This is a genomic window from Streptococcus milleri (assembly GCF_900636525.1).
GTDB lineage: Bacteria > Bacillota > Bacilli > Lactobacillales > Streptococcaceae > Streptococcus > Streptococcus hominis.
On record NZ_LR134288.1, the window covers coordinates 658,699 to 774,041 of the forward strand.

Sequence of the window (115,343 nt, forward strand, 5' to 3'; positions counted from 1 at the left end):
TGGACAACGTTATCAATGATAAAATGTTTGGAACGCTTTATTATGAAGAACGTGATTTGGCAGGAGCGATTTTGGAAGCTGTTATTGCAACACCGGATTTGGATGAGAAAAGTCTCGCTGCAAAATTATACGAAATCTCTGCTGAAAACTTCGGCCGTCGTGTCTATGAATTTTATTTGGATTTAACCATTTCAAAAGATTTCAACAATGATTTATATCCGGAGGAGTCTGTTAGTAAGCGATTAGCGAAATCTGTCATTTATCTTCCCCAAAAAGCGATTGCCCTTCCTGTAAATGGATCAGCGCGAATGTTTAAAGCGTCTAAACGACAAATCAAAAATATACAGAAATACCTAAAATAAAACTCCTAGACTAGCGAGGTGGGAAAATGAAACGCGATCTTCCTTTTTTAGCTGTACTACTCTTTTTCTATTCGTTATTTTATGGAATTGTCCAAATGATACCAATGGACGAATTGTTACGAAAGGGCTTGGTGGTGAATAATGTTTTGATATATTCACCGCTGGCAACATTCCTTGTAGCAGTTGTCTATGCTGGACTAAATGGTTTTTCTCGCCGTTTTTTGCTTTTAGCGACACTCATGTTCTTTGTGACGATTCTGACCTTTGGTGAATGGATTTTACTGTATCATGCAGCCTATTTTATCTGTTTATTGGTGGGGATGCTGTTAGGTTATGGGATATTTCGCTGGAGAAAGACAAGTAAATGAACATCTAGTAGTTCAGAGCATTTGCTTCTTTAGGAAATTACTACAGTAGCAGTGAAAAGTTAAGACAGGTGTATTGCGTTTCATAGTTTTTCCTAAAAATTCAATGAATGGTCTAAGACGCTTTTGTCTGGACTATTTTTTGATATGAAAGCCTGTCTTTGCTGTCATATTTTTAACATATTTGTTTTAAATTTGTAAAGTAAAGAAATGATGTGTTATGAGTTGAATTGGTAAATTTTAAGGAAAATTTGGTATAATGAAAAGATAGAAAAAGGTGAATAGAATGAAAAAAATATTAGTTGTAGATGATGAGAAACCAATCTCAGATATTATAAAGTTTAACATGGTAAAAGAAGGTTATGAAGTAGTGACAGCCTTCGACGGTCGCGAAGCGTTAGAAATGTTTGAAGCAGAACGTCCAGATATTTTGATTTTGGACTTGATGTTGCCCGAAATGGATGGTTTAGAGGTGGCGCGAACGATTCGGAAAACGAGTAATGTGCCAATCATCGTTCTTTCTGCCAAAGACAGTGAATTTGACAAAGTTATTGGTCTTGAAATCGGTGCGGATGACTATATGACAAAGCCTTTCTCTAATCGTGAGTTGCAGGCGCGTGTTAAAGCCATTTTGCGGCGGACAGATTTGACAATTGAAAATCAAGAAGCAGAAGCTGCTCTGACAGAAATTGTGATTGGAGATTTGCAGATTTTGACTGATGCTTTTGTCGTGAAAAAGCATGGCGAAGAATTAGATTTAACACACCGTGAGTTTGAATTGCTCCACCATTTGGCAACGCATATCGGGCAAGTGATGACGCGTGAACATCTGCTAGAAACGGTGTGGGGTTATGATTATTTTGGAGATGTACGGACGGTCGATGTGACAATTCGCCGTTTGAGAGAAAAGATTGAGGATATTCCTAGCCGACCAGAGTATATTTTAACACGGCGTGGCGTTGGATATTACATGAGAAACAATGATTGATAATATTAGACAATTTGTTGTATCAAAAGATTTTGTATTTGTCTTACTCATTTTAGGATTTATTTTGGTGATTACCTTGCTTTCCTTGGAAAACCGACGTGATAATGTTCGTATTCGCCAATTGAATCAAAAAGTGAAAGACTTAATTGCAGGAGATTATTCAGAAGTTTTAGATATGCAAGGTGGCCCAGAAATTACGGATATTACTAATAGTATCAATGATTTATCTGAGGTAATCCGTCTAACGCATGAAAATTTAGAGCAAGAAACTAAGCGCCTGTCGAGTATTTTATCCTATATGACGGACGGCGTTCTTGCGACCAATCGTCGTGGGCAGATTATCATGATCAATGATATGGCGACCAAGCAGTTGGGAGTTAAAGAATCTGAAGCACGAAAGATGAATATCTTAAAACTGCTGGATATCGAAGACGAATATGACTTACGAGACTTGATTACGAAAGTTCCAGAGCTGACCATTGATTCGCAGGATGAAAATGGAGAGTTTTTAAGTTTACGTGTTCGATTTGCCTTGATTCGGCGAGAATCAGGCTTTATTTCAGGGCTGGTTGCAGTGCTGCATGATACAACGGAGCAGGAAAAAGAGGAACGTGAGCGGAGACTATTTGTTTCTAATGTCAGTCATGAATTGCGTACTCCCTTGACCAGTGTCAAGTCTTATCTGGAAGCATTAGATGAGGGCGCTTTGTCTGAGCCAGTTGCACCAGATTTTATTAAGGTTTCGTTAGATGAAACCAATCGGATGATGCGAATGGTTTCAGACTTGCTGAGTTTGTCACGTATTGACAATGCTACCAGTCATTTGGATATTGAGCTGACGAATTTTACAGCTTTTATCACGTTTATTTTAAATCGTTTTGACAAAATCAGAAGTCAGAATGATGATAAGAAGTACGAAATTATTCGAGATTATCCTATTAACTCTATTTGGGTCGAAATTGATACAGATAAGATGACACAGGTGATTGATAATATTATCAACAATGCCATTAAATATTCTCCTGACGGTGGTAAAATTACGGTCAGTATGAAAACAACCGAGACCCAAATGATTTTGTCTATATCAGATGAGGGCTTAGGGATTCCTAAAAAAGATTTACCGAAAATTTTTGACCGCTTCTATCGTGTAGACAAAGCAAGAAGTCGTGCACAAGGTGGATCCGGATTAGGTTTAGCTATTGCTAAGGAAATTATTAAGCAACATCACGGATTTATCTGGGCAAAGAGCGAGTATGGCAAAGGCTCAACGTTTACAATCGTTCTGCCATATGACAAAGAAGCTGTCAAAGATGATGATTGGGAAGAAGATGAATTAGAAGGATAGCCATGAGCGAGAAAGGATTTAAGTATAGTATTTTAGCGTCAGGTTCTACCGGTAACTGTTTTTATTTAGAAACTCCAAAGAAGAAGTTGTTGATTGATGCGGGCTTGTCTGGGAAGAAAATTACCAGCTTATTGAGTGAAATTGACCGTAAACCAGAGGATTTGGATGCCATTTTGGTAACGCATGAGCATAAGGATCATATCCATGGTGTGGGCGTTTTGGCACGGAAATATCATTTAGACATTTATGCCAATCAAGAAACATGGAATGCTATGGAAGTAGCGCTTGGGAAGATTGATGTTAGTCAGAAGCACATTTTTGAAATGGGAAAAACCAAGACATTTGGCGATATTGACATTGAAAGTTTTGGTGTTAGTCATGATGCGGTTGCACCGCAATTTTACCGACTGATGAAAGACGATAAAAGTTTTGTTCTACTAACGGATACTGGCTATGTTAGCGATCGTATGGCGGGGATTATTGAAAATGCGGACGGGTATTTGATCGAGTCCAACCATGATATTGAAATCCTTCGTAGCGGAGCTTATCCTTGGAGCCTGAAGCAGCGGATTTTATCTGACCAAGGACATTTGTCGAATGATGACGGGGCAGAAACCATGATTCGTACGTTGGGTTATCGCACTAAGAAAATCTATCTAGGGCATCTTAGCAAAGAAAATAATACCAAAGAATTGGCTCATATCACAATGATCAATCAATTAGCACAGGCTGATTTGGCGGTTGAGCATGATTTTCATATTTGTGATACATCGCCAGATACGGCGACACCTTTAACAAATATTTAGGAGAAAGAATGCAAATTTTTTACTTAATGATTGGTTTTATTTCAGTAGGATTAGCCCTTTTGGGAGTTGCTTTATCGCTATTGCCGACAACTCCCTTTTTGCTGTTGGCGATTGCATGCTTTTCACGCTTTTCCAAACGATTTGAAAAATGGCTATACCATACTAAGTTGTATCAAATCTATGTGGCGGACTTTCGCGAAACAGGTGCTATTGCTCGGGAGCGTAAAAGAAAAATTCTTATTTCCATTTATATTCTAATGGGAATTTCTATCTTCTTTGCACCTCTTATCTGGGTGAAGTTTGCTTTAGCTGCCTTAACCCTTTTTATGACGTATTATTTATTCAAAGTCATTCCAGATAAAGAATGAAAATTCATTTCATCTCTGGTGAACTTTTCCTATCAAATTCTTGGTATCGTTGGAGTATCAAGGATTTTTTTGATATAATAATAGAGAATTTGTTTTCTTTTTATACTCTGTGAAGATCTCTTCAAACTTCGTCGGATTTTACAGTCCGGATGACTGTGAGAGGTGGCAGAGAAGGAAAGCGAAGCATTTGTTAACCTTGCTGTACTCTTTGTTACTGACTTCGTTGATTACACCTGCGACCTCAAAAGCTCAAGTAGAGTTTTTGCCCCACCCGCCGCTTGCTTTCTAGTTCCAATTGTCTGGGAGACAGCTGGAGGTGATTGTTAAGTTTTTTGAGTATTAAAAGAAAAAGTTCTTCTTGAAAGGAGAAAAAATGAGAGATTTACATAAAGTTTTGAGTCAGCAATTTGGAATTGTCTTCCAAGATGAAAAGTTGCTGGAGACAGCTTTTACACACACTAGCTATGCCAATGAGCACCGCCTCTTAAACATTTCACACAATGAGCGCTTGGAATTTTTAGGAGACGCTGTTCTGCAATTATTGATTTCGGAATATCTGTATAAAAAATATCCGAAAAAACCAGAAGGGGACTTGTCAAAACTTCGCTCAACCATTGTACGTGAAGAGAGTTTGGCTGGTTTTAGTCGAGATTGTCAGTTTGATCAATTTATCAAATTGGGTCGTGGCGAAGAAAAGTCAGGTGGGCGTAATCGGGATACCATTCTTGGAGATTTATTTGAAGCCTTTTTAGGAGCTTTATTGCTAGATAAAGGAGTGGAAGCAGTCAAAAACTTCCTGTATCAAGTCATGATTCCAAAGGTAGAAGTTGGAGACTTTGAGCAGGTGATTGATTACAAGACCAAGCTACAAGAACTGCTCCAAGTCAATGGTGATGTCGAGATTGTTTATCAAGTCATCTCTGAGTCTGGTCCAGCTCACGCCAAAGAATTTGCTGTAGCGGTATCTGTTGATGGCAGAACGGTTGGACAAGGGCAAGGACGTTCGAAAAAATTAGCAGAGCAGGAAGCTGCTAAAAATGCATTTGAAAAGGAAAGTCATTCATGTATTTAAAAGAAATTGAAATTCAAGGTTTCAAATCTTTTGCAGATAAGACCAAGGTAATATTTGATCAGGGAGTGACAGCAGTCGTTGGACCAAATGGCTCAGGAAAGAGTAACATTACTGAAAGCCTGCGTTGGGCACTGGGAGAGTCCAGTGTTAAAAGTCTTCGTGGCGGGAAAATGCCAGATGTCATTTTTGCGGGAACTGAGACTCGCAAACCACTGAATTATGCTTCTGTTATTGTCGTTTTGGATAATAAAGACCGTTTTATCCAGCAAGCTGCAGATGAGATTCGTGTGGAGCGTCATATTTATCGCAGCGGGGATAGCGAGTATAAAATAGATGGCAAGAAGGTACGTTTGCGAGATATTCATGATTTGTTTATGGATACAGGGCTTGGGCGAGATAGTTTTTCCATTATTTCTCAAGGAAAGGTGGAAGAAATTTTCAATAGCAAGCCAGAGGAGCGCCGTGCCATTTTTGAAGAAGCGGCTGGCGTACTGAAATACAAGACGCGGCGCAAGGAGACTGAAAGCAAGCTCAGTCAAACACAAGATAATCTAGATCGGCTGGAAGATATTATTTATGAGCTCGATAGTCAAGTGAAGCCTCTTGAAAAGCAAGCTACGACTGCTAAGCAGTTTTTGAAATTGGATGAGGAACGCCGTGCTCTTTATTTAGATGTATTGATTGCTCAAATAAAGGGAAATAAAACACAGCTGAATGATACTGAAGAACGGCTTGTGGGGATTCAGCAATCTTTGTCTGCTTATTACAGCAAACGTGACCAGCTAGAGCAAGAAAATGCTCTTCTGAAAGAAAAACGCCATGATCTGCAGAAACAAATGGCAGATGACCAAGCGAGTTTGCTTGAATTAACACGCCTCATCAGTGACTTAGAACGCCAAATCGAAGTTTCCAAATTAGAATCTAGTCAAGCTGCCAACAGTCGGAAGGAAAATGAGGAACGCCTGCAAGGATTGACAGAAAAATTAGAGGCGGTTCAAACAGAATGGCAGGGAAAAGATGAGCAGTTGACTGATTTTGCTGTAAAATTGGAACAAAATCAACAAGCGATTCATAAATTAGAAGCTGAAATTGAGGCATTTTCGGATGATCCTGACCAGATGATTGAAAAGTTACGTGCTGAATTTGTCCAATTGATGCAAGAAGAAGCGGACTTGTCCAATGACTTAACTGCTTTGGAAAGTCGCTTAGCCAACGAGTTACAATTATCTGAAAGCAAACAAGCAGAATTTGCTAAGTTAAAAGAAAATTTAAAGAATCTTCAAATCAACGAGCAAAGTCAACTGGAAGATTTAGAAACAGCTCGGCAGTCGGTTCAGCAGTTACTGACAGATTATCAAGCACAGCTAAAGCAAGTTCAAGCTGTAAAAACGAATTATCAGCAAAACCAAACGGCAATGTTTGATTTAATGGATGATGTAAAAAATAAAAAGGCGCGTGTTGGTAGTTTAGAAGCTATTCTGAAAAATCACAGTCATTTCTATGCTGGGGTGAAAAGCGTTCTTCAAGAAGCAGAGCGCCTGGGCGGTATTATCGGTGCTGTTAGTGAAAAATTGAGCTTTGATTCGCATTACCAGACAGCACTTGAAATTGCACTTGGAGCAAGTAGCCAGCATATTATCGTAGAGGACGAACAAGCTGCGACACGAGCAATTGAATTTCTGAAACGCAATCGAACAGGACGGGCAACTTTTCTGCCACTGACAACGATTAAAGCGCGGCATTTACCAGATCATCATCAAGCAAGCATTGAAAAAAGCACAGGTTTTCTTGGTTTGGCTTCGTCTTTGGTGCACTATGATAAGAGTTTAGAGCATATTTTCCAAAATTTGCTAGGTACAACAGCCATTTTTGATACGGTAGAAAATGCGCGAGTAGCTGCTCGCAAAGTTCGATATCAAGTACGAATTGTCACGCTGGATGGAACAGAATTGCGGACAGGCGGTTCTTATGCAGGTGGCGCTAATCGAAATAACAATACGATTTTCATCAAGCCGGAGCTGGACGCTTTACAAAAGGAACTTTCTGAGAAGAATGTTACATTAGCCGAACAAGAAAGGCAAGTGGAAGATTTGCACACGCAGCTAAGCCAAGCCAACAGTCTGTTAGAAGAAATAAAAGTAAGTGGTGAGGAAGCACGATTAGCAGAGCAAAAGGCTCAAATGGCTTATGAGCAAACACATAAACAGGTTGAAGACTTATCCGAGCTCTTAGCGCTGCAAGAAAGAGAGCTATCTCGTGAAGTTCTTCCTGATATGGCGGAGCAAAAGGAACGATTGGTTAATCGCCTTGCAGAAATTGAGCAAGAGAAATCCGAAACAGAAGCCGAGATTGAGCAGATTAAGTCGGATAAAGATGCTGTTCAAGCACGTTTAGACAAGCTAACAGCCCGCTTATCTGAGCTTCGTTTGGCTCGTACCGAGCTGACGGGGCATCAGCGTTACGTTCAGACGGATCTCACACGTTTGTCCAATGAAAAATCTGAATTGGACAAAGAGATTTCAACTTTACAATTTCTAATGGAGCAAAAGGAAGAAACCGCTTCAAAAGTGGATATTGCTGTTTTAGAAGAGCAATTAACACAGGCAGAGCAGGAAAAGACAGCTTTGAACCAAGCCAATATTCGGTGTCAGTTTGAACTGGACGATTTGGAAGGGCAAGCAGAAGATCTTACCAGTCATCTGGAACAAGCCCGCCAGCAAAATGAGGATCTGATTCGCAGTCAAGCCAAGGCAGAAGCTGAAAAAGATAAGATTGCAGATGTCCTTCGACGTCTTTTGATGAATTTGACAGATGACTATCAAATATCTTTTGATGAAGCTAGTAAACAGGCTCGTCCACTAGAAAATCTTACGGTTTCTGAAACTAAGGTTAAGGACTTAGAAAAGGCTATTCGGGCTTTAGGGCCAGTCAATCTTGATGCGGTAGAGCAATTTGAAGAAGTCAGTCAACGACTGCATTTCCTCAATACTCAAAGAGATGACGTACTCTCTGCGAAAAATTTGCTTTTAGAAACCATTGAACAAATGAATGACGAAGTAAAAGAACGCTTCAAATCAACCTTTGAAGCTATTCGTGAGAGCTTCAAAGTGACTTTCAGACAGATGTTTGGCGGCGGTTCAGCAGACTTGATTTTGACCGAAGGCGACCTGTTGACTGCGGGGGTAGAAATTTCGGTTCAACCGCCCGGCAAAAAAATCCAATCACTCAATTTGATGAGCGGAGGAGAAAAGGCGCTATCAGCCTTAGCATTACTCTTCTCCATTATTCGTGTCAAGACGATACCATTTGTCATTTTGGACGAGGTGGAAGCTGCACTTGACGAAGCTAATGTCAAACGTTTTGGCGACTATCTTAATCGCTTTGACAAGGACAGCCAGTTTATCGTGGTAACACACCGTAAAGGAACGATGTCCGCAGCAGACTCTATCTATGGGGTAACCATGCAAGAGTCCGGTGTATCAAAGATTGTCTCCGTAAAATTAAAAGATTTAGAAAGTATGTAAAATGAATATAAAATTAGTTGCGACAGATATGGACGGCACCTTTTTAGATGACAAAGGGCAGTTTGATATGGTTCGATTGAAGCAGTTGTTGCTCCGTTTTAAAGAAAAAGGCATCTATTTTGCAGTAGCCAGTGGGCGTGGTTTGCTGTCATTAGAAAAGCTATTTGAGGATGTGCGAGATGAGATAATTTTTATTGCTGAAAATGGCAGTCTGGTAGAATTTCATGGAGAAGATCTCTATGAAGCAACCATGTCCAAAGATTTTTATCTGTCAGCTTTTGAGAAATTGAAGACATCTCCTTTCATCAATACCAGTGAATTGCTTCTAACAGGTAAAAAAGGCTGTTATGTTTTGGAAACAGTTGATCCAGCTTATTTAGCTTTTAGTGCGCATTATAATGAAAATATCCAAAAAGTAGCTCGCTTGGAGGATATTACAGATGAAATTTTCAAATTTACAACCAATTTTTCTGAAGAAACAGTAGCTGCAGGTGAGTCTTGGGTCAATGAGCACGTCCCTGGTGTTAAAGCTATGACAACAGGCTATAAGTCAATTGATATTGTCCTAGACTATGTGGACAAGGGTGTTGCTATTGTCGAATTGGCGAAAAAATTAAATCTTGAGATGGATCAAGTTATGACATTTGGTGACAATTTGAATGATCTACACATGATGCAAGTAGCAGGTTATCCCATTGCCCCTGAAAATGCTCGTCCAGAGATTTTAGAAGTAGCCAAAGAGGTCATTGGGCATCATGCGGCGCATTCAGTTATGACGTATATGGAGGGCTTATAATGGCAGATATAAAATTGATTGCCTTAGATTTAGATGGGACTTTACTAACTTCTGAGAAAAAAATTTCTGCTCGAAATTTAGCAGCGCTTAAAGCGGCTCAAGAGCAGGGAATCAAGATTGTTTTGACGACTGGTCGCCCTCTAAAGGCAATGGAGCTTTTCTTAAACGAACTAGGTGTAGCCAATCAAGAGGACGAATACACCATTACTTTTAATGGTGGTTTAGTGCAACGCAATACAGGTAAAATTCTTGATAAAACAGTCTTTGCTTATGACGATGTGGCTCGTATTTTTGAGGAAACAGAAAAGTTAGGCTTGCCACTAGATGCGATTTGCGAAGGAACTGTCTACCAAATCCAGTCAGACCATGAATCGCTTTATCAAACTTGCAATCCTGCTTTAACATTTGAGTCGGTTTCATTTGCAGACTTATCTAGCCAACAGACTTATAATAAATGTGTAACAGCTTATGCACCAGATCCGCTTGATCGTGGTATTGCTCAACTTTCGTCCGATTTATTTGACAAATATGAAATTTTTAAGTCGCGCGATATGCTGTTAGAATGGTCTCCGAAGAATGTCCATAAAGCAAATGGCTTAGAAAAATTGATTGCTCATTTAGGAATTGAACAAAGTCAAGTCATGACTTGCGGAGATGAAGCAAATGACCTGTCTATGATAAAATGGGCAGGACTTGGTGTAGCTATGCAAAATGCAGTAGCAGCAGTCAAAGAAGTTGCCAATGTGGTGACGCCGATGACCAATGATGAAGATGCTGTTGCTTGGGCTATAGAAAAATATGCACTGAAATAAAGGAGGAATTGAATGGGCTTATTTGATCGCCTTTTTGGTCGCCAAAAAGAAGAAAAACCAGTTGAAAGTATTCCTGAAGAAGCTGTAGAAACAGTATCAGAGGATGATCAAGGAAAGAATCTAGAAAAAGTAGAAACAGCTCCTGTAGAGAATACGCAATCTGAGAATCTAGATGAACAAACATTCCAAACAGAGCTGAAAGAACGTCTTGCTGAGGATGAAGTACGTCTTGAAACCATTCAAGAAAAAGTAGAAGAAATGGAGCCGGAAACGGCTACTACAGGATCAAGTCTAGAGTTTGCTGAAAATGATTTCCAAGCTCCAGAAAATCATACATTACAGAATGAAATGGGAACTCCACAACCTGACGAGACAGCAGCCTTTTCGCAACATACGACTCATCCAGCTGCCACAGATTTACAGGCACGTTTAGCAGAAGCTAGAAGACAGCAGGCAGAACAAGAAAATATGAGGCAGCTGAACAAAGCGAACGCAGGGTCAACTACGGTAGAGAAGACTATTAGCGAACCAGTTGAAGCAAGTTCATCTATTCAAAAAGAAACGGTTCAGGAAAAGTATGACCGTAGTCTTAAAAAGACACGGACAGGATTTGGAGCGCGGCTTAATGCCTTCTTTGCAAATTTTCGCTCGGTAGATGAAGAGTTTTTTGAAGAGTTAGAAGAACTCTTGATTACGAGTGACGTGGGAGTGCAAGTCGCTTCTAATCTGACAGAAGCCTTACACCAAGAAGCTCGCCTTGAAAATGCCAAAAAGCCAGATGTCCTTCGTCGGGTCATCATTGAAAAGTTAGTAGACATCTATGAGAAAGATGGCCAATTTAACGAAAAAATCAATTTACAAGACGGTTTGACAGTCATGCTTTTTGTTGGTGTAAACGGAGTTGGGAAAACCACTTCGATAGGAAAATTAGCTTATAAATATAAGCAGGCTGGTAAGACAGTCATGTTAGTTGCAGCAGATACTTTTAGGGCAGGAGCTGTTGCTCAGTTGGTGGAATGGGGACGTCGAGTAGATGTTCCTGTTGTGACAGGTCCAGAAAAGAGTGACCCAGCTAGCGTTGTTTATGACGGTATGGAGCGTGCAAAGGCTGAAAATGTGGATATTCTCATGATTGATACAGCCGGACGCTTGCAAAACAAAGATAATCTAATGGCAGAATTAGAAAAAATTGGACGGATTATCAAACGGGTAGATCCAGCTGCGCCGCATGAAACGTTCTTGGCACTAGATGCCTCAACCGGTCAAAATGCCCTTGTTCAAGCTAAGGAATTTTCAAAAATTACGCCAGTAACAGGAATTGTCTTGACAAAAATTGATGGAACAGCGCGTGGTGGTGTCGTTCTTGCAATCCGTCAAGAGCTGGATATTCCAGTTAAACTGATTGGATTCGGAGAAAAAATTGACGATATTGGAGTATTTAACTCTGAAAACTTTATGAAAGGGCTCTTAGAGGGCTTGGTATAAGAAAAAAGACTTGCAATTCATTCATTTTGCAAGTCTTTTGTATATATTTACTTTACCCCAATCGTCCTTCTTTGCGATAGGCTTCGTCTGGACGCCAATTCCAATCAGCTTCAAATTGATTGAGTAATTCAAAGCTGGCTTCGGGTCCCATAGTGCCTGATTTGTAATGATGAAGGGGAACTTCGTTATTTGCCCACAAGGTTTCAATACGGTCAATCAATTCCCAACTAGAGCGAACTTCGTCCCAGTGGCTAAAATTGGTTGAGTCATTGTTTAGCACATCGTAGATGAGCTTCTCATAGGGTTCTGGTGACGCACCAGAAGCTGTTGCATCTGTACGATAATCAAGTGTCAATGGAGCTAAGTTAAATTGCTCGCCCACTTCTTTGCCGTTCATGCTAAGAGAAAAACCTTCAGTTGGCTGAATGTAGATGGTCAACACATTTGGTTGGAGCGAGGAGCCAAAAATGGATTCCACTTGCTTAAAAACAATGTTGACATGAGTTCCTTTAGCAGTAAGACGCTTTCCAGTACGAAAGAAAAATGGAACACCACGGAAACGCTCACTATCTACAAAAAATGCACCAGAAGCAAAAGTTTCTGTAGTAGATTCTGGGTCAACATTTGGTTCGCTGCGATAGGAAATATACTTTTTCCCGTCTACTTTACCAGAAGTATATTGACCACGAATGAAGAGTTTTTTCAGATCATTATCAGTAGGTTTATGCAAGTGCTTAAAAACCTTAATTTTTTCAGCCCGAATATCATCTTTGGTGAAAGTTTTGGGTTTATCCATAGCAAGCAAAGACAGGAGTTGAAGTGTGTGATTTTGCACCATATCGCGCAGTGCACCTGAATGGTCGTAATAACCACCACGTTCCTCCACACCTAACTTTTCAGCAAAAGTAATTTGCACATTGTCAATATAATCGTGATTCCAGACATTTTCAAAAAGAAGATTGGCAAAGCGAATGGCAAAAATACTTTGAATCATTTCTTTGCCAAGATAGTGGTCAATCCGGAAAATCTGCTCTTCGTCAAATGTTGCCAACAAATCGTCGTTCAGTTTGCTAGCAGAGGCAAGGTCTGTGCCAAACGGTTTTTCTACAATTAAGCGTTCAAATCCTTTCCCGTCTACAATTTGCTCGGATTTGAGGTGTTTAGCAATGGTTCCGAAAAACTGAGGAGCCATGGACAGGAAGAAAAGTTTGTTATGTTCTGCTTGATATTGCTCGTCAAGGCTGTTTTGTAGTTTCCTTAATTCAATATAATGCTCAGTATCTTGGACGTCGTGACTTTGATAATAGAAATGGCTAGCAAATTCTTGCGCTTGCTCAGGGCTATCTGCGAGGTCTGTGATAGACTCGACCACGACAGATTCAAAATATTCCTTGCTCCAAGGTCTGCGAGCTGTGCCGATAACGGCAAAATGCTTAGACAGATTGCCAGATTTATACAATCTAAAAAGAGAGGGATAGAGTTTTCTTTTTGCCAAATCTCCACTGGCACCAAAAATTGTAATAATCACTTTTGAAGACATTTTGAACACCCATTTTCTAATATTTTATTTATTTTACCATAAATTGATTAAAATTTCTGATTTTTGATAGCTCGAAATAAAGAGTAAAAAAGATAAAAAATAAGGATAACAAGGACAAATAGAAGAAGAAAGACAAGATGCACACCTGTCGTAGTATCAGGAGCTTGATTGACCATGATAGCAGCAATCGCCGTTCCTAAAGCTCCAGCAAATGTTTGAGCCATTTGAAAGAGAGCAGTGGCGTCTGGTGACTTTTCACGACTAATTTGTGAAACAGACAAAGCCATCGTGTTGTTGAACGCCATATTGCGCCCAATTGTAAAGAAAATATAAAAGAGAATAATCAGTGGTAATGTTAGGAATTTCGTAAAGAATGCAAAAATGGAAACGGATAAGAAAAAGAGAAGATTCCCACCATATAGAGAAAGTTTAGGTCCCTTGGTATCATATAATTTTCCCAAGAAAGGTGCCGAAAAAGCTCCTAACATTGTTCCAGGTAGCAGTGCAAAACCAGCGGCAGAAGTAGCCTCGTGTTTTACTAAAACTAAGAAATTAGGAATCAGAAAATTGGCTGATAAATTTGAAAATTGGTAGAGAAAGAAAGGAATAATTCCTAGTAAAATAACTGGATTTTTCAAAATACGAATATCTAAAAAAGGATGTTCAACGGTTAGACTTCTCCAAATGAAAAGGATAAGTGATAATAAAAAGATGATAACAAAGCTCCAATTAAAGCTGCCTGCTTCTAAACTAGAAATCGCCATAATAGAAAAAGTAAGTGCGAGTGCAAGGAGCAAGAAAGAAACCCATTCAAAGGGACGTTCCTTTCTATTGGGGGTATTTTCTAAAAAGAAAAATCCTAAAATGAAGGAGATAATCGGAACCGGCATGATGAATGTGTAAATCATGTGCCAATCGAATGAACCAATCATCAAGCCGCCATAGGTGGGACCAATCGCAGGAGCTAGGCTTATAACAAGTCCAGACAATCCCATGTAAAAACCAATTTGGCTACGCGGAATACGTTCTACGATAAGATTAAACATAAGGGGGGTAGCAATTCCAGTTGCTGAACCTTGCAAAATGCGTCCTAACATGAGTAAGGCAAAATTAGGCGCAAGCATTGCAACACCATTTCCTAACGTAAAAATAGCTAGGCTGGTGAAGAGAATTCTCCGTTCAGACCAGTTGTGTGCTAGCGTAGCTCCGAGTGTAATTGTGATGGCGACAGCCAGCAGATAACCTGTCGTAATCCATTGCAATGTGCCAAGGTCTGTATGAAAAACTTTCATAAGATGTGGAAAAGTGACATTCATACTGGTTTCAGAAAGAATTCCAGCAAAAGTAATTAGAGCAGTGGCGAAAATAGATAGCAAGGTTTTCCTTGAAACAGGTTGATTTTGATGTGACATAGTACCTCCTAAAAATACAAATTTCTCTTATTTTATCATAATTGCTCACAAAAGAGCATAATAGGAGACCTAGAGAAATACTTCTCAGGTCTTCTTTTATTTATTCAATGTAGGTTAAAAGACACGATAGACATAAGGATTGCTAGGCTTTTCAACTTTCTTGAAACTATCCACTTCAAGCGTTGGCAAACTTTGTCCTAGTTGTTTATGATAGCGAATCGTAATTTTCCCGCTTGCTCTTATCCAGGTATTATTTTCAAAATGCTCCGTATTACCAGTTGTCAGAAGTCCATAGACTCCCGAATCGGCAATACAATGAATAATACCAAAGCGGAAAAGAAACTGGCTGTTTTTATCGCTCGGGTCATTATAGACAAACCCAGTAAATTCTAGCCGCTTTCCCGCAAATTCATCTGGATAATCATAGAGGACTTCCATGATTTCCATATAATTTTCAGTTGTAACGGAAATGATGTCTTTTTTCAGATATTTTTTTGCAGCTGCCCGCATTTCTTTCTCGTAAGCACTTTTAGTAAAATAGGTACTGGTATCAGGTTTTAGGTACTGATTGGTAGTGCCCTCATCAGCCTGAATGTTCTTAGAACTACCGTCAGCCAGCGGGAAATGGTAGCCCTTAGCAGAAACGGTTGTAGAGTCCAAATTGACCGTTGGAAAGAAGAGAGCAACGACAAGTGGTACAACAAGAAAAGCAATACTAGCAAATTTTGCAGAACGACTCGTCAAATGGCTGTGCACTTTCATTTTTTTCATCCAGACAATGAGCTGGACAATGGCTAGCACGAAAGAAAGAACCATTGAAATATATGCCAAATAAGAAAAATGCATGTTGATGTATTGATTGAGCTTGCCGGAAAGTTGCAAATACATGGTGATTTCAAAGTAACCAGCTAAAATTAGAAAACGAATCATAGCACCACCCCCACAAGCCAAGAGTAAATGACAACAACTAAACTAACAATTCCAATGAATTGCCAGATGAATCGTCCTTTGAGGTAATTTTTCATCATGAGGATATTTTTCACATCTAACATTGGTCCAATAACGAGAAAAGCCAGGACTGGCGCTAAACCAAAGCTAGAAATGAGCGAACTGCCGATAAAGGCGTCTGCTTCACTACAAAGCGAGAGAAGAAATGCAAGCACCATCAATAGTAAAATAGCCATAAGTGGTGTTGCACTAATGGAAGTCAGAATGCGTGTAGGCACGTAGACTTGCACTAGACTGGCAAAGAGACAACCAAAGACTAAGTAACGACCTGTATCAAAAAATTCGTCAATAGACTGTACAAACACTTGAAATACTTTCTTTGGCTGACTTAAATGAGAGAAGTCGTGTTCATGCTGAATAACTCGATTCTCTTTTTGAATAGTTGCCGTGTTGAGAAAGCCAAAGAAAATTCCTAAGATGATTGCCACAACAATAGAGCCAAGGGCTCTGAGTAAAGCCATTTTAAAGGAATTCCCAAAGGCAGAATAGGTCGCAAAAAGAACAATAGGATTGATAACAGGTGCTGTCACCATAAAAGGAACAGCTGTGTAACTTGGTACTTTCTTTTCTAAAAAACGATTGATAATAGGCACAATTCCACATTCGCAAGAAGGGAAAATAAAGCCAATAAAAGTACCAAAAAAAATCCTACCCCATTTATTCTTAGGCAGATAGCGATAAACTTTGTCTGGTGTGATATAAACCTCTATAAAACCTGAAATAATGCTCCCAATCAGCACAAAAGGTAGTGCTTCGATAATAATGGAGAGGAAAATCGCACCAGCTTGTAGCACACTAGGTGGCAGTTGATTAAAAAAGCTCATGACTTTTTAGCCTTTTGCTCTTTCTTGGTCTTTTTTTCTTTTTCATCAGGAAATTCTACCTTTTCGATTTTAGGTAACGTTGCAAATTCTTCAAACATTTTGTCCAAATCATCTGAACGCGTAAATTTAATAGCCATAACAGCCTCCTTTTCCTTTTTAACTATTATACTATCATTTTGAAAATTATGGTGAAATAAAGTCAGCAGAATAGTAATTAGCTTGTGAAAGAAGGAGATGAATGTGGTATAATAAATAGACTGTATGTGCAAAGGAAGGATCATGTCTCCAGATAATAATATAAAATTAAAATACTATAATCTTCAACCATTTACCAAATGGACGGGCGGAAAGCGGCAACTTTTGAGTGAATTGAGAAGCTATATGCCTGAAAAGTATAAGCGTTATTTTGAGCCTTTTGTAACTCCTTCGTCAAAAAGAATTTTAGCGAATTACGAAGATCTGATGCATAAATGAAAATACAGAGGAACTATATATGAAACTAGAGTTACCCACTCATCTTGCAGAGAGTTATAAGAGTAAATCTCAAATTGCAAGGGTGATAACAGAATCATGGGTTGCGGAAAATGCTTATTGTCCCAATTGTGGGCAGATTTACTTATCACATTTTGAAAATAATCGTCCTGTTGCAGATTTCTTTTGTGCTAATTGTAGAGAAGAATTTGAGCTGAAAAGTAAGCAAACTAATTTTTCCACAATTATTAACGACGGTGCTTATGATACGATGATTCGTCGTCTGGAAAGTGAGAATAACCCTAACTTTTTCTTTTTGAACTATTCTAAAGAAATGACGGTAATAAATTTTATTTTAATTCCGAAACATTTTTTTACACCTAAAATTATTATTAAAAGAAAACCCTTGTCGTCCAGCGCTCAAAGAGCAGGTTGGATAGGCTGCAATATTGATATTTCGCACGTTCCAGAGATTGGAAAAATATTTTTAGTCAGAGATGGACAGATTGCAAAACAGAGACAAGTACAAGAAAATTTTCAAAAAACACTTTTTTTACGAAATAAGACGAAAGATGCAAGAGGGTGGACATTAGATATTCTGAATTGTATTGATAGAATCCCGAAGAAAAACTTTACTTTGAGTGATGTATATGCATTTGAAAAAGAGTTGCAGGAACAATATCCAAATAATCACTTTGTTAAAGACAAAATTAGGCAGCAGTTACAAGTGCTGAGAGATAAAAATATCATTGAATTTATTGGACGAGGTCAGTATAGAAAGTTGGATAGGTAAGGATGAATATTGAGATAATAGAAACTTTGTCAAAAATTGTAACAATTGACGCTTCAACCGTTGAAGAGGGGATAAATCAAGTTGATCAATTGTATCGAAATGAAGAAATTATCCTAGATACCAATGATTATCTATCAACAGAGTATGTACCTTTAGATATGATAAACGTAAATAGTTCAAAGGACAAAGTAGCGCCATCCGAAGTATATGAATTTGTAAAATTATTTTGGCCTAATTGGGACAATGAAGAAGACGCCGAATCTCTCTCCGCTATGATTTATACTTTGTCGGACCCCGATTGTATCCGATGGATGAGTGAAAACCTAGAATTTTTTGATCAAGATTTATTTGAATATGATTATCATCCAGAATGGTTGGACTCTATTGAACACCGTTTATTACTTATACAAGAATTATTGAGTAATCGTACAAATTAGATGGAGCCTCACAGAACTAAGCCAGTTTGTTGAAAGTTCAACAGATGACGTGAATTTTGTCTGGGTGACAGATGGACAGGGCTGGAAAACGGCACACTTACCTCTTGCGGAAGCTTTTGCTCATATTCCAAATGTATTTAATCTGGAGATGATGAAGCGAGGGTATTTAACTGAGTTGTTACAATGATTGAGTACATAATCTGAGGAATAATTCATCTTTATCAGTGTTTTTAGAGTCCTGCTTGAGGACTCTTTTACTATTTAGAATGATAAATTGCACTTATTCTTGCAATTCATCAAATGAATAAAATAATGGCGAAAGAAGAAAGTAGCCAGAGAGACAATTGTATTTGGACTGCTGGATAAGGTATGGTATAATATTCTTTATGGAAACAAATATTATCGAACTATCGCAAAGTTTAAAGATTAGTCAGAAGCAAATTGGAAAAGTATTGGAACTGACAGCAGAGGGCAACACGATCCCATTTATTGCTCGTTATCGGAAAGAAATGACAGGGAATTTGGATGAGGTAGAGATTAAGGCTATTCTTGATTTGGATAAAAGTCTGACGAACCTCAGAGAGCGCAAGGCAACGGTGCTCGCGAAGATTGAAGAGCAAGGAAAACTGACGGAAAAACTACGTGCAGCTATTGAAGCAGCTGAAAAATTAGCTGATGTGGAGGAACTCTATCTTCCTTATAAAGAAAAGCGTCGGACAAAAGCCACGATTGCACGTGAAGCAGGACTTTTTCCTTTGGCACGACTCATATTACAAAATGCTGCCAATCTTCAAGAGGAAGCAACTGCCTTAACTAGCGAAACATTTCCGACAGCAGAATTAGCTCTAGCTGGAGCTGTAGATATTTTAGTGGAAGCCATTTCAGAAGATGTGCAGCTGCGTGCTTGGACCTATCATGAAATGCTGACAAATTCAAGCATTGTTTCAACTTTAAAAGATCAAGATTTGGACGAAAAGCAAGTGTTTCAAATCTATTATGACTTTTCCGAAAAAATCGCGGATATGCAGGGGTATCGCACTTTAGCACTTAATCGTGGTGAAAAGTTAGGTGTGCTCAAAGTTGGCTTTGAGCACAATGTAGATAAAATTATCCGATTTTTTGAAGTGCGCTTTAAGCTCAAAAATGACTACATTCATGAAGCAATCCAGCAAGCAGTGAAAAAGAAAATCATTCCAGCTATGGAACGTCGGATTAGGGCAGAATTGACCGAGACTGCAGAAGACGGTGCGATTCAGCTTTTTTCAGATAATCTGCGAAATCTGCTCTTGATTGCACCGCTCAAAGGACGCGTGGTACTAGGATTTGACCCAGCTTTTCGGACAGGAGCAAAATTAGCAGTCGTTGATGCGACTGGGAAAATGCTGACAACGCAGGTCATCTATCCTGTACCACCGGCAAAAGCAGCACAAATTGAAGCTTCTAAGCAAGATTTGTCAAACTTGATTGACCAATTTGGTGTTGAAATCATTGCTATTGGAAATGGAACAGCTAGTCGCGAAAGCGAAGCGTTTGTTGCGGAGGTGCTAAAGACTCATCCAAACGTCAGCTATGTTATTGTCAATGAAAGTGGCGCATCTGTTTATTCTGCTAGCGAGTTGGCGCGACACGAATTTCCAGACTTGACGGTCGAAAAACGTTCGGCTATCTCTATCGCACGTCGACTGCAAGACCCTCTTGCAGAGCTAGTTAAAATTGACCCAAAATCAATCGGTGTCGGTCAATACCAACATGATGTGAGCCAGAAGAAATTATCTGAAAGCTTGGATTTCGTCGTAGATACCGTTGTTAACCAAGTCGGCGTTAATATCAATACCGCAAGTCCATCTCTTCTATCGCATGTGGCAGGGTTAAACAAAACTATTTCTGAAAATATTGTCAAATATCGTGAAGAAGAAGGCATGATTCGCTCGCGCGATGCCATTAAAAAAGTTCCTCGTCTGGGTGCTAAAGCATTTGAACAGGCGGCAGGGTTCCTACGGATTCCCGAAAGTGATAATGTTTTGGATAATACAGGTGTTCACCCAGAGAGTTATCCAGCTGTTGAGAAATTGTTCCAAATGCTTGCAATTGCGGACTTGGATCAGGCCGCTCAGGAAAAATTGCAGTCTTTAGATGTCAAAAAAGTTGCTGCAGATTTGGACTTGGGAGAAGCTACTCTTAAGGATATCATTGCAGACTTGCTCAAGCCAGGTCGTGATATGCGTGATTCATTTGATGCACCGGTTCTGCGTCAAGATGTCCTTGATATAAAGGACTTACAAATTGGGCAAAAGTTAGAAGGCGTTGTTCGCAATGTCGTTGATTTTGGTGCTTTTGTGGATATTGGCATTCATGAGGACGGCTTGATTCATATTTCTAAGCTCAGTAACAGCTATGTCAAACATCCGAGTCAAGTAGTTTCTGTTGGTGACTTGGTAACCGTGTGGGTAGACAAATTGGATATAGAAAGAGAAAAGGTCAATCTTTCCTTGGTGGCACCGCGTGAATCTAACTAACTATGTCAGACAAGTCTCTTTGGAAGATTTTGACAAAGAATTTCGACATACGGCTTCTTGGAATAAGCGTCTTCGCTTAACAGGTGGACGCTTTTTTACAAAGGATGGTCATCTTGATTTTAATCCTAGAATCTATGAACAGTTTGGTTTAGAAACCTTCAGAAAAATTGTGCGGCACGAGTTGTGTCACTATCATCTTTACTTTGAAAAGAAGGGCTATCGGCATAAGGATCGAGATTTCAAGCAATTATTGAAAGCCGTGGACGGTTTGCGCTATGCCCCTACTTTATCAAGCCAATCAACTTCAAAAACGCTTGTTTATCAATGCCGGCATTGTCGTGCACAATATCATAGAAAAAGACGAATCAATACTGAGCGGTATTGCTGCGGACGCTGCCAAGGGAAACTCATTTTTGTCAGACAGTTGCAGTCTTAATGATTATTTTGACGAAACAATCAGAAATCCGCCTAAGGACGGATGGCATGATGACTGAAATGTGCTACACTAGATTCAGTATCAATGAAAGAGGCTTACTGATTATGAAAACAACATTTTATAAATTACGTCGAAATAGAGCTGTATCGGGAGTGTTAGCAGGTTTATCTGATAAATTTGGTCTAGATGTAGGTCTTGTTCGCTTTTTATTCGTTTTATTTACCATTTCTAATTTGGGTTTAGGGATTATCATCTACATCATCTTATCATCTGTGATGCCTTACAAGGAAGACGTAGAAGAAGAAATGTATGGGACAGGACCTCGTAAGCGCAAAGAAGCAGAAGCAATCAAAGAAGAAGACGGCTGGTTTTGGTGAGTGTGATGGAGCAAGCGCTTGGTTATATATGCTAAAAAGGAGTTCGGACAATGGACTCTTTTATTTTAGGAGTAGAAGAAATGGAATATTGGGATGCTTATAATGAGCAAAGAGAGCGACAAGGAGATTTTCTAAAGAGAGGGCAACCAATTGCGGAAGGTCAGTATCACCTTTGTGTCAATGTCTTTGTTCGTCATATAGATGGGGAATTTCTCCTGATGCACCGCAGTCCAAAAAAAGAAATTCATCCTAATTATTATGAGTTTGGTGCAGGAGGAAGTGTGTTGGCTGGTGAAGATAGCATGACCGCAGCTTATCGTGAATTGCAGGAAGAAACTGGGCTGATTCCTAGAGAAATACAACTAATTGAGCAGACGACTTCACCTAAAGAACACTGTCATTTTGATTTTTATGAGGCAATTGTCACAGAGAAAGACGTGAAATATCAAGAGGGTGAAACGGATAGTCACATCTGGCTGAAACCTAGTGAATTACGATATTTTATGAACCGTTATCCTTTATTTCAAGATCAAAAACAAATTGTAGAAAGAATGCTCCAGTCAGAGAAGTAGTAAATGCCATGTATGTTTGTCCATTTTCTTTAAAAACAAGGATGAAACTCTCCTTTAATCTGAAAATTTGCTATAATAGAAAAAGAAACTATCAAAGGGGAAGAATATGACTGTAAAGATCAAAGATCTATTAAAAAAAGTCAGATTAAATGTGGTTTATGGCGACGAGAAAATGTTGGAAAGAGAAATTACGACCTCTGATATTTCCCGTCCAGGACTTGAAATGACAGGTTATTTTGACTATTACACACCAGAGCGTATCCAACTAATGGGCATGAAAGAATGGTCTTACTTGATGAAGATGACGTCACATAATCGCTATCAGGTTTTACGGAAAATGTTTGAACGAGACACTGTTATGATTGTGGCGCGTGATTTGAAAATTCCCGATGAGATGTTAAAGGCTGCAAAGGAAAATGAAATTGTTGTTCTCAGCAGTCACACACCAACTAGTCGTTTATCCGGTGAGATTTCAAGTTATTTGGATTCGCGTTTGGCTGAGCGAACCAGTATTCATGGGGTTTTAATGGACATTTACGGGATGGGTGTCTTGATTCAAGGAGATAGTGGAATCGGAAAAAGCGAGACTGGATTGGAGCTGGTGAAGAGAGGACATCGTTTAGTTGCAGATGACCGCGTGGATATCTATGCAAAAGATGAAATGACTCTTTGGGGCGAGCCAGCTGAAATTTTGCGCCATTTGCTTGAGATTCGCGGTGTCGGAATTATCGATGTCATGAGTCTTTATGGAGCTAGTGCTGTCAAAGATTCATCACAAGTGCAGATTGCCGTTTATTTGGAAAATTATGATGTCAATAAAACATTTGACCGTTTAGGAAATAATGGTGAAGAGTTTGAAGTATCAGGTGTTTCCATTCCAAGAATCCGTATTCCTGTGAAAACGGGCCGCAATATTTCGGTAGTGATTGAAGCAGCAGCAATGAATTACCGTGCAAAAGAAATGGGCTTTGATGCCACGAAGACTTTTGAGGAACGCTTGACCAATCTCATTAGTGAAAATGAGGTGTCTCATGATTGATCCAATTGCATTTAAGATAGGGCCTCTTAGTATTCGCTGGTATGCGATTTGTATTGTAACAGGTTTAGTTTTAGCTGTTTATCTGGCTATGCGTGAAGCGCCGCGGAAGAAAATCATTCCAGATGATATTCTTGATTTTATCCTCATTGCGTTTCCTTTGGCAATCGTTGGAGCTCGCATTTATTATGTTATTTTTGATTGGGGCTATTATGCTAAAAATCCTAGTGAGATTTTTGCCATTTGGCACGGAGGAATTGCTATCTATGGCGGTTTAATCACCGGAGCGATTGTCTTGTATTTTTTCTCACAGAGAAAGCTTATCAATACGCTAGACTTTTTAGATATTGCGGTTCCAGGAGTGATGATTGCCCAAAGTCTTGGGCGCTGGGGAAATTTCTTCAACCAAGAAGCTTACGGAGCGGTCGTTAAAAGTTTAAATTACTTACCAAGTTTTATTCGCAATCAAATGTACATTGATGGTCATTATCGACAACCAACTTTCCTTTATGAGTCGGTTTGGAATTTGCTTGGATTTGCTCTGGTGATGATTGTACGAAGAAAGGAAAACTTCCTCAAACGTGGTGAAATTACAGGGTTTTATCTGATTTGGTACGGAATGGGGCGCATGGTCATTGAAGGGATTCGGACAGACAGTCTCATGTTTGCTGGCTTGCGTGTGTCACAATGGTTGTCTGCTGTTCTAGTGGTTGCCGGAATCATTCTCGTCATTTACCAACGCAGAAAAAAAGATACCCCTTATTATTAAAAAGTTAGGAGAAGAAAAATGCTTGAGATTGCTTATAGTTTAGTTGCCCTCGCTTTGGTTGCCTTGATTGTTTATACGATTTTTTTGGTTAGGAAAATCTCAAATGTCGTTGACGAAACAGAAAAAACAATTCAGGTGTTGACGACAGATGTCAATGTGACACTCTATCAAACCAATGAATTGTTAACGAAAGTGAATGTTTTAGCAGATGATATTAACGGAAAAATGACAACCATTGACCCGCTTTTCACTGCAGTTGCAGATTTATCTGAGTCCGTTTCGGATTTGAATGATTCTGCTCGTCATTTGAGTAAAAAAGCCGCTGCAGCAGGAAAAAATAGTGTCAAAGCTGGTGCAACTTTATCAGCTTTGCGCATGATTACAAAACTATTTAAAAAATAAGAAAGAAGGCTTATTATGGGTAAATTTTCATCAATCCTTTTAGGAACAATCTCTGGAGCGGCTGTAGCTGTATTTCTTACTAGCAAAAAAGGAAAAGAAGTGACTGCTAAGGTTTCTGATTTTATGAATGACGTCAAAGAAAATCCAGATGATTTTAAAGATCAAGTAGTACAAAAAGCCAATCAATTCTCTAACCAAGCTGTAGAAGCAGTCAACCAAGCCAAAGAAAAGGTTGAAAGCGGAGAAATCACAGGCGAAACTGTTCTTGACTCTGTGAAAGAAGCAACGAAACAAGTAGTTGACTTTTCACAAGAGAAAATGCAAGAATGGAAAGAAAAAATGACACCAGAAGGTATCTCTCCAGAAGATTTCAAAAAAACTGAGCAAGAACCAGTTGATAAAGAAACCACATCGGAGGATATTGTCATTGATTTGACAGAAAACCAAGAATCGGAAAATGAAGACAAAAACATTGAGGACTAGCACCTCAATGTTTTTAACTTTTTAACTAAATCGATTTTACATCACAACGAATCACAACAAAAACAGTGCCTTGCAAATAGGCACTTTAATTTCAAAACTATTTATTTCTTTTCCGACGAATAAATGCTTGCTGCATTTTAATGCAGACTAAACTAACACCAATTGCTAAAGCAAAAGCTAAGAAAGTGTTTACTTTAATAGACAAGAATAAAAAGCTAAACAAAGCTGTCAAGATACAAAATGTAGCAATATTCACGAAAAATAGTAATTCTTTCAGGTTTGGATTCGTTTTTGCTTCAGGAATGTAATCTTGATAAAGGGGATATTGTTCTTGTTCTAATTCTGGATAGGTGTAGTCCTCTTGATAGGACTGATATTTTCTTGCGGTCATGTTCTCTCTCCTTACAGTACTCTCTTATTTTATCATGATTTTAATTAGATAAATATTACATAACAGTTACAAAAAGGCTAAAAATGCTTTTCAAATTAAAAAATAGAAGAGAAATCAAAAATATGTTATAATTTTGCTATGAAAAAGATTATCATTACAGCGACAGCTGAGAGCGTTGAACAAGTAAAAGAGCTTTTAGAAGCAGGTGTGGATCGCATTTATGTAGGTGAAAAAGAGTATGGTCTTCGATTACCCCGTACTTTTTCTTATGACGAATTGCGACAGATTGCAGCCCTTGTACATGAGGTAGGCAAAAAGTTGACAATTGCTGTCAATGCTTTGATGCATCAGGAAATGATGAATAAAATCAAGCCATTTCTTGATTTTTTAGTGGATATTCAGGCGGATTATATTACTGTAGGAGATGCTGGAGTTTTTTATGTGTTAAAACGTGATGGTTATCCGTTTAAGACGATTTATGATGCTTCAACTATGGTTGCCAGCAGTCGTCAGGTGAACTTCTGGGGGCAAAAAGCTGGCGTTTCTGAGGCAGTTCTAGCGCGTGAAATCCCATCTGCTGAACTTTTTAAAATGCAAGATATTTTAGAAATTCCTGTTGAGATCTTGGTTTATGGTGCGAGTGTGATTCATCATTCTAAGCGTCCACTTTTGCAAAATTATTATAATTTTACTCATATTGATGACGAAAAGAGCCGTGAGCGTGATTTATTCCTTGCAGAGCCGAGTGACCCAGATAGCCATTATTCTATTTTTGAGGACAATCATGGGACGCATATTTTTGCAAATAATGACTTGGATATGATGGCGAAACTTGAAGAATTGGTAGAACATGGCTTTACACATTGGAAATTAGAAGGCATTTACACGCCAGGACACAATTTTGTTGAAATTGTCAAACTCTTTGTGCAAGCGCGTGAGCTGATTGAGACCAATCAATTTACACATGATCAGGCTTTCCTTTTGGATGAGCAGGTTCATCAATTGCATCCAAAGAATCGTTTCTTGGATACTGGATTTTATGAATATGATCCAGACCAGGTGAAATAAGGGACGCAGGTAGTTGCGAGTTGCGACTGCTTGTTTAACTTTCACAATCTGTTTCCTTTAGCTTGCTTTCAAACCTTTTTTGCTATAAAATAAAAAGGCTAAGTATTAGAATTTAGAAAAGAGCGAGAATATGACAAAAACTTTGAAAAGACCAGAAGTTCTGGCGCCTGCTGGAACCTTGGAAAAATTAAAAGTCGCCATTCGCTATGGAGCGGATGCTGTCTACATTGGCGGACAAGCTTATGGTTTGCGCAGCCGTGCTGGAAATTTTACGTTTGAAGAAATGGAAGAGGGCGTTCAATTTGCTCGAGAGCATGGCGCAAAAGTCTATGTGGCTGCGAACATGGTAACCCACGAAGGCAATGAAGAAGGAGCTGGGGAATGGTTCCGCACTCTGCGAGATATTGGCATTTCTGCCGTTATCGTATCTGACCCAGCATTGATTGCCATTGCTTGTACAGAAGCGCCAGGTTTGGAAGTACACTTGTCAACACAAGCTAGCGCAACAAACTATGAAACATTGGAATTTTGGAAGGATTTGGGGTTGACACGTGTCGTTTTGGCACGTGAGGTTTCCATGGAAGAATTGGCAGAAATCCGCAAACATACTGATGTGGAGATTGAAGCCTTTGTTCATGGGGCTATGTGCATTTCTTACTCAGGGCGCTGTACTTTATCTAATCACATGAGTATGCGGGATGCCAATCGTGGGGGGTGCTCTCAGTCTTGCCGCTGGAAATATGATCTCTACGATATGCCTTTTGGACAAGAGCGCAAGAGCTTAAAAGGCGAAATTCCAGAAGAATTTTCTATGTCGGCTGTTGATATGTCCATGATTGACCATATTCCAGATATGATTGAAAATGGGGTGGACAGCTTGAAAATTGAAGGACGCATGAAGTCTATTCACTACGTATCTACTGTTTCAAATTGTTACAAGGCGGCAGTAGATGCTTATCTTGAAAGCCCTGAGAAGTTTGAAGCAATCAAGCAAGATTTAGTAGATGAAATGTGGAAAGTTGCGCAGCGTGAGTTGGCAACGGGATTTTATTATCATACACCGACTGAAAATGAGCAGCTTTTTGGAGCACGCCGCAAAATTCCGCAATATAAATTTGTGGCAGAAGTGGTGGCTTATGACCCTGATACGCAAACAGCGACTATTCGGCAACGAAATGTCATCAATGAGGGCGACCCAGTTGAATTTTATGGCCCTGGTTTCCGTCATTTTAACGCAGTCATTACAGATTTACATGATTCAGATGGAAATAAAATTGATCGGGCTCCAAATCCGATGGAACTATTGACGATTTCCTTGCCACATCCGGTTTATCCAGGTGATATGGTACGCAGTCGTAAAGAAGGTTTGATAAATCTTTATAAAGAAGACGGCACAAATGTCACAGTACGGGCATAAAAATCCACATTGAGAAGAGGTTTGAATGGTTAATTCTGCCTCTTTTCATTTGTAAAAAATATTTTAAAAAAATGAATGTAAACGCTTGCTTTTTTAAAAAAGAAGGTGTACAATATAATTAAAGAAAGATAAGAAAGGGCTGATTCCAATGGGTATCGGAACATTCATATTTTAAATCGTTTATGATGTATTAGTTTCTATTTGCTAATTGTTTTTCTTAATTGGAGGTATTTGATTAAATATTTCTGAAGATGTCATGTAGTGGTTTGTAGAATTGCATCGCGTATGAAGAACGCAAAGTAAGAATAAATAAGAATGTTATTTGATGCAGTCGGTAGAAGCTTTTTAATGATTTTCATGCTTAGTAAAAAAACCGCTATTGTTTTAGATGAAAAAACTTGTTTTTGATATATTGTGGACAAGAAAATCATTCTTTAATAAAATAACGATGGAATCATCATAAGAATCTCTTTTCAGATAATTACTTTCTGAAAGTCTATCTATCACTTATTAGCAAATAGAAACGGCTCCTAGCTTTCTGTAGGTATACAGTAACTAGGAGTTTTTGTATGCTCTGTTCTTTGAAAAAAATCATGAAAAGTAGTATAATAAATTAGATATGCAAAAGATTTGCAAAACTGTAATTCGACTTGGGATTCCAAGGACCGTTAGTAAAAAAAATTGAAAAGGAGAATCAATGAGCAATATTAAATTGATTGCTTTGGGCGGTGTACGTGAAAATGGGAAAAATCTTTACATCGCTGAAGTGGATGAATCTATTTTTGTCCTGGATGTCGGATTAAAATATCCAGAAAATGAACAGCTTGGTGTGGATTTTGTTATTCCAAATATGGACTATTTGTTTGAAAATAAGGATCGTATTGCAGGGGTCTTTTTGACACACGGGCATGCGGATGCAATTGGTGCCTTGCCTTATTTACTTGCTGAAACGAAAGTCCCTGTATTTGGCTCAGAATTGACGATTGAGTTGGCTAAGTTATTTGTCAAAGGAAATGATACGGTCAAAAAGTTCAATGATTTTCATGTGATTGATGAAGACACAGAGATTGATTTTGGAGGTACAGTTGTATCTTTCTTTAAAACAACGCACTCTATTCCAGAGAGTTTAGGGATTGTTTTGAAAACGTCTGAAGGGAATATTGTTTACACAGGTGATTTCAAGTTTGACCAAACGGCTAGTCAGTCTTACGCAACAGATTTTGCTCGCTTGGCGGAAATTGGTCGTGAAGGTGTTCTAGCTCTTCTTAGTGATTCTGCAAATGCGGATAGTACGATTCAAGTGGCAAGTGAGAGCGAAGTTGCAAAGGAAATTAGCGATACAATTGGAGACTGGGAAGGACGCGTGATTGTTGCGGCGGTTGCAAGCAATCTTTCTCGGATTCAACAAGTCTTTGAAGCTGCTGCTAGGACAGGGCGTCGTGTTGTGTTGACTGGATTTGACATTGAAAATATCGTTCGTACAGCTATTCGCTTGAAGAAATTATCACTTGTGGACGAACGTTTGCTAATCAAACCAAAAGAAATGTCCAAGTTTGAAGATCATGAGTTGATTATTTTGGAAACTGGGCGTATGGGTGAGCCAATCAATGGCTTGCGCAAGATGTCTATTGGTCGTCACCGTTATGTAGAAATCAAAGAAGGTGATTTGGTTTATATTGTTACAACACCGTCTATCGCAAAAGAAGCCTTGGTGGCACGTGTAGAAAACATGATCTACCAAGCAGGTGGTGTTGTCAAACTAATTACGCAAGATTTGCGAGTGTCTGGACATGGAAATGAGCGCGATTTGCAATTGATGTTAAACCTCTTGCAGCCAAAATTCTTGTTCCCAATTCAAGGAGAATATCGTGAATTGGCAGCACATGCTAAAGCTGCCATGGCAATTGGTATGTTGCCAGAGAATATTTTTATTCCAAAGCGTGGTAGCATTATGGAATATGAAAAGGGTGATTTTGTACCTGCTGGTGCGGTATCTTCTGGTGATGTTATGATTGACGGAAATGCGATTGGTGATGTCGGAATTATCGTTCTTCGTGACCGCAAAGTTCTGTCTGAAGACGGTATCTTTATCGTAGCCATTACAGTAAACCGTCGTGATAAGAAGATTATTTCCAAAGCCAAGGTTCATACACGTGGATTTGTTTATGTCAAGAAAAGCCGTGATATTTTGCGTGAGAGTGCTGACTTAATCAATAAAACAGTTGAAGATTACCTTGCAAAAGATAATTTTGACTGGAGTGAGTTGAAAGGCTCGGTGCGTGACAATCTTGCGAAATATCTCTTTGAGCAAACCAAACGTCGTCCGGCAATTTTACCTGTTGTAATGGAAGTGCGTTAAGTAGGTTAAATTAGCACATTTTATATAGTTACAAAAATCGTGGGGTCAGGACATTTGTTCCAACCCCTTTCTTACATTTATATTAAAAGGAGAAAAAATGGCATTTTTTGAAATAGAGTATCATTCAGCAGTACTAGAAATGGAGCGTCGTGTCAATGTCATCTATCCTGATGCGGATGCAGTAGCCCCCAGTCAGATAGCAGATATGGATATTCCCGTTCTTTACCTTTTGCACGGCATGGGAGGCAATGAAAATTCGTGGCGAAAACGGACGAATATTGAGCGTTTACTGCGCCATACAAATTTAATTGTCATTATGCCGTCAACAGATCTTGCTTGGTACACTAATACTGCTTATGGATTGAATTATTATGATGCTATAGCAAAAGAATTGCCTGAGGTTATGCAGCGTTTCTTTCCCAATATGAGTCGGAAACGGGAGAAAACATTTATTGCAGGTCTGTCAATGGGAGGTTATGGGGCTTATAAAATAGCCTTGACGACAGATCGATTCTCTTATGCAGGGTCATTTTCAGGCGCTATTGGGCTCGGTCTAGATGATGTGGACATAGAAGAACTTCCAGGTGGGACGCTCAACTATTGGCAAGGTGTGTTTGGTGATTTGAAAGCAGCTGATGTCAAGCAGCATTTTTTGACGACAATGGCAAAGAAGTCAGATAAAAAGACTAAATTTTACGCTTGGTGTGGGGAGCAGGATTTTCTTTATCAAGCAAATGAAGTAGCTGTTAAACAATTGCGCGAATGTGGCTTAGATATCACCTATCATCATAATCCGGGAAAGCATGAGTGGTATTATTGGGAAAATCAACTAGAAGAATTTCTGAAATGGTTGCCGATTGATTTTGAAGTGGAGGAGCGCTTATCCTAAAGTTGCTTGAGAAATGACTTTTTTGACAGCAATTTACATTTTTTTGTCAATATTTTATTCTTTCTTTTACAGTTATCTATGTTAAGAAATTTTTAAGCGAATCTCATTATACTTACTCTTTACATTTGAGATTAGGAGGGAAGTATGAGGTTTATATTTCGATTGATTTCGGGGCTATTTCGATTGCTCTGGCGATTGTTTTACACAGTTGCATTGACAGTACTCATTTTTGTGGGAATATTGTATGTCATTAGTCCTTCTAAAAGCAATTTTTCGACAACACTTCAGCAAGATGTCAGTCAAATTTATCGATATGTAAGTGGACAGGATAGTCAGCTAGGCCTTGGACAAAATGTGAAAGACCTGACCAAACAGCTATCGGACAATCATGTTCATCAAGCGTCTGGTGTCCGATGGGACACAGCAAGCGCTACGGTTTATATAGATACACAAGATGAGACATTTCGCTCAGCTTATCAAGAAGCCATTCGTGCTTGGAATCAAACAGGTGCTTTTACTTTTCAGATTGTAAATGATAAAAATCAAGCCAATATTGTGGCGACAGAGATGAATGATGGTACGGTGAGTGCGGCAGGTGAGGCAGAATCACAAACTAATTTATTGACGAAACGCTTCACAAATGTAACGGTTCGACTAAATCGTTACTATCTATTGAATAGTCAATATGGCTACTCTTATGAGCGAATCGTAAACACAGCAGAACACGAACTGGGACATGCGATTGGATTGGAGCATAATGAAGAAAAATCCGTCATGCAATCTTCTGGCTCGTTTTACGGGATTCAAGCAGTAGATGTTCAAGCAGTAAAGGAGTTGTATCAAGCATAAAATGATAAGAAATATCTTTAAAATCATTAGACGTTTCCCAGAGCAAGTTTTCTTGTTTGTCTTTAATTCTAGTATTTTTGCATGGCTATGGCAAAGTGGTTCTGATATTGCCAATCATATCGGTGTGACAGCTGCATGGCAGGAACATGTTCCTGTGTCCATTCAGAATTTCTTTGGTCAAAATAGTCAAGCTATTCAAGGATTTTTCAATCATTCAGCTGTGATGTGGTTGATTGGTTCGATGATAATTCTTTGGGTCATTCGTTTTGTAAAAGGAATCATCAAATTAGGGCTTTTTGCTTTGATTATTCTATTAGGTGTTTACCTTGTGATGCAAAATCAAGAAATTTTAAGTAGTTTTAAATGAAAATGCGGTCAAAATGAACTGCATTTTTGTTTTCTAAGATAGCAGTTGAGATAGGAATCTGCTATAATAGGTTTATGATTATTTTACAAGCAAATAAGATTGAACGCTCTTTTGCAGGGGAGGTTCTTTTTGATAATATCAACCTGCAAGTGGATGAACGAGATAGAATTGCCTTAGTAGGGAAAAATGGGGCTGGCAAGTCCACCCTTTTGAAGATTTTAGTTGGTGAGGAAGCTCCAAGCACTGGGGAAGTCAATAAAAAGCGGGACATGTCCCTGTCTTATTTGGCGCAGGATAGTCGCTTTGAGTCTGTCAATACCATTTACGATGAAATGCTGCATGTTTTTGATGATTTACGTCAGCAGGAGCAACGATTGCGACAGATGGAGCTGTCTATGGGGGATTTGACTGGGACGGATCTGGAAAAACTGATGACAGATTATGACCGCTTGTCAGAGGATTTCCGTCAGGCAGGCGGCTTTACCTATGAGGCAGATATTCGTGCGATTCTTAATGGTTTCAAGTTTGATGAGTCTATGTGGCAGATGAAGATAGAAGAGCTTTCGGGCGGGCAGAATACTCGACTGGCTTTAGCAAAAATGCTGTTGGAAAAGCCAGATTTATTGGTACTGGATGAGCCGACTAACCACTTAGATATAGAGACGATTGCTTGGCTAGAGAACTACTTGAGCAACTATAGCGGGGCTCTCATCATCGTCAGTCACGACCGTTATTTTCTAGACAAGGTAGCTACTGTGACGCTGGACTTGACCCAGCATTCGCTGGATCGCTATGTGGGAAATTACTCTAGTTTTGTTCAGCAAAAGGAGCAGAAACTCTTGACAGAGGCCAAGAATTATGAAAAGCAGCAGAAGGAAATTGCTGCTTTGGAGGATTTTGTTAATCGCAATCTAGTTCGGGCATCTACAACCAAACGCGCTCAATCCAGACGCAAACAGCTGGAAAAAATGGAGCGTCTGGACAAGCCAGACAGAGGCAGTCGTTCTGCTAATATGACCTTTCGCTCGGCTAAGCCTTCTGGAAATGTCGTTCTGACTGTAGAAGATGCGGCTATTGGTTATGATAGCCAAGTGTTGTCCGAGCCTATCAATCTGGATATTCGTAAATTTAACGCAGTAGCTATTGTCGGACCAAATGGTATTGGCAAAACAACTCTTATCAAGTCCATTGTAGGACAAATTCCTTTTATCCGTGGGCAGGAGCATCTGGGGGCAAATGTGGAACTGGGCTACTATGACCAGACCCAAAGCCGATTGACACCGAGCAATTCAGTCTTGGACGAACTTTGGAATGATTTTAAACTAACACCAGAAGTGGAAATCCGCAATCGTCTAGGTGCCTTTCTCTTCTCAGGAGATGATGTCAAAAAGTCTGTCAGTATGCTGTCAGGTGGGGAACGGGCGCGGCTTTTACTGGCTAAGCTATCTATGGAAAACAAGAATTTTCTGGTGCTGGACGAGCCAACCAACCACCTAGATATTGATAGTAAAGAGGTGCTGGAGAATGCCTTAATTGATTTTGACGGCACTCTGCTCTTTGTCAGTCATGACCGCTACTTTATCAACCGAGTTGCCACGCAGATTATCGAGCTTTCTGATACTGGCTCCACTCTTTATCTGGGCGATTATGACTATTATCTGGAGAAAAAAGCAGAGCTGGAAGCTTTGAGAGAGGAGAAAGCTTCCGTGGCAGAACTCGCTCAGCTTCAGCCAGTCACCAACTACCAACTCCAGAAAGAAACGCAGAAAGAAGCTCGGAAATTAGCTCGCCGTTTGGAGCAGTTAGAAGCTGAAATCGAAGAGCTGGATATGCAAACGACCGAGTTGACTACAGCTATGCAAGAGACCAATGACGCGAGTGAACTCATGGAGCTTCAGCAAAAGCTAGACCAGCTGACTGAACAGCAGGAAGCAGCCATGACAGAGTGGGAAGAAGTGGCAGAACAGGTGTAGGAGGAAAGGATACTAAACTATGTTTTATATAAATTGGGATACTACTTCATATCATAATAATGTGGAAAAAAGTCAAAAAGCACCGAATACTTTTGTGTTTTACCAAGATAATTGGGATGATCATGGTTATAATCTAACTTATACGGTATGTTATTACGATCAAAATCTGAACGAAGTATTGTTAGGAAATTATAGAATTTATAATCCAAATATTGAGAGTCAAGTTAATGAATTTGAAAAAAAATGGATATCGGTTCAAATATATAATGATATGTCAAATGGAAATTTTTATAATCTTGATAGTGAGAGGAGTCTTATAAATATAAATAGTAACTACTATTCACTTGCGCATGATATTTCCTTCTATCAAAATTTGTGTATTCTTGGATCAAGTTACTATGAAGAATTTTTAAAAGTATTTCGTGATTTAACAGTCATTGATTTGCCGAAAGAGATAAAAGAAAATGAAGGTGTTAAAAAAGCTCTGTTGAGAAATGATAGTGTAACAAATATAAAATTAAACAATAAACTAAAGGAACTTGAGAAACGTTTAAATGTTGGGAATTTTACTGATTATATTTTTACTTCTATTGATAATAATCAAGAAGAACTGAAAAGAAAGATAGAAGAAACGATTTCTGACTTAGTAAGAGAAACACCCTATTCCTACAACTTATTGAATAATTTGGTTTATAATTATGCAAATAAAAACTTTAATGATCAAGATTTAAAAGTATATGATTTCTTATCTTCTCTATTTGGGAGTAGTATTTATTTCAACTTAAAAACTGGTTTAGATTCTTGTGTTGATGAGAATTTAAGAATTATATTAAATAATGTAAATACAATTAAAAAAACACTAAGCTATAATTCTGATGATAAAAATTTTATTCACTACACATCATTAAATACTCTGAATTTTTTACTGCCTAGTAAAAACGGTAAGGATAAATCTTCCCCTAGGTTACGGTTAAGCAATGCGAGACAAATGAATGATCCAAATGAGGGATACACGTTTCTTGAACTTATAGGAGTTAAAAAAGAAGAGCTTCCTGTTACTGATTACGAAACATCGTCATTCTATTTTGCATCAATGTCGCAAATTGGAGATGGTCAAAATCTTGAGGATAGTCTTCCAATGTGGAAACAGTATGGTGATGATGCAAAGGGGGTTAATTTAACTTATCATGCAAAATATATTCAAGATTTAGTGGATGATGGTATAGAAATTTATAGAGTTTGTTATAAGGTATCAGAAGAAGAAGACGTGAAAAAAGCTATCAATAACATAAAAGATGAATTTAATAAAATTCGAAATAGAGATGATGCTGAAAAACAGCAGACATTTTTTTCAGCCTTACGTCTAATAGATAATATCCGTTATTTATTTAAAGAGGAAGATTATAGCTATGAAAATGAGTATCGGATTATTAAATCTTACGAAGGTAAGGAACATGAGATTTTTCCCTTTAAGAACGCTAATAGTGCAATTCCTGGGTTATATGTTTATCTTGATAAAGAGCTGAAATATTCCAAAATTAAATTGGGGCCTAAGTGCGAAGATATTGATTTTATTGCACCGTATATCAAATATGTTGATTCAGGGATTGAAGTAACTCAGTCAAAAATTCCATATAGATAATCGTCTGTTCTTTTCATATTACTAGAATAATTTCCTATTTTCGATTCGGACATTCTTCCCTAAGAGTAAATCTCGAACGTTTCAAACGGGGATGAGAGTTTTTTGAGCAAAAAACCTCGTCCTTCATGGAGGACGAGGCAACTTTTAAGTAATTTGCCATTTTCCACATGCGGACGAGAAGTTTTAGGGGAAAATGGCTTTGTCCAGTTTTCGGAAAGAGGTTTTTGGAGCAAATTCCGAACATTCTTGTTTCGGAAAAAGCTTTTTTGAAAAAATAATGTCGTCCGATTTTCGGACAAGAAGATTTTGACAAAAAAAGACGTGTCCAAAAGTAAAATCCGAACATTTGAAAAATATCTTCAAAAAACTAGGTTGGATTTCCAACCTAGTTTCTATTTTTGAGTTCTTTTTTGGCTTTGGCTAATTCATTTCTGAGAGAGAAATTCTTCGGCATACTGATGAGGATAGTAGTGATAGCTCCAAGTAAGACAGAGAGTAAAATTAAGAGAATCAGTGGAATTTTAAAGCGAAAGAAAATAAAACTAACGGTGACGCTTTGCATATTAGCCAAAGACAGTCCAGCGATTAGGAGGATTGCGAGCAACAGTAAAATGTAATGCATTCTTTCTTTCATCATTGGTCTCCTTTTGTATTTTATATCCCTATTCAAACTCTGCCTTGCTCTTGATGTCACCGTATTCTTCTGGGACTTCTTGAGCTAGAATGTCCTCGTAGTTGGCGAGTGGAGTATCTTGGCCATATTTATTCTTCAGGGCAGTTGTCACTAAGCGGTAGGCTAGATTGGCATTGCGGGATAGGATAGGACCGTGGAAGTAAGAGCCAAAGACATTCTTGTAGTGTACGCCTTCGCTTTGGTCTTCCTTGTTGTTTCCATTCCCATAAATAATTCTGCCGAGCGGTTTTTCGTCTTCAGATAGGAATGTCCGTCCTTGGTGATTTTCAAAACCATAATAGGTTTCGTCAAATTCATCGTTATAAATCTTGATGTCGCCGATGTAGCGGTTATTTTTTTGATTGAGAGTATAGTGTCCCATAATTCCAAGTCCCTCAATCCGCCGACCAGAAGCTTCGATATAGTATTGCCCTAGAAGCTGAAAGCCACCACAGATAGCTAGTACCACGCCGTCATGATTGATAAATTCTTCCAAGCTATCTTTTTTTGCAGGCAGATCTCGTGCCACAATGGTCTGCTCGTAGTCTTGCCCTCCGCCGAAAAATACCAAATCATAGTAATCTTTATCAAACTCATCTTCAAGTGAGACAATATCAATTTGAACGCGAGCGCCTAGTTTTTCAGCTACATATTTGAGCATGAGAATATTGCCATTGTCACCGTAGGTATTCATGAGATTGCCATAGAGATGAGCAATCTTCAAATCATAAGTATAATCCCGATTTTCAGGAGAAGTTAGTGATGTATAAACCATTAGTTCATCTCCTTTCTGACAACTTGATGAGAAGCAAGCAATTCACGGAATTCTAGCATGGCTGTATAAGTAGCTAAGATATAGGCATGCTTGGTTTCTTGGTTTTTAATTTCTTCAAAGACTTGGCTCAAATCAGCTACTTCACTGATTTGTTCAGCATTATAGCCAGTAACTCGCAAGCGGCGAGCAATCTCAGAATGACGAACCCCGCCAGCAATCATATGTGGGATATCCATGTTTAAAACCTGCTCAAAATCCGCGTCCCAAATCCAGCTCGTGTCAATACCGTCCGCGTAGTTAGCATTGAGCAAAACGGACAAGCTAAATGGATAAGGAGTTAGCTTGATCATCTCCAGAGCTTGCGTAGCTCCAACAGGATTTTTAATGAGAACCAGCGTACACTCTTTGTCGCCAATCTTGAAAGTTTCCTGACGTCCGAAAACAGCTCTACTCTTGTCAAAACCAGTCTTGATAGTGGTTGGGTCAACTCCAAAGAACTGAGCAACGGAAACGGCAGCTAAAGCATTGTAGATATTATACAGACCACCGATGTTGATGTGATAGCTTTGACCGTCAATGACAAATTCTGAACTGTTGTGATGAAGGCTGGTCAATTGGGTCAGTTTGTAGTCTAATTCAGGACGTTTAAAATCACAGTGCTCACAAATATAATCGCCTAGATTAGCATAAGTATTGAGCTTGTATTTTAAAATGTGCTGACATTTAGGACAGAGAATACCCTCCGTATTGTAATGAGCTAGCTGTGGTTCTCCTTTTTCGGTATCAAAACCATAATATTGGACCGGATTTTTGAGAGTAACAGAGTTAAATAGTGGACTGTCTCCATTTAGCAAGACGGTTGCCGTAGGAACTTTTTGAGCAGCATCCAAAATCATTTGGTAGGTCGTGTAAATCTCTCCGTAACGATCCATTTGGTCGCGGAAAATATTGGTAAAGACGAAGAGGCTCGGTTTAATGTAGTCGCAAATGCGTGAGAGACTAGCTTCATCGATTTCTAGTACGGCGATATTCTTGCCGGATTTTCCTTTTTTAGCGGTTAGGAAAGTGGTTGTAATGCCGCTAATCATATTGGCTCCGCTGGGATTGGTCACTACTTCGTCAAAAGCCTCTTTGAGGATTCCAACTGTCAGAGCAGTAGTCAAGGTTTTCCCGTTTGTCCCTGTAATCACCACTACTTCGTAATCACGTGCTAGTGTATTTAAAATGTCGTTGTCAAACTTCAGGGCAAGTTTTCCAGGCAGAGTTGAACCACGTCCCAGTTTACTTAAAACAAAATGGGAGGACTTCCCTGCAAGAGTGCCCAACATAGTATTTATCTTCATAAGAAATATTTTATCATAAAAAAGTAAAGAAGGTTACAGAAAAATATCTTGAAAAGTGATATAATAGTCAAGAACGTTTTTAGGTTGAGAAAGAGAGGACACTGAAAATGAATTTTCAGCAATTGTCCAATCTCCAATATTGGTCTAGTTTATTTTCTAGTCCTTGGAGTATTGTTACCAATATTATCGATATTGCACTGGTTGCTTGGATTTTATTTTATTTTACAAAAGCAATCGCTGGTACTAAAATTATGATTCTCGTTCGAGGGGTTTTAATCTTTGTGCTGGCTCAGATTCTTGCCAATGCCATTGGTTTAACAACGGTTTCTTGGTTGATTAATCAAGTCATTACCTATGGAGTTATTGCGGCTGTTGTGATTTTTACACCTGAGATTCGTACAGGTCTGGAAAGGCTGGGGCGTGCTACCGATTTGTTTTCGACAGCACCCATTAGCTCAGAAGAAAGAATGGTGCAGGCATTTGTCAAAGCAGTGGATTATATGAGTCCGCGGAAAATTGGGGCTCTCGTTGCTATCCAAGGTAGCAGAACCTTACAAGAATACATTGCAACAGGGATTCCTTTAGATGCCGATGTATCAGGTGAGTTGTTAATCAATATCTTCATTCCCAATACACCGCTGCATGACGGTGCTGTCATTGTAAGAGACAATAAAATAGCTGTTTCTTGCGCTTATCTTCCGCTCACAGAAAATACAGGGATTTCTAAGGAATTTGGGACACGTCACCGCGCGGCAATCGGTCTGTCAGAAGTGTCCGATGCCCTTACTTTTGTAGTATCGGAGGAAACTGGAGGTATCTCTATTACACATAATGGAGTTTTCAAGCATAATTTGACATTAGAGGAATTTGAAGCAGAATTGCGGAAAGTGCTGATCTCAGATGAACCACCAAAATTACCATTTAGAAATCGTGTGCTAGGAGGTTGGAAACATGAAAAATCGTAAACAGATTTGGTACATCATTTCTTCCATCTTTTTTGCGGGTGTTTTATTTATTTACGCCACCACGACAAATTACCAAAATAATTCAAATGCTAGACAAACAACTTCTGAAAACTATACCAACACCTTGCCTAGTGTACCAATTGATATTAAATACAATAGTGAAAAATATTTTATCAGTGGGTTTGCATCTGAAGTGTCAGTAGTGTTGACAGGATCTAATCGTGTGACTCTTGCTAGTGAAATGCAAGAAAGCACACGAAAATTCAAGGTTGTGGCAGATTTGACAAAAGCTACAGAAGGAACGAGAGAAGTACCTTTGGCGATTAAAAATTTACCTAGTGGTTTAACTGCGACTGTCACACCAGCTAAGATTACAGTGAAAGTTGGCAAGAAAGCAAGCAAGACAGTTGAAGTGAAAACAACTATCAGTTCAGCCCAGTTAGCAGATGGGTTGATGGTTGATCGCGTGACGGTTGGTGACAATAAGGTAACTGTTACAAGTGACGAAGATACGCTGGCTAAGGTCGATCATGTAGAAGCGGTAGTGCCAACTAGTGAAAAAATATCAGCTAACTATTCAGGAAATGCCCCACTACAGGCAGTTGATGCAAATGGCACAGTTTTGCCAAGTGTGATTACTCCTTATGAGACAACCATAAAAATTACTGTTAAATCATCAAGTTCGTCTTCGAGTTCGACGAGCTCATCCAAATAAAAGTATTGAAAGGATTTTATAAAAATGGGAAAATATTTCGGAACGGACGGAGTTCGTGGAGAAGCAAATGTGGAGTTAACACCAGAGTTAGCTTTTAAATTAGGGCGTTTTGGTGGTTATGTATTGAGCCAGCATGAGAAAGATGTACCCCGTGTCTTTGTAGGACGTGACACGCGTATTTCAGGAGAAATGCTGGAAAGTGCTTTAGTAGCTGGACTTCTGTCTGTTGGGATTCGTGTTTATAAGCTCGGAGTTATCGCCACACCAGGCGTTGCTTATCTGGTGAAATCTGAAAAAGCAAGTGCTGGGGTTATGATTTCAGCTAGCCATAATCCTGCACTTGACAACGGTATTAAATTCTTTGGTGGCGACGGCTATAAATTGGACGATGAGCGTGAATTAGAAATTGAAGCTCTTCTTGATGCTAAAGAAGACAATTTACCACGTCCAAGTGCGGAAGGATTAGGGACACTGATGGATTATCCAGAAGGATTGCGCAAATATCAACAATATCTCGTGTCCACTGGTCTTGATTTAGACGGAATGAAAGTTGCTCTTGATACAGCAAATGGTGCTGCTTCAACCAGTGCTCGTCAAGTATTTGCGGATTTGGGAGCTAGATTGATAGTCATTGGAGAAAATCCAGATGGGTTAAATATCAACTTGAATGTTGGCTCTACACATCCTGAAAAATTGCAAGAAACAGTCCATGAATCAGGATCAGCACTTGGTCTAGCATTTGACGGAGATAGCGATCGCTTGATTGCAGTTGATGAGAATGGTGAGATTGTCGATGGTGATAAAGTTATGTATATCATCGGGAAATACCTCTCTGAAAAAGGTTTGCTTGCTCAAAATACAATCGTAACAACCGTTATGTCAAACCTTGGTTTCCATAAAGCTTTGGATCGCGAAGGTATTAACAAGGTGATTACAGCTGTTGGTGACCGCTATGTTGTAGAAGAGATGCGCAAATCTGGTTACAATCTGGGCGGTGAGCAATCCGGTCACGTGATTATCATGGATTATAATACGACGGGTGACGGTCAGCTGACAGCTGTTCAATTGACAAAAGTGATGAAAGAAACAGGCAAGCCTTTGTCTGAATTAGCATCGGAAGTAACGATTTATCCACAAAAATTGGTCAATATCCGTGTTGAAAACAGCATGAAGGACAAGGCCATGGAAGTGCCTGCCATTAAAGCGGTGATTGAAAAAATGGAAGCGGAAATGGCTGGCAATGGTCGCATTCTTGTTCGTCCAAGCGGAACAGAACCACTTTTACGGGTCATGGCAGAAGCACCAAGCCACGAAGAAGTAGACTATTATGTTGATACAATTGCAGATATTGTACGTACTGAAATTGGTATTGAATAAAGTAAAGAAGCTCTTGTTTGTACAGCAAACGAGGCTTTTTTCTTTCTATTGCAACTTGTTTTGTCAATCAATTTTTTATATAATACAAGCAATATATGAGGTGATGATGTGAAAACAAGAGGGCTATTGGTATTGGATGTTGACAGTACCTTGATTAGAGAAGAAGGAATTGATTTGCTAGGTGCTGCAGCAGGAGTTGGTGAGCAAGTCGCAGCCATTACAGAACGGGCTATGCAAGGGGAATATGATTTTGAGACAGCTCTGATAGAACGCGTGGCCTTGCTCAAAGGACTTCCTGAAACAATTTTTAAACGAGTCTCTAAGAAAATTCATTTTACCAAAGGTGCTCAAGAGTTGATAGAAGACATGCACCGGTGTGGATACAAGGTTGGCGTTGTATCAGGCGGATTTCATGAAATGGTAGACGAATTAGCCGCGAAATTGAATGTAGATTACGTAAAAGCTAATCGTTTAGTAGTGAAAGACGGTAAGCTAACCGGCAGAGTTTTAGGAACAATTGTCACAAAAGAAGGCAAAAAAGCAATGCTAAGACAATGGGCGGAGGAAAACAATTTGACTCTTGCTCAAACCATTGCTGTAGGAGACGGTGCCAATGACCTCCCAATGATATTGACGGCAGGAATCGGGATTGCTTTTAACGCCAAGCCTCTTGTGAGAGAACAAGCGCCGTATCAAATCAATCAAACGGACTTGTATCAAGTCATAAAACTTTTGGAAGAGATAGAAAGTGAGGACTAAGTCATGCATATTTTAATTGCACCAGATTCTTTTAAAGAAAGTTTATCACCCCAAAGTGTTGCAGAGGCTATAAAAGCAGGATTTTCCAAGGCACTCCCTGAAGCGACATTTGACTTGCTACCCATTGGAGATGGTGGTGAAGGAACGATGACAGCTTTGATCGCAGCCTTGCAGTTAGACACTTATACTCACATCGTAACTGGGCCTTTCGGAGAACCTGTTTCGATGAAATATGCTCGCAAAGGAGATATAGCTCTCTTTGAAATGGCTGATTTGGTTGGTTTAGCCTCTATTTCACCAGAAAAAAGAAATCCTCTGACTCTTGATACCAGGGGATTGGGAGAGTTGATTTTGTATCTAGCCAAGGAAGGTGTGAGGCAAATCTATATTGGAGTAGGGGGCTCTGCTACCAATGATGGTGGGATTGGAATGGCAGTTGGACTGGGTTATGAATTTTTCGATAAAGACAATCATTTGCTTCAAGCAAAAGGTGCATCGTTGGGGCGTGTGGCCCGTATTTCAGCCGACAAAGTTCCTACAATTTTAGAAAATCTGGACATCCAGATTCTGACAGATGTCACGAATCCTCTCTGTGGTGAGAATGGTGCTACATACGTTTTTGGAGGACAAAAAGGATTGCCCAATCTGCTGTTTTCTCAAGTGGATCAGGCAATGGCGACATTTTATAAACAGGCTAATCCAGCAGTTTTTTCACTAGCTGGTGCAGGTGCTGGAGGAGGTATGACGGCTGGTCTGGTGACATTTGCGCATGGAAAAATTGTTTCAGGAATTGATACTTGTCTTAACTTACTTGATTTTGATAATCGTGTCAAAAAGGCTGATTTAGTCATCGTGGGTGAAGGACGAATGGATCAACAAAGTCTGGCAGGTAAAGCTCCGATTGGAGTAGCCAAAAGAACGCCTAGTAATATTCCTGTGATTGCTATTTGTGGTAGTTTAAGCGATGACTTACCTGATTTTCCGGCAGAAAACATTCAAGCTGCTTTTCCAATCATTTCTCAAGTCGAACCTCTAGCTATTACTTTAGCCAAGGCAGAAGAGAATCTCATCTGGATAGCCCAAAATATTGGAAATTTGTTGAAGATGAAAATGTAATATTTCACTCTGTTTTTTAAATATTGAGATGATGGAACAACTATCTACTTGCAATTTCGTTGAGTGAACATAGTCTCTATGCAACAGTAAAGGAAAGCATTTATGAATATTGAAAAAATGAAATACTTTATGGATTTATATGAGTGTAGAAGTTTTACGGAGACTGCAAAGAGAAATTATATTTCTCAGGCTTCTATCAGTCAATATATTACTTCTTTAGAAAAGGAATTTGATACGCAGTTTTTTGATCGTAAAGTAACACCTATTAGACCCACAAAGGCTGGCGATCGTTTTTACCAAGAAGCAAGAATTTTAGTAAAACAGTACGAGAATATGCAAGATCAGATGAAAAATCTGTCTGAAAAAATTGTGCCTAAAATTCGTTTAGCTTACACATCGGTGATTGACCTTCAGCTCCTTTTGCCATTTATCATGTTTCTAAGGGAGAAAGACATTAGGTTACAAATTGTACTTGAGAAAGTGGCTTGTAAAGATATTGATGCCTATGTCAGCAATAATCTTTGTGATTTAGCATTATCGTTTTCTGATGAATTTTCAAATTCTCACTTAACCTATATCAGCTTAAAGGAAGGTCATTATAATGCTTTAGTGAGTAGGCAACATCCTTTGTTTGAAAAAGAGCTCATTACAGTAGAAGAACTGTATCAATATCCTTTATTGATGTTAAGTGAAGAAAAAATGGGCGAAAGTTTTCATACAATGAAAGAACGGTCAATAGCAGATGGATTCTTTCCTAAAATTGAAAGAACCGTTGATGAGTTTGAAGCTAGCTTCTTTTACATCATTTCAGATAATTTAATTGGTTTTGTAACTGATGGTTATGATGTTGAAAATTTTGAAGGCATGATACGAAGCATTCCAATTGATCAGAGTCAACATTCTTATAATATTGTATTAGCTTACATAGACCAGAATCAAAACAGTGGCTTGAAGCAATTTTTAGAAACACTAAGTGAGTATCAGAAAATTCAATACCCTATTTGAAATCTTAATTGGATTTTTGAGGGCGCTTACACTATAATAGAGTTATCAAAACAAAGTGAGGAAAATCACATGAACAAACTATTATTAACTGGAGTAGATGGGAACCTAGGTGGCTTAGCAGCTGACTATCTTTTAAAACTTACAGATAAGAAAAAACTGATTTTTGGCGGATACAGCGAAGCAGCATTGGGAAAATACAGCCAGTTGGGTGTTGAGACACGCCAGATGAATTTTAATCATGCTGAAGGGTTGGCAGACAAATTTGCAGGTGCAGAGACAGTTGCCCTTATTTCAATGCCGTTTGTTGGCCCTAAACGCCAAGCAGCACATCGAAATGTAGTGGATGCAGCCAAAACAGCAGGAGTAAAGAAGATTATTTATACGTCTTTGGTCAATGCGGCTGACCCTACAAATCCAAGTGTTGAAAAAATCGACCATGCCTATACTGAAAAATATATTGAAGAATCTGGATTGGATTATATTTTCTTGCGGAATTCCCAGTATGCAGAAGCGATGATTACCAATTATTTCACTTTTGTACATGCAAATGCCCCTCTGGCAAACAGCCAAGGGGACGGGAAGATGGCTTATATTTCTCGGAAAGACTGTGCCAAGGCTGTTGCATATGCACTTCTGGCGCAGGATCTGCATTACTCTATTCAAAATATCAATGGTCCGGAGCTGTTGACTATATCAGAGTTTGTTCAAATTGGAAACCAAGTGACGGGAAACGATATTTCCTATAAAGCTATTTCTGATGAGGAAAACTATGCTATTTTTGATGCTATGGGTGTTCCTCGGACGACGGATGGCGAATTTAAAAAAGACTCGGAAGCCCCTTTTTCATCAGAAGGCATGGTTACCTTTGCGCAGGCAATTCGAGAAGGGAAGATGGATGTTTTCACCGATGATTTTGAAAAGCTGACAGGTGAAAAAGCATTGACTGTTCGTTATATGTTTGAGCATGCGGATGACTTTCAAGTAGGTGAGCGTCATTCTCAGGATAATTAGGGAGGTTGCAAGATGAGTAAGATCGTCGTGAATGGAGTTGACGGGAATTTTGGTTCTCGGGTAGCCGAGTACATTCAAAAACTTCTTCCAAAAGCGTCACTACTGTTTACAGCACCACGAGAAGAGGGATTGAAGAAATATCAAGAACTTGGTATTAAAACAGCAGTAGCAAATTTTAACTCACAGGAGGAATTAGAAAAGGTATTTCAAAATGCTGACAAAGTGCTCTTAATTTCAATGCCATTTGTTGGGAAAAATCGCAGAACTGCTCATAAAAATGTCGTTGAAGCATGTGTTAAAGCAAATGTGAAACAAATTGTATACACATCTGTTTTATCTGCTAGTCATCCATTTAACCCAAGTATTGAGAATATTGATCATAGTTATACAGAAGCTATTATTCAGAACTCAACATTGGATTATATTTTTCTTAGAAATTCACTATTTGCAGAGGCTTTCATCAGTGATTATATGCGTGCAGTAGAGGCGAATGAAAAAACTATCTCTAAAAATATGGGGGATGGACGTGTTTGGTTTATTTCTCGTCAAGATGCTGCTTTTGCGGCAAGCTGTGCATTGGCAAATGACTTGTTGCATAGAGAAGTTCTTAATATCAATGGTTTGGAACCAATCTCTTATCAAGATTTTCTTGATATTGCCAATAAAGCGACTGGAAATGTTATTACTTATACTAAATTGACGGATGAAGAGCTTTATGCATATTTTGATTCTATTGGTGTACCAAGAGATACCAATGGGGATTTTAGTCAAAGTCCTATTCAAGCAACTTCAGAAGGTATGGTTAGTTTTGGAACAACGGTAACTCAAGGATTTCTTGATGTTTCAGCAAATGACTTTGTTAAGATCACAGGGCGTAAACCTATTTCGATTGCAAAGATGTTTGAAAATATAAATGACTATTTATTAGGTGACCGTCACGTAGTTGAAGAAAGTTGAAAGAGTTAGAAGAGAGAGCGAAAATTCAATAACTGCTACGCATTTTTCCTTGAGAACCATGAGTTCATCTTTTCTTTACTCACGTAGCTCTAGGTTTGGAATTCAAGTTTTCAGTTCGTTCTTGAACTTCTTATCACTATAATTTTGAGGAAACCTAACAATGTTCAAATTGTTAGGGCTTTTCTATAAAGCTTGCAATGTTCGTATCAATATAAAAATTGATAAACTGAGAAAATTGTAATGGGACACTTATCACATCTGCCATTTTCGACTAATTTAATAAGGGATTAGAGCTAGTATTCTTTCACTTCCTTAATTTTTTCTTTTGTTGTCTAATCTCACTCCCATTTTTCTTTTTTTTATGATAAACTATATAAGAGGAGGTGTAGATATGATAAAGATTTTTGGTCAATTGCGTTATCATTGGCAGCCAGATCTTTCTCTTCTAATCATTTATTGGTCTTTATCGGTCATTCCGATTTTTATAGGTTTTGCATTTTTATTTGAGAGTTCAGAAGTTCCGTTTTTAGTTCTTTTCTCTTTCTTTCTCTTTATGGTTTTGTTAGGGATTGGCGTACATAGATATTTCACTATATACGATGACGGGATTTTGAGAATTACTACGGCAAATCCATTCACACCTTCAAAGATTGAAATTTCAACAATTCGTAAAGTGGAAGTGACAAAAACTTCTATTACTCTTTTATTTGATGGCAAAGAAAAAGGCCGTACGTTTTGTATGCGTAAGTGGCCTAAGAAGTATTTTGTAAATGCTTTGGCTTTGAATGACCATTTTAAAGGGGAAGTTGAACTAATGGACAACTTAACCCACGTAGACTATTTTGAAACCTATTATGCTCATCCTAAAAAAACTACTCTTTCTTAAGAGCTTTTGTAGGACAGTTTTTGATGGCTTCGATAACATCAGCTGTTTCAGGAACTTCCTTTTCTAGCAATTCATCATCTTGATAAAATTTGACAATGCCATTGTCGTGGTAATCAAATAAGTTAGAATAAGTTTGGCAAAGCCCGCAAGTAATGCACCGTTCAGGAATGAGTGTAACTTTCATATTCATATTGTAATCGGAATTTGGAAAAAATACAAGGAGGAAGTCATGGCAAAGGAACCATGGGAAGAAGATATTTACGACAAGGGAGAAAAAGAATTGACGAGAAGTAAAAAAACGAGCGATGTAGTGGCCAATCGTGTGTTGACAATTTTAGCGGTTATTTTTTTCATCATGGTGATTACAATTGTAGGTATGATGATTTATTTATCAACTGGCGGAAGCAGCAAAAAAGCAGCAACAGAGGGCTTTTATAATACTAAGGCTACTAGCAAACCAAGTGAAAGTTCTAGCGTTCCAGAGTCTTCTAAGGTAACAAGTGATAGCAGTCAAACGCAATCATCTGAAGGAACGCTTACTGTTCAAGCTGGAGAAGGTGAGGCGGCTATTGCTGCGCGTGCAGGGATTTCGATTGCTGAATTGGAGCGTTTAAATCCTTCTCACATGACGACAGGTGCTTGGTATGCCAATCCGGGTGATGTGGTGAAAATTCGATAGGAGTATAGAATGAAACAAATTCAAATCGCCATTGATGGTCCAGCTTCAAGCGGAAAGTCAACAGTTGCCAAGATTATTGCGAAAGATTTCGACTACACTTACTTGGATACAGGCGCTATGTATCGTGCGGCGACTTACTTAGCTTTAAAGAATGATTTATCGGCAGAAAAGTGGTCTGAAATTGTCGCATTATTAGACGCTTATCCAGTTAGTTTTGGGCGTGATAAAAATGGGGAGCAGCTTGTTTTTGTCGGAGATGTAGATGTGACGCATCCGATTCGTGAAAACGAAGTGACCAACAATGTCTCTTGGGTGTCTGCAATTCCAGAAGTACGAGAAAAGTTGGTTGATTTACAGCGAGAAATTGCAGCTCAAGGTGGTATCGTCATGGACGGCCGTGACATTGGAACGGTTGTGCTACCTCATGCGGAATTAAAAATTTTTCTCGTAGCCTCAGTTGACGAAAGAGCTGAGCGCCGGTATAAAGAAAATCGTGAAAAAGGAATTCCGACGAACTTAGAAACTCTGAAAAAAGAAATTGCAGAGCGGGACTATAAAGACAGTCACCGAGCGGTTTCTCCTTTAAAACCAGCAGCCGACGCCATTCATTTTGATACAACGGGTGTTGGAATTGCTGAAGTTGTGGCTTTTATCGAAGAAAAAGCTAAAAAAATCCTTGACAAATAATCCAAAACTTGGTATCATATAAAAGTTGAGAAAAGCAGAAGTGAGAACTTCTCGCCTTGCGACTAACGTTGTCTGGCTCTACGGATTAAGTTTCAGAAATGAAATACTATCATGTAGTGCGGGCTTGCGTTAGCAAGTCCGCTCTTGTTTTTCTCTAAAAATAAAAAAGAGGTGAAAACCATAGCAAAACAAGACTTATTCATCAATGATGAAATTCGTGTGCGTGAAGTTCGTTTGATCGGTCTTGATGGTGAACAATTAGGCATTAAACCACTTAGCGAAGCGCAAGCAATTGCTGACGATGCAAATGTGGACCTTGTTCTAATTCAACCACAAGCTAAACCACCTGTTGCGAAAATTATGGACTACGGAAAGTTCAAATTTGAGTATCAGAAAAAACAAAAAGAACAGCGCAAAAAACAAAGTGTTGTTACTGTGAAAGAAGTTCGTCTCAGTCCAACGATTGATAAAGGTGACTTTGATACAAAACTTCGCAACGCACGCAAGTTCCTTGAAAAAGGAAATAAAGTGAAGGTTTCTATTCGCTTTAAAGGGCGGATGATTACTCACAAAGAAATCGGAGCTAAAGTATTAGCCGACTTTGCTCAAGCAACGCAAGACATTGCGATTATTGAGCAGAGAGCTAAAATGGATGGACGTCAAATGTTCATGCAATTAGCACCAATCCCTGACAAAAAGTAATCTGTCAGAAGTTAGAAAAAGGAGAAAAATATCATGCCAAAACAAAAAACACACCGCGCATCAGCTAAACGTTTCAAACGTACAGGTTCTGGTGGCTTGAAACGTTTCCGTGCTTACACTTCTCACCGTTTCCACGGAAAAACAAAAAAACAACGTCGTCATCTTCGTAAAGCAGCAATGGTGCATTCAGGAGATTTCAAACGTATCAAAGCAATGCTGACAGGTCTTAAATAAGAGATTTTGTAGCAGATTATTCTAGGAAATATTGGAGGAAATATAAATGGCACGTGTTAAAGGTGGCGTTGTATCACGCAAACGTCGTAAACGTATTTTAAAATTAGCTAAAGGTTACTATGGTGCAAAACACATCTTGTTCCGTACAGCAAAAGAACAAGTAATGAATTCTTACTACTATGCATACCGTGACCGTCGTCAAAAGAAACGTGATTTCCGCAAATTGTGGATTACACGTATCAATGCGGCAGCTCGTATGAATGGTTTGTCATATTCACAATTGATGCATGGTTTGAAATTGGCTGAAATTGAAGTCAACCGTAAAATGCTTGCGGACCTAGCTGTCAACGATGTAGCAGCTTTCACAGCTCTTGCAGATGCAGCTAAAGCAAAATTAGGTAAATAATGAAAAATAGGCTGGGAGAATGTTTCCAGCCTTAAATTATACTGTGTCATAGACCAACGACGCAATGGTTGATTGTTCAAAGGAGAGCCTTGAGATTGCAAGATAGAATGTGCGAAACAAATCTCAGGGCTATTTGTTTTTTAACTCAGCAACTTTATAGGAGCGGGATGGGATTAAATTTTTGTTTAGTTCGATCCCACTCCTTATTTTTTCTTCATAGCTGAAGCTGGAGAAAATTCGTGATTTAGGATATAATGGAAAAAAGCAAAGGAGGATGTTATGGCTTCGAAAATGTTGCATACGTGCTTGCGAGTGGAAAATCTAGAAAAATCTATTGCATTTTATGCAGATGCATTTGGATTTAAAGAATTACGGCGCAAGGACTTCCCAGAACATCAATTTACAATTGTTTATTTGGGGCTTGAAGGTGATGAGTATGAGTTAGAATTGACTTATAATTATGGACACGGACCTTATGTGATTGGCGATGGATTTGCTCATGTAGCTTTGAGTACGGCTGATTTGCTACAGCTTCACGCTGAACACACTGCTAAAGGATATGAGGTTACACAGCCAAATGGACTTCCTGGAACAAAGCCGAATTATTACTTTATTAAGGATCCGGATGGTTATAAAGTTGAAGTGATTCAAGAAAAAACTTTATAAGTTTGTAAATAATTGCAAATGAAAGGCTTGAAACTATTTTAGCCTTTTTTAGTATGTAAAGTCTTTTTTAAACGAAAGAGACGAGGTAGAAAGGTAGTGTAGTGAAAAAAATACTTCTCATTGTCCTAAATGTCGCTTTTTTAATGATTATTATTTTTGGGAGTTTTCGGATTAGAAAATTACTGCAAGAAAGAAAATTAAATCAACAAATTTCACAAGTTCTGAAAAGGGCAGATACAAAATATCATCAGGGTTCAGTACGAAAGCAAACAGGACGTGTAGGAAGTCGGCTCATTACGTCTTACTATCCATTAACAGAGAGTAAGCAAGATATTGGTGTTATTAAAGAGAAAATCAATGCCGATATTCAGAAATTTTCAGATAAACAAAGTCAAGCATCGCAATACGATAAACTTATTTTTTATGTGAGTCATTTTACAGAGACAAATTTTTCTGGAGTAAAGCAAGCTGAAATCAAGCGAATCTCTTATCCAGTGTTGACTACGAAAGTTGGAAAGGCTAGAGAAGAGGTTTTGGACTCGCTTTACATGTCGTCTGACAATAAATTGTTTAGCTTAAATCGACTTTTTAAAAATGTTGAGCAAGCCAAAAAGTTATTGCTAGAAGAAATGCGGCAGCAAATCACCACTCTCCATAAAACAAAAGAGCAGAAGATTCTGCAGGAATTTCAAGCAAAGGATATCTCTCAATGGATATTCAGTTATGAAAAAGGAAAACTCAAGCTATTTTATAAAAACAATGAACGAGTTTCAAATATGGAAATTGCCTTACCAGCCTTATATGAGGTAATTGATGAGCATTATTTAAAGGGAGAGGATTTGGCAGCTTATCAGTCCTATCAAGCTAAAAAACAGCAAAAATTAGTAGCTTTGACGTTTGACGATGGTCCCAATGCAGCAACGACATCGCAGGCTTTGGATATTTTAGCCAAATACCATGTCAAAGGAACTTTTTTCATGTTGGGGAAAAATGTAGCTGGAAATGAGCAACTTATCAAACGTGTTCATGATGAGGGGCATGAGATTGGCAATCATAGTTGGAGTCATCCGCAGTTACCAACTCTTTCTCTTGAACAAGCTAAAAAACAGATTGAGGATACACAAGCAGCACTACGGGCTGTTATCGGAGAGAGTCCAAAAATGATGCGTCCGCCCTATGGAGCTATCAACGATACAATCCGAAATGCTGTTGATATGTCTTTCATCATGTGGAATGTGGATAGCTTGGATTGGAAAAATCGTAATACTGGGTCTATCATGGAGCAAGTGAAAAAGCAGACTTGTCCGGGATCAATTATTTTAATGCATGATATTCATCAAACAACCATTAATGCCTTGCCGAGTGTGATTGAATATTTGCAAAAGAATGGGTACACTTTGGTTACAGTTAGTGAACTTCTGAATCATCGATTGGAAGGACATCAGCTGTATTACGGTGCAAATTAGATAGAAGAAAGGATAGAAATGGTTACTTCCTATCCTTTTTCTATACTCTTTTTATTTCACATAGAGTTCACGATCTTTTAAGATAATTTCTTGGATGTGAGCATATTTTTTAAGTGTTTTTAATTCTTCTGGGTGGCTGATGAATGTAATGACAGATCCTTTTTTGCCCATGCGGCCAGTTCGTCCAGCGCGGTGTGTATAGGTTTCAAGGTCACGAGGTAAGTCGTAGTTGATGACACATTCAAGAGAATCAATGTCAATTCCTCTAGCTACCAAGTCAGTAGCAAGCAAGAGTGTAAGCTCGTCGTTTTTAAATTGCTCCAAGATAATCTTACGGAATTTAATGTTGACATCACTAGCCAAGGACACAGCCTGAATATGACGGTATTGCAACTTTTCCTCAGCACTTCCTAAGTCCGAGAGGGCATTGAAAAAGATAAGCGCACGAAATTCTGAAACTTGAGCTAGCTTTCGCAAGCATTCAACTTTGTCGCGCTGTTTAACTTGCATATAAAAATGACGAATATTATCAAGTTGTTGATTTTCTGTTTTGATTTGGATTGTATTTTCAACAATTTTATCCTGCTCAAATTTAGCAGTAGCACTCATATAAATCAATTGATGTTCACGAGGTACATAGTGAATAATTTTGTCAACAAAGTGATATTGTGAATCACTAAGCAATTGATCAAATTCATCCAGAATGATTGTATCAACAGTCATCATTTTGATTTTTTTTAGTTTAATCAGTTCAAAAATGCGTCCTGGCGTCCCGATGAGAATTTCAGGGCCTTTTTTTAACCGTTCAATTTGTCGTTTTTGACTGGAACCAGATAGAAAGAGTTGAGCTGTTAAGTCAAGTAGTTCAGCCCACGTTTTAGTAACGTCAAAAATCTGTCCAGCTAACTCAGTATTGGGGGCTAAGATAAGTAATTGCTGGGATTTCTTAGGTTTTAGTTTTAGAAGAGTTGGGAAAAGGTAGGCAAGTGTTTTTCCAGTTCCGGTAGGGCTTATCCCAAGGACATTTTCACCCTCTGTAATAGGCTGAAAGAGTTGGTCTTGAATGGGAGTTAAATGCTCAAAGCCAAGTTTGGTGAGTTGGTCTTGCCAACTTTGGGGAAATTTAGTTGTTATCATCATCAGCCTCAAATCTAATACCAGCATCTTGTCGCATACTAAATAGAGCTTTATGCACGGCGGCAGCAGCGTCTAGCCAATTTTGGTAAACTTCTTGTTTTATTTCACCGCTTAATACTTTAGCGAATTGTTTGGCTTCTTCAGCCATGGTGTGAGAAGAGCGTGTGATTTCAAGAGTTGTTTTCTCCTTGTTTAGATTTTGGAAAACAGCAGAAGTGATAAATTCAATCGAATTTAAGGTTAATGTACCATCTGTTGTGTAAATCTCGGCAGGGAAAAAGCTATTGATATTTTTTCCGGTTTGGATAGTCACTTGAAATTCTGGATAGATTAAACTTCCTACTCCATTTAGATCAACGGTATTTGGTAACTGCTGAGCGGTGTAATAAGCATTTTCTGGTACTCCAAAAAGTCGTATAGCTGCATAGACAGGATAAATACCTAAGTCCATTAGAGCACCGCCTGAAAACTTAGCAGAAAAGACATTTGGTTCTTGTCCAGCTAGTAAGTCTGGCATTTTGGAAGAATACTTCGCATAGGTGAAATGCGCTCCAAGAATGGTTTTGTCTTTGAGAAAATCTGAAATGACATCAAATGATTGCTCATGATAATTTCGAGCCGCTTCAAAGATATAAATATGCTGTTCTTGCGCCAATGTTACCAATTCAGCCCATTCTTCTGGGCGTGAGACAGCAGGTTTTTCTACAATTACATGTTTGCTTGCTAAAATAGCAGCTTTTGCTTGTGGAAAATGCAGAGAATTGGGGCTTGCAATATAAATAATGTCTATATCACTAGTTAAAAAATCAGCCATATCTGTGTAGCAATCTACATTTTCATAATGACTGGCAAATGCTTGAGCAGCTTGTATCGTCCGTGAATATACCGTAGTCAATTGATACTCTTTTGTCGAATGAGCAGCCTTGACAAATTGGTGAACAATGTCTCCTGTTCCAATCGTTCCGAGTTTTAACATCGTTTTCTCCTTATTTTTTGTCTTGTCATTTATTTTAATTTACCTCTTTCATTATATCATGATTTGGTGTAAAATAGGTAAGATGATAAAAAATGGAGTGAATAATGCAAAATAGACCGATTATTATTGGAGTAACTGGTGGTTCTGGTGGCGGTAAGACGAGTGTTTCAAGAGCCATTCTGTCAAATTTCCCAAATGAAAAGATTTCTATGATTGAGCATGATTCTTATTATAAGGATCAGTCACATTTGACGTTTGAAGAGCGAATCAAGACCAACTATGACCACCCTTTTGCTTTTGATACAGATTTGATGATTGCGCAAATCAAGGAATTGTTGGCAGGACGTCCGGTAGATATTCCGACGTATGACTATACAGCTCATACACGCAGTGATAAAACGTATCGTCAAGATCCGCAAGATGTCTTTATTGTAGAAGGAATTCTGGTTTTAGAGGACAAACGCTTACGTGATTTAATGGACATTAAGATTTTTGTTGATACGGATGATGATGTTCGGATTATTCGTCGGATTAAGCGTGATATGGATGAGCGTGGACGTAGTTTAGACAGTGTCATTGAGCAATATTTAGGTGTGGTAAAACCCATGTATCATCAATTTATTGAGCCTACGAAGCGCTATGCGGATGTGATTATTCCAGAAGGAGCTTCTAATACAGTGGCGATTGATTTGATTACAACGAAAATTGAAAAAATCTTGCAGGAAGCAAGAGAGTAATAGAAAGGAAGTCTAGTGAGGGAGTGCTAGACTTTTTAGGTGATGATGATAAATAGTGTAAAAAGAAAAAGAGAGTTTCATTCGCGATCGAAATTTTTTGCCTGTCTGCTGACTTTTTGTGCGGGATTTATTGATGCTTATACATTTATTGAAAGAGGCGGGACATTGGTTGCGGGCCAAACAGGAAACGTTGTTTTCTTGTCAGTTGAATTGATTCATCATGAGACAGGAGAAATAGAAGTGAAGTTAGCAACGATGCTGGCTTTTATGCTAGGCATTTTTGTGCTAACTATTTTCAAAAATAACTTTGAAAATTCTTTATGGCGCTTATCCAGCATTCTTCCACTGATTTTGGTTTGTGGGCTTACAGGATTTCTACCAGTAACTGTGTCCAACCTTTTCATTGTTCCACCGATTGGTTTTTGTATGGGGTTGGTGGCAACAGCTTTTGGTGAAGTGGACGGTATTGTCTACAATAATTCCTTTATGACGGGCAATATCAAAAAAACAATGGTTGCTTTTGGTACTTATGTGCGGACAAAAGAAAAAATTTGCTTAGCGGAAGGTATTTTCTTCGTTGCTTTATTAGGAAGTTTTGTGACAGGAGCGATTGTTTCCACTTATTTGATACAATTTTATTTGTTGAAAACAATCTGGCTCGTAGCTATTATTTTACTAGCATTTTTAACTTTTAGAATGGTGCAATACATTCGCAGAAGATAAATTAAAACTGCAACTCAGCTTTGATGAGAGTTGCAGTTTTTTGATAGAGTTATGGAATGTTAGTCTTTGTAAGAAACGATACCAATAATGGTATCAACAGCGCGTTCCATTGTTTGCAGACTGACATATTCAAAGCGCCCATGCATATTTTCACCGCCGGCAAAGATATTTGGTGTTGGAATGCCCATAAAGGAAATCTTTGAGCCGTCTGTTCCGCCACGAATAGGTTCGATAATTGGCTTGATGTCCAATTTTTCCATAACAGCCTTTGCAATATTGATAGGTGTCATGTCTTTTTCAATGACTTGGCGCATATTGTAGTACTGATCTTTAAGCTCTAGCTGAACGCGTTCACCGCCAAGCGTTGCATTCATTTTAGCGGCAATAGAGCGCATGAGTTCTTTGCGTTGCTCAAAAGTTGCTGTGTCGAAGTCACGAATGATATAACTTGCTTTTGCTTCTTCGACAGTTCCTTCTACATTCATAAGATGATAGAAGCCCTCGTAGCCGTCTGTTAGTTCAGGGCGAGCACCGTCTGGCAATTGATTATGAAAGTCAATAGCTAATTGCAGAGCATTGATCATTTGTCCTTTGGCAGTGCCTGGGTGGACATTGCGTCCTTGGAAAATAATTTCTGCACTAGCTGCAGAGAAGGTTTCAAATTGAAGTTCACCGAGCGGTCCACCGTCAATCGTATAAGCAAAATCTACATCGAAATCTACTGCATCAAACTTGTCAGCTCCAACACCGATTTCTTCATCTGGACCAAAGCCAACTCGAATTTCGCAGTGCTTGATGTCAGGATGAGTTGTCAGATACTCAATCGCTGTCATAATTTCAGCAATACCTGATTTATCATCAGAGCCGAGAAGGGTTGTTCCATCAGTTGTAATCAAGGTTTGTCCCTTATATTTTTTCAGACTATCAAAATCAGCAGGGTCAAGGTTAAAACCAGATTGTCCTAGCGAAATTACACTGCCGTCATAATTTTCAATAATTTGTGGATTGACACCTTCTGCATTGAAGTCTGCTGTGTCCATGTGGGAAATGAGACCAATTTTGCGCGTGAGACTTGGGTCATTTGCAGGAAGAGTGCCGATAGCGTAGCCATTTGGTAAATAATATACATTTTCCAAACCAACGCGTTTCATTTCAGGAATGAGGATGTTATTGGCAAAATCTACTTGGTTTTGTGTGCTTGGTGTCGTCGTAGAATGTTCATCTGAACGCGTATTTACTTTTACATAAGTCAAAAAACGTTCTAAAAGAGTAGGGTAGTTCATAAGTTCTCCTTTTTGCATAGATGTAATTAGTGTATCATATTTTTGGAGGGAAGGCTATCTACAAATAGTGAAATAATGACAATATGTTTCAATAAAAATCATGAACTTGAAAAGAAGCTCATGATTCATCCTATTAGTTATTCAAAATGAGTTTTTCAATAGCTGTGGCAACACCGTTTTCATCATTGCTATCTGTAACGTAATCAGCGAGTTTTTTTACATAATCACTGGAATTTCCCATAGCCACACCAAGACCTGCAAACTCTAGCATTTCGATGTCATTATTGGCGTCACCAATTGCCATAATTTCTTGGGGCTTGATATCTAATCGTTGAGCTAATTCCCTAAGAGCAGTCGCTTTAGTAGTGCCTTTGGGCATAGCTTCGTAAATGACTGGTTGGGAACGAACGCCGCTGAAATGCTGGCAAATCTGGCTTGCAAATTGCTTTTCAAAGGTGTCTAATTCGTCAGGCTGTGCTAGAAACATAGCTTGGAACATGATATTCTTGCCGCTGATAGCTTCTTTGAGGCTGATTTCTGTGGGGGTTGTAAAAACAAGGCTAGCGTCATAAGTGACTAGCTCACTTGGCTTTTCGTCTACTACTAAATAACGTTCTTCATCAAAAAGAGTCAATTGGGCAGGAGTTTGCTTGGCAATTTTATCCAAGTAAAGAATGTTTTCCACACTCAACTCTTTCCAAGCAACAAGATTCCAATCCTTGGTTTGATGAGTAGAGCAGCCGTTGTTAATGATGACATATTCGTTTTCTCCGCTCAACCCTAATTGTTCATAGTAAGGTTTCACTCCGACCAAGGGACGACCTGTACAAAGAACGAGCTTTACTCCGTTTTCAACTGCCTCATGAATAGCATCAATATGTGCTTGGGGAATTTCTTTTTGGCTATTTAAAAGTGTGCCATCCATATCTAATGCGATTAATTTAATCATAGCACCCTCGTTTCTATAAATATATTTGCTTTTATTATAGCACAAATGAAACGGGATATGGAACGCTTTTTCAAGACTGGTAAAAGTCACCTGCCTTATGTTATAATAAATAGAATACCCGAAAAGGATGAGAAAAATGAACTTAGATGAATTAAAAAAACGGCAGGAAAAGATTCGGAACTTCTCTATTATTGCTCACATTGACCACGGTAAGTCGACTTTGGCAGACAGAATTTTGGAAGCAACGGAGACGGTCTCCAGCAGAGAAATGCAGGCTCAGCTTTTAGATAGCATGGATTTGGAGCGGGAGCGGGGCATTACCATTAAGCTCAATGCGATTGAACTCAACTATACTGCCAAGAACGGTGAAACTTACATTTTTCACTTGATTGACACACCAGGACACGTGGATTTTACCTATGAAGTCTCTCGTTCTTTAGCAGCTTGTGAAGGGGCTGTTTTGGTGGTTGATGCAGCACAAGGTATTGAAGCACAAACTTTAGCCAATGTCTATCTCGCCTTGGATAATGATTTAGAAATTTTGCCGGTTATCAATAAAATTGACCTTCCAGCTGCTGACCCAGAGCGGGTGCGAACTGAGATTGAAGATGTCATTGGTTTGGACGCAAGTGAAGCTGTGTTGGCTTCGGCTAAAGCTGGTATCGGGATTGAAGAAATCTTAGAGCAAATCGTAGAGAAAGTTCCTGCACCGACAGGAGATGTGACTGCACCACTCAAGGCTCTTATTTTTGACTCGGTTTATGATGCTTATCGTGGAGTTATTTTGCAAGTGCGCGTGATGGACGGAGTGGTCAAACCGGGTGATACCATTCAGCTGATGAGCAATGGCAAGACTTTTAATGTGACCGAAGTTGGTATTTTTACTCCAAAAGCTGTTGGACGAGATTTTCTTGCAACAGGGGATGTTGGTTATATTGCAGCTTCTATCAAGACTGTTCAGGATACTCGGGTTGGCGATACAGTAACCTTGGCGAATAATCCAGCAGATGAACCACTTCATGGCTACAAGCAAATGAACCCAATGGTTTTTGCTGGTCTTTACCCGATTGAATCCAATAAATATAATGATTTGCGGGAAGCTTTGGAAAAACTTCAGCTTAATGATGCCAGTCTACAATTTGAACCAGAAACGTCTCAGGCACTAGGTTTTGGCTTCCGTTGTGGTTTCCTCGGTTTGCTCCACATGGATGTGATTCAGGAACGTTTGGAGAGAGAGTTTAATATTGACTTGATTATGACGGCACCGTCGGTTATCTACAAGGTTAATATGACAGACGGCGAAGCCCTTGATGTTTCCAATCCGAGCGAATTTCCAGAACCGACCAAGATTGATTCCATTGAAGAGCCTTATGTCAAAGCACAGATTATGGTGCCGCAGGAATTTGTCGGAGCAGTCATGGAATTGGCTCAGCGTAAACGCGGTGACTTTGTGACCATGGACTATATCGATGAAAATCGAGTCAATGTCATCTACCAAATCCCGTTGGCAGAAATTGTCTTTGACTTCTTTGACAAACTAAAATCCTCAACTCGTGGCTATGCTAGCTTTGACTATGAAATCTCAGAATATCGCAAATCAAGTCTCGTTAAAATGGATATTCTCCTTAATGGCGACAAAGTAGACGCTCTTAGCTTCATTGTTCACAAGGAATTTGCCTATGAACGCGGAAAATTGATTGTTGAAAAATTAAAGAAAATTATTCCGCGTCAGCAATTTGAAGTGCCGATTCAGGCAGCAATCGGTCAGAAAATTGTGGCACGGACAGACATCAAAGCTCTACGAAAAAATGTACTTGCCAAATGTTATGGTGGAGATGTTTCCCGTAAACGTAAGCTTTTAGAAAAACAAAAGGCTGGTAAGAAGCGGATGAAAGCAATCGGATCTGTTGAAGTGCCTCAGGAAGCGTTCCTCAGTGTCCTCAGCATGGATGATGAGTGATATGTACAAAAGTTATAAAGAGAGTGGAATGCTCTCTTTTCTTGTGTCGTGAAATAATTGTGAACTCTAAATAAATATGCTAAAATAAAAAGATAGGAGGAATTAGTTATGAAGAAGAAAAAGAGCTGGCTGATTTTATTTTTAGCGGTACTCCTTATCTTTACACTAGAAGCATGTAGTTCAAGCGGAGGGAATAAACCCAAATCATCACAACAGTCATCTTCGTCAAGTAGAGTCTCTGCAAAAGAAAGCAGTAGCTCAAGTTCATCAAATGCTACGAAAAAAGATGTGAAGATGGAAGAAATGCAACGTGTTGGTTCGGATGATTACGGTTATATTGATATTCCTAAAAAGTGGGTGAAGTTTACTGATGTAAATGGTGGTGATAGTATTCAATATACAGATGATTCTGCCTATAATATTGTGACCATGAATGCCTATACGAAAGAAAAAGCCAACATCAAAGAAGGAGAAGAATTTACAGCACAAACGATTGCTAATCGCATTTACTACAATTGGCAAAACAATGCAGGCGTAAAGAAAATTTGGGGTTCAAAAAGCACGGTTACAGGTAACGAAGCTTATCAAGTTAATGTTATAATGAAATCAGGTCAATACTTGATTAGTTGGATTTTCAAAAAAGACGAGAAAGTTTATCTCATTGCATTCGAGGGCGATCGAGCAACACTCATAAAGTTCATTAATTATATCGAAAATACATGGAGCTTGAGTAAAGAAAAAACAAAAATTTAAAAGTAAAGTGGAGTTCAAATTGTGATTTTACAAACATCGCGATTTCAATCCACTTTTTAAATAGTTTGGGAAAGCTATAATAAAGGCTTCAGCCATGATTTGGGTCTTTTTTGAAAGAATATTTTCTTCAATTTATCGTAAATATTTGCTAAATTTGGTATAATAGATTGAATTTTGTTTAAGAGAGAGAAAAAATGTCAACTTTAGAAATGTTAAAATCAGAATTAAACGGAATTGATATCCGTTTTGATGAACCTTTGAAACAATACACTTATACCAAAGTAGGTGGAGCTGCTGATTATTTGGTTTTCCCGCGAAATCGCTATGAATTGGCACGAGTGGTGAAATTTGCTAATCGGGAGCAGATTCCTTGGATGGTACTAGGGAATGCTAGCAATATCATCGTTCGTGATGGTGGTATTCGTGGTTTTGTCATTATGTTTGACAAATTAAACGGAGTGGCAGTGGATGGCTACACCATTGAAGCAGAAGCGGGTGCTAATCTCATCGAAACGACTCATATTGCACTTCATCATAGCCTAACAGGTTTTGAATTTGCTTGCGGGATTCCAGGGAGCATTGGTGGAGCTGTCTTTATGAATGCTGGTGCTTATGGTGGTGAAATTTCGCATATTTTACTTTCTTGTAAAGTGTTGACACGGGATGGAGAAATCAAAAATATTAGTGCTCAAGACATGAAATTTGGTTATCGCCGTTCCTACGTTCAACAGACAGGTGATGTGGTGATTTCTGCTAAGTTTGCCTTAGCACCAGGAATGCACCGTGTGATTCGTCAAGAAATGGAACGTTTGACCCACCTTCGTCAATTGAAGCAACCATTAGAGTATCCTTCTTGTGGCTCTGTTTTTAAACGTCCGTTAGGGCATTTCGCAGGGCAATTGATTAGTGAAGCAAATTTAAAAGGGCATCGCATTGGTGGGGTAGAAGTTTCTACAAAGCATGCAGGTTTTATGGTCAATGTTGATAATGGAACTGCAGCAGATTATGAAAATTTGATTGCACATGTGATTGAGACAGTGAAAGCTCATTCTGGTGTGACTTTGGAAAGAGAAGTCCGAATTATTGGGGAGAAGTGATAATATCTTGGTATTTTTCGATGACATTCTCCAAGAAAATCAGTCAGGACAAGACTTTAATCTGTCAATCTATGAAAAAGAAGGAATTTATGGCAATTGAACAAACCAATCATTGAATTTAAAAACGTATCAAAAGTTTTTGAAGATAACAATACAGTCGTTTTAAAGGACATCAATTTTGAGTTAGAAGAAGGCAAATTTTACACACTTCTAGGTGCATCTGGATCAGGAAAATCAACCATTCTAAATATCATCGCTGGCTTGTTAGATGCTTCAAGCGGTGATGTTTTTCTTGATGGCGTCCGAATCAACGATATTCCGACTAATAAACGCGATGTGCACACGGTGTTTCAGTCCTATGCTCTTTTTCCGCATATGACCGTTTTTGAAAATGTGGCATTTCCGTTGCGTTTGCGTAAAGTTGAAAAACAAGAAGTAGAACGTCGGGTTGCGGAAGTCCTGAAAATGGTGCGTTTGGACGGTTTTGAGAAACGCTCTATTCGCAAACTTTCTGGTGGTCAGCGTCAGCGGGTTGCTATTGCGCGTGCTATTGTCAATGAACCGCGTGTGGTTTTGCTAGATGAGCCTTTGTCTGCACTAGATTTGAAGTTGCGGACAGACATGCAGTATGAATTGCGGGAATTGCAACAGCGTCTGGGGATTACCTTTGTCTTTGTCACCCATGACCAAGAAGAAGCGCTGGCTATGAGCGACTGGATTTTTGTGATGAATGACGGGGAGATTGTGCAGTCAGGGACACCTGTTGATATATATGATGAACCTATCAATCACTTTGTAGCGACGTTTATCGGGGAATCCAATATTCTTCCTGGCAAGATGATTGAAGACTATTTGGTCGAATTTAATGGCAAACGATTTGAGGCTGTCGACGGAGGAATGCGTTCTAATGAGCAAGTGGAAGTCGTCATTCGTCCAGAAGATTTGCGGATTACACTTCCGGAAGAAGGAAAACTACAAGTTAAGGTTGATACGCAGCTTTTCCGTGGCGTGCATTATGAAATCATCGCTTATGATGGCTTGGGTAATGAGTGGATGATTCATTCGACTCGCAAAGCCATTGTCGGAGAAGAGATTGGGCTGGACTTTGAACCAGAAGATATTCATATCATGCGTCTCAATGAAACAGAGGAAGAGTTTGACGCTCGGATTGAAGAATATGTCGAAATGGAAGAGCAAGAAGCAGGCTTAATCAATGCCATTGAGGAGGAGCGCGATGAAGAAAACAACCTCTAATCTTTTTGTTGCTCCTTATATTCTTTGGATATTATTATTTGTATTGGCGCCTGTTGCCATGATTGTTTGGCAGTCATTTTTCAATGTCGAAGGTCAATTTACCCTTGAAAACTACAAGACTTACTTCGCTTCGCAAAATCTGACTTATCTCAAAATGAGTTTGAACTCTGTTTTATATGCGGGGATTATCACAGTTGTCACCTTAGTAATCAGCTACCCAACGGCATTTTTATTGACGCAATTAAAACACAGACAGCTTTGGTTGATGCTCATTATCTTGCCAACCTGGGTCAATCTCCTTCTCAAAGCTTATGCTTTTATTGGGATTTTCGGGCAAAATGGCTCTGTCAATCAATTTTTAAGTTTTATTGGGATTGGTCCTCAGCAAATCCTGTTTACAGATTTCTCTTTTATTTTTGTAGCCAGTTATATTGAACTGCCCTTTATGATATTGCCGATTTTTAATGTTTTAGAGGACATGGACCAAAATCTGATCAATGCCAGCTATGATCTTGGTGCCAATCGTTGGGAAACCTTCCGTCGTGTCGTTTTTCCCTTATCTATGAATGGCGTGAGAAGTGGTGTGCAGTCAGTCTTTATTCCCAGTCTCAGTCTTTTTATGCTGACGCGTTTGATCGGTGGCAATCGTGTTATTACGCTAGGTACAGCCATTGAGCAGCATTTTCTGACTACACAAAATTGGGGCATGGGCTCAACCATTGGTGTCGTCTTGATTGTAGCCATGCTCGTTATCATGTGGGCAACGAAAGAAAGGGGAGAGCGATGAAAAAAACTGCTAGTATTTATTTAACAGTCGTCTTCTTAATTCTTTATTTGCCGATTTTTTATTTGATTGGCTATGCGTTCAATGCTGGCGATGATATGAACAAGTTTACAGGCTTTAGTCTGACGCATTTTCAAAATATGTTTGGTGATACTCGCCTAATGCTCATTTTAGCACAAACTTTTTTCTTAGCCTTTCTATCTTCTTTGATTGCAACAGCAATCGGAACGTTTGGTGCTATTTATATTTATCAGGCAAGAAAAAAATATCAAGAAGCCTTTTTGTCGGTCAATAATATTTTAATGGTAGCACCAGATGTCATGATTGGGGCAAGTTTCTTAATTCTTTTTACGACTATCAAATTTCAATTAGGTTTTCTATCTGTTCTGGCGAGTCATATTGCCTTTTCAATTCCTATCGTAGTTTTGATGATATTGCCGCGGCTAAAAGAGATGAATGACGACATGATTAAGGCGGCCTATGATTTAGGAGCAAGCCAAGTTCAGATGCTCAAGGAAATCATGCTGCCTTATCTGACGCCAGCGATTATTGCAGGGTATTTTATGGCTTTTACCTATTCCTTGGACGATTTTGCAGTGACCTTCTTTGTGACAGGAAATGGTTTTTCAACCTTGTCGGTTGAGATTTACTCGCGTGCTCGTCAAGGGATTTCTTTAGAAATCAATGCTCTTTCAGCTTTGGTATTTCTGTTCAGTATTCTTTTGGTAATTGGCTATTACTTTATTTCTCGTGAGAAGGAGGATGCAGCATGAAAAAGCTTTATTCATTTTTAATGGGCATTGTTGCCATTATCCTTGTCCTTTGGGGAGTAAGCTATCATATTGAAAGTCGGACAAAAAGCGGGAATGGTGACAAATTGGTCATCTACAATTGGGGAGATTACATTGATCCAGAATTATTGACGAAATTTACAAAAGAAACCGGTATCCAAGTTCAATATGAAACTTTTGATTCTAACGAATCCATGTACACGAAGATTAAGCAGGGCGGGACAACCTACGATATTGCTATTCCCAGTGAATACATGATTTCAAAAATGATGTCGGAGCACTTATTAGAAAAGCTGGATCATTCTCAGATTAAAGGCTTAGAAAATATTGGAAATCGGTTTTTAAATCAATCATTTGATCCCCAAAATCAATACTCCATTCCTTACTTTTGGGGAACGCTTGGCATTGTCTACAACACTGAATTAGTCAAAACAGCACCTAAGCATTGGAGTGACCTGTGGCGACCTGAATATAAAAACTCTATTATGATGATTGATGGAGCTCGCGAGGTAATGGGTGTCGGGCTAAATGCTTTAGGTTATAGCCTCAATTCTAAAAATACTAAGCAATTACAAGAAGCGGTTGATAAGCTTTATACATTAACGCCGAATATCAAAGCCATTGTAGCAGACGAGATGAAAGGCTATATGATTCAAAATAATGCTGCTATTGGTGTTAGTTTCTCTGGAGAGGCGCGGCAGATGCTGGATAAAAATCCGAAATTGCGTTATGTAGTACCGCCAGAAGCCAGCAATCTTTGGTTTGATAATATTGTCATTCCTAAAACGGTCAAAAATAAAAAAGCTGCTTATCAATTTATTAACTTTATGTTAAGACCTGAAAATGCCTATAAAAATGCTTTGTATGTTGGCTACTCAACACCTAACATGCCTGCTAAGGCGATGTTGCCAAAAGAAATTCAAGAGGACAAAGCCTTTTACCCAGATGAAGAAACAATGAAGCACTTAGAGGTCTATCAACAACTCGGCGCTAAGTGGCTAGGAATTTATAATGACTTGTATCTTCAAGTGAAAATGTATCGGAAATAATGCTCCGTGAAAATTGTTTCGAGCCTTGTTAGCCACCGGACTGTTAAAGGCTGCGGATAAAGAAACCGAGGTTTCCATCAAAAACCTTCTGGAAGCCAGTTGGAGTCGTAGGACAGGATTCACGCAGTGAATCTTATTCAGACTTTTTGATTTTCATTGAGAGTATAAAATTAAATATAAAAAATAACGGAAGTTGAGCAACTCCCAGACCTTGGTCTGATTGGTTGTCTCGCTTCCGCTTTTTTAATTGCTAGAGCTTGAAGTAGTTGTATTTGTGTCATTGTCAGTCGTTGTGCTGCTTGTCTGACTAGAGCTAGTATCGCTTGATGTATTACTAGACTGCGTGGTGTCAGAACTAGTGCTACTCGTTTCTGTTGCGCCTTGACTCGCAGCTGTTGTGTCGCTAGACTTAGCCCCGTCTGTTGTTGTTTCTTTCTGAATTTCTTTGATAATAGTTGTTTGCGTTGTCTGGCTACTTTTTGTCTTATTATCAGATTTATTATTGTTCATGAAAGTCAAGATTGTAATCGTTGCAGTGATAATCCCAAGAATACTCCCAATCGTAGCAAGGGTCTTCTGAAAAGCAGAAAGTCCTTTTTTGATATGATGACGAGTAGGTGTTTTTTCTTCTTTTGCATTTGCCGTTTTGTTTTTCCGAGAATAATTTTCCATTGTGAGTTGATAATCTCCTTTCTCATCTTCATTATACCCTCTTTATTTAAAATTGTCTTAAAAAAATTCAAAATGTTGAAAATTTCATGTAAAGCGATTGAAAATTGATTGAAAAAATTACCTTTTACAAAAAATCAGCTCCATCCTTGTCTGTCCTGTTAGCAGATAGAAAGAGCTGATTCACTTATAAGGAAGGAACTAGGAAAGATGTGCTTGCGCAACAGCTAATCGTGCAGCAGGAACGCGATAAGGTGAGCAAGAAACATAAGTAATGCCAATCTCTTGGAAGAAAGGAATAGAAGCTGGATCTCCTCCGACTTCACCGCAAATGCCGATTGGAAGTTCTGACTTCACTTGACGAGCTTTAGAAATAGCTATTTTCATGAGCTCGCCCACTCCAGATCGGTCAATGGTTTGGAATGGATCGAATGACATGATTTCTTCCTCTTTGTAATGCTGGATAAATTTTCCAATATCATCACGAGAAAAACCATAGGTCATTTGTGTCAAGTCATTGGTACCAAAACTAAAGAAGTCTGCTTCCTCGGCTAACTGATTTGCGATGAAACAAGCACGTGGCAGTTCAATCATTGTACCGATTTCATAAGGGAATGGCTGCATGTGATGTTTCTTGAAAATCTTATCAATATGCTGACAAAGAGATGTTTTGATTGAAACCAACTCCGCCTTTTCTGCGATTAAAGGAATCATGATTTCTGGTTTAATGACCATGCCTTCTTTTGCTAGTCTTATAGCGCTATTAAAAATGGCTTCTACCTGCATTTTATAAATTTCAGGCTGTGTAATTCCCAAGCGGCAACCACGATGTCCCAGCATTGGGTTCGTTTCTTGTAGAGAAGTGATTTTCCGCGTTAGTGTATCAAGAGGTACTTGCAATTTCCCAGATAATTGCTCAATTTCCTGTTGTGTTTTTGGTAAAAATTCATGCATAGGCGGATCCAATAAACGGACAATCATCGGTTTGTCCTGAATTGTTTGAAACATTTGATAGAAATCCTCTTCTTGGAAAGCCAAGAGTTTCTTTAAAGCGGAATTTGTTTCTACTTCGTCGTTTGATAAAATCAATCTCCGCATTTCTAAAATTCGTTTTTCACCAAAGAACATGTGCTCTGTACGAGCAAGGCCAATTCCTTTAGCACCAAATTGCATGGCTGTTTTCAAATCTTGAATGGTTTCAGCATTCGCTCGAACGGTTAGCTGTGCAATTTCATCTGCCCAAGAAAGGAACATCTGTAATTCGTCATTATTATCAATCATAGTGGTTGGAATGCTTCCAATGTAGAGTTTGCCGGAAGTGCCATCTACAGAAAGGATGTCTCCCTCTTTTAAGGTTACCTTACCGCATACAAGTGTTTTTCCGTCTTCGTTGATAGATAATTCTCCGCATCCTGCGACACAACAAGTGCCCATGCCACGAGCTACAACAGCTGCATGAGAAGTCATGCCACCGTGACTGGTCACGATTGCTTGACTAACTACCATTCCTTCAATGTCTTCAGGAGAAGTTTCTTGGCGAACCAAAATCACTTTCTTTCCAAGTGCATGAAATTCTTTGGCGCGCTCGGCAGTAAAGACAATTTCTCCTGTTGCGGCACCTGGACTAGCGGGAAGCCCCTGAGTTAAGTGATGAGCTGATGTTAAAGCTTTTTCTTCAAAAACAGGGTGAATCAGTTGGGTAATGGCAGAAGGACTGACTCGTAGGAGAGCTTCTTGCTTTGAAATCATTTTTTCATTCACTAAATCCAAAGCAATTTTTAAGCTTGCTTTAGCCGTCCTTTTTCCGTTTCGAGTTTGCAGGATATAAAGTTTTTCTTTTTCAATAGTAAATTCAATATCTTGCATATCTTTGTAGTGTTTTTCAAGAACCTTGGCGTAGTTGCAGAAATCTTCATAGGCTTGCGGTAAGATCCGTTTAAGAGAGTCAATCGGCTCTGGAGTCCGAATACCGGCAACGACATCTTCTCCTTGAGCATTGAGCAAAAATTCCCCAAATAGATGATGTTCACCAGTGGCAGGATTTCTGGTGAAAACAACGCCTGTGCCGCTTTTTTGGTCGCTATTGCCAAATACCATACTCTGGACATTGACAGCCGTACCTAAATCATGTGGAATGTGGTTTAGTTCACGGTAGACTTTAGCGCGTGGGTTGTTCCATGATTTGAATACCGCTTTGATAGCAGCGTAGAGTTGCTCTTTAGGGCTTTGTGGGAAATTTTGATAGTGTTCCTGATAGAGTTCTTTATATTGTTGAATAAGTGATTGGTGTTCTTCTTTTGAAAAGTCATTGACCTTCTTACTCAACTGTTTTTCGTTTTTTTCTAAGCATTGGTCGAATTCTTCTTTGGGAATGCCGTAAACGACATCAGCAAACATCTGCAATAAACGCCGATAACAATTGTAAGCGAAATTGGCATTTGTCGCATCTGCTAAAGTCTGAACACGCAAGTCATTTAGACCAAGATTGAGAATCGTGTCCATCATACCAGGCATAGAAATTTTAGCTCCACTACGGACAGAAACCAGTAGTAGTGAGGGTTCATTCCCCATGAAAAATTTATTCGTTTTGGTTTCTAGTTTAGTAATCGCTTTCAAAATTTCCTCTTTTAAAATAGATTCAAAAAAGGAAGGAGTTTCTAAATAACGTAGACAACTTTGAGTTGTAATCGTAAATCCCTCAGGTACAGGCAGCCCCAAATGGGTCATTTCTGCCAAATTGGCACCCTTACCACCTAGTAGCGCCTTGTCTTCAGCGCGTCCTTCTTCAAAAGAATAAATCCATTTATCCATTTTTGCCTCCAATTTATTAAATATGTGTCATAATAAAAGACAAATATATTGTAATATACGTCATATATGTTTGTCAACTGAAAAAACCAATCATAAATCGTTGACAAACGAGTTTTATTTGTTATAATATGACACATAATAATAATTTGAAATTGATATTGGAAAAGGAGTAAAAGTTGAAATTAACAAAACGACAAAAAGAGATCGTTGAGATTGTAAAGAAAGATCAACCGGTTAGCGGTGAAAAAATCTCAGAACTGCTAGATGTGTCTAGAGCAACTTTGCGCTCAGATTTATCCTTTCTAACCTTAGTGGGGATTTTAAAAGCAAGTCCGAAAGTTGGCTACACTTATGCTGGTTCGGATTTGGAAACGCTCTTTTTCTTTGATACTTTTCAGAAGAAAGTTGAAGATGTCATGACCTCACCAGTATTGGTGGCGCACGATTCGTTTATTCAAGATGCCATTATTACTTTATTTATGTATGATGCAGATGTTCTCTATGTGATAGATGAAAAAAAGCAGCTACTAGGTATTTTATCGCGAAAGGATTTGTTAAGAGCGGCGCTCAATGACAATATTGATGTGACACCAGTAGCCGTTTGCATGACCAGAATGCCACATATAAAAACCTGCCATAAGGATTTGAATATCCTTGAAGCTGCGGCGCTTTTGCAGGATTTTGCTATTGATTCCTTGCCTGTTGTGGAGGAGCAAAATGAAGGTCATATTATCGGAACAATTACGAAGTCGGCTTTGTTGGACTTTATTATCCAAGAAGCTAGAAATGCAGAAGTGAATAGATAAAAAAGGAGTTTTCATGAAACAAGAGATTACCATTTACGCCATTTCTGATTCTTTGGGAGGAACATCCCAAAAATTACTATCAGCCGTCATGGCTCAATATCCAGATTTGATTTTTAATAATAGCTATCGGTTTCCTTTTATCAATAAGGAATCTGAATTGTTGGATATTTTGCAGGACGCTATCAAGGATGACGCAGTTGTGATCAGTACCTTAGTAGACAGTCATTTAGCAGCAACTGCGAGGGAATTTAGCAGAGTCAATCATTTGTCTTATCTGGATTTGATGAATCCGTTCTTTGAAATCATCAAGGAAAAAACAGGTACTCAGCCGATTGAAGTTCCGGGAGTCTTACACCGTTTGGACACGGAATATTTCAATAAAATCTCTGCTATTGAATTTGCTGTTAAATATGACGACGGCAAGAACCCGCAAGGATTTTTGGAGTCGGATCTTGTGATTCTAGGAGTTTCTCGAACTTCCAAGACTCCGCTCAGCATCTATTTAGCTAATAAAGGCTACAAAGTATCCAATCTTCCCTTGATTCCAGAGGTTCCGCTACCGCAAGTCTTGGATAAAGTAGATAGAAGAAGAATGATAGGCTTGGTGTGTGACCCAGATAAATTGGCAAAAGTGAGAAGTAACCGTCTGGATGCGCTCGGTTTGACACAAGCTACAAGCTATACAGATATTGAAAACATTTATGAAGAATTGGACTATTCTAAAAAAGTATTTCAAAAATATCAAGCACATGTTATCAATATGACAGATAAATCTATTGAAGAAACGGCTTGCATTATTGAAGAACATTTAAAATCTCTGGCTTCAAAATAAGAATCAAAGCCCTAAGGTGCTATATTTAAACGAGGTGAACGAATGGAACAATACAAACGAATTTTATTAAAAGAGTTTGATTCCAAGCAAAAGGTCATTACAGAGTTAATCAATCTGGAAGCTATTTTAAATTTGCCAAAAGGGACAGAATTGTATCTTAGCGATATTCATGGTGAGTTTGAGGCTTTTGACTATATCCTAAGGACCTGTGCGGGGAATCTGAATGAAAAAATCAACGACTGCTTTGGAGAGGAATTATCAAAAGCGGAAAAAGACAAGCTGACCTTGCTGATTGCTTATCCCCAGGAAGTTTTGAGCGATGGTTTTCTTTATCCTTTGAAAGACAAGAGTTGGTATGGAGAAATTATTCAAAACTTGTTGACTTTGCTAACTTTTGTGGCAGCAAAATACACTCGTTCCAAAGTGAGAAAAGCTTTGCCACCACAATATGCTTATGTGATTGAAGAATTGCTCTATACAGATCGAAATTTGCCGGATAGCAATATTTATTTTGAAACGATTCAGAACTATTTGATTGATTTAGGCGAGGCAAGTCAGTTTATTTCGGCATTAGCAAAGGTCATTCGGCAGTTAATCATTGATCATCTTCATATAGTTGGCGATATTTTTGACCGCGGGGCAGCCGCAGATAAAGTAATGAATGAAATCATGGCTTATCATTCTGTGGATATTCAATGGGGCAATCACGATATTATCTGGATGGGGGCTTTCTTTGGCTCGAAAGAATGTTTGCTTATTCTCTTGCGAATAGCTGCTAGATATGGCTATCTTTACGATATTGAGAGAGCTTATGGTCTCAATCTAAGGTCGATCGTTCTTTTTGCCGAAAAGACTTATTCGGAAAATGCGAAATTTAAGCCCAACTTAGGAAAACGAAGCGACAGCTATTCTCCTAAAGAAATTCTCCAATTGGAAAAGGTTCACCAAGCACTAGCAATCATTCAGTTTAAATTGGAAAATCAACTGATTAAAAGGCGGCCGGAGTTTGATATGGCTCAAAACTTGACGCTTGATAAGATTGATTATTGGGAAGAGAGTATTCTAGTTGGAGAAAAGAAGCATTTTTTAGCTAATACTTGCTTCCAAACAATCAATCCTCAAGAGCCAGATCAGCTGACAGACGAGGAAGAGGAAGTGGTTGCTACTTTGCTAGATTCTTTTCAGCATTCAATTCAAATCAAACGTCACATTTCTTTTTTGATGAACAAGGGTTCGATGTATAAGATTTATAATAATCACCTCCTTTTTCATGGCTGCATTCCTCTAGAAGCGTCAGGAGACTTTCAACCCTTACAGATCAATGAAATCCGCTATGCTGGCAAAGAATTGCTCGACTTTTTTGAATATCACATTCGAGAAAGTTCTAAAAATCCAGAGATTCAAGACGATTTCTCAACGGATCTTATCTGGTATTGTTGGAATGGAAAACTGTCTCCCTTGTTTGGCAAGGATAAGATGACCACCTTAGAGCGTTATTTTATTGAGGATAAGGAAACGCACGTTGAAAAGGAAAATCCCTATTTCTCCTATCGGAATTCTGCTAAGATTTGCAAGTTGATTTTGGAAGAATTCGGTCTCTTTTCTGAAGATTCTAGGATTGTAAATGGGCATACACCTGTAAAAACGTTGAAAGGCGAATCTCCAATTCGAGGTGAAGGAATGCTGTTCGTTATTGACGGTGGTTTGTGTGAAGCCTATCAAAAGAAAACGGGAATTGCTGGCTATTCCTTGCTCAATAATTCATATGGTTTTCAAATTGTCACACACCAACCTTTTCAAAATGTGCAAAAAATGATTGAGAAGGCTGTAGATCTCTCATCCTTGAAGAGAGTGATTGAGCATGTCCGTGAGCGAACTTTGATAAAATCAACTACAATCGGTCAAAGCCTCATCGAACAACAACAGGAACTATCCGCTCTCTTGCATGAATTTTATGATTAACCTTCATGGCTCTTCAAGTCAAAACTTGGAGGGTCTTTTCATTTCAAGTCTTGCTGTTGTCCCCATTTCTTTTTCGTGTTACAATAGGAGTATTGAAATGGAGAGATTTAAGATGATTTATTTAGACAATTCAGCAACGACCAAGCCTTACCCAGAGGCTTTGGCTACCTACACAGAAGTTGCTTCTAAAATTTGGGGAAATCCTTCTAGTCTCCACAGTTTGGGCAATCAGGCGACCCGCTTGTTAGATGCATCTCGCAGGCAAATTGCGGAGCTTCTCGGTAAATCCTCTCAAGAGATTTTCTTTACGTCTGGAGGGACGGAAGGTGATAATTGGGTTATCAAGGGTGTGGCTTTTGAAAAAGCGCGCTATGGCAAGCATATCATTGTATCTGCTATTGAGCATCCAGCAGTGAAAGAATCCGCTCTCTGGCTGATGCAGCAAGGTTTTGAAGTGGATTTTGCACCTGTTGATAAAAAAGGTTTTGTAGATGTTGAAAAATTAGCTACCCTTATCCGATCGGATACGACTTTAATTTCAGTCATGGCGGTCAACAATGAAATCGGATCTGTTCAACCAATTGCAGCTATTTCAGAACTTTTAGCGGACAAGCCAACTATTTCTTTTCATGTGGATGCAGTACAAGCCATAGCTAAGATTCCAACGGAAGATTACTTGACCGAGCGCGTGGACTTTGCGACATTTTCTAGTCATAAATTTCATGGATTACGGGGTGTTGGTTTTGTCTATATCAAGTCTGGTAAGAAAATCAGCCCGCTGTTGAATGGTGGTGGTCAAGAATCAGATAAGCGTTCTACGACTGAAAATTTGGCGGGTATTGCAGCAATGGCAAAAGCTTTGCGTTTATCTATAGAAAATCTGGGATCCTTCACTACACGGACAGCCAAGATGAAAGGGATTATCCTAGAAGAGCTAGCTAAATACCCTGATGTAACAATTTTTTCAGGAACAGAAAATTTTGCACCGCATATTCTAACTATTGGTATCAAGGGGGTACGAGGAGAAGTAGTGGTCCATGCTTTTGAAGAGTATGATATTTATATATCTACTACGAGTGCTTGTTCCTCTAAAGCTGGCAAACCAGCTGGAACCTTAATAGCTATGGGTGTTGAAAAATCCCTGGCTCAAACGGCTGTGCGAATTAGTCTGGATGCCGATAATGATATGAGTCAGATTGAGCAATTTCTGACAACGTTTAAACTCATTTATGAAAAAACTAGAAAAGTAAGGTAAACAATGCAATATTCAGAAATTATGGTTCGTTACGGCGAGCTTTCAACCAAAGGAAAAAATCGCATGCGTTTTATTAACAAATTGAAACGCAATATGCAAGTAGTCCTCTCTATTTACCCAGATGTGCATGTGAAAGCAGACCGAGATCGTGCACATGTCTATCTTCACGGAACGGACTATCAACCTGTTGCAGAATCGCTTAAACAGATTTTTGGGATTCAAAATTTCTCGCCGTCTTATAAGATTGAAAAATCAGTTCCTGCTTTGGTTGAAGCGGTGCAGACAATTATGAAAGAAATTTACAAAGAGGGGATGACTTTTAAGATTGCCAGCAAACGCAGTGACCACAATTTTGAATTGGATAGTCGTGAATTGAACCAGACCTTGGGAAATGCAGTCTTTGATGCGATTCCACATGTTCAAGTCAAGATGAAAGCACCAGATATTACACTGCAAGTAGAAATCCGCGAAGAAGCAGCCTATCTGTCCTATGAAACGATTCGTGGAGCAGGCGGTCTTCCTGTCGGAACATCTGGAAAAGGCATGCTGATGCTGTCAGGCGGGATTGATTCACCCGTTGCAGGCTATCTAGCTCTAAAACGTGGAGTGGATATTGAAGCGGTGCACTTTGCTAGCCCCCCTTATACAAGTCCCGGTGCTCTCAAAAAGGCGCAAGATTTGACGCGCAAATTAACCAAATTTGGTGGCAGTATTCAATTTATTGAAGTGCCATTCACGGAAATTCAAGAAGAAATTAAAGCGAAAGCACCAGAAGCTTATCTGATGACCCTAACTCGTCGCTTTATGATGCGCATTACAGATCGCATTCGTGAAGAACGCGGGGGACTTGTTATCATCAACGGAGAAAGTCTTGGTCAAGTTGCTAGCCAAACGCTAGAGAGTATGCAAGCGATCAATGCTGTCACCAATACTCCAATTATTCGTCCAGTCGTGACTATGGATAAACTAGAAATCATTGACATTGCTGAAAAGATTGATACATTTAATATCTCGATTCAACCCTTTGAAGATTGTTGTACCATCTTTGCGCCAGACAGGCCTAAAACCAATCCAAAGATAAAAAATGCCGAGCAATACGAAGCACGTATGGATGTGGATGCTTTAGTGGAACGTGCTGTTGCTGGTATCATCATTACTGAAATTACACCAGAAGCAGAAACAGACGAGGTGGATGAAATGATTGAGGGATTGTTGTAATAAGAACGGATTTTGAGATTGGAAGTTATTCTGGGAAATTATTAAAAATTACTAAAAGCTACTGAGTTAGTCTTTTGATAAAAAATACTTGCCAAAGGCTATCAGAAATGCTATACTTATAGAGTTGACTATGCACAGCCTGTGCAACCGCTCGAACATCGTCACAAGTGGTTCGTCCCACGATGCTAGGCGAGTCTTCACAAAATTAGGGGAAACCCGTAAAATTCATAGGAGGTGCATAATGAGCACATACGCAATCATTAAAACTGGCGGCAAACAAGTTAAAGTTGAAGTTGGTCAAGCAATTTACGTTGAAAAATTAGACGTTGAAGCTGGTCAAGATGTAACATTTGACGAAGTTGTTCTTGTTGGTGGTGAAAACACTGTTGTCGGAACTCCGCTTGTTTCTGGAGCTACTGTTGTTGGAACTGTTGAAAAGCAAGGAAAACAAAAGAAAGTTGTTACTTACAAGTACAAACCTAAAAAAGGTAGCCATCGTAAACAAGGTCACCGTCAACCATATACTAAGGTTGTCATCAATACAATCAACGCTTAATTTTTAAGGAGAGCACATGATACAAGCAGTCTTTGAACGAGCCGAGGATGGTGAGCTGAGGAGTGCAGAAATTACTGGACACGCCGAAAGTGGCGAATACGGCTTTGATGTCGTGTGTGCGTCGGTTTCTACGCTTGCTATAAATTTCATCAATTCGATTGAGAAATTCGCAGGCTATGAACCAATCTTAGAATTAAACGAAGAAGAAGGTGGATTTTTACGAGTAGAGATTCCTACGGATATTCCACCTCACCAAAGAGAAATGACTCAACTTTTCTTTGAATCATTCTTCTTAGGTATGGCAAACTTATCGGAGGACTCAGCTGAGTTCGTCCAAACAAGAGTTATCACAGAAAACTAACACGGAGGAAAAACATTATGTTGAAAATGAATCTTGCTAATCTGCAACTTTTCGCCCACAAAAAAGGTGGAGGTTCTACATCTAACGGACGCGATTCACAAGCAAAACGTCTTGGAGCTAAAGCGGCTGACGGACAAACTGTAACTGGTGGATCAATTCTTTATCGTCAACGCGGTACTCACATCTATCCAGGTGTCAATGTTGGACGCGGTGGAGATGACACTTTGTTTGCGAAAGTGGAAGGCGTTGTACGCTTTGAACGCAAAGGTCGCGATAAAAAACAAGTTTCTGTTTACCCAATTGCGAAATAAGAATTGAAAGTCCCTACCTCATGGTATGGGTCTTTCTTTTGGAAATGATAATTTGAAAACGACAAAAGAAATGTAGATAAAACGAACAATCTTCATCTCATTATAAGATAGCTGTGAACAACTTTGCAGCTATCTTTATTTTAAGTACATTTTACATGTGTTTTTCATGTATTTTAGTATCATATTAGTTGAATTATTCCAATTATCAAAGTATAATATATAATGATATCTTTAACGTGATTACAAGTAATAATATAGTTGTAATTAGTAATAAAACTCTTCTGTTTCCATATATATATAGTTATACCTTCAGGAATAGATAAGATAAATAATTTATAAAAAGGATACTAGCATGTTTAGAAAAAATAATGAACTTCAAGGTCATGGCTCAATTCGTAAAAATAAAATTTACGGGACTGTTGGTGTTATTATATTTGGAATAATCGCAATGTTTAGTTTACACAAGAGTGTGGCGGCTGATGATATTGAAAGTCCTAAAACAACAGCACCTATACCTATAGCTGAAGCGTCAGATACAAGTCTTGCTGTACAATCACAAATGGCTAGACAAGGAGATAATACTACTCTGACAACTACAAAGGCTGATTCAGCTACTACTATGAGTTCAACTAGTAGAGCAGCTGCAACAGCACCTACTGCAGCCGTTTCTCAAACAATGCTATCTACTGCACAGACAGAAAATCAAAATCCAAATGTAACAGTTGAAAATCAAAAATTAAAAGATGCTGTAACAGAAGCCAAGAATAATGGGATTGAAGCAAAGCAAGAGGCGACAGAAAATATTGGAACTGCGAATACTGAAGCAGAAGTCGCTACTCTAGAAGCAAAAGCTAATGCGCGTGAAAAAGAACAAGCAAAACGTATCAAAGAAGCGACAGAGAAATACAAAAACGATCTTGCAGCAGCGCAGGCCAATACAACTAAGCCAGGATATCTTAGTGAAGTTGTAACTCAAGGATTGAAATTTGAAAGTGAACCTAATGCTCATTTATCAATTACAGGTACAACTGAATTTGGTCAACAAGATATGCCAAAAGCGATGTCGTATGAAGAGTATATAAGTAGTGGCAAGACATTTTCTAATAATCCGGTTGCCGCATATACAACCACTTTATCAGGAAGATTTGTGATACCCAAGATTGAAAAAGGTCAGACTATAACTGCTACTTATACAAATCTACAAAACTCAAGCTACAATGGTAAAAAAATTACCAAAGTGGTTTATGAAGTAACAAATTTGAACGAATCGACAGGAATCATCGGCTTTGCTGAGAAAGATCCAACAAAAGGAATCTATACTTTTTATAATTTATCAGCACCGTCTAGGTATGGTGTCAAAATCCGTTTTTATGATGAAGATGATAATCTCATTCAATTTAATCAAGAAAACCCAGCTATATTAGCGCTGACAAGTTTGTCAAAAACGATATATAAGGGACAAACTCATGAGGAAGGGATAACAGATTATAACTTCAAACCAGTAAAAATAACGGGTTCCTATGTTGATAAACAATCTGATAGTCGTTTAGCTGCAACTACTTCTACAGCAGGAATTCCAGATAGCTACGACAATCCTGATTTTTATAAAACTAGTATTGCAGGTGTAACAGAAAATGGTAGTGTTATTTCGTTTACTATGCGTAGATATTCGGAATTTGATAAAGGATATTGGCTAGCCATTACAAGTAAATTGCCTTCACCTTTCGTTTTAACTAAGCCTAATTTAAGTTATAAATTCTTTAGCTATAATAAAGCAGGGACTGTATTACTTGACAATTATATTCAAGGTACAACTACTAAGTTGACAGAAACACAAACGGTTAAACCAAAAGGTACACTTATAGGTGAAGGCTACACAGGAACGCATGAAGACCGAATAACATTCAATGGTAAAGTTTATAAATATGTATCGTCATCTGATAATATAACAGGCACAGTTAAATTAGGAATAACTAATGTATATAATTATTACGTTGAAGTGACTGGAAATGTTATCGTAAATTATAAAAATCAAGCTGGCGAAACTATTAAAGAAAGTGTTGAAGATACTTCTAATGCTTCTATTGATACCGATTACAATACGGAAGAACATCGCAAAACGACGATAGTCACTTCTGACGGGAAGACCTATCGATTAGTGGATTCCCAACTTCCAAGCAACGAAAAAGGGAAGGTCATTGAAGGGACGACCCAAGTGACGTACGTTTATAAGGAAGTGTTGGGAAATGTGACGGTTCATTACCAAGATGAGTCCGGTCACCAGCTGCAAGACGATGTCACAGCCCTTTCCGGAGCCTCCACCAATACGCCTTATGATACGGAAGAACATCGCAAAACGACGATAGTCACTTCTGACGGGAAGACCTATCGATTAGTGGATTCCCAACTTCCAAGCAACGAAAAAGGGAAGGTCATTGAAGGGACGACCCAAGTGACGTACGTTTATAAGGAAGTGTTGGGAAATGTGACGGTTCATTACCAAGATGAGTCCGGTCACCAGCTGCAAGACGATGTCACAGCCCTTTCCGGAGCCTCCACCAATACGCCTTATGATACGGAAGAACATCGCAAAACGACGATAGTCACTTCTGACGGGAAGACCTATCGATTAGTGGATTCCCAACTTCCAAGCAACGAAAAAGGGAAGGTCATTGAAGGGACGACCCAAGTGACGTACGTTTATAAGGAAGTGTTGGGAAATGTGACGGTTCATTACCAAGATGAGTCCGGTCACCAGCTGCAAGACGATGTCACAGCCCTTTCCGGAGCCTCCACCAATACGCCTTATGATACGGAAGAACATCGCAAAACGACGATAGTCACTTCTGACGGGAAGACCTATCGATTAGTGGATTCCCAACTTCCAAGCAACGAAAAAGGGAAGGTCATTGAAGGGACGACCCAAGTGACGTACGTTTATAAGGAAGTGTTGGGAAATGTGACGGTTCATTACCAAGATGAGTCCGGTCACCAGCTGCAAGACGATGTCACAGCCCTTTCCGGAGCCTCCACCAATACGCCTTATGATACGGAAGAACATCGCAAAACGACGATAGTCACTTCTGACGGGAAGACCTATCGATTAGTGGATTCCCAACTTCCAAGCAACGAAAAAGGGAAGGTCATTGAAGGGACGACCCAAGTGACGTACGTTTATAAGGAAGTGTTGGGAAATGTGACGGTTCATTACCAAGATGAGTCCGGTCACCAGCTGCAAGACGATGTCACAGCCCTTTCCGGAGCCTCCACCAATACGCCTTATGATACGGAAGAACATCGCAAAACGACGATAGTCACTTCTGACGGGAAGACCTATCGATTAGTGGATTCCCAACTTCCAAGCAACGAAAAAGGGAAGGTCATTGAAGGGACGACCCAAGTGACGTACGTTTATAAGGAAGTGTTGGGAAATGTGACGGTTCATTACCAAGATGAGTCCGGTCACCAGCTGCAAGACGATGTCACAGCCCTTTCCGGAGCCTCCACCAATACGCCTTATGATACGGAAGAACATCGCAAAACGACGATAGTCACTTCTGACGGGAAGACCTATCGATTAGTGGATTCCCAACTTCCAAGCAACGAAAAAGGGAAGGTCATTGAAGGGACGACCCAAGTGACGTACGTTTATAAGGAAGTGTTGGGAAATGTGACGGTTCATTACCAAGATGAGTCCGGTCACCAGCTGCAAGACGATGTCACAGCCCTTTCCGGAGCCTCCACCAATACGCCTTATGATACGGAAGAACATCGCAAAACGACGATAGTCACTTCTGACGGGAAGACCTATCGATTAGTGGATTCCCAACTTCCAAGCAACGAAAAAGGGAAGGTCATTGAAGGGACGACCCAAGTGACGTACGTTTATAAGGAAGTGTTGGGAAATGTGACGGTTCATTACCAAGATGAGTCCGGTCACCAGCTGCAAGACGATGTCACAGCCCTTTCCGGAGCCTCCACCAATACGCCTTATGATACGGAAGAACATCGCAAAACGACGATAGTCACTTCTGACGGGAAGACCTATCGATTAGTGGATTCCCAACTTCCAAGCAACGAAAAAGGGAAGGTCATTGAAGGGACGACCCAAGTGACGTACGTTTATAAGGAAGTGTTGGGAAATGTGACGGTTCATTACCAAGATGAGTCCGGTCACCAGCTGCAAGACGATGTCACAGCCCTTTCCGGAGCCTCCACCAATACGCCTTATGATACGGAAGAACATCGCAAAACGACGATAGTCACTTCTGACGGGAAGACCTATCGATTAGTGGATTCCCAACTTCCAAGCAACGAAAAAGGGAAGGTCATTGAAGGGACGACCCAAGTGACGTACGTTTATAAGGAAGTGTTGGGAAATGTGACGGTTCATTACCAAGATGAGTCCGGTCACCAGCTGCAAGACGATGTCACAGCCCTTTCCGGAGCCTCCACCAATACGCCTTATGATACGGAAGAACATCGCAAAACGACGATAGTCACTTCTGACGGGAAGACCTATCGATTAGTGGATTCCCAACTTCCAAGCAACGAAAAAGGGAAGGTCATTGAAGGGACGACCCAAGTGACGTACGTTTATAAGGAAGTGTTGGGAAATGTGACGGTTCATTACCAAGATGAGTCCGGTCACCAGCTGCAAGACGATGTCACAGCCCTTTCCGGAGCCTCCACCAATACGCCTTATGATACGGAAGAACATCGCAAAACGACGATAGTCACTTCTGACGGGAAGACCTATCGATTAGTGGATTCCCAACTTCCAAGCAACGAAAAAGGGAAGGTCATTGAAGGGACGACCCAAGTGACGTACGTTTATAAGGAAGTGTTGGGAAATGTGACGGTTCATTACCAAGATGAGTCCGGTCACCAGCTGCAAGACGATGTCACAGCCCTTTCCGGAGCCTCCACCAATACGCCTTATGATACGGAAGAACATCGCAAAACGACGATAGTCACTTCTGACGGGAAGACCTATCGATTAGTGGATTCCCAACTTCCAAGCAACGAAAAAGGGAAGGTCATTGAAGGGACGACCCAAGTGACGTACGTTTATAAGGAAGTGTTGGGAAATGTGACGGTTCATTACCAAGATGAGTCCGGTCACCAGCTGCAAGACGATGTCACAGCCCTTTCCGGAGCCTCCACCAATACGCCTTATGATACGGAAGAACATCGCAAAACGACGATAGTCACTTCTGACGGGAAGACCTATCGATTAGTGGATTCCCAACTTCCAAGCAACGAAAAAGGGAAGGTCATTGAAGGGACGACCCAAGTGACGTACGTTTATAAGGAAGTGTTGGGAAATGTGACGGTTCATTACCAAGATGAGTCCGGTCACCAGCTGCAAGACGATGTCACAGCCCTTTCCGGAGCCTCCACCAATACGCCTTATGATACGGAAGAACATCGCAAAACGACGATAGTCACTTCTGACGGGAAGACCTATCGATTAGTGGATTCCCAACTTCCAAGCAACGAAAAAGGGAAGGTCATTGAAGGGACGACCCAAGTGACGTACGTTTATAAGGAAGTGTTGGGAAATGTGACGGTTCATTACCAAGATGAGTCCGGTCACCAGCTGCAAGACGATGTCACAGCCCTTTCCGGAGCCTCCACCAATACGCCTTATGATACGGAAGAACATCGCAAAACGACGATAGTCACTTCTGACGGGAAGACCTATCGATTAGTGGATTCCCAACTTCCAAGCAACGAAAAAGGGAAGGTCATTGAAGGGACGACCCAAGTGACGTACGTTTATAAGGAAGTGTTGGGAAATGTGACGGTTCATTACCAAGATGAGTCCGGTCACCAGCTGCAAGACGATGTCACAGCCCTTTCCGGAGCCTCCACCAATACGCCTTATGATACGGAAGAACATCGCAAAACGACGATAGTCACTTCTGACGGGAAGACCTATCGATTAGTGGATTCCCAACTTCCAAGCAACGAAAAAGGGAAGGTCATTGAAGGGACGACCCAAGTGACGTACGTTTATAAGGAAGTGTTGGGAAATGTGACGGTTCATTACCAAGATGAGTCCGGTCACCAGCTGCAAGACGATGTCACAGCCCTTTCCGGAGCCTCCACCAATACGCCTTATGATACGGAAGAACATCGCAAAACGACGATAGTCACTTCTGACGGGAAGACCTATCGATTAGTGGATTCCCAACTTCCAAGCAACGAAAAAGGGAAGGTCATTGAAGGGACGACCCAAGTGACGTACGTTTATAAGGAAGTGTTGGGAAATGTGACGGTTCATTACCAAGATGAGTCCGGTCACCAGCTGCAAGACGATGTCACAGCCCTTTCCGGAGCCTCCACCAATACGCCTTATGATACGGAAGAACATCGCAAAACGACGATAGTCACTTCTGACGGGAAGACCTATCGATTAGTGGATTCCCAACTTCCAAGCAACGAAAAAGGGAAGGTCATTGAAGGGACGACCCAAGTGACGTACGTTTATAAGGAAGTGTTGGGAAATGTGACGGTTCATTACCAAGATGAGTCCGGTCACCAGCTGCAAGACGATGTCACAGCCCTTTCCGGAGCCTCCACCAATACGCCTTATGATACGGAAGAACATCGCAAAACGACGATAGTCACTTCTGACGGGAAGACCTATCGATTAGTGGATTCCCAACTTCCAAGCAACGAAAAAGGGAAGGTCATTGAAGGGACGACCCAAGTGACGTACGTTTATAAGGAAGTGTTGGGAAATGTGACGGTTCATTACCAAGATGAGTCCGGTCACCAGCTGCAAGACGATGTCACAGCCCTTTCCGGAGCCTCCACCAATACGCCTTATGATACGGAAGAACATCGCAAAACGACGATAGTCACTTCTGACGGGAAGACCTATCGATTAGTGGATTCCCAACTTCCAAGCAACGAAAAAGGGAAGGTCATTGAAGGGACGACCCAAGTGACGTACGTTTATAAGGAAGTGTTGGGAAATGTGACGGTTCATTACCAAGATGAGTCCGGTCACCAGCTGCAAGACGATGTCACAGCCCTTTCCGGAGCCTCCACCAATACGCCTTATGATACGGAAGAACATCGCAAAACGACGATAGTCACTTCTGACGGGAAGACCTATCGATTAGTGGATTCCCAACTTCCAAGCAACGAAAAAGGGAAGGTCATTGAAGGGACGACCCAAGTGACGTACGTTTATAAGGAAGTGTTGGGAAATGTGACGGTTCATTACCAAGATGAGTCCGGTCACCAGCTGCAAGACGATGTCACAGCCCTTTCCGGAGCCTCCACCAATACGCCTTATGATACGGAAGAACATCGCAAAACGACGATAGTCACTTCTGACGGGAAGACCTATCGATTAGTGGATTCCCAACTTCCAAGCAACGAAAAAGGGAAGGTCATTGAAGGGACGACCCAAGTGACGTACGTTTATAAGGAAGTGTTGGGGTTAAATAATCAAAAAGTGACTTACACGGTCGTTGATGATACAACAGGTACGACTCTAGAAAACCAAGTGGAATTAACGACTGGTGAATCAGGTGCAGAGCTTCCAGTAGCAACACAAAAGAAATACGACACTGTTTTAGCAGGCTATCTGGCTCAAGGCTACGAATTAGTCTCTAAAGATGAATTACCAGCTAAATTTGACACAGACAGCGGTGTGGATCAAAATGTAGTGGTTCATTTGAAACATGGTACGACAGATAGCCAAGAAAACGAGAAAGTGAGCTTGACAGTTCGTTATCATGGAGCAGGTAGCCAGACGCCAGCCGATAATGTGCAAACAGCAACTTGGACACGGACGGTGACGAAAGATAAGGTAACGGGAGATGTTGTGAAGACTACGGATTGGGTAGCTGACAAGGCAACCTATGACGCTGTTCCATCTCCAGTCATTCCAGGCTACACAGTAGATGTGGCAACTGTTTCGGCAGAAACAGTCACTCAAGAAGATATGGTTAAGGATGTTCATTATACTGCAGTCCCAGTAACCCCAGATAAACCAACTCCAACTCCTCCAGTTGTTCCGTCAACGCCGGACAAGCCAACTACTCCGACAGTTGTACCAACGACTCCTACAAAAGCAACTCCAACGAAAACAGAAATCTTGCCAAGCACAGGTGATTCTCAAGTTGGTCCAACGCTTGCAACGCTGACGGGCGTAAGTTTACTTTTATCAGCTTTCGGTTATATTGGTCGTCGAAAAAAAGAAGATTGATGAATCTTTTGTAAACATATAAAAGTGATCTAAAGGTTGAATCATTCGATAGAAAGGATAAGCTTTACAAGCAACTTGGCATAGTTGATTTGTGAAGCTTCCTTTTTTTGTTAAAAGATTGAAACAATATGCTTGACAAAAGAAAGGCTTCATGGTTTAATATACCCCATAAGGGTATAAATGGAGGTGCTTATGTTTCACTTATTTACGAAAATAGATAGTATTTCTACAAGTGAATTGGAACAAAAATTAAAAGAGAAGATTCAACTGCTAGATGTACGAACACCGTCTGAATATCGGCGTGGTCATATCAAAGGCGCAAAGAATGTCCCACTTAATGAAATCGCAAGATACACGCCAGCAACAAATGAAACACTGTATGTCATTTGCCATTCCGGTGTGCGGAGCAAAATGGCAGCCAAAAAGCTAAAGAAAAAAGGCTATGATGTTGTCAATGTTCAAGGCGGTATGAGTGCTTGGACCGGAAAAGTTGTTTAAAAGTGATAAAGGAGGAAGTTGAATGAAAATTATCATTGTTGGTGGAGTTGCAGGTGGAATGTCTGCAGCGACGCGTTTAAGACGGCTAAAAGAAGGCGTTGAGATTATTATTTTTGAAAAGGGCCCATTCGTTTCCTTTGCGAACTGTGGTCTGCCTTACTATGTTTCTGGAGAAATTGCTGAACGCGAAGACTTGTTAGTGCAAACGCCTGAGAGTTTAAAGGCACGCTTTCGTTTAGATGTGCGACCTTTCCATGAAGTGACGGCTATCTCACCAGATCAACATATAGTGACGGTTCGGCATGACGGAAAGGAATTTACAGAGAGTTATGATAAGTTGATTTTATCTCCGGGGGCAAAGCCTTTTGTGCCTCCAATTGAAGGTTTGGAAACAGCTGAAAATACCTATACTTTACGTAATGTTCCTGACCTAGATGAGATTATGTTAGCTTTGGAGAAACAGCCAAAAGAAGCTGTGGTGATTGGGGCTGGATTCATTGGTCTTGAAATGGCAGAAAATCTTCGGAGGCGCGGTTTGAAGGTGACGATTGTTGAAAAAGCACCGCATGTTTTGCCACCGCTTGATGAAGAAATGGCTGCTTTTGTTCAAGCTGAATTGCTGAAAAACGGCATTCAAGTGATAACTTCTCAGTCTGCTACGCGGTTTGAGGAGAAGGGACAGGTCATTGTGCTGGAAAATGGGCAAAAGATTGCTTCTGATGTGACCATTCTGTCTGTCGGGGTGCAACCGGAGAATGCTTTGGCACAGGCGGCAGGTATTGAACTGGGACTGCGTGGCGGTATCTTAGTCAATGAGCGTTATGAAACCAGTCAACCTGATATTTATGCAGTCGGCGATGCGATTGTGGTTAAGCAAGAGATTACAGGAGAAGATGCACTGATTTCATTGGCTTCGCCTGCTAATCGTCAAGGTCGCCAAGTTGCGGATGTGATTGCTGGAGTAGCTCGAAAGAATAAAGGCAGCATTGGTACAGCTATTGTTCGGGCATTTGACATGACGGCAGCTTCAACAGGGCTGAGCGAGCGCATTCTTCGTATGAATGGCCTGCCTTATCAAGTTATTCATGTCAGTGGTAAGGATCATGCTGGCTACTATCCGGGTGCGACTGATGTGACCTTGAAGCTCCTCTTTGAGCCAACAAGTGGCAAAATTTACGGTGCACAAGGTGTTGGGAAAAAAGGCGTTGATAAACGGATTGATATTTTGGCAACGGCTATCAAAGGCAATCTAACCATTTTTGATTTGCCAGAGTTGGAATTTACCTATGCACCACCGTTTGGCTCTGCTAAAGATCCGGTCAATATGCTGGGATATGCAGCCTTAAACTTAGTAGAAGGTTTGAGCGACAATATCCAGTGGTATGAATTGGAAGATGAACTAGCTGCTGGTAAGAAGTTCCTAGATGTGCGGACGGCCAGTGAGCTTCAACAAGGTCATTTGAAAGTGGATACGGTTCACATTCCTTTAAATGAATTGCGTGAGCGTTTAGGAGAGTTAGACAAGTCGCAGGATTATATCGTGAGCTGTCATAGTGGACTTCGTAGCTATATTGCCGAGCGCATTCTCAAACAAGCAGGATTTTCTGTTCAAAATCTAGACGGCGCCTTTGCCTTGTACAAAATGGTAAAACCAGAGGGAGTAGAATATGGAAATTAGTATCACTATGTCTGAATTTTATAAGAAATACCAAGCAGAAAAGCTGTCCATTATTGATGTGCGAGAGGCTTATGAGTTCGCGTCAGGGCACGTTCCGACAGCACAGAACCTGCCTTTGAGTAGTTTGGAGGCAGGCTACAAACAACTCAGCCAGCAGGAGAAATACTATGTCATCTGCCAATCTGGCGCACGTTCTGCGGCTGCGTGTCAGTTTTTAAGTGCGCAAGGATTTGATGTGACCAATGTGGCTGGGGGTATGAATATCTGGCCCGGAGAGGTAGAGTAAAGTAAAAGAAATCCCGATTAAGTGCTATCTTAATCGGGTTTATTCGTATTACAATTCAATAATATGAGCTTCGTAACCAATGGCTTCTAGGAATTTGAGTAGGTCTGTCGTGTTTAAAAAGAGTGTTTTCTCATTGGTATTGGGATGAAAACTCATTCGTTTTTCTGACATGATTTCTTTGTCAAAATAGACTTGAATGTCTTTATCGGCATTGTTTAACAATCCAAATGGAGAGACGACGCCTGCTGGCAACATCATTTTTTTAAATAGACTGTCAGCGGATGCCATGCGGATTCTATTGGCTTTTACCAGTTCTTTAAATAAGTCCATGTCCAAGCGCTTTTTGTCGTCCATGATGAGCAAGTAGTAGGCGGTTTTCTTCTTGTTAGTGAGAAACATCGTTTTGGTGCGGACACCTTCAATGCCTTCGATAAAGCTGTCTGCTTGCTCGGTCGTAAGTGCTGGTTCGTGCTCCACGATTTCAAATGGAATGTTTAACTTGTTTAAGGTTTCTTTTACTTTTGTGTATAAGTCCATTTTACTTGCCTCCTTTGATTTGTTTTATTACTCTTATTATACCATATTGAGGAGGACTTTTTTTTCAATGGTTGGCAACCTGCCCCTAAAAGCAGTCCATTCCGTCGACCGGGTCGCTAGTCTGTCTTAAAAGCGATTCACTCTGTCCGCCGGGCGGACGGTTTGCCCAGAAACAAGTTTGCTTTGTCCGCCGGGCTGACGGCTTGCCTAGAAACAAGTTTGCTCTGTCCGCCGGGCTAACGGCTTGCCCAGAAACAAGTTTGCTCTGTCCGCCGGGCTGACGACTGCCCTAAAAAGTAGTTTGTTGTGTCCGCCCAGCGGATACCCTTTTTAGAGATAATTCTGTTTATTGCTTCATTGTATTTTTTTAAAAAATGAGATGGATAGCTTGAATTGCACTAGTCGTATACCTCAAATAAAGAAACCTCAGCAGTTTTCGTCGCCTGCTGAGGTTATTTTCGTTTGATAAGGTATTGGACGGCTTTCTCTAGTCGCTCTTTTTGTGCTTTAGGGTCGTCCAAAGGATGATTGAGACAGTCGGTAAGATTTTCGGTAATCATCAATTCAATGACCCGCTCGACACTAGAGCGAACAGCAGTTAATTGGGTGATAATGTCTGCACAGTCGCGTTCTTCCTCTATCATTTTTTGAATACCTCGCAGTTGTCCTTCGGAGCGTTTCAGCCGTGTAATAAGTTTTGAGTTTGCCATGTCTTTGTCCTCTGTTTATTTTTTTACATTATATCTTGAATAGACCCCTTTGTCAAAGTTCTCGCTCCGCCCTTTTCATGGTATAATGAAAGAAATAGAGTGTCACTTACAATGGAGTTTCTATTTGAGCAGAAAGCTGCTAGTAACTGGATTTCATGGGTGTATGAAGGTTTAGTTATGCCTTGATTTATGGTATAATGATAAAACACTTGAAAGAGGATAAAAGGATGAATATTCAACAACTGCGCTATGTTGTAGCCATTGCCAATAGTGGCACCTTTCGTGAAGCCGCTGAGAAAATGTATGTCAGCCAGCCGAGTTTGTCCATTGCAGTTCGGGATTTAGAAAAAGAATTGGGTTTTAAAATATTCCGTAGAACGAGCAGCGGCACATTTTTGACACGTCGAGGAATGGAATTTTACGAAAAAGCTCAAGAATTGGTCAAAGGATTTGATGTCTTTCAAAATCAATACGCCAATCCAGAGGAAGAAAAGGCAGAATTTTCCATTGCCAGCCAGCACTATGATTTCTTGCCACCTTTGATAACGGAATTTGCCAAACGCTATCCAAAAGATAAGAATTTCCGAATTTTTGAATCTACAACGGTGCAGATTTTAAACGAAGTTGCACAAGGACACAGCGAGATTGGCATTATCTATCTGAACAATCAAAATACCAAGGGAATGATGCAGCGGATGGATAAATTGGGGCTGGAAGTGGTAGATTTGATTCCTTTTCAGACACACATTTATCTGCGGGCGGATCACCCCTTAGCTGGGAAAGAGGAGCTTACTATGGAAGATTTGGCAGATTTGCCGACGGTTCGTTTTACACAGGAAAAGGACGAATATCTCTATTATTCAGAGAATTTCGTGGACACCAGCGCCAGTTCGCAGATGTTTAATGTGACGGACCGTGCTACTTTAAATGGTATTTTGGAGCGGACAGATGCTTATGCGACAGGCTCTGGATTTTTGGATAGCAATAGTGTAAACGGCATTACGGTGATTCGGTTAAAAGACAATTTGGAAAACCGCATGGTATATGTCAAACGCGAAGATGTAGAGCTTTCACTGGTCGGTGCAGCTTTTGTTGCTGTGATGGAAGAATATTTTGCAAAAAGAGGTAAAAAATGAAACGAAAAGTGACCGTGCCGCTTGTGATTGTGGCTTTGATTGCGCTGGATCAATGGGTCAAGTTTGAAATTGTCAAAAACATTCAATTAGGCGAAGTAAAACCTTTTATTCCAAAGATTTTGAGTTTGACTTATTTGCGAAATACAGGAGCGGCATTTTCAATTCTGGAAAACCAGCAATGGTTGTTTGCGGTAATTACTTTAGTGGTGATTGGAGCTGCTATTTGGTATTTGAGCAAACACATTAAAGGTTCTGCCTGGCTGTTGTCTGGTTTGAGCTTGATTATTGCAGGGGGAATTGGTAATTTTATTGACCGCATGCGCCAAGGCTTTGTCGTGGATATGTTTCAGCTTGATTTTATCAATTTTGCAATTTTTAATGTTGCGGATAGTTATCTGACGATTGGCGTGCTTGTACTGATAGTGATGATGTTAAAGGAAGAGGACAATGCAAGTTAAAGTAGAGATTGGCGGTGTACGGTTGGACAAGGCGGTTGCTGATTTGACACCATTATCCCGCAGCCATGCCAATGAGCAAATCAAAAATAGACAAATCTTGGTCAACGGGCAAGTGAAGAAAGCCAAGTACGCTGTCAAGGCAGGTGATGTGATTACTTATGAATTGCCCGAACCAGAAGCGCTGGAGTATGTAGCAGAAAATCTGCCGCTAGATATTGTTTATCAGGATGAAGATGTCGCAGTGGTGAACAAGGCTCAAGGTATGGTGGTGCATCCAAGTGCAGGGCATACGAGTGGAACACTGGTCAATGCGCTGATGTACCATATCAAGGATTTGTCCGGTATCAATGGTGTTTTGCGCCCTGGAATTGTCCATCGGATTGATAAGGATACATCAGGATTGCTGATGATTGCCAAGAATGATGATGCGCATATCAAGCTCGCTGAGGAATTAAAAGATAAAAAATCCCTGCGGAAATATTGGGCGATTGTGCATGGCAATCTGCCGAACGATAGAGGCGTTATTGAAGCACCGATTGGACGCAGCGAAAAAGATAGAAAAAAACAAGCTGTCACGGCAAAGGGAAAGCCAGCTGTGACACGTTTTCACGTTTTAGAGCGTTTTGGCAATTATACACTGGTAGAATTGCAGCTGGAAACAGGGCGTACCCACCAAATCCGTGTGCACATGGCTTATATTGGTCATCCAGTAGCGGGTGACGAAGTGTACGGACCGCGGAAAACGCTAAAAGGGCATGGACAATTCTTACATGCCAGAACGCTTGGATTTACTCATCCTAAGACGGGAGAAGTCATGAAATTTACAGCAGAAGCGCCAGCTATTTTCCAAGAAACACTAGAGAAATTGAGAAAAGGAATGGAGTGAGAGAATATCTCTTTCTGCTTCATTTCTTTTTTATTTTGCTTGAAATTTTGGTATAATAATGCAATATATCAGCTTTGGAGAGGGTTATGAAATATAAACGAATTGTATGTAAAGTCGGCACCAGTTCTTTAACAAATGAGGATGGAAGTTTATCGAGAGCGAAAGTGAGAGTGATTACTCAGCAGTTAGTCCTGCTACATGAAGCAGGGCACGAAGTGATTTTAGTCTCATCAGGAGCAATAGCAGCAGGTTTCTCATCTTTGGGCTTTAAGAAACGCCCGACAAAAATTGCAGACAAGCAAGCGTCCGCAGCGGTAGGTCAGGGCTTGTTGCTAGAAGAATACACGACGAATCTGTTATTGAAAAAGATTGTCTCGGCTCAAATTTTACTAACACAAGATGATTTTGCGGATAAACGACGCTATAAAAATGCACATCAAGCGATTTCTGTCTTGCTTAACAGAGGAGCCATTCCGATTATCAATGAAAATGATACGGTCTCCATTGCTGAGTTGAAAGTCGGTGACAATGATACGTTGAGCGCTCAGGTTGCGTCTATGGTGCAAGCAGATTTGTTAATTTTATTAACAGATGTTGACGGGCTTTATACGGCAAATCCAGTCAATCATCCTGATGCCAAGCGCCTTGATTTGGTAGAGGAGATTACGACAGATTTGCTTGAAATGGCAGGTGGAGCAGGCTCTTCTAATGGAACAGGTGGTATGCTGACCAAGCTAAAAGCAGCAACGATTGCCACTATGGCAGGGGTTCCTGTTTACATTTGCTCTTCTTTGAAAGAGCAACCCCTCATCGAAGCCGCAGAAAATCAGGGAAATGGCACATTTTTTACTGCTTCAGCCAAAAATATGAAAACGCAAAAACAATGGTTGGCTTTTTACGCTACTAGTCAAGGCTCTATCTGGGTGGATAGAGGAGCAAGCACAGCATTGAGTGAGCAAGGCAAGAGCTTACTTGTTTCGGGAATTTCAAAAATGTCAGGATACTTTTCTTATGATGATATTGTGACCGTCTATGAAAAGGACACAGAGCGTATTTTAGGAAAAGGACGTGTTCGTTTTGGGCAGTCAGCTTTGCAAGATATGCTGAAAGCCAATAAACCAAAGGGAGTGGTAATTCATCGAGACCATTGGATTTCACTAACGCCTGAATTGGAATTATTATTGTCAGAATTTTAAGAGGAAGTAGGATATGAATAGTACACAAGGCTTACTAGAGAAAATCAAGCAAGCAAAAAAATCAATTAACACAGCTTCAACAACTGAGAAAAATAAAGCTCTGTCTTTGATGGCTGATTATTTAGAAGCAGCTACGGACGCAATTTTGACAGCCAATGCGGAAGATATGGCAGCAGCAAGAGGTCATATTTCAGATGTCATGTTGGATCGTCTGTATTTAGATGCCAATCGCATCAAAGACATGGCAACTGGCATTCGTCAAGTGATTGCGTTGCCAGATCCCGTTGGAGACATCTTAGAAGTCTCTCATTTGGAAAATGGACTAGAAATCACTAAGAAGCGGGTAGCTATTGGAGTGATTGGAATTATCTATGAAAGTCGTCCAAATGTGACATCTGATGCAGCTGCATTAGCCATTAAGAGCGGGAATGCAGTTGTTCTTCGCAGCGGAAAAGAAGCGCACAAAACAGCAGCCACAATCGTTTCCGCGCTAAAGGCGGCACTTCGTCAGACCGCTATTTCAGATGATTGCTTGCAGTTGGTGTCAGATACCAGTCGTGAAAGTGCCCAAATCTTGATGAAAGCAAAAGACTATTTGGACTTGCTAATTCCTCGTGGGGGCGCGGGATTGATTCAAGCGGTCGTTGAAAATGCGACTGTTCCTGTTATTGAGACTGGCACCGGAATTGTTCATGTTTATGTTGATAAGGACGCTGACCAAGAAATGGCACTAGAGATTATCAACAATGCCAAAACCAGTCGTCCTTCGGTCTGCAATGCAATGGAGGTTTGTTTGGTTCATAAAGAAATTGCTTCCCAGTTTCTCTCAACATTAGAAGAACGCTTAGTAACTGTTCGTAAAGTGCGTGGGGTAGTACCTGTTCAACTTCGATTGGATGAAACAGCTCGTTCTTTCATCTCAGGGGAAATAGCAGAGCCTAGCGACTTTGATAGCGAATTTTCAGATTACATCATGGCTGTAAAGGTAGTGGATTCTTTGGAAGAAGCTATCACACATATTGAGCAACACAGCACACATCATTCAGATGCCATTATTACCAACAATGCCACCAGCGCAGCGATTTTTACAGAGCAGGTTGATAGTGCAGCAGTCTATGTCAATGCCTCCACACGTTTCACAGACGGTGGAGAATTTGGTTTAGGCTGTGAAATGGGGATTTCTACTCAGAAATTACACGCACGCGGTCCGATGGGCTTAAAAGAATTAACGAGTTATAAATATGTTGTGCAAGGTTCAGGACAAATTAGGGAGTAAAAATATGAAAATTGGATTTATCGGCTTAGGAAATATGGGTGGCAGTTTAGCACGTGTAGTGGCTAGGCAAAAAAATCATCAAATCCTGCTCGCAAATCGAAGTCCAGAAAAAACAAAGCAGATTGCGAATGAAGTGGGTGGCGAACCTGTCACGAACGAAGTCGTTTTTGAGCAAGCAGATGTTATTTTCTTAGGTGTTAAACCCGCCCAATTTGCGGATTTGTTACAAGAATACCATGTTATTTTGGAAAAGCGCAGCTCTGTTTTACTCATTTCTATGGCTGCCGGCTTGACCTTGCAGCAGTTAGAAGCTCTCGTTCCTACACAACATCGGTTAATCCGGATAATGCCCAATACGCCTGTTGCAGTTGGTGACGGTGTTATCAGCTATGCTTTATCAGATGAAGCAACAGAGCAGGATGAACACTTGTTGTGTGAACTATTGGATCCTGCCGGTTTGCTAGTTCATTTAAAGGAGCAGCAGTTAGATGCGGCAACTGCTGTGGCTGGATGTGGTCCTGCGTTTGTTTATCTCTTTTTGGAAGCACTGGCTGATGCAGGGGTACAAATTGGCTTACCACGAGATTTGGCTTTGCAATTAGCGAATCAAACCCTTTTAGGTTCAGCGGTATTAGTCAAAGAGAGTGGTCAACATCCTGCGGTTCTCAAAGATCAGGTTTGTAGCCCAGCAGGCTCAACGATTGCGGGAGTAGCGAGTCTTGAAGCAGATGCTTTCAGAGGAAACATTATCAAAGCTGTTGCTGCATCTTACAAACGCACTCAGGAACTAGGCAAATGACGTAGATTGTTTCCAATGCTTGAAGTATTTTGTGACATTAGAAAAAATCTATAAGAGAAAAACAAATGACTCTTTATACTTTGCAAAAATCTTCAACTTCAAAGTATATGGCGCAATAAATCAACAACATGGCAGTTGATTACTCAAAGCACTAGCGGATAAAGGGGGGATGAAGCAAGTTACAAGGTTGTTTGTTTTTCAAACTCAAAGAGTATTTTGGCGAAAACTTTGTTACTGATTTCGATAGTTTTATCTTCAATCTTAAAAGATTTAGTAGAGCTTTTGACTCACGTGGTTGAAACAATTTCCGAAGTGAAGGACGTTAAATCTTGTAATTTTTATTAAGTATTAAGCCAAAAAGTCTTTTCAAAATTAGTCATTTTATCTCATTTGTCAAATTTTCTATTTTATAGTAAAATGGAAAAGCATGATAAATTCTAGGTGTGATGTCTAGAGATTAGTGAAGGAGAAGTATGAATCAATTACCAAATTGTCCAAAATGCAACTCAGAATATGTTTACGAAGACGGTTTGCTGTTAGTTTGCCCTGAATGTGCATACGAATGGAATCCGGCAGAAGTCGTTGAAGAAGATGATCGTGTCAGAGCAATTGATGCAAATGGGAATCAGCTTGCGGACGGAGATACCGTCACGCTCATCAAAGATTTAAAGGTCAAAGGTGCTCCAAAGGATTTGAAACAAGGGACGCGCGTGAAAAATATTCGGATTGTAGAAGGAGACCACAATATTGACTGCAAGATTGATGGTTTTGGTGCGATGAAGCTCAAATCAGAGTTTGTCAAGAAAATCTGAGGTTGATGATGAAGCGAAATGTGATTTTTTATAGCCGCATGATATTGTTTATGTTAGGGTTTACAGGAGTCTACCTTGAAATCACAAAGCATGGTGGCTTAGGAATGCTGATGTACTACACAGTTTTATCTAACATGATTGTCACAGCTTTTACGGCCTATTTGCTCTATCTAATGGCGCGTTCTGAACAACGTTGGCAAACGCAGTCGCTGTTTCGGCTAAAAGGCGGAGTGACCATGTGTATTATGATTACATGCGTCATTTATCATTTTATGTTGGCACCGCTTGCAACTGATTTTTATCGACTTGAAAATTTCCTTTGTCATTACATTGTGCCACTATGGTTTTTAGCAGATACCTTGTTGTTTGATAAACGCTCACAATATCGTTGGTTTGACCCGATTGTTTGGACGAGTGTGCCTTTGATTTATTTAGCCTTTGCCTTGTTTAATGGTCTAGTCATCAAATGGCCTATTCCAGGTGCAAAAGATAGTCCTTTTGCTTATTTCTTCTTAAATATTCCAAAGTACGGTTGGCCGTATGTGTTGCAATGGTCACTTAAAATCTTTATCGGCTATTTGTTGGCTTGTTTCTTATTTTATGGGTTTATGTCCCTATCCTCGCATAGGAAATTGTCTTCTTAATACTTGAAAATAGATTCTGTTTGAAGAAAACCATTCTTTTTGAATAATTTTCTTCAGACTTTTTTCTTTCCGAAAAATAAATTGCTTGAGACTAAGCTAAAAATATGATATTTATAATAAATACAAGATTTTAGTAAATGAAAAGTTTCATAATTTTTAAATTTAAAAGCAAATATTTTGACAGGGTTAAATTCTAGGTGATAAAATAGTTCAAATTAAAAACGTTTTCAAATAAGAAATAATTTTATTCTGTAGCTTCACCAGCTTTGTTTATTAAACTACAAAAGCTCAAGGAGTACAGAACAATGCCTTTAGAAATAATTACTAAAGAAATATTTAAACAACATTATCAAAAGGCGAGAAGAAAATCCTTTATCCAATCTTTAGAAATGTCTATTCTATTGAAAAAAAGAGGGTATAATGTTGAGTTCATTGGCTTCTTTACTAACAATCAATTACAAGTATCAGCATTATTATTTAGTACAAAAATGGCAGGTGGTCTATACCTAGAAATCAACTCTGGACCTGTTGTCACTAATTATGAGTTCTTACCTAAATTTTTTGAAGAATTAAAAATCTATGCAAGAAAGTTAAAGGCTATGGAGCTTGTTGTAAAACCTTATGATATTTATCAAGTCTTCAATAGTAAAGGTGAGCCTATTAGTACAGAAAAGAAGGAACTTGTATCTATGCTCACCAACCTGAATTACCAATTTGATGGCTTACAAAAGGACTATCCTGAAGGTGAAGGTGATTGGCATTTTGTAAAAGACCTAAATGACTTAACAGAAGAAATATTACTAAAATCTTTTACTAAACAAGGAAAATCATTAGTAAAAAAAGGCTAAAACATTTGGTATAGAACTGCATAAACTTAAACGTAATGAGCTTTATAAATTTAAGCAGATTACTTCATCAACTTCTGAACGTCGCAACTATAATGATAAGACTTTAGATTATTATGAAAAATTTTATGATAGCTTTGGAAGCAATGCAGAATTTATTATAGCGAGCATAAATTTCAAAAATTATCTGGAGCATTTACAAATTAATCAGAATGAATTATCTAAAAAGATTAAATTACTACAAGATTATCTTGAAGAAAACAACCATTCCTCTGAAAAAAACTGAATCAAATTCGAGAACTATCTAGTCAATTTGAAACGTTTGAAATACGAAAAAACGAAGCATACTAACTATTAAAAAAGCATGGAGACGAAAGTACAATATTAGCTAGCAGTCTTTTTATATACACTCCCCAAGAAACGGTCTATCTCTTTTCTGGATCCTATCCTGAATTTAACAAATTCTACGCACCTGCTCTTTTGCAAGATTATGTAATGCGAGAATCAATCAAGCGAGGTATTCCCTGTTACAACCTTTTGGGTATTACTGGTCATTTTGATGGTTCTGACAGTGTACTTCGTTTTAAACAAAATTTCAATGCTTATATCCTTAGACAAATGGGAACTTTTAGATATTATCCTTCCCCGTTTAAACATAAAACTATTCAAATAATTAAAAAAATTTTAAATAGGTAAAACCTGAGATATATTCTCATAATTCTATCATCATCACTTTCATAAAAATGCAAACTGAGAATATTATATATAGAAAGGTTCTCAAATTAAAAATCAGAAGTTCTACTAATGTGTACTTCTGTTTTTTTGGCTTTACATCAACTTTTTATTATATTTTAGTCAATTATTCATCATAAGAAACAATCTTGTGTCAAATTTGCCCCCACACTTTCCTATGAAGTTATAGCACTTGTAATCCCAATAGATCTTTATCTGTATAAAAACGACTCTCACATTAACTTTTCGTTTTAGAGCTGAAAGAATAGGCTTTATTTGAACTTTTCTCAATTTGAGTGTCATTTTTCTGCTAAAATTGAGAAAATTAGGACTTGAGATTCAAAACCTGACGATTACTAGCATATTGTGAAAAATTTTGTTAAGATAGAAAGCAATTAGGAGGAAATCATGGATTTAGTAAAAATTAGAAAAGAAATTGATCAAATAGATGCAGATTTGATTGCCTTACTAGAAAAAAGAATGGCTTTGGTGAGTCAAGTTGCTCTCTATAAACGTCAGACTGGAAAAGCTGTATTAGACACTCAGCGAGAACAAGTAATTTTAGAGAAAGTTGCAAATAGTGTACATGAAAAACAGTACGAAGAAAGCATTGTTCAGACTTTTTCTGATATTTTGAAACATTCGCGTGCTTATCAAGACCAACACATCAAATAACAAAGGAAATTCAAATGAAAAATGCACGTGACATAGAGCTGATCAATAGTGGAAAGCGAGTGGTAGCTATTACCATATTGTCCATTCTGATAGGATTAGTGATCGGAGTTACTGATACGATATTTGGACGAACTCTCATATTTTTAAGCGAAGTTCGGTCAATGCATCCTTTTTACTTGATTCCTTTTTTGGCTTTAGCAGGATTAGCGATTGTATTTCTTTATCAAAAATACGGCGGAAAAAGTAGTAAAGGGATGACCTTGATTTTTGATGTAGGACATGGTGTAGAGAATCATATCCCAAAGCGCCTGATCCCTTTGGTTATATTGACAACTTGGATGACGCACCTTTTTGGTGGCTCAGCTGGTCGAGAAGGAGTAGCAGTACAATTAGGAGCAACAGTTTCTCATTGGTTTGGCAAGAAATTTTCTATTCCCAACACTTCAAAAATCTTTTTAGTCACAGGGATGGCTGCTGGTTTTGCTGGACTGTTTCAAACACCGCTGGCGGCAATTTTGTTTGCAATGGAAGTCTTGGTTGTAGGAACCATGCAACTGACGGCTCTGTATCCTGCAATGATTGCTTCTTTCGTTGCTTCTTGGACATCGCATGCGTTAGGGCTTGAGAAGTTTGTACAGCCAATTTCTGTGCATCTGGTATTGTCACCGACGCTTCTTATCAAATTAGTGTTTCTTGGAGTTCTATTTGGACTTTGCGGCAATGTATTTGCTTATGCTCTCTCATGGTGCAAAAAGAAAGCAGCAATTATTTTTCCAAATCCCTACAAACGGATTGTCGTTATGGGAATATTTTTAAGTATCGTCTTTCTGCTGTTAGATAAAGGTCGTTACTCAGGGCTTGGAACAAATTTGATTGCAGCTAGTTTTGCTGGTCAGCCCGTCTATGTATATGATTGGCTCTTCAAGTTACTTCTAACAGTTTTGACTTTGGCAGCTGGCTTTCAAGGTGGAGAAGTGACACCGCTTTTTGCAATTGGTACAAGCTTAGGTGTGTTGCTAGCAGGTCTATTTGGACTTCCAGTTGGTTTGGTTGCTGCACTAGGTTATGCTGCTGTTTTTGGAAGTGCGACCTCTACTTTCTTAGGCCCGATTTTAATTGGCTGTGAAGTATTTGGCTTTACTAATTTCCCCTATTTTTTCATAGTGTGTGTGGTGGCATTTTCTCTACATCGTCAGCATTCGATTTATGGAGCTCAAAAAATTTGATATTGAAGCATGTTTTCTCCTGCGAGGTTTTAACTTGTAGGAGATTTTTATTTTGTGTTATACTAGAAAAAGCAATATTAGAAAAGGGAAATCATGACAAAGGCAGATACTATTTTTAAAGAAAATATTCGAAAAATTTTAGATGAAGGTGTTTTTTCTGAAAATGCACGCCCTCGTTATAAAAACGGGCAAGTGGCTAACTCTAAGTATATTACAGGTTCTTTTGCTGAATACGACTTGAGCAAGGGAGAATTTCCTATTACAACGCTTCGGCCGATTGCTATCAAGTCAGCTATCAAAGAGGTGCTCTGGATTTACCAAGACCAATCCAATAGCTTAGATATTTTAGAAGAAAAGTACAATGTCCATTATTGGAATGATTGGGAAGTGGGAGATACTCGCACGATTGGCTTACGCTATGGCGCTGTTGTTAAGAAACATGATATTATCAATAAAATCTTGAAACAGCTAGAAATCAATCCTTGGAATCGACGAAATATTATCTCGCTTTGGGATTATGAAGCGTTTGAAGAAACAGAAGGTCTACTACCGTGTGCTTTTCAGACCATGTTTGATGTACGCCGTGTAGACGGTGACATTTATCTGGATGCAACTCTGACACAACGCTCAAATGATATGCTGGTAGCTCATCATATCAATGCCATGCAGTATGTAGCATTGCAAATGATGATTGCTAAGCATTTTGGCTGGAAAGTTGGTAAATTCTTTTATTTTGTCAATAATTTGCACATTTATGATAATCAATTTGAACAGGCTAAAGAATTACTTCGACGTGAACCAACTAACTGTACGCCACGCTTGGTTTTAAATGTTCCAGACGGAACCAACTTTTTTGACATTAAAGCAAAATATTTTGAATTAGTTGATTATGATTCTGTTAAGCCGCAGTTGAAATTTGATTTAGCGATTTGAGAATGAAGTAATTTTCAGATTTTCAAAATCTAAAAAATAAAGGGCTGTATCTAACTATTTTCACCAGACATCATAAAAGAATGGATTTCTTGTGCGATATAAATTAGTGTTGATTTGATAGTTAAAGTCAGCCTTTTTTTGTGAAATTTGATAAAATAGAAATATCAATTCAAAGGATGAGGAAATGATAAAGAAAATTGTAGCTATTTGGGCGCAAGATGAGAATGGCTTGATTGGGCGAAACAACACATTGCCCTGGCATTTACCAGCTGATCTCAAGCATTTTAAAGAAATGACAACTGGGCAGGCTATTTTAATGGGGCGAGTGACTTTTGATGGGATGAACCGCAGAGTATTGCCCAATCGTACTACGATTATTTTAACGAGAGACAAATCCTATCAGGCAGAGAATGAGCTAGTTCTGGTGTTTCATGATGTTGCTTCTGTTACGAAATGGTATGAGACTCAGGAAAAAACTCTTTATATTATTGGCGGTGGTCAGATTTTTTCTGCATTTGAGCCTTTAATGGATGAATTAGTTATTACCCGTATTCATGCTCGTTTACAGGGGGATACTTATTTCCCGAAAGATTTTGATATGACGAAATTTCATGAGCTCGCTCGTTCTTTTTATTCCAAAGATGAAAAGAATGAGTATGACTTTACTGTCACAACCTTTCAGAGAAAGGAGTCGTAAATGGAACGTAGTATTTTCGGATTTTTTACGGCTCTTTTATGTGTCGTTTGTGTTATGGCAGCAACGCAAGCTTTTCGTAAAAAACGGTATGGATTGTCAGTACTCTTTTGGCTGAATGCTTTTACAAATTTGGTGAATAGTATTCATGCTTTTTATATGACCTTATTTAAATGAGAAACAGAATAAACAACGAATAGAATTGGAGTGAAAAATGCCTACAAATCGTACAAACGAAATGATGGTTTATTGTTCTTTTTGTGGTAAAAGCCAAGAAGAAGTGCAAAAGATCATCGCAGGAAATAATGCCTTTATTTGTAATGAATGTGTGGAATTAGCACAAGAAATCATCAGAGAGGAACTAGCAGAAGAAGTGCTAGCAGACTTGTCAGAAGTGCCAAAACCACAAGAATTACTCAATATTTTGAATCACTATGTGATTGGACAAGACCGTGCTAAGCGTGCTTTGGCTGTGGCTGTCTACAATCACTATAAACGCATCAATTTTCATGATAATCGTGAAGATGAGGAAGATGTCGAATTGCAGAAATCCAATATCCTTATGATTGGTCCAACTGGTTCTGGCAAGACCTTCCTCGCTCAAACCTTAGCAAAAAGTCTGAATGTTCCTTTTGCGATTGCAGATGCGACAGCTTTGACAGAAGCTGGGTATGTCGGAGAAGATGTTGAAAATATTCTCTTGAAACTCTTGCAAGCAGCAGATTTCAATATTGAGCGTGCTGAACGTGGTATCATCTATGTAGATGAGATTGACAAAATTGCGAAGAAAAGCGAAAATGTCTCTATTACTCGTGATGTGTCTGGTGAAGGTGTTCAGCAAGCGCTCCTCAAGATTATTGAAGGAACTGTAGCCAGCGTACCTCCGCAAGGCGGCCGCAAGCATCCTCAACAAGAGATGATTCAAGTAGATACGAAAAATATTCTCTTTATCGTTGGTGGTGCATTTGACGGTATTGAAGAAATTGTCAAACAACGTCTAGGCGAAAAAATTATCGGTTTTGGTCAAAACAATAAGGCCATTGATGAAACTGGTTCTTATATGCAAGAAATCATCTCTGAAGATATTCAAAAATTTGGCTTGATTCCTGAATTGATTGGTCGTTTGCCTGTGTTTGCAGCGCTTGAGCCTTTAACAGTTGATGATTTGGTGCGAATCCTTCGCGAACCAAAGAATGCTTTAGTGAAGCAATATCAGACTCTTCTTTCTTATGATGATGTCAAATTGGAGTTTGATGATGATGCTCTTCAGGAAATCGCTAACAAGGCCATTGAACGCAAGACAGGTGCGCGTGGATTACGTTCGATTATCGAGGAAACTATGATGGATGTCATGTTTGAAGTTCCAAGTCAAGAAAATGTGAAGCTGGTACGGATTACTAAGGAAGCAGTTGACGGAACGGATAAGCCGATTTTAGAAACAGCATAAAGAGGTGTGCAATGGAAATTAACACACACAATGCAGAAATTTTGCTAAGTGCAGCCAACAAGTCTCATTATCCGCAAGACGAGATTCCTGAAATTGCCCTTGCAGGACGATCCAATGTTGGAAAATCTTCCTTTATCAATACATTGTTAAATCGAAAAAATTTAGCTCGAACTTCTGGTAAACCAGGAAAAACGCAACTGCTTAATTTTTTCAACATTGATGACAAGCTCCGCTTTGTGGATGTCCCAGGCTATGGTTATGCTAAAGTTTCTAAAACAGAACGAGCGAAGTGGGGCAAGATGATCGAGGAATATCTGACGAGCAGGGAAAATCTCAGAGCAGTTGTCAGTCTAGTGGATTTTCGTCATGAGCCAAGTGCAGACGATGTACAAATGTACGAATTTCTCAAATATTATGAAATACCAGTCATTGTCGTAGCCACGAAAGCTGACAAAGTTCCACGCGGCAAATGGAACAAGCATGAATCAGTCATTAAGAAAAAGTTAGATTTTGATAAAAATGATGATTTTATTATTTTTTCATCTGTTAATAAAGATGGTTTAGATGCAGCTTGGGATGCGATTTTGGAAAAAATTTAGGAATTGAAGAAAAACTGAGAATCATTTTCTCGGTTTTTTATAATGAATCTGTCACTAAATTGTAACTAAGAACTGGGAATTTTATGTTATAATCAAAATATATTATACTGGAGAAATAAGCTATGAGAAAGAAAAAATTGAAAAAAAGAATTTTAACAGTTCTAGCTTTGGTGACCGCTGCTTTATTGGTTAGTGCAGTTTTGTCCAAGCAAGTTCACCCAGCTAGTGCCAATGATGAGACTTACCAACGTCCGTTGACTCAAACAGAGGTGTTCATTTCACAAATTGGTGAAACTGCTCGCCAATTGGGACAAGAGAATGATTTGTATGCTTCGGTTATGATTGCACAGGCCATTCTGGAAAGCAATTCTGGACGTTCCGCCTTGTCAGCCGCTCCTCATCATAATTTGTTTGGCATCAAAGGACAGTATGCTGGGCAATCAGCCACAATGGCTACATTAGAAGATGATGGGCAAGGAAATACTTATAATGTCAATGCAGAATTTAGATCCTATCCAAGTTATGTTGAATCTTTACAAGACTATGTGGCGATTTTAAAACATAGCCGCTACACGTATGCTTGGAAGAGTAATACGACCAGCTATATGAATGCGACTGCTGCTTTAACAGGTGTCTATGCAACGGATACAAGCTATAATGTTAAGTTGAATAATTTGATTCAACAATATAATTTGACACAATACGATGTACCAAATGTGCAAGCAACCAATGTTGCAACAACTAACAAAGTCTACAATCCTTATCGCCAACAATACACAACACAAGAAGTGTTAGATTTGGATGTTGCTTGGGCAAATCGTCATCAATAATATTTTATTTGAAAGAAATTTAGTAGGGGAGAGCGACATCGTTCTTCTCCTTTTTATCTGGAATTCATCTAACAAAAATTCTCCTATAAAAATAATTGTATCCGCTAACAAATCACAGAGAAGGCTAGATTATGATAAAATAGAACTAGTTTTGTGTAGGAAAAGAGATTTCATGAAAGATTTATTGAAATATTTTAAGGGTTATATCAAGGAATCCTTGTTAGGACCACTTTTTAAATTGTTAGAAGCTAGTTTTGAGCTATTGGTGCCAATTTTGATTGCAACAATTGTGGACCAAACAATCCCTAAAAAAGATAGTGCGCATCTTTATACCATGGTCTTTTTGTTGGTTGTCTTAGCATCATTTGGTGTTGTTGTGGCGGTTATTGCTCAATATTATTCTTCAAAAGCAGCGGTAGGATTTACACGTCAATTAACTAAAGATTTATATCAAAAAATCATGCGTTTGCCAAAAGCTAGTCGAGATAGCTTGACGACATCTAGTCTGGTCACTCGTTTAACAAGTGATACTTATCAAATTCAGACCGGTATCAATCAATTTCTTCGTCTTTTTTTGCGCGCGCCGATTATTGTTTTTGGCTCAATAATCATGGCATTTTTGATTAGTCCAAGTATTACAGTCTGGTTTTTACTCATGGTTGTCATCCTAACGGGCATTATCTATATCATGTCACGCTTGGTGAATCCGCTTTACGCTAAAATTCGCCAGATTACAGATAAAATTGTCAATATGACACGCCAGCAACTGCAAGGTATGCGTGTTATCCGTGCCTTTGGGCAAACAAATAAAGAAATTCATGAGTTTAGAGATACCAATGAAATTTATAAGACCTGGCAGATAAAAACAGGAGTTTGGTCTAGTTTGATTAGCCCGTTGACTTTTTTAGTGGTAAATAGCACGTTAGTCATGGTTATTTGGCATGGGAATCTAGCTATTGGACAGGATTTGCTGACGCAAGGGAAATTAGTCGCTTTAGTCAATTACCTTTTGCAAATTTTGATAGAACTGTTGAAACTAGCTATGCTCGTCACTTCTTTGAACCAAAGTTACATCAGCGCTGGACGAATCCAAGAGGTTTTTGAACAGGAAGAGGAAGATGTACTAGCAGAACTGTCAATACGGCATTCTGTTGGTGCTCAATCTATTTCTGCCGAAAATGTTACCTTTACCTATCCACAAGCTGCTAGTCCAGCTTTGGAAAATATTTCGTTTGACGTACTATCTGGTCAGACTTTGGGAGTGATTGGTGGAACAGGCTCAGGAAAATCAACCTTGGTGCAGCTCTTAGCGCATTTGTATACGATTGATACTGGTCAGTTGGCTATTTTCAAAAATGGTCGAAGCCCTAGAAACCTTGAAGAGTGGCGCACTTGGATGAGTTTGGTGCCACAAAAAGCAGAATTATTCCGCGGAACGATTCGCTCAAATTTATTGCTGGGTTTGGAATACAAGGTGACGGATGAACAACTTTGGTGGGCTCTTGATATTGCGCAGGCTAGTGACTTTGTACAGGAAAAAGAAGGTCAGCTAGATGCAGTAGTAGAAGCTTTTGGTCGGAATTTTTCCGGTGGTCAACGCCAACGGTTGACGATTGCGCGCGCTATTTTACAAAAAGCACCTTTTCTGGTGCTGGATGATTCCACTTCGGCACTTGATTATTTAACAGAAGCTAAACTATTGCAAGCGATTAAAGAGCAGTTAAAGAACACGAGTTTGATTTTAATTTCTCAACGAACCAATAGCTTGCGTGCAGCTGATCAGATACTTGTCTTGGATAAAGGTCATCAGGTCGCTCTTGGCAAACATGAAGATTTGCTTCAAACGAGCGCTATTTATCGAGAAATTCATCTCTCACAACATAGTAAGGAGGAAAAGCATGAAAACGAGGTATTCTAAAAGTAGTCTGAAACGCCTTGCAAGTGATTTATTGCAGCAGCACTGGCTTTTCCTACTAGCTACAATTGGAACGATTGTTCAGGTTGCCTTGACCATTTATTTGCCAATTTTGATTGGAAATGCAGTTGATAGTGTTTTACTTCCCAATGCAAGTCAGCATTTGCTTCCAATTCTCTCGAAAATGGGTATGGTGATTGTTGCCAATACAGCGATTCAATGGCTCAATCCTTTAATCTATAATCAGTTGATTTATAGTTATAGTCAGAAACTTCGGGATGCAGTCATTCAAAAAATTCATCGACTTCCTTTGGCTTATCTTGATCGTCAAGGGAGTGGTGATTTAGTGAGTCGCTTGACGACGGACGTGGAGCAGTTAAATAATGGTCTGCTCATGGTCTTCAATCAGTTTTTTGTAGGCGTGTTGACTATTCTTGTAACGATTGTAACAATGGCAAAGATTGACTTTTTCATGATGATGTTAGTCTTGCTTTTAACTCCCTTATCTATGCTGATTGCGCGTTTTATTGCCCATAAAAGTTACAAGCTGTTTCAAAAACAAACAACAGCTCGAGGGCTGCAGACGCAGCTCATTGAAGAAAGTTTCTCTCAAGAAAGTTTGATTCACAGTTTCAATGCCCAAGAGCAATTCATTACGGATTTTACAAAGGGCAATGAGAGCTATGCGGACTATTCTCAGGATGCTATCTTTTATTCCTCTACTGTCAATCCAGCAACGCGCTTTGTGAATGCTCTTATTTATGCCATTGTTGTTGGATTTGGTGCGGTTCGTATCATTAATGGCTCTAGTTTCACAGTTGGACAATTAGTGACATTCTTAAATTATGTCAACCAATACACCAAACCATTCAACGATATTTCGTCTGTTATGGCTGAATTACAAAGCGCCCTTGCTTGTGCAGAGCGCTTGTACATGATTTTAGATGAAAAAGAAGTTGTGGAAACTGGAAAAGAAGAACTCACGAGTGAAGCAGTACGGGGTGCGATTCATTTTGAGCACGTCCGTTTTGGTTATGAAAAAGATAAACCTTTGATTCACGATTTAAACATGACCATTCCAGCAGGAAGCAAAGTTGCTATTGTCGGACCAACTGGTGCTGGAAAATCGACTTTAATCAATCTCCTCATGCGTTTTTATAATGTAGATGCGGGTAAGATTAAGTTAGACGACAGAGATATTACAGATTACACCAGAGTTTCATTTCGCCAGCAGTTTGGTATGGTTTTACAAGAAACATGGCTGAAGACAGCGACAATTCATGAAAATATTGCTTTTGGAAGACCAGAGGCTAGCCGAGAAGAAGTAATTGCAGCAGCTAAAGCTGCTAATGCTCATTTCTTTATCCAGCAATTGCCACATGGCTACGATACTTATCTAGCAGATGCAGGAGATTCTTTGTCACAAGGACAACGCCAGTTATTGACCATTGCGCGTGTTTTTCTAGCGGTTCCTAAAATCCTGATTTTGGATGAGGCAACATCCTCTATTGATACGCGGACTGAAGTGCTCATTCAAGAGGCTTTTAATAAGCTAATGGTAGGAAGAACCAGTTTTATCATTGCTCATCGCTTGTCTACCATTCAGAATGCAGATATCATTTTAGTGTTGGTTGACGGAGATATTGTGGAACATGGCAGTCATCAAGAGCTGATGCGAGCACAAGGCGTTTATTACCAAATGCAGACAGCTCAAGGGAACTTGGCTGTTTAAGATCGACTAGGAGAACAAACTTATAGCTGTTCTTTGCGGACCAGCTCTATTACTGTCTCAGTCAAGCGATAGATTTTCTGACAAACTTCTTTGAGAAAGGTGCGGTCATGTGAAACGGTAATGATAGCGCCGTTATAGTCTGTAAAAAGTTTTCGTACTTGTGGCTGAGAAGTGGGAGAAAAGTTGCGTGTCGGCTCATCTAGCAACAAGACATTTGCTTGATCTAATACCATTTTTAGAAGCAGTAATTTAGCTTTTTGTCCACCAGATAGCTGGGAAATAGAATGTTGCACTTCATTGCGCGTGAATTGCAGACTGGCTAGGTGGGTGAGGATTTTTTCTCGCTCAATCCCCTCTCCTGTGGATGTTAGAAAATCTATTGGAGAATCGACTTCGTTTAAACTATCAGGATAGATTTGAGGCATATACCCTAGCGTAATGCCTTTTTTCTTTTGTAATAGATTTCGCAGTTCTTTGATAAAAGTAGATTTTCCAGCACCATTTTCACCAATAATCCCAATCTTTTCCTGCCCTAAGAGTTCAAAATTTATATTTTGGGTTAAAGTGCGTTCTCCTACCTTCAAACACATTTGCTCGAGAGTGACTACTCTTTTTGTAGATGGCAGAGGAGTGATAGCAGGAAATTTCAGATTGATAGCATCTGCCTGTATTGGCAATTCTGTCAGTTCAGCCGCTTCTCTCTCAAATCGTTTGCCCTGTGAGAGGACGTTTTTCATTTTTTTAGCCACTAATCTCCCAGCCGTGCTATCATGAGTGTTGCGTAGCACATACTCCACACTTTGCTTGACACGGTGGTGCTTTTCCATTGTTTTTTGATATTCTTCTCGTTCTTTTTTTGCATCTTTAGTTTGCTTTTCAAATGCGGTCTGTCTTTGCTGGCTGTAATTTTCATAATCAAGATTCTGTACGGTCGTCCGAGCTTTTTGCTTTTTCTTAACCAATTCCAAATGCACGATTTTTGTTGCTGCATGACTTAAAAGACTTTCATCATGTGAAACAAACATGACTGTTTGAGGTGTATTTTGCAAAAAATTCTCCAGCCAAATCATAGTATCGATGTCTAAATCATTAGAAGGTTCATCTAAAAAGAGAATGTCCCAATTTGTAGAGAGGATTTTTAAAAGCTGCACTTTTAATGTTTCACCACCGGATAAAGTGGCTATTGTTTGCTGACTAGTAAAACGTTCGCTATCAAAATGTAATTCTTGAGCAAAGCGGTAAAGTTTGCTGTAATCTAAGTCTACGTTCAAATCGCCAAAGAAGTAATCGTTGAGGGAGAGCCTTCTTTCATTTTCAGGCAAAGTTTGCGGCAAATAAGCATAATGACTATAGCTTTTCTGAATCTCTCCGGTATAGCTAATATAATCTGAAACAAATCTTTCATCCATAAGTAGTTTTAGAAGGGTCGATTTTCCATTTCCTTCTTCTCCGATAATGCCGGCTTTATCGCCTGCATTGACAGTAAGTGATAAATCGCTAACTAAGTCTTTCAAATCTTTTAAATGGGTAATAGTTAAATGTCGAATTTGTAGCATACAAGTCTCCTTTTGATGTTCATTGTCATTTTAGAGCTAAGAAAAACAACCCTATTTATCTAGTAGAGCTGTTCTTGTTTTTGGATTGCCAACAAACATTGCAAAACAGAGTAGTTTGCAACGACTATATTTATCATTGAGAAGTTTGAAAAAATTTTCTTTTATGAAAAATAGGCAAGAGCATAACAAAAAATCTACTAGATAAAGTTTCCTTTAAGCAATAGATTTCTTGTACATAAACTCCTTACCTCCGAATTTTACTGATTTTAGTGTAGCAAAAAAGGCGTTAAATGTCAAAAGAGTATCGAGAAAAAAGTTTGTCACCAACAATAAATTGAATATAAATGTAAAAAAGAGTTTGGGACAAAAAGATTTTAATTTTTAAAAATCTTAATTATTAAGCCCTTCTAATCTATAATTAAATGCGAAAAGCGAATAAAGCAGAATTCTGATTACCAGAAAACTAGTTTTGTTCGCTTTTTATATTTGAGGTCGGACTTTTGTCCCAGCCTCTAAAGTAGTATTACACATTCAAGACTTTGTCCAAGAAGTCTTTGAGACGTGGGTGCTGTGGATTATCAAAAATTTGATCGGGTTTGCCGTCTTCTAAGAATTCTCCGTCAGCTGTAAAGATGACACGGTTGGCTACTTGACGAGCAAATCCCATTTCATGAGTCACGATAATCATGGTCATGCCTTGCTTGGCCAATTCTTTCATAACATTGAGAACATCTCCGACCATTTCGGGGTCAAGAGCGGAAGTAGGTTCGTCAAAGAGCATAATATCAGGATTCATAGCAAGTCCACGTGCAATCGCCACACGTTGTTTTTGTCCACCTGAGAGACTGTTTGGCATGGCATCAGCTTTATCAGAGAGACCGACTTTTTCTAATAATTCCATACCAAGTTTATCTGCTTCAGCTTGTGTCATCCGTTTATGCTCGACAGGAGCAAAGGTGATATTTTCCAAAACTGTCATGTGAGGGAAGAGATTGAAGTGTTGGAAAACCATGCCGATATTTTCACGAACCAAGTCGACATCTGTTTTTTTGTCAGTTAGGTCGAAACCGTCCACGGTAATAGAGCCGCTTGTAACTTCTTCAAGCAGGTTTAGGCTACGTAGAAAAGTTGATTTTCCAGAGCCAGAGGGGCCGATGATGCAGACCACATCTCCTTCATAGAATTTTGTTGTGATTCCTTTTAGGACTTCATTTTCCCCATAGTATTTATGCAAATCATTGACATCAATTTTTAATTTAGCCATTATTTAATCCTCTTTTCTAAGCGTTTTGCAAGTCTCGTTAAAAGAGTGATGATAATCAAGTAAAAGACTGCTAGGATAGCATACATTTTGAAGCTTTGATAGTTACGAGCAATGATGATTTTACCTGTTTGGAAAAGTTCAACAAGACCGATAGCAGAAACGATTGTAGTATCTTTCAAAGCAATAACAAACTGATTGACGAAGTTTGGTAACATGATTTTTGTTGCTTGTGGCAAAATAATCTTTCTCATGGTTTTTGAGTAAGAAATACCAAGACTTCGACTGGCTTCCATTTGTCCAGCTGGAACAGCTTGAATCCCACTACGGACAATTTCTGCAATATAAGCACCTGCATTGAGAGAAAGAGCAATTGTACCAGCTACAAAATCGTTAATCGGACTTTGATGCCCTGTCATTGATTCAATGAGATTTGGAATGCCCCAGAAGATAAAGGCTGCGAGAATCATAAGTGGGATTCCACGGATGACATCCACGAAGATTTCTGAGATGACGCGGAGGGCTTTGACGGGACTCACGCTAAACATTCCAAAGATGATGCCGATGACCATAGCAATAGCAAATGACAGAAGCGCAAGAGCAATGGTGATACCAAGTCCGCTTAACAATTGTTTATAGTTGTTTTGGAGAAGCCCCCAAATGGTTGTTTCATCAACTGTACTGTCTGAAGAGCTAGAAGCAGAGCTGGTCTTTTTCAAATATTTATCAAGAATTTTTTGATATTGACCGTTCTTTTTAATATTTGCCAAACCATTGTTAAACATTTGGATCAATTCAGGATTACTACCTTTTTTCACTGCAAAAGCAGTATCTCCGATAGGGGTTCCCTTGATTGGAGTTTTTAGTTTTTGACCTTGACTAATGGAATATTTGACAACAGGTTCATCGTCCATAACGGCGTCCACAGAGCCAGAGTTTAAACTGTCATACATAGAAGAAGCGTCAGCGAATGTCTTGATTTTATAGCCATACTTGTTTTGATTTTCTGTTAAGAAGGTTTGCGAAGCAGTACCATTTTTTACGCCGACTGTTTTGCCTTTCAAGTCTTTATATGAAGCAATTGTGCTAGATTCTTTAACAGCAAGGATTGCATTTGCAGTATAATATGGTTCTGAGAAATCAAAGGTCTCTTTACGAGCATCTGTCACAGACATTCCTGCAATCATTCCATCAGCTTGTCCAGATTGTACAGCATTTAAAGCGGCATCAAATCCGGGATTTGTGATTTCAATTGTGAAACCTTGGTCTTTGGCAATGGCTTTTATCAAATCCATGTCAATCCCAGTATATTTATTGTTGCTGTCTTGGAAGACGAATGGTGCAAAGGAAGAGTCACTCGCAATGGTATATGTTGATTTTACAGGAGTAGCTTTTTGACCAGCAGGAGTAGTGGTTTCTGGAGTAGAACTAGTTGTTTTCGTAGTTGTAGAACTTGTCCATTTTGTGATGATTTTGTCAAGAGAACCATCTTTTTTCATTTGAGCAAGTGCTTCGTTAAATTCTGTTATCAGATATTCATACTTGCTTCCCTTTTTGACACCAAAAGCAAAACTACCAACAGCTTCTCCTTTTATAGAGATTTTTAAATTTTGACCTTGTTTAATAGCATACTCAATGACTGGTTGGTCGTCCATCATGGCATCAATCGAACCAGAATTCAAGCTGTTGTAAGTCAAATCAGTTGTGTCAAATGTTTTGATAGTAAATTTGTATTTGTTTTTGATTTTTTCTAGAAAGCGTTGAGAGGCAGTTCCGTTTTTAACCCCAACAGTTTTCCCTTTTAATTGGGAATAACTGCTGATTGTATTGGCTTTAGTCGTTGCAATGACAACTTTTGTATCATAATAAGTATCAGACATAGTGAAGACTTTTTCGCGATCTTTGGTCTTTGTCATGCCAGCCATGATAGCATCTGCTTGACCAGACTGAACAGCGTTAACGGCTGCGTCAAAGCCAGGGAAAGTCATATTGATGTCCCAACCTTTTAGTTCAGCAACTTTATTGATGATATCTACGTCAATACCTTTATAAGTTTGATCGGAATCTTTAAATTCAAAAGGTGCGTAAGCTGTATCAGATACCACTTTGATTGTATCGGCATGAATGCTTGTTACAGCAAAGAGTGGTAGTAAAGCTAACAAAAAAGCTATAATTTTTTTCTTCATGAGTCTCTCCTTTAAAGAATATTTTTAAATTATACCAAAAATATCTTTAAAATACAAATATTTTGTATTTTTATGTTAGATTTTATAACATAGACGAAAATTTCTTTTTTGATTTGCATAAAATAAATATGATATAATAATCAAAAAAGGAAAGGAGATTTTATGTTTCAATCTCGTATGCTTGATAATGTGAAACAGTCCCGTTACATTCCACCTATTTGGTTGGCAGTTATTCTCTCGATTGTTTTTGTTTATGGAGGTGAAATTGTCGGCGGGCTTGCATTGGTTCCAATTTCGATACTGCTGGGTCTTGTGTTTGGCCTTGTTCATTCTGGGGCAGACTTTGTAATGATACAAGAACTGATATCGCATTATATGATTTTCATTCAACTCTTCCTCTTTTTCTTTATTTCTTTGGCTCTCTTTCTTTGGGTGAAATGCGTTGAAAAAAGACCTTTTTCAAGTCTTGGTTTTTTTAAGGAAAATTGGTTTAAAGAATTGGGAAAAGGTTTTTTGATTGGAGCGGCACAGTTTTCTTTCATAGTTGTCTTACTTTTGATGACAGGTGTAGGTAGGTTAGAACTCAACCATCTTAGTTTGGAGCCATTTCTCTTTATCATCGCCCTGATTCCGTTTTGGATGTTACAAGGAGGAACAGAAGAACTGGTGACGCGTGGTTGGCTATTTCCGACAGTTACTGCCAAGTCAAATATTTTGGTCGGTATTTTAATCTCTGCTAGCCTATTTGGTGCTCTCCATTTACTAAATCCTGGTGTGACGCTTCTTTCGATTGTCAATATTATTCTCGATGGTGCTTTTGCTTGTTTTTACATGCTAAAAACTGACAATATGTGGGGGCTGGCTGGTATTCACGGTGCTTGGAATTTTGTTCAAGGCAACATTTATGGTATTCAGGTCAGTGGTCAGGGAGCAGAAACTTCCGTCTTTGCTTACAATACGAAATCCAACGTAGATTGGCTTTCGGGTGGGGCTTTTGGAGCAGAAGGCTCTATTTTCACCAGTCTGGTGTTAATTCTCAGCATTTTCTATCTGTATTGGTCTCTTAAAAAAGAAGATAAATTACCAGCAGCATTACAATTTAAAAAATCAAATCTCACTTAGTTTTACTAGGTGGGCTTCTTATTATCCTAAGTCAGTGATATTTTTAGAAATATGATAAAATAAGAGAAGATTGTATAGAGGAAAAGAATAATGATAAATAGAATTACGGACAATAAATTTAAACTAGTTTCTAAGTATGAGCCCTCAGGAGATCAACCACAGGCGATTGAGCAATTAGTGGATAATATAGAGGGTGGTGAGAAAGCTCAGATTCTCATGGGAGCGACAGGAACTGGGAAGACCTATACTATGAGTCAGGTTATTCAAAAGGTTAATAAACCGACCTTAGTCATCGCTCATAATAAAACTCTGGCAGGTCAGCTTTATGGGGAATTTAAGGAATTTTTCCCTGACAATGCGGTCGAATACTTTGTGTCTTACTATGATTACTATCAACCGGAAGCCTATGTGCCTTCCAGTGATACCTATATTGAGAAGGACAGCTCTGTCAATGATGAGATTGACAAGCTTCGTCACTCAGCAACTTCGGCTCTCTTGGAACGCAACGATGTGATTGTAGTGGCGTCAGTCAGCTGCATTTATGGTTTGGGTTCGCCTAAGGAATACTCTGATAGCGTTGTCAGTCTGCGGCCGGGTTTAGAGACTTCACGGGATAAACTTCTCAATGATTTGGTGGATATCCAGTTTGAGCGTAATGATATTGATTTTCAGCGGGGGAAATTCCGGGTGCGTGGTGATATAGTAGAAATTTTTCCGGCTTCTCGTGATGAGCATGCCTTTCGAGTAGAGTTTTTTGGTGATGAAATTGACCGTATTCGAGAAGTAGAAGCGTTGACGGGACAAGTTTTGGGTGCAGTGGATCATTTAGCAATTTTCCCAGCTACTCACTTTATGACAAATGACGAAAATATGGAGATTGCCATTGGCAAGATTCAGGCTGAGCTGGAGCAGCAGCTGGCTATCTTTGAAAAGGAAGGGAAACTTTTAGAAGCTCAGCGGCTGAAACAAAGAACTGACTATGATATTGAAATGCTGCGCGAAATGGGCTACACGAATGGCGTAGAGAATTATTCTCGCCATATGGACGGACGGAGCGAAGGTGAGCCACCTTACACTTTACTAGATTTCTTCCCTGATGATTTTTTAATCATGGTGGACGAAAGTCATATGACGATGGGGCAAATCAAGGGTATGTATAATGGTGACCGCTCACGGAAGGAAATGTTGGTTAATTATGGATTTCGCTTGCCTTCTGCCTTGGATAACCGCCCGCTGCGTCGGGAGGAGTTTGAAAGTCATGTTCATCAGATTGTCTATGTATCTGCGACACCGGGCGACTATGAGCGGGAGCAGACGGATACAGTGATTGAGCAGATTATTCGACCAACTGGTCTGCTGGATCCAGAAGTAGAAGTGCGTCCGACTATGGGACAAATAGATGATCTTTTAGGCGAAATCAATGCGCGTGCAGAGAAGAATGAGCGGACCTTTATCACGACGTTGACTAAAAAGATGGCAGAAGATTTGACAGATTACTTTAAAGAAATGGGAGTTAAGGTCAAGTACATGCACTCAGATATCAAGACCTTAGAGCGGACAGAAATTATCCGCGACCTGCGGTTAGGTGTCTTTGATGTTTTAGTCGGAATTAACCTGTTGCGTGAGGGAATTGATGTACCAGAGGTCAGTCTGGTTGCTATCCTTGATGCAGACAAAGAAGGTTTCTTACGAAATGAGCGTGGTTTGATCCAAACCATTGGTCGGGCTGCCCGCAACAGTGAGGGTCATGTCATCATGTATGCGGACACGGTGACTGACTCCATGCAGAAGGCT

107 protein-coding genes, 3 pseudogenes and 2 other annotated features (2 of these 112 only partly in view) are annotated in these 115,343 nt (G+C 39.4%); of the genes and pseudogenes, 89 read left to right on the forward strand and 21 right to left on the reverse strand.

The genetic code is table 11. The features are described from left to right. The 11 genes from EL087_RS03205 to ftsY all read left to right on the forward strand — a co-directional run. On the forward strand, positions 1-362 hold the 3' portion of the coding sequence (locus tag EL087_RS03205; RefSeq protein WP_003039969.1) for a glycosyltransferase family 4 protein. It extends 952 nt beyond the left edge of the window; 362 of the gene's 1,314 nt are visible here — the last part of the coding sequence; the start codon falls outside the window, past its left edge; its stop codon occupies positions 360-362. 26 nt (positions 363-388) lie between these two features. Beyond that, on the forward strand, positions 389-730 hold the full coding sequence (locus EL087_RS03210) for a hypothetical protein (protein ID WP_003040057.1): 342 nt from the start codon (positions 389-391) through the stop codon (positions 728-730). Positions 731-1,013: 283 nt separating this feature from the next. Next, positions 1,014-1,715 carry a response regulator YycF gene (yycF, locus tag EL087_RS03215; protein WP_003040015.1) on the forward strand — a complete coding sequence of 234 codons (702 nt, stop codon included), beginning with the start codon at positions 1,014-1,016 and terminating at the stop codon, positions 1,713-1,715. After that, entirely contained in the window at positions 1,708-3,060 is a 1,353-nt protein-coding gene (gene vicK / locus EL087_RS03220; protein WP_126406807.1) for a cell wall metabolism sensor histidine kinase VicK, read from the forward strand. The genes yycF and vicK overlap by 8 nt, the downstream gene beginning before the upstream one ends. 2 nt (positions 3,061-3,062) lie before the next feature. Continuing rightward, positions 3,063-3,866, forward strand: a complete 804-nt coding sequence (locus EL087_RS03225; RefSeq protein ID WP_003027672.1) for an MBL fold metallo-hydrolase — start codon at positions 3,063-3,065, stop codon at positions 3,864-3,866. 8 nt (positions 3,867-3,874) lie between these two features. Next, on the forward strand, positions 3,875-4,234 hold the full coding sequence (locus EL087_RS03230; protein WP_126406809.1) for a YbaN family protein: 360 nt from the start codon (positions 3,875-3,877) through the stop codon (positions 4,232-4,234). Between the two features lie 373 nt (positions 4,235-4,607). Further along, positions 4,608-5,306, forward strand: a complete 699-nt coding sequence (gene rnc / locus EL087_RS03235; RefSeq protein ID WP_126406811.1) for a ribonuclease III — start codon at positions 4,608-4,610, stop codon at positions 5,304-5,306. Further along, positions 5,297-8,830: a chromosome segregation protein SMC gene (gene smc / locus EL087_RS03240; protein ID WP_126406813.1), complete on the forward strand. Its 3,534-nt coding sequence runs from the start codon at positions 5,297-5,299 to the stop codon at positions 8,828-8,830. Before rnc ends, smc begins: the two co-directional genes overlap by 10 nt. Before the next feature lies 1 nt (position 8,831). Beyond that, entirely contained in the window at positions 8,832-9,626 is a 795-nt protein-coding gene (locus EL087_RS03245; protein ID WP_003027662.1) for a Cof-type HAD-IIB family hydrolase, read from the forward strand. After that, complete coding sequence (locus tag EL087_RS03250) at positions 9,626-10,438, forward strand: Cof-type HAD-IIB family hydrolase (protein ID WP_003040276.1); 813 nt, start codon at positions 9,626-9,628, stop codon at positions 10,436-10,438. Before EL087_RS03245 ends, EL087_RS03250 begins: the two co-directional genes overlap by 1 nt. 12 nt (positions 10,439-10,450) lie before the next feature. After that, positions 10,451-11,923: a signal recognition particle-docking protein FtsY gene (ftsY, locus tag EL087_RS03255; RefSeq protein WP_126406815.1), complete on the forward strand. Its 1,473-nt coding sequence runs from the start codon at positions 10,451-10,453 to the stop codon at positions 11,921-11,923. A 52-nt stretch (positions 11,924-11,975) separates the two neighbouring features. Here ftsY and zwf read toward each other — a convergent pair whose 3' ends face one another. The 5 genes from zwf to EL087_RS03280 all read right to left on the reverse strand — a co-directional run bounded on the left by zwf (position 11,976) and on the right by EL087_RS03280 (position 16,844). Then, positions 11,976-13,463 carry a glucose-6-phosphate dehydrogenase gene (gene zwf, locus EL087_RS03260; RefSeq protein WP_003040074.1) on the reverse strand — a complete coding sequence of 496 codons (1,488 nt, stop codon included), beginning with the start codon at positions 13,461-13,463 and terminating at the stop codon, positions 11,976-11,978. A 47-nt stretch (positions 13,464-13,510) separates the two neighbouring features. Then, complete coding sequence (locus EL087_RS03265; protein WP_126406817.1) at positions 13,511-14,875, reverse strand: MFS transporter; 1,365 nt, start codon at positions 14,873-14,875, stop codon at positions 13,511-13,513. Between the two features lie 114 nt (positions 14,876-14,989). Then, complete coding sequence (locus tag EL087_RS03270) at positions 14,990-15,805, reverse strand: TIGR03943 family putative permease subunit (protein WP_126406819.1); 816 nt, start codon at positions 15,803-15,805, stop codon at positions 14,990-14,992. Beyond that, positions 15,802-16,707 (reverse strand): permease, encoded by a 906-nt coding sequence (locus EL087_RS03275; RefSeq protein WP_049513474.1) that lies wholly within the window; start codon positions 16,705-16,707, stop codon positions 15,802-15,804. The genes EL087_RS03270 and EL087_RS03275 overlap by 4 nt, the downstream gene beginning before the upstream one ends. Next, positions 16,704-16,844 (reverse strand): SPJ_0845 family protein, encoded by a 141-nt coding sequence (locus EL087_RS03280; protein WP_003027644.1) that lies wholly within the window; start codon positions 16,842-16,844, stop codon positions 16,704-16,706. Before EL087_RS03280 ends, EL087_RS03275 begins: the two co-directional genes overlap by 4 nt. Before the next feature lie 142 nt (positions 16,845-16,986). Between EL087_RS03280 and EL087_RS03285 the strand changes: the two are divergent. The 12 genes and pseudogenes from EL087_RS03285 to EL087_RS03340 form a co-directional block, all read left to right on the forward strand. Next, a pseudogene (locus tag EL087_RS03285) lies at positions 16,987-17,127 on the forward strand (DNA adenine methylase); the annotation flags it as partial. A gap of 73 nt (positions 17,128-17,200) precedes the next feature. Next, a complete protein-coding gene (locus tag EL087_RS03290; protein ID WP_003027638.1) occupies positions 17,201-17,971 on the forward strand; it encodes a DpnI domain-containing protein in 771 nt (256 codons plus the stop codon). Positions 17,972-17,973: 2 nt separating this feature from the next. Then, entirely contained in the window at positions 17,974-18,408 is a 435-nt protein-coding gene (locus EL087_RS03295) for a DpnD/PcfM family protein (RefSeq protein WP_126406823.1), read from the forward strand. 10 nt (positions 18,409-18,418) lie between these two features. Continuing rightward, positions 18,419-18,595 (forward strand): annotated as a pseudogene (locus EL087_RS03300) (DpnII family type II restriction endonuclease); the annotation flags it as partial. 199 nt (positions 18,596-18,794) lie between these two features. Then, the gene (locus tag EL087_RS03305; RefSeq protein WP_126406825.1) at positions 18,795-20,924 is read left to right on the forward strand and encodes a Tex family protein; all 2,130 of its coding nucleotides are present in this window, start codon (positions 18,795-18,797) and stop codon (positions 20,922-20,924) included. Then, positions 20,911-21,360 carry a SprT family protein gene (locus EL087_RS03310; protein WP_126406827.1) on the forward strand — a complete coding sequence of 150 codons (450 nt, stop codon included), beginning with the start codon at positions 20,911-20,913 and terminating at the stop codon, positions 21,358-21,360. Before EL087_RS03305 ends, EL087_RS03310 begins: the two co-directional genes overlap by 14 nt. A gap of 104 nt (positions 21,361-21,464) precedes the next feature. Then, complete coding sequence (locus tag EL087_RS03315; protein ID WP_049534177.1) at positions 21,465-21,737, forward strand: PspC domain-containing protein; 273 nt, start codon at positions 21,465-21,467, stop codon at positions 21,735-21,737. A gap of 50 nt (positions 21,738-21,787) precedes the next feature. After that, the gene (locus EL087_RS03320) at positions 21,788-22,309 is read left to right on the forward strand and encodes an NUDIX hydrolase (RefSeq protein ID WP_126406829.1); all 522 of its coding nucleotides are present in this window, start codon (positions 21,788-21,790) and stop codon (positions 22,307-22,309) included. A 106-nt stretch (positions 22,310-22,415) separates the two neighbouring features. After that, positions 22,416-23,348 (forward strand): HPr(Ser) kinase/phosphatase, encoded by a 933-nt coding sequence (hprK, locus tag EL087_RS03325; RefSeq protein ID WP_049534181.1) that lies wholly within the window; start codon positions 22,416-22,418, stop codon positions 23,346-23,348. After that, entirely contained in the window at positions 23,341-24,114 is a 774-nt protein-coding gene (gene lgt, locus EL087_RS03330; protein WP_164558126.1) for a prolipoprotein diacylglyceryl transferase, read from the forward strand. Before hprK ends, lgt begins: the two co-directional genes overlap by 8 nt. 18 nt (positions 24,115-24,132) lie before the next feature. Beyond that, positions 24,133-24,516, forward strand: a complete 384-nt coding sequence (locus EL087_RS03335) for a DUF948 domain-containing protein (RefSeq protein ID WP_106083292.1) — start codon at positions 24,133-24,135, stop codon at positions 24,514-24,516. Positions 24,517-24,531: 15 nt separating this feature from the next. After that, the gene (locus tag EL087_RS03340; RefSeq protein ID WP_126406831.1) at positions 24,532-24,999 is read left to right on the forward strand and encodes a YtxH domain-containing protein; all 468 of its coding nucleotides are present in this window, start codon (positions 24,532-24,534) and stop codon (positions 24,997-24,999) included. A gap of 97 nt (positions 25,000-25,096) precedes the next feature. Here the strand turns inward: EL087_RS03340 and EL087_RS03345 are convergent, their stop codons facing one another. Then, positions 25,097-25,390 carry a DUF3270 domain-containing protein gene (locus tag EL087_RS03345; RefSeq protein WP_003027603.1) on the reverse strand — a complete coding sequence of 98 codons (294 nt, stop codon included), beginning with the start codon at positions 25,388-25,390 and terminating at the stop codon, positions 25,097-25,099. 138 nt (positions 25,391-25,528) lie between these two features. On the opposite strand from EL087_RS03345, the gene EL087_RS03350 reads away from it, so the two are divergent. From EL087_RS03350 to EL087_RS03385, 8 genes are all read left to right on the forward strand, one after another. Then, a complete protein-coding gene (locus tag EL087_RS03350) occupies positions 25,529-26,458 on the forward strand; it encodes a peptidase U32 family protein (RefSeq protein WP_126406833.1) in 930 nt (309 codons plus the stop codon). Between the two features lie 130 nt (positions 26,459-26,588). Continuing rightward, on the forward strand, positions 26,589-27,875 hold the full coding sequence (locus tag EL087_RS03355) for a peptidase U32 family protein (RefSeq protein WP_126406835.1): 1,287 nt from the start codon (positions 26,589-26,591) through the stop codon (positions 27,873-27,875). Positions 27,876-28,572: 697 nt separating this feature from the next. Next, complete coding sequence (locus EL087_RS03360) at positions 28,573-30,234, forward strand: ribonuclease J (protein ID WP_126406837.1); 1,662 nt, start codon at positions 28,573-28,575, stop codon at positions 30,232-30,234. Positions 30,235-30,331: 97 nt separating this feature from the next. Next, positions 30,332-31,123 (forward strand): alpha/beta hydrolase, encoded by a 792-nt coding sequence (locus EL087_RS03365; protein ID WP_049534203.1) that lies wholly within the window; start codon positions 30,332-30,334, stop codon positions 31,121-31,123. Positions 31,124-31,267: 144 nt separating this feature from the next. Next, positions 31,268-31,972 carry a matrixin family metalloprotease gene (locus tag EL087_RS03370; protein ID WP_126406839.1) on the forward strand — a complete coding sequence of 235 codons (705 nt, stop codon included), beginning with the start codon at positions 31,268-31,270 and terminating at the stop codon, positions 31,970-31,972. Between the two features lies 1 nt (position 31,973). Next, complete coding sequence (locus EL087_RS03375) at positions 31,974-32,339, forward strand: hypothetical protein (protein ID WP_126406841.1); 366 nt, start codon at positions 31,974-31,976, stop codon at positions 32,337-32,339. A gap of 74 nt (positions 32,340-32,413) precedes the next feature. After that, positions 32,414-34,312, forward strand: a complete 1,899-nt coding sequence (locus tag EL087_RS03380) for an ABC-F family ATP-binding cassette domain-containing protein (protein WP_126406843.1) — start codon at positions 32,414-32,416, stop codon at positions 34,310-34,312. Between the two features lie 61 nt (positions 34,313-34,373). After that, on the forward strand, positions 34,374-35,954 hold the full coding sequence (locus EL087_RS03385; RefSeq protein ID WP_232008258.1) for a DUF2971 domain-containing protein: 1,581 nt from the start codon (positions 34,374-34,376) through the stop codon (positions 35,952-35,954). A 385-nt stretch (positions 35,955-36,339) separates the two neighbouring features. Here EL087_RS03385 and EL087_RS03390 read toward each other — a convergent pair whose 3' ends face one another. From EL087_RS03390 to murT, 3 genes are read right to left on the reverse strand one after another with little or no spacing between them, the layout of a single operon-like run. Further along, positions 36,340-36,588, reverse strand: coding sequence for a LapA family protein (locus tag EL087_RS03390; protein WP_126408129.1), 249 nt, complete (start codon positions 36,586-36,588; stop codon positions 36,340-36,342). 28 nt (positions 36,589-36,616) lie between these two features. Further along, complete coding sequence (gatD, locus tag EL087_RS03395; RefSeq protein WP_126406847.1) at positions 36,617-37,402, reverse strand: lipid II isoglutaminyl synthase subunit GatD; 786 nt, start codon at positions 37,400-37,402, stop codon at positions 36,617-36,619. Beyond that, on the reverse strand, positions 37,402-38,745 hold the full coding sequence (gene murT, locus EL087_RS03400; protein WP_126406849.1) for a lipid II isoglutaminyl synthase subunit MurT: 1,344 nt from the start codon (positions 38,743-38,745) through the stop codon (positions 37,402-37,404). The genes gatD and murT overlap by 1 nt, the downstream gene beginning before the upstream one ends. A 107-nt stretch (positions 38,746-38,852) precedes the next feature. On the opposite strand from murT, the gene cdaA reads away from it, so the two are divergent. The 9 genes from cdaA (at position 38,853) to EL087_RS03445 (ending at position 47,536) form a co-directional block, all read left to right on the forward strand. Then, on the forward strand, positions 38,853-39,710 hold the full coding sequence (cdaA, locus tag EL087_RS03405) for a diadenylate cyclase CdaA (RefSeq protein WP_126406851.1): 858 nt from the start codon (positions 38,853-38,855) through the stop codon (positions 39,708-39,710). After that, the gene (locus EL087_RS03410; protein ID WP_021001550.1) at positions 39,697-40,425 is read left to right on the forward strand and encodes a YbbR-like domain-containing protein; all 729 of its coding nucleotides are present in this window, start codon (positions 39,697-39,699) and stop codon (positions 40,423-40,425) included. Before cdaA ends, EL087_RS03410 begins: the two co-directional genes overlap by 14 nt. Before the next feature lie 24 nt (positions 40,426-40,449). Beyond that, the gene (glmM, locus tag EL087_RS03415) at positions 40,450-41,802 is read left to right on the forward strand and encodes a phosphoglucosamine mutase (RefSeq protein WP_126406853.1); all 1,353 of its coding nucleotides are present in this window, start codon (positions 40,450-40,452) and stop codon (positions 41,800-41,802) included. Between the two features lie 108 nt (positions 41,803-41,910). Then, positions 41,911-42,561: a phosphoserine phosphatase SerB gene (serB, locus tag EL087_RS03420; RefSeq protein WP_126406855.1), complete on the forward strand. Its 651-nt coding sequence runs from the start codon at positions 41,911-41,913 to the stop codon at positions 42,559-42,561. Between the two features lie 3 nt (positions 42,562-42,564). Next, positions 42,565-43,677, forward strand: coding sequence for a glycerate kinase (locus tag EL087_RS03425; protein ID WP_126406857.1), 1,113 nt, complete (start codon positions 42,565-42,567; stop codon positions 43,675-43,677). Positions 43,678-43,779: 102 nt separating this feature from the next. Next, positions 43,780-44,682, forward strand: coding sequence for a LysR family transcriptional regulator (locus EL087_RS03430; protein WP_126406859.1), 903 nt, complete (start codon positions 43,780-43,782; stop codon positions 44,680-44,682). 69 nt (positions 44,683-44,751) lie between these two features. Then, positions 44,752-45,693 (forward strand): NmrA family NAD(P)-binding protein, encoded by a 942-nt coding sequence (locus EL087_RS03435; protein WP_126406861.1) that lies wholly within the window; start codon positions 44,752-44,754, stop codon positions 45,691-45,693. 12 nt (positions 45,694-45,705) lie between these two features. Next, a complete protein-coding gene (locus tag EL087_RS03440; protein WP_126406863.1) occupies positions 45,706-46,650 on the forward strand; it encodes an NAD(P)H-binding protein in 945 nt (314 codons plus the stop codon). A gap of 391 nt (positions 46,651-47,041) precedes the next feature. After that, complete coding sequence (locus EL087_RS03445; RefSeq protein WP_022525091.1) at positions 47,042-47,536, forward strand: EbsA family protein; 495 nt, start codon at positions 47,042-47,044, stop codon at positions 47,534-47,536. On the opposite strand, the gene EL087_RS03450 is transcribed toward EL087_RS03445, so the two are convergent. Then, entirely contained in the window at positions 47,523-47,720 is a 198-nt protein-coding gene (locus EL087_RS03450) for a ferredoxin (RefSeq protein ID WP_126408131.1), read from the reverse strand. The two genes, EL087_RS03445 and EL087_RS03450, sit on opposite strands and share 14 nt — an antisense overlap. A gap of 45 nt (positions 47,721-47,765) precedes the next feature. Here EL087_RS03450 and EL087_RS03455 point away from each other — a divergent pair, with 45 nt between their 5' ends. The 7 genes from EL087_RS03455 to EL087_RS03485 all read left to right on the forward strand — a co-directional run bounded on the left by EL087_RS03455 (position 47,766) and on the right by EL087_RS03485 (position 52,376). Continuing rightward, positions 47,766-48,215, forward strand: coding sequence for an SAG1386/EF1546 family surface-associated protein (locus EL087_RS03455; protein ID WP_126406865.1), 450 nt, complete (start codon positions 47,766-47,768; stop codon positions 48,213-48,215). Positions 48,216-48,224: 9 nt separating this feature from the next. Beyond that, the gene (gene cmk / locus EL087_RS03460) at positions 48,225-48,902 is read left to right on the forward strand and encodes a (d)CMP kinase (protein ID WP_126406867.1); all 678 of its coding nucleotides are present in this window, start codon (positions 48,225-48,227) and stop codon (positions 48,900-48,902) included. Positions 48,903-48,928: 26 nt separating this feature from the next. After that, positions 48,929-49,058 (forward strand) — a sequence feature (ribosomal protein L20 leader region). Positions 49,059-49,073: 15 nt separating this feature from the next. Further along, the gene (gene infC, locus EL087_RS03465) at positions 49,074-49,604 is read left to right on the forward strand and encodes a translation initiation factor IF-3 (protein ID WP_003025051.1); all 531 of its coding nucleotides are present in this window, start codon (positions 49,074-49,076) and stop codon (positions 49,602-49,604) included. Positions 49,605-49,637: 33 nt separating this feature from the next. Further along, positions 49,638-49,838, forward strand: coding sequence for a 50S ribosomal protein L35 (gene rpmI, locus EL087_RS03470; protein ID WP_003025048.1), 201 nt, complete (start codon positions 49,638-49,640; stop codon positions 49,836-49,838). Positions 49,839-49,884: 46 nt separating this feature from the next. Beyond that, on the forward strand, positions 49,885-50,244 hold the full coding sequence (gene rplT, locus EL087_RS03475; RefSeq protein ID WP_003027551.1) for a 50S ribosomal protein L20: 360 nt from the start codon (positions 49,885-49,887) through the stop codon (positions 50,242-50,244). Positions 50,245-50,523: 279 nt separating this feature from the next. Further along, positions 50,524-50,910: a VOC family protein gene (locus EL087_RS03480; RefSeq protein ID WP_003040302.1), complete on the forward strand. Its 387-nt coding sequence runs from the start codon at positions 50,524-50,526 to the stop codon at positions 50,908-50,910. A gap of 101 nt (positions 50,911-51,011) precedes the next feature. Beyond that, positions 51,012-52,376, forward strand: coding sequence for a polysaccharide deacetylase family protein (locus tag EL087_RS03485; RefSeq protein WP_126406869.1), 1,365 nt, complete (start codon positions 51,012-51,014; stop codon positions 52,374-52,376). Positions 52,377-52,427: 51 nt separating this feature from the next. On the opposite strand, the gene EL087_RS03490 is transcribed toward EL087_RS03485, so the two are convergent. Both EL087_RS03490 and EL087_RS03495 read right to left on the reverse strand, forming a co-directional pair. Beyond that, on the reverse strand, positions 52,428-53,516 hold the full coding sequence (locus EL087_RS03490; RefSeq protein WP_037566825.1) for a DEAD/DEAH box helicase: 1,089 nt from the start codon (positions 53,514-53,516) through the stop codon (positions 52,428-52,430). After that, entirely contained in the window at positions 53,500-54,489 is a 990-nt protein-coding gene (locus EL087_RS03495; RefSeq protein ID WP_126406871.1) for a Gfo/Idh/MocA family protein, read from the reverse strand. The genes EL087_RS03490 and EL087_RS03495 overlap by 17 nt, the downstream gene beginning before the upstream one ends. Positions 54,490-54,593: 104 nt before the next feature. Here EL087_RS03495 and udk point away from each other — a divergent pair, with 104 nt between their 5' ends. Next, positions 54,594-55,226 carry a uridine kinase gene (gene udk, locus EL087_RS03500; protein ID WP_003039926.1) on the forward strand — a complete coding sequence of 211 codons (633 nt, stop codon included), beginning with the start codon at positions 54,594-54,596 and terminating at the stop codon, positions 55,224-55,226. 42 nt (positions 55,227-55,268) lie between these two features. Then, entirely contained in the window at positions 55,269-55,949 is a 681-nt protein-coding gene (locus EL087_RS03505) for a YoaK family protein (protein ID WP_164558146.1), read from the forward strand. Positions 55,950-56,008: 59 nt separating this feature from the next. Here EL087_RS03505 and pepT read toward each other — a convergent pair whose 3' ends face one another. After that, positions 56,009-57,232 (reverse strand): peptidase T, encoded by a 1,224-nt coding sequence (pepT, locus tag EL087_RS03510; RefSeq protein ID WP_003040133.1) that lies wholly within the window; start codon positions 57,230-57,232, stop codon positions 56,009-56,011. Between the two features lie 133 nt (positions 57,233-57,365). After that, complete coding sequence (locus EL087_RS03515; RefSeq protein WP_126406873.1) at positions 57,366-58,181, reverse strand: Cof-type HAD-IIB family hydrolase; 816 nt, start codon at positions 58,179-58,181, stop codon at positions 57,366-57,368. 136 nt (positions 58,182-58,317) lie between these two features. On the opposite strand from EL087_RS03515, the gene lepA reads away from it, so the two are divergent. The 7 genes from lepA to EL087_RS03550 all read left to right on the forward strand — a co-directional run bounded on the left by lepA (position 58,318) and on the right by EL087_RS03550 (position 65,869). Further along, positions 58,318-60,141, forward strand: coding sequence for a translation elongation factor 4 (lepA, locus tag EL087_RS03520; RefSeq protein ID WP_126406875.1), 1,824 nt, complete (start codon positions 58,318-58,320; stop codon positions 60,139-60,141). 108 nt (positions 60,142-60,249) lie between these two features. Beyond that, positions 60,250-60,894, forward strand: a complete 645-nt coding sequence (locus EL087_RS03525; RefSeq protein ID WP_126406877.1) for a hypothetical protein — start codon at positions 60,250-60,252, stop codon at positions 60,892-60,894. A 194-nt stretch (positions 60,895-61,088) separates the two neighbouring features. Beyond that, positions 61,089-61,991, forward strand: a complete 903-nt coding sequence (gene murB, locus EL087_RS03530) for a UDP-N-acetylmuramate dehydrogenase (protein ID WP_126406879.1) — start codon at positions 61,089-61,091, stop codon at positions 61,989-61,991. Positions 61,992-62,087: 96 nt separating this feature from the next. Continuing rightward, on the forward strand, positions 62,088-63,245 hold the full coding sequence (locus EL087_RS03535) for an ABC transporter ATP-binding protein (RefSeq protein ID WP_126406881.1): 1,158 nt from the start codon (positions 62,088-62,090) through the stop codon (positions 63,243-63,245). After that, positions 63,226-64,032: an ABC transporter permease gene (locus tag EL087_RS03540; RefSeq protein ID WP_126406883.1), complete on the forward strand. Its 807-nt coding sequence runs from the start codon at positions 63,226-63,228 to the stop codon at positions 64,030-64,032. The genes EL087_RS03535 and EL087_RS03540 overlap by 20 nt, the downstream gene beginning before the upstream one ends. Next, a complete protein-coding gene (locus EL087_RS03545; RefSeq protein ID WP_126406885.1) occupies positions 64,029-64,802 on the forward strand; it encodes an ABC transporter permease in 774 nt (257 codons plus the stop codon). Before EL087_RS03540 ends, EL087_RS03545 begins: the two co-directional genes overlap by 4 nt. Further along, positions 64,799-65,869, forward strand: coding sequence for an ABC transporter substrate-binding protein (locus EL087_RS03550; RefSeq protein WP_126406887.1), 1,071 nt, complete (start codon positions 64,799-64,801; stop codon positions 65,867-65,869). Before EL087_RS03545 ends, EL087_RS03550 begins: the two co-directional genes overlap by 4 nt. A gap of 243 nt (positions 65,870-66,112) precedes the next feature. On the opposite strand, the gene EL087_RS03555 is transcribed toward EL087_RS03550, so the two are convergent. Then, positions 66,113-66,541, reverse strand: a complete 429-nt coding sequence (locus EL087_RS03555; RefSeq protein ID WP_126406889.1) for a DUF6556 family protein — start codon at positions 66,539-66,541, stop codon at positions 66,113-66,115. A gap of 198 nt (positions 66,542-66,739) precedes the next feature. Further along, positions 66,740-69,349: a pyruvate, phosphate dikinase gene (ppdK, locus tag EL087_RS03560; RefSeq protein ID WP_126406891.1), complete on the reverse strand. Its 2,610-nt coding sequence runs from the start codon at positions 69,347-69,349 to the stop codon at positions 66,740-66,742. A gap of 176 nt (positions 69,350-69,525) precedes the next feature. Here ppdK and EL087_RS03565 point away from each other — a divergent pair, with 176 nt between their 5' ends. The 12 genes from EL087_RS03565 to EL087_RS03675 all read left to right on the forward strand — a co-directional run bounded on the left by EL087_RS03565 (position 69,526) and on the right by EL087_RS03675 (position 87,342). Then, entirely contained in the window at positions 69,526-70,155 is a 630-nt protein-coding gene (locus EL087_RS03565; RefSeq protein WP_059220636.1) for a CBS domain-containing protein, read from the forward strand. A 13-nt stretch (positions 70,156-70,168) separates the two neighbouring features. Then, the gene (locus EL087_RS03570; RefSeq protein ID WP_126406893.1) at positions 70,169-70,987 is read left to right on the forward strand and encodes a pyruvate, water dikinase regulatory protein; all 819 of its coding nucleotides are present in this window, start codon (positions 70,169-70,171) and stop codon (positions 70,985-70,987) included. 42 nt (positions 70,988-71,029) lie between these two features. Further along, the gene (locus EL087_RS03575) at positions 71,030-72,949 is read left to right on the forward strand and encodes a fructose-1,6-bisphosphatase (RefSeq protein WP_126406895.1); all 1,920 of its coding nucleotides are present in this window, start codon (positions 71,030-71,032) and stop codon (positions 72,947-72,949) included. Between the two features lie 112 nt (positions 72,950-73,061). After that, positions 73,062-74,204 carry a cysteine desulfurase family protein gene (locus tag EL087_RS03580; RefSeq protein WP_126408133.1) on the forward strand — a complete coding sequence of 381 codons (1,143 nt, stop codon included), beginning with the start codon at positions 73,062-73,064 and terminating at the stop codon, positions 74,202-74,204. Positions 74,205-74,207: 3 nt separating this feature from the next. After that, positions 74,208-75,422, forward strand: a complete 1,215-nt coding sequence (gene thiI / locus EL087_RS03585) for a tRNA uracil 4-sulfurtransferase ThiI (protein ID WP_126406897.1) — start codon at positions 74,208-74,210, stop codon at positions 75,420-75,422. 135 nt (positions 75,423-75,557) lie between these two features. Beyond that, positions 75,558-75,629: a sequence feature (ribosomal protein L21 leader region), on the forward strand. Between the two features lie 34 nt (positions 75,630-75,663). Beyond that, positions 75,664-75,978 carry a 50S ribosomal protein L21 gene (gene rplU / locus EL087_RS03590; RefSeq protein WP_126406899.1) on the forward strand — a complete coding sequence of 105 codons (315 nt, stop codon included), beginning with the start codon at positions 75,664-75,666 and terminating at the stop codon, positions 75,976-75,978. A gap of 16 nt (positions 75,979-75,994) precedes the next feature. Beyond that, positions 75,995-76,339, forward strand: a complete 345-nt coding sequence (locus EL087_RS03595) for a ribosomal-processing cysteine protease Prp (RefSeq protein WP_003040403.1) — start codon at positions 75,995-75,997, stop codon at positions 76,337-76,339. Positions 76,340-76,356: 17 nt separating this feature from the next. Continuing rightward, positions 76,357-76,650 carry a 50S ribosomal protein L27 gene (gene rpmA / locus EL087_RS03600; protein WP_003032879.1) on the forward strand — a complete coding sequence of 98 codons (294 nt, stop codon included), beginning with the start codon at positions 76,357-76,359 and terminating at the stop codon, positions 76,648-76,650. A gap of 352 nt (positions 76,651-77,002) precedes the next feature. Further along, on the forward strand, positions 77,003-84,880 hold the full coding sequence (locus EL087_RS09325; RefSeq protein WP_232008259.1) for a MucBP domain-containing protein: 7,878 nt from the start codon (positions 77,003-77,005) through the stop codon (positions 84,878-84,880). A gap of 192 nt (positions 84,881-85,072) precedes the next feature. Beyond that, positions 85,073-85,378 carry a rhodanese-like domain-containing protein gene (locus EL087_RS03665; protein WP_003024970.1) on the forward strand — a complete coding sequence of 102 codons (306 nt, stop codon included), beginning with the start codon at positions 85,073-85,075 and terminating at the stop codon, positions 85,376-85,378. A gap of 22 nt (positions 85,379-85,400) precedes the next feature. Beyond that, on the forward strand, positions 85,401-87,056 hold the full coding sequence (locus tag EL087_RS03670) for an FAD-dependent oxidoreductase (RefSeq protein WP_126406901.1): 1,656 nt from the start codon (positions 85,401-85,403) through the stop codon (positions 87,054-87,056). Further along, the gene (locus EL087_RS03675; protein ID WP_106083732.1) at positions 87,046-87,342 is read left to right on the forward strand and encodes a rhodanese-like domain-containing protein; all 297 of its coding nucleotides are present in this window, start codon (positions 87,046-87,048) and stop codon (positions 87,340-87,342) included. The genes EL087_RS03670 and EL087_RS03675 overlap by 11 nt, the downstream gene beginning before the upstream one ends. Positions 87,343-87,390: 48 nt before the next feature. Here the strand turns inward: EL087_RS03675 and EL087_RS03680 are convergent, their stop codons facing one another. After that, a complete protein-coding gene (locus EL087_RS03680; protein WP_126406903.1) occupies positions 87,391-87,879 on the reverse strand; it encodes a prolyl-tRNA synthetase associated domain-containing protein in 489 nt (162 codons plus the stop codon). Between the two features lie 452 nt (positions 87,880-88,331). Beyond that, on the reverse strand, positions 88,332-88,589 hold the full coding sequence (locus tag EL087_RS03685; RefSeq protein ID WP_106083733.1) for a metal-sensitive transcriptional regulator: 258 nt from the start codon (positions 88,587-88,589) through the stop codon (positions 88,332-88,334). A 227-nt stretch (positions 88,590-88,816) separates the two neighbouring features. On the opposite strand from EL087_RS03685, the gene EL087_RS03690 reads away from it, so the two are divergent. The 19 genes and pseudogenes from EL087_RS03690 (at position 88,817) to EL087_RS03780 (ending at position 107,424) form a co-directional block, all read left to right on the forward strand. Beyond that, complete coding sequence (locus tag EL087_RS03690; protein ID WP_126406905.1) at positions 88,817-89,725, forward strand: LysR family transcriptional regulator; 909 nt, start codon at positions 88,817-88,819, stop codon at positions 89,723-89,725. Further along, complete coding sequence (lspA, locus tag EL087_RS03695) at positions 89,722-90,183, forward strand: signal peptidase II (RefSeq protein ID WP_126406907.1); 462 nt, start codon at positions 89,722-89,724, stop codon at positions 90,181-90,183. Before EL087_RS03690 ends, lspA begins: the two co-directional genes overlap by 4 nt. After that, positions 90,173-91,069, forward strand: a complete 897-nt coding sequence (locus EL087_RS03700; protein ID WP_106083735.1) for an RluA family pseudouridine synthase — start codon at positions 90,173-90,175, stop codon at positions 91,067-91,069. Before lspA ends, EL087_RS03700 begins: the two co-directional genes overlap by 11 nt. 86 nt (positions 91,070-91,155) lie before the next feature. After that, positions 91,156-92,265 carry a glutamate 5-kinase gene (gene proB, locus EL087_RS03705; protein ID WP_126406909.1) on the forward strand — a complete coding sequence of 370 codons (1,110 nt, stop codon included), beginning with the start codon at positions 91,156-91,158 and terminating at the stop codon, positions 92,263-92,265. A 13-nt stretch (positions 92,266-92,278) separates the two neighbouring features. Next, positions 92,279-93,541, forward strand: coding sequence for a glutamate-5-semialdehyde dehydrogenase (locus EL087_RS03710; RefSeq protein WP_126406911.1), 1,263 nt, complete (start codon positions 92,279-92,281; stop codon positions 93,539-93,541). Positions 93,542-93,545: 4 nt separating this feature from the next. Beyond that, positions 93,546-94,340, forward strand: a complete 795-nt coding sequence (gene proC, locus EL087_RS03715; protein WP_232008260.1) for a pyrroline-5-carboxylate reductase — start codon at positions 93,546-93,548, stop codon at positions 94,338-94,340. A 473-nt stretch (positions 94,341-94,813) separates the two neighbouring features. Next, positions 94,814-95,152 (forward strand): zinc ribbon domain-containing protein YjdM, encoded by a 339-nt coding sequence (locus tag EL087_RS03720; RefSeq protein ID WP_003041602.1) that lies wholly within the window; start codon positions 94,814-94,816, stop codon positions 95,150-95,152. A gap of 8 nt (positions 95,153-95,160) precedes the next feature. Beyond that, positions 95,161-95,796, forward strand: coding sequence for a Pr6Pr family membrane protein (locus EL087_RS03725; RefSeq protein ID WP_126408137.1), 636 nt, complete (start codon positions 95,161-95,163; stop codon positions 95,794-95,796). Positions 95,797-96,101: 305 nt separating this feature from the next. Beyond that, positions 96,102-97,337 (forward strand): annotated as a pseudogene (locus EL087_RS03730) (aminoacyltransferase). A 444-nt stretch (positions 97,338-97,781) separates the two neighbouring features. Continuing rightward, on the forward strand, positions 97,782-98,048 hold the full coding sequence (locus EL087_RS03735; RefSeq protein WP_126406915.1) for a chorismate mutase: 267 nt from the start codon (positions 97,782-97,784) through the stop codon (positions 98,046-98,048). A gap of 14 nt (positions 98,049-98,062) precedes the next feature. Further along, complete coding sequence (locus tag EL087_RS03740; RefSeq protein WP_126406917.1) at positions 98,063-99,274, forward strand: voltage-gated chloride channel family protein; 1,212 nt, start codon at positions 98,063-98,065, stop codon at positions 99,272-99,274. Between the two features lie 93 nt (positions 99,275-99,367). After that, entirely contained in the window at positions 99,368-100,207 is an 840-nt protein-coding gene (locus EL087_RS03745) for a thymidylate synthase (protein WP_126406919.1), read from the forward strand. Positions 100,208-100,391: 184 nt separating this feature from the next. After that, the gene (locus tag EL087_RS03750; protein WP_126406921.1) at positions 100,392-100,904 is read left to right on the forward strand and encodes a dihydrofolate reductase; all 513 of its coding nucleotides are present in this window, start codon (positions 100,392-100,394) and stop codon (positions 100,902-100,904) included. Then, entirely contained in the window at positions 100,905-101,078 is a 174-nt protein-coding gene (locus EL087_RS03755) for a hypothetical protein (protein ID WP_003024903.1), read from the forward strand. A 37-nt stretch (positions 101,079-101,115) separates the two neighbouring features. Next, the gene (gene clpX, locus EL087_RS03760; RefSeq protein WP_003027977.1) at positions 101,116-102,348 is read left to right on the forward strand and encodes an ATP-dependent Clp protease ATP-binding subunit ClpX; all 1,233 of its coding nucleotides are present in this window, start codon (positions 101,116-101,118) and stop codon (positions 102,346-102,348) included. 11 nt (positions 102,349-102,359) lie between these two features. Further along, a complete protein-coding gene (gene yihA, locus EL087_RS03765; protein ID WP_126406923.1) occupies positions 102,360-102,947 on the forward strand; it encodes a ribosome biogenesis GTP-binding protein YihA/YsxC in 588 nt (195 codons plus the stop codon). A 122-nt stretch (positions 102,948-103,069) separates the two neighbouring features. Then, complete coding sequence (locus EL087_RS03770) at positions 103,070-103,777, forward strand: glucosaminidase domain-containing protein (protein WP_049512925.1); 708 nt, start codon at positions 103,070-103,072, stop codon at positions 103,775-103,777. A gap of 172 nt (positions 103,778-103,949) precedes the next feature. Further along, positions 103,950-105,695, forward strand: a complete 1,746-nt coding sequence (locus EL087_RS03775) for an ABC transporter ATP-binding protein (protein WP_126406925.1) — start codon at positions 103,950-103,952, stop codon at positions 105,693-105,695. After that, complete coding sequence (locus EL087_RS03780) at positions 105,676-107,424, forward strand: ABC transporter ATP-binding protein (protein WP_126406927.1); 1,749 nt, start codon at positions 105,676-105,678, stop codon at positions 107,422-107,424. The genes EL087_RS03775 and EL087_RS03780 overlap by 20 nt, the downstream gene beginning before the upstream one ends. 20 nt (positions 107,425-107,444) lie before the next feature. On the opposite strand, the gene EL087_RS03785 is transcribed toward EL087_RS03780, so the two are convergent. From EL087_RS03785 to EL087_RS03795, 3 genes are all read right to left on the reverse strand, one after another. Continuing rightward, positions 107,445-108,980 (reverse strand): ATP-binding cassette domain-containing protein, encoded by a 1,536-nt coding sequence (locus EL087_RS03785; protein ID WP_126406929.1) that lies wholly within the window; start codon positions 108,978-108,980, stop codon positions 107,445-107,447. Between the two features lie 523 nt (positions 108,981-109,503). Further along, a complete protein-coding gene (locus tag EL087_RS03790; RefSeq protein WP_126406931.1) occupies positions 109,504-110,244 on the reverse strand; it encodes an amino acid ABC transporter ATP-binding protein in 741 nt (246 codons plus the stop codon). Further along, positions 110,244-112,427, reverse strand: coding sequence for an ABC transporter substrate-binding protein/permease (locus EL087_RS03795; RefSeq protein WP_126406933.1), 2,184 nt, complete (start codon positions 112,425-112,427; stop codon positions 110,244-110,246). Before EL087_RS03795 ends, EL087_RS03790 begins: the two co-directional genes overlap by 1 nt. A 162-nt stretch (positions 112,428-112,589) precedes the next feature. Here EL087_RS03795 and EL087_RS03800 point away from each other — a divergent pair, with 162 nt between their 5' ends. Next, entirely contained in the window at positions 112,590-113,549 is a 960-nt protein-coding gene (locus EL087_RS03800) for a CPBP family intramembrane glutamic endopeptidase (protein ID WP_057489629.1), read from the forward strand. A gap of 90 nt (positions 113,550-113,639) precedes the next feature. After that, positions 113,640-115,343, forward strand: the 5' portion of a protein-coding gene (gene uvrB / locus EL087_RS03805; protein WP_057489630.1) for an excinuclease ABC subunit UvrB. Its footprint extends 285 nt past the window's final position; the window shows 1,704 of its 1,989 coding nt (coding positions 1-1,704); its start codon is at positions 113,640-113,642; its stop codon lies off the right edge, out of view.

Bases quoted from the DNA above. Each gene is read 5' to 3' on its own strand.
- EL087_RS03210 (WP_003040057.1), top strand. From the start codon at position 389: ATGAAACGCGATCTTCCTTTTTTAGCTGTACTACTCTTTTTCTATTCG.
- yycF (WP_003040015.1), top strand. From the start codon at position 1,014: ATGAAAAAAATATTAGTTGTAGATGATGAGAAACCAATCTCAGATATT.
- vicK (WP_126406807.1), top strand. From the start codon at position 1,708: ATGATTGATAATATTAGACAATTTGTTGTATCAAAAGATTTTGTATTT.
- EL087_RS03225 (WP_003027672.1), top strand. From the start codon at position 3,063: ATGAGCGAGAAAGGATTTAAGTATAGTATTTTAGCGTCAGGTTCTACC.
- EL087_RS03230 (WP_126406809.1), top strand. From the start codon at position 3,875: ATGCAAATTTTTTACTTAATGATTGGTTTTATTTCAGTAGGATTAGCC.
- rnc (WP_126406811.1), top strand. From the start codon at position 4,608: ATGAGAGATTTACATAAAGTTTTGAGTCAGCAATTTGGAATTGTCTTC.
- smc (WP_126406813.1), top strand. From the start codon at position 5,297: ATGTATTTAAAAGAAATTGAAATTCAAGGTTTCAAATCTTTTGCAGAT.
- EL087_RS03245 (WP_003027662.1), top strand. From the start codon at position 8,832: ATGAATATAAAATTAGTTGCGACAGATATGGACGGCACCTTTTTAGAT.
- EL087_RS03250 (WP_003040276.1), top strand. From the start codon at position 9,626: ATGGCAGATATAAAATTGATTGCCTTAGATTTAGATGGGACTTTACTA.
- ftsY (WP_126406815.1), top strand. From the start codon at position 10,451: ATGGGCTTATTTGATCGCCTTTTTGGTCGCCAAAAAGAAGAAAAACCA.
- zwf (WP_003040074.1), bottom strand. From the start codon at position 13,463: ATGTCTTCAAAAGTGATTATTACAATTTTTGGTGCCAGTGGAGATTTG.
- EL087_RS03265 (WP_126406817.1), bottom strand. From the start codon at position 14,875: ATGTCACATCAAAATCAACCTGTTTCAAGGAAAACCTTGCTATCTATT.
- EL087_RS03270 (WP_126406819.1), bottom strand. From the start codon at position 15,805: ATGATTCGTTTTCTAATTTTAGCTGGTTACTTTGAAATCACCATGTAT.
- EL087_RS03275 (WP_049513474.1), bottom strand. From the start codon at position 16,707: ATGAGCTTTTTTAATCAACTGCCACCTAGTGTGCTACAAGCTGGTGCG.
- EL087_RS03280 (WP_003027644.1), bottom strand. From the start codon at position 16,844: ATGGCTATTAAATTTACGCGTTCAGATGATTTGGACAAAATGTTTGAA.
- EL087_RS03290 (WP_003027638.1), top strand. From the start codon at position 17,201: ATGAAACTAGAGTTACCCACTCATCTTGCAGAGAGTTATAAGAGTAAA.
- EL087_RS03295 (WP_126406823.1), top strand. From the start codon at position 17,974: ATGAATATTGAGATAATAGAAACTTTGTCAAAAATTGTAACAATTGAC.
- EL087_RS03305 (WP_126406825.1), top strand. From the start codon at position 18,795: ATGGAAACAAATATTATCGAACTATCGCAAAGTTTAAAGATTAGTCAG.
- EL087_RS03315 (WP_049534177.1), top strand. From the start codon at position 21,465: ATGAAAACAACATTTTATAAATTACGTCGAAATAGAGCTGTATCGGGA.
- EL087_RS03320 (WP_126406829.1), top strand. From the start codon at position 21,788: ATGGACTCTTTTATTTTAGGAGTAGAAGAAATGGAATATTGGGATGCT.
- hprK (WP_049534181.1), top strand. From the start codon at position 22,416: ATGACTGTAAAGATCAAAGATCTATTAAAAAAAGTCAGATTAAATGTG.
- lgt (WP_164558126.1), top strand. From the start codon at position 23,341: ATGATTGATCCAATTGCATTTAAGATAGGGCCTCTTAGTATTCGCTGG.
- EL087_RS03335 (WP_106083292.1), top strand. From the start codon at position 24,133: ATGCTTGAGATTGCTTATAGTTTAGTTGCCCTCGCTTTGGTTGCCTTG.
- EL087_RS03340 (WP_126406831.1), top strand. From the start codon at position 24,532: ATGGGTAAATTTTCATCAATCCTTTTAGGAACAATCTCTGGAGCGGCT.
- EL087_RS03345 (WP_003027603.1), bottom strand. From the start codon at position 25,390: ATGACCGCAAGAAAATATCAGTCCTATCAAGAGGACTACACCTATCCA.
- EL087_RS03350 (WP_126406833.1), top strand. From the start codon at position 25,529: ATGAAAAAGATTATCATTACAGCGACAGCTGAGAGCGTTGAACAAGTA.
- EL087_RS03355 (WP_126406835.1), top strand. From the start codon at position 26,589: ATGACAAAAACTTTGAAAAGACCAGAAGTTCTGGCGCCTGCTGGAACC.
- EL087_RS03360 (WP_126406837.1), top strand. From the start codon at position 28,573: ATGAGCAATATTAAATTGATTGCTTTGGGCGGTGTACGTGAAAATGGG.
- EL087_RS03365 (WP_049534203.1), top strand. From the start codon at position 30,332: ATGGCATTTTTTGAAATAGAGTATCATTCAGCAGTACTAGAAATGGAG.
- EL087_RS03370 (WP_126406839.1), top strand. From the start codon at position 31,268: ATGAGGTTTATATTTCGATTGATTTCGGGGCTATTTCGATTGCTCTGG.
- EL087_RS03375 (WP_126406841.1), top strand. From the start codon at position 31,974: ATGATAAGAAATATCTTTAAAATCATTAGACGTTTCCCAGAGCAAGTT.
- EL087_RS03380 (WP_126406843.1), top strand. From the start codon at position 32,414: ATGATTATTTTACAAGCAAATAAGATTGAACGCTCTTTTGCAGGGGAG.
- EL087_RS03390 (WP_126408129.1), bottom strand. From the start codon at position 36,588: ATGAAAGAAAGAATGCATTACATTTTACTGTTGCTCGCAATCCTCCTA.
- gatD (WP_126406847.1), bottom strand. From the start codon at position 37,402: ATGGTTTATACATCACTAACTTCTCCTGAAAATCGGGATTATACTTAT.
- murT (WP_126406849.1), bottom strand. From the start codon at position 38,745: ATGAAGATAAATACTATGTTGGGCACTCTTGCAGGGAAGTCCTCCCAT.
- cdaA (WP_126406851.1), top strand. From the start codon at position 38,853: ATGAATTTTCAGCAATTGTCCAATCTCCAATATTGGTCTAGTTTATTT.
- EL087_RS03410 (WP_021001550.1), top strand. From the start codon at position 39,697: ATGAAAAATCGTAAACAGATTTGGTACATCATTTCTTCCATCTTTTTT.
- glmM (WP_126406853.1), top strand. From the start codon at position 40,450: ATGGGAAAATATTTCGGAACGGACGGAGTTCGTGGAGAAGCAAATGTG.
- EL087_RS03425 (WP_126406857.1), top strand. From the start codon at position 42,565: ATGCATATTTTAATTGCACCAGATTCTTTTAAAGAAAGTTTATCACCC.
- EL087_RS03430 (WP_126406859.1), top strand. From the start codon at position 43,780: ATGAATATTGAAAAAATGAAATACTTTATGGATTTATATGAGTGTAGA.
- EL087_RS03435 (WP_126406861.1), top strand. From the start codon at position 44,752: ATGAACAAACTATTATTAACTGGAGTAGATGGGAACCTAGGTGGCTTA.
- EL087_RS03440 (WP_126406863.1), top strand. From the start codon at position 45,706: ATGAGTAAGATCGTCGTGAATGGAGTTGACGGGAATTTTGGTTCTCGG.
- EL087_RS03445 (WP_022525091.1), top strand. From the start codon at position 47,042: ATGATAAAGATTTTTGGTCAATTGCGTTATCATTGGCAGCCAGATCTT.
- EL087_RS03450 (WP_126408131.1), bottom strand. From the start codon at position 47,720: ATGAAAGTTACACTCATTCCTGAACGGTGCATTACTTGCGGGCTTTGC.
- EL087_RS03455 (WP_126406865.1), top strand. From the start codon at position 47,766: ATGGCAAAGGAACCATGGGAAGAAGATATTTACGACAAGGGAGAAAAA.
- cmk (WP_126406867.1), top strand. From the start codon at position 48,225: ATGAAACAAATTCAAATCGCCATTGATGGTCCAGCTTCAAGCGGAAAG.
- rpmI (WP_003025048.1), top strand. From the start codon at position 49,638: ATGCCAAAACAAAAAACACACCGCGCATCAGCTAAACGTTTCAAACGT.
- rplT (WP_003027551.1), top strand. From the start codon at position 49,885: ATGGCACGTGTTAAAGGTGGCGTTGTATCACGCAAACGTCGTAAACGT.
- EL087_RS03480 (WP_003040302.1), top strand. From the start codon at position 50,524: ATGGCTTCGAAAATGTTGCATACGTGCTTGCGAGTGGAAAATCTAGAA.
- EL087_RS03490 (WP_037566825.1), bottom strand. From the start codon at position 53,516: ATGATGATAACAACTAAATTTCCCCAAAGTTGGCAAGACCAACTCACC.
- EL087_RS03495 (WP_126406871.1), bottom strand. From the start codon at position 54,489: ATGTTAAAACTCGGAACGATTGGAACAGGAGACATTGTTCACCAATTT.
- udk (WP_003039926.1), top strand. From the start codon at position 54,594: ATGCAAAATAGACCGATTATTATTGGAGTAACTGGTGGTTCTGGTGGC.
- EL087_RS03505 (WP_164558146.1), top strand. From the start codon at position 55,269: ATGATGATAAATAGTGTAAAAAGAAAAAGAGAGTTTCATTCGCGATCG.
- pepT (WP_003040133.1), bottom strand. From the start codon at position 57,232: ATGAACTACCCTACTCTTTTAGAACGTTTTTTGACTTATGTAAAAGTA.
- EL087_RS03515 (WP_126406873.1), bottom strand. From the start codon at position 58,181: ATGATTAAATTAATCGCATTAGATATGGATGGCACACTTTTAAATAGC.
- lepA (WP_126406875.1), top strand. From the start codon at position 58,318: ATGAACTTAGATGAATTAAAAAAACGGCAGGAAAAGATTCGGAACTTC.
- EL087_RS03525 (WP_126406877.1), top strand. From the start codon at position 60,250: ATGAAGAAGAAAAAGAGCTGGCTGATTTTATTTTTAGCGGTACTCCTT.
- murB (WP_126406879.1), top strand. From the start codon at position 61,089: ATGTCAACTTTAGAAATGTTAAAATCAGAATTAAACGGAATTGATATC.
- EL087_RS03540 (WP_126406883.1), top strand. From the start codon at position 63,226: ATGAAGAAAACAACCTCTAATCTTTTTGTTGCTCCTTATATTCTTTGG.
- EL087_RS03545 (WP_126406885.1), top strand. From the start codon at position 64,029: ATGAAAAAAACTGCTAGTATTTATTTAACAGTCGTCTTCTTAATTCTT.
- EL087_RS03550 (WP_126406887.1), top strand. From the start codon at position 64,799: ATGAAAAAGCTTTATTCATTTTTAATGGGCATTGTTGCCATTATCCTT.
- EL087_RS03555 (WP_126406889.1), bottom strand. From the start codon at position 66,541: ATGGAAAATTATTCTCGGAAAAACAAAACGGCAAATGCAAAAGAAGAA.
- ppdK (WP_126406891.1), bottom strand. From the start codon at position 69,349: ATGGATAAATGGATTTATTCTTTTGAAGAAGGACGCGCTGAAGACAAG.
- EL087_RS03570 (WP_126406893.1), top strand. From the start codon at position 70,169: ATGAAACAAGAGATTACCATTTACGCCATTTCTGATTCTTTGGGAGGA.
- EL087_RS03575 (WP_126406895.1), top strand. From the start codon at position 71,030: ATGGAACAATACAAACGAATTTTATTAAAAGAGTTTGATTCCAAGCAA.
- EL087_RS03580 (WP_126408133.1), top strand. From the start codon at position 73,062: ATGATTTATTTAGACAATTCAGCAACGACCAAGCCTTACCCAGAGGCT.
- thiI (WP_126406897.1), top strand. From the start codon at position 74,208: ATGCAATATTCAGAAATTATGGTTCGTTACGGCGAGCTTTCAACCAAA.
- rplU (WP_126406899.1), top strand. From the start codon at position 75,664: ATGAGCACATACGCAATCATTAAAACTGGCGGCAAACAAGTTAAAGTT.
- EL087_RS03595 (WP_003040403.1), top strand. From the start codon at position 75,995: ATGATACAAGCAGTCTTTGAACGAGCCGAGGATGGTGAGCTGAGGAGT.
- rpmA (WP_003032879.1), top strand. From the start codon at position 76,357: ATGTTGAAAATGAATCTTGCTAATCTGCAACTTTTCGCCCACAAAAAA.
- EL087_RS09325 (WP_232008259.1), top strand. From the start codon at position 77,003: ATGTTTAGAAAAAATAATGAACTTCAAGGTCATGGCTCAATTCGTAAA.
- EL087_RS03665 (WP_003024970.1), top strand. From the start codon at position 85,073: ATGTTTCACTTATTTACGAAAATAGATAGTATTTCTACAAGTGAATTG.
- EL087_RS03670 (WP_126406901.1), top strand. From the start codon at position 85,401: ATGAAAATTATCATTGTTGGTGGAGTTGCAGGTGGAATGTCTGCAGCG.
- EL087_RS03675 (WP_106083732.1), top strand. From the start codon at position 87,046: ATGGAAATTAGTATCACTATGTCTGAATTTTATAAGAAATACCAAGCA.
- EL087_RS03680 (WP_126406903.1), bottom strand. From the start codon at position 87,879: ATGGACTTATACACAAAAGTAAAAGAAACCTTAAACAAGTTAAACATT.
- EL087_RS03685 (WP_106083733.1), bottom strand. From the start codon at position 88,589: ATGGCAAACTCAAAACTTATTACACGGCTGAAACGCTCCGAAGGACAA.
- EL087_RS03690 (WP_126406905.1), top strand. From the start codon at position 88,817: ATGAATATTCAACAACTGCGCTATGTTGTAGCCATTGCCAATAGTGGC.
- lspA (WP_126406907.1), top strand. From the start codon at position 89,722: ATGAAACGAAAAGTGACCGTGCCGCTTGTGATTGTGGCTTTGATTGCG.
- EL087_RS03700 (WP_106083735.1), top strand. From the start codon at position 90,173: ATGCAAGTTAAAGTAGAGATTGGCGGTGTACGGTTGGACAAGGCGGTT.
- proB (WP_126406909.1), top strand. From the start codon at position 91,156: ATGAAATATAAACGAATTGTATGTAAAGTCGGCACCAGTTCTTTAACA.
- EL087_RS03710 (WP_126406911.1), top strand. From the start codon at position 92,279: ATGAATAGTACACAAGGCTTACTAGAGAAAATCAAGCAAGCAAAAAAA.
- proC (WP_232008260.1), top strand. From the start codon at position 93,546: ATGAAAATTGGATTTATCGGCTTAGGAAATATGGGTGGCAGTTTAGCA.
- EL087_RS03720 (WP_003041602.1), top strand. From the start codon at position 94,814: ATGAATCAATTACCAAATTGTCCAAAATGCAACTCAGAATATGTTTAC.
- EL087_RS03725 (WP_126408137.1), top strand. From the start codon at position 95,161: ATGAAGCGAAATGTGATTTTTTATAGCCGCATGATATTGTTTATGTTA.
- EL087_RS03735 (WP_126406915.1), top strand. From the start codon at position 97,782: ATGGATTTAGTAAAAATTAGAAAAGAAATTGATCAAATAGATGCAGAT.
- EL087_RS03740 (WP_126406917.1), top strand. From the start codon at position 98,063: ATGAAAAATGCACGTGACATAGAGCTGATCAATAGTGGAAAGCGAGTG.
- EL087_RS03745 (WP_126406919.1), top strand. From the start codon at position 99,368: ATGACAAAGGCAGATACTATTTTTAAAGAAAATATTCGAAAAATTTTA.
- EL087_RS03750 (WP_126406921.1), top strand. From the start codon at position 100,392: ATGATAAAGAAAATTGTAGCTATTTGGGCGCAAGATGAGAATGGCTTG.
- EL087_RS03755 (WP_003024903.1), top strand. From the start codon at position 100,905: ATGGAACGTAGTATTTTCGGATTTTTTACGGCTCTTTTATGTGTCGTT.
- clpX (WP_003027977.1), top strand. From the start codon at position 101,116: ATGCCTACAAATCGTACAAACGAAATGATGGTTTATTGTTCTTTTTGT.
- yihA (WP_126406923.1), top strand. From the start codon at position 102,360: ATGGAAATTAACACACACAATGCAGAAATTTTGCTAAGTGCAGCCAAC.
- EL087_RS03770 (WP_049512925.1), top strand. From the start codon at position 103,070: ATGAGAAAGAAAAAATTGAAAAAAAGAATTTTAACAGTTCTAGCTTTG.
- EL087_RS03775 (WP_126406925.1), top strand. From the start codon at position 103,950: ATGAAAGATTTATTGAAATATTTTAAGGGTTATATCAAGGAATCCTTG.
- EL087_RS03780 (WP_126406927.1), top strand. From the start codon at position 105,676: ATGAAAACGAGGTATTCTAAAAGTAGTCTGAAACGCCTTGCAAGTGAT.
- EL087_RS03785 (WP_126406929.1), bottom strand. From the start codon at position 108,980: ATGCTACAAATTCGACATTTAACTATTACCCATTTAAAAGATTTGAAA.
- EL087_RS03790 (WP_126406931.1), bottom strand. From the start codon at position 110,244: ATGGCTAAATTAAAAATTGATGTCAATGATTTGCATAAATACTATGGG.
- EL087_RS03795 (WP_126406933.1), bottom strand. From the start codon at position 112,427: ATGAAGAAAAAAATTATAGCTTTTTTGTTAGCTTTACTACCACTCTTT.
- EL087_RS03800 (WP_057489629.1), top strand. From the start codon at position 112,590: ATGTTTCAATCTCGTATGCTTGATAATGTGAAACAGTCCCGTTACATT.